Raw genomic sequence first — 81,447 nt, 5'->3', positions numbered from 1 at the left:
CACCTTGAACGAATCGAACGCGACCTTGCCCTGCCCCTGGAACTTGCCCTCCAACGGCTGCGCCGCAGCCACCAGCTGCTTGATCAGCGAACCCAGGTCCGTATTCGACGTCCGCGACCCCGACATCAGATTCGTCAGAACCTGCGACCCCATGTCGAACTTCATCCCACACCCCCGCACACTCGATCGACCGTAAGTATGTCCAGTTCTATCAACTTACATCGCTCCTGCAACCAGCAACCAGCGGGTTGTGACCAGGCTATGACAAGGCGCCAGGCACCTTCACAGCCCCTTCAGATGGCTCATCAGCCGCTCGTAGTCGGCCCATCCCGACAGGTCCGAAGGGTCGCCCGGTAGCGGGTAGTAGTACGCCGGACGGGCCTTCGGGCCCAGCGGCAGCGGCTGTTGGGCCAGCGGCGTCCGTCGGGCGCGGTCGTCCGGCATCGCCCGGACCTCCTCCGCGCCCAGGGCGAAGGCCAGCGGCACGCCCGGTCCCTCGAAGCGCGGCGGTACCAGCAGATCGCGGCGCGCTTTGCGGAGTTGTACGAGCATCGACTGGAGGTGGTGGCGGGTGGCAAGCGCCTCCGCCGTGCGCGGCAGGGCGTCCAGCGGCGGTTCCTCGCCGGCCCCGTAGCCGAGCGCCAGCGTCACGGTCTCCTCGACACCCGCCTTGGTACGGCTGATCCGCACCGTGGCCAGGCCGGGCCGCTGCGGGCTGCCCACGACCACGAACCACGTCGGCTCGGGGGCCCGCGCGAACGCCACGTCGGTCAGCCGGCCCGGCGCCCAGGGCAGGTTGGCCGGTTCGGCCGTGCCCCAGCCCGCCGGCGGCTCGCCGGTCAGCTCGCGCCACACCGTCTCCAGGGCGCCCCCGAGCACCAGCCGGTCGTCGGCGGGGTGGACCGTGCGGAAGGTGATCGCCAGCTGCCGCTCGGCCGTCTCGGCCACCTCCTTGTACGAGGCGGCGACCGGGGTGCGCGGGTCGTCCTCGGTGGCGTCCTCGGCCACCACGGTCGCGAACATGCCCTCCTGCCAGCGCAGCAGCGCGCCCGAGAGCCCGTCGTAGTAGCCCTCACGCTCGTCCTGCACGACCCACCGCGAGGGCCACTGCGGCATGTTCGCCAGCACCGCCGGGGACAGTACGGTCCCCGGCGGGGTGACGACCTGCAGGCCCCGCTCGGCCGCCGCGGCGGCCCGGAAGGCGTCGGAGAGCCAGGCCGTCATGGCGACGACCGGGCGGTCCATGATGACCACGGCGACGTTGGGGGTCAGCACGTCGACGGCGGGCTGCGCCGCGGCGGGCGTGGGCGCGACGCTGACCCCGTCGGTCTGCACCACGGCGAGCGAGCGCGCCGCCTCCGGCGGCCAGGCCGTGCCCCCGGCCAGGGAGGCGAGGCGGGCCGCGAAGGTCCCCGCCAGGCGTTCGGCGTCGGGGACGCCGGTGGTGGCGCGGGCTTCGGTCCACCAGTACGGAACGCGCGGCGCAGTGGCCCCGAGCAGCCGCTCGGCCTCCCCCTCGACCTGGACCAGCAGCGGCGCCTCGACCGAGACCAGCGGCCGACCCTGCTCGTCGCAGAGCTGGACGACCGCCCCCTCGCCCGTCGTGTCCACCAGCTTGTCCGGGCCCCCGGAGAGGAGGCCGGCGAGCACCGCCCACGGATCGGGCATTTTCGGAGTGAGGGCTATGACGTCCTTGGTCATGGGGTCGTACGGTCCTTCGCAGTCCGGGATTCCAGGATGGGACGGGGGCGACGGCAGGGGCCACGGCGGCCGCGGCCGGGCAGGGGGCGGGGCCGCGGGCCTATTCGGGCGTGCACACGGTCTGGATCAGGCGGTTGGACTGGCCCCTGCGGATGAGCACACCGCGCCCGGGCGGCTGCTGGGAGGCGTACACCCCCGGGAACAGCTGGCCCTCGCCGCGGTCACCCGCCATGACGACCGCCGAGGCCCCCGATTCGCGCAGGCCCTGCACCAGCGGCTCGTACATCCCGCGCGAGGCGCCCGCGACGCGGCGCGTCAGGACGAAGTGCAGGCCGATGTCCGCGGCCGACGGGATGTACGGGACGAACGGGGCGAGCGGCGTCTGTCCCGCGGTGGTCAGCACGTCGTAGTCGTCGACGAGCACCACGATCCGCGGGCCGCCGCCCCAGCTGCCCGGCTCCAGGTCCTCCAGGGGGGCGCTGTCGTCGGGCAGCCGCCGCTCCAGCTCGGTGGCGATGCCCGCGGCCAGCCCGGCGCACATCTTGGCGTTGTAGGCGTACCCGCCGTTGAACTCCTCCGGGACCACCCCGCGCAGGCTGCGCCGCGGGTCCATGATGGCGAACACCAGCTCGTCCTGGCCGTAGCGCTCGATGAGGCCGCCGGCGATCGTCTTCAGGAGGTTGGTCTTGCCGCATTCGCTGTCGCCCATGACCAGCAGGTGCTGGTCGTGCCGGAACAGGTCCAGGAGTACGGGCGCCAGCGCGCTCTGGTCGAGGCCGATCGGCACCCGCTTGGGCTCGGCGACCGGGCCCGGCAGCAGGTGCGGCTCCAGCAGGTGCGGCAGCACCCGTACCGGCTGGGCGGCCTCGCCGCTCCAGGTGGCGCGGATCGTACGGGCCGTGCGTTCCAGCACCGCGCCCAGCTCGGCTGTGTCGCGGAGGCCGTCCGTGCGGGGCAGTGCCACCTGGGCGAAGAGCTTGCCGTCGGTGAGGACGCGGCCGGGCTCGTCCGGGGACAGGGTCTCGGCGAGCTTGCGCTCGATGCTGGACTCGCTGGGGTCGTTGAGGCGCAGCTCGACGCGCGTGCCGAAGTTCGACTGGGTGGCGATGCGGACGTCGTTCCAGCGGAGCATGCCCGCGACGACGTGGATGCCGTAGCCGCCACCGCGCTTGAGGACGTCGACGACGGCGTCGTCGAGCTCCTCGAAGTCGTCGCGCAGGGCGCCGAAGCCGTCGATGACGAGGACGATCTCGGCGGAGGCCAGCTCGGGCAGCCGGCCGGCCGCGTGCAGGGTGCGCAGCTGCTCGACGGAGTCGATGTTGTGCTCGCGGAAGACGTCCTCGCGCAGGGCGAGCATGGTGCGTACTTCCTCGACGGTGCGAGCGGCGCGCTCGCGGTCGGCGCGCCCGGCGATCCCGCCCACGTGCGGCAGGCCCGACAGGGCCTGCAGGCCGCCGCCGACCAGGTCGAGGCCGTAGACGCCGACCTCCTGCGGGGTGTGGGTCAGCGCGAGCGAGAGGACCAGGGTGCGCAGCAGGGTGGTCTTGCCGGACTGCGGGCCGCCGATGACGGCGGCGTGGCCGCCCGCGACGGTGAGGTCGAGGTACCACTCGCCCTGCCACTGCCTGGTCGGGTCGTCGAGCAGGCCGAGCGGCACCGAGAGCCGCCCGCGCCGCTTGGACAGCTGCATTCCGCGCGCGCCCACGTCGAGGGGGCCGGCGACCGTGTCCAGGGCGATCGCGTCGGGCAGTGGGGGCAGCCAGATGCGGCGCACCGGAGCGGCGGCGTTCTGCAGCTGGTCGACGATGACGCCCATCTCGGTCGGGCCGGTCTCGCGGCGCCGCGCCGAGGGCTCCTGGGCACCCGTGCTCTCCGGCTTGGACAGGGTGTTGAAGGCCTCGTACTCCAGGGCGAGGGGGCCGCTGTCCTCGTCCTCGGCGCGCTGTACGGGTCCCCGGTAGGCTCCGGAGACGTAGCTGGCCTTGAACCGCTCGTAGTGGCTGGTGTCGACCTTGAGGTAGCCGAAACCGGGCAGCGGCGGCAGGTGGAAGGCGTCGGTGGTGTCCAGGACCGTGCGGGACTCGTCGGCGGAGAAGGTGCGCAGGCCCAGCCGGTAGGAGAGGTAGGTGTCCAGGCCCTTGAGCTTGCCGCCCTCGATGCGCTGGCTGGAGAGCAGCAGGTGCACGCCGATGGAGCGGCCGATGCGGCCGATGGACAGGAACAGGTCGATGAAGTCCGGCTTGGCGGTGAGGAGTTCGCCGAACTCGTCGATGACGACGAACAGGTGGGGCAGCGGGTCCAGGTCGGGCCGGCGCTCGGCGCGCAGCGCGGCGTAGTCGCCGATGTCGGCGACGTTGCCCGCGTCCTTGAGGACCTGCTGGCGGCGCTTGACCTCGCCGGCGAGCGAGGCGTGGACGCGCTCGACGAGACCGGCCTGGTTCTCCAGGTTGGTGATGACGCCGGCCACGTGCGGCAGGTCGGCGAACGGAGCGAAGGTGGCGCCGCCCTTGTAGTCGACGAGGACCAGCGCGAGGTCCTCCGGCGGGTGGGTGGCCACCAGGGCGAGGACGAGGGTGCGCAGCAGTTCGGACTTGCCGGAACCGGTGGCGCCGACGCACAGACCGTGCGGGCCCATGCCCAGCTCGGAGGACTCCTTCAGGTCCAGCAGCACGGGCTCGCGGGAGTCGCTGATGCCGATGGGGACGCGCAGGAAGGCGCGTTCGCCGCGGGGGGCCCACAGGCTCGGCAGGTCGAGGCGGGCCACGTCGTCGATGCCGAGCAGGTCGGCGAAGTCGACGGGCCCGGACAGGGGGGCGTCGATGAGGGATTCCGCGGACAGGCGCAGCGGGGCGAGCATGCGGGCGAGGCCCTCGGCGAAGGGGACGCCGACCTCGTCGACGGTGCCGTGGGCGCTGATGGGCTCATCCTGGCGAAGGTCCTCGATGAGCACCCGGTCGCCGTCGACGGTGATCCGCACGCCGACATGCCCGGGCTCCTGGACCCGCTGTTCGAGCAGGTGGAGGACGGTGACGCCCATCTCGCGCAAGCCGACCGCGTCATCGGGACGCGGCAGTTCCACGGCGTCCTCACCGTGTCCGTCGGTCACGACGAGCAGCCGGGAGGTCATGGCCAGGGCGTCCTTGCCGGACAGTCCGCGGCGCACCTCGGCGGCGTAGGAGGCGCGGCGTCGCAGTTCCGGTCCGACCTGCCGGGCGAGCTGCGCCGCGGAGGGGGCGATGCGGCGGGCGGCGACGGGGCCGTCGAGCTGCTCGGTGTCCAGGAGGTGCGGCATCCACTTGGCCCACTCCCAGTCCTCGAGCCGGTCGCCGGGCACGGCCAGGGCGATCGCCACGTCGTCGGGGGCGTGCAGGGCGGCGGCCTGGACCAGCAGGGCGCGTGCGACGCGCAGGCAGTCCTCGCGGGGGCCGATGACGCTGACGTTGCCGACGCGGTCGAGCGGGACGGTGAGCGGGAGTTCGGTGCCGTTGCGGAAGCGGGCCGTCAGGGCAGATGCCTCGTTGAGCATGAACCGGTCGGGCGGGGTGAGGACGGAGGACCCCTGCTGGCCGATCTGCAGGTCGCGCACGGGCATCTCACCGGTGCCGACGCGCACGCGCAGGAAGTCGCCGTCGACGCGGCGGCGCTCCCACAGCCGGGCCGGGTCGCGGACGATGTCGTACAGGGCGTGCGGCGGCGGGTTGAGGACGTCGGCGTGCTCGCCGCGTTCGCGTTCCTCGGCGGAGAGTTCCTCGCGCAGGTCCTCCAGGTAGGCCAGGTAGGCCTCGCGCTGGGTGCGGCGGGTGCGCTGGGCCTTGCCGCGCTGCGAGAAGACGAGCGCGAGGGAGCCGATGATGGTGACGACCAGGATCAGCGCGCCGAGCGCGGCGAACTGGCTGTTGCGGACGACCGTCATCATCACGACGGACGACATGACCCCGGCCACGGGCAGCAGCGACATCGCGATGTTGCCCGTCTTGCCCTCGGGCAGGTTGGGCGGGGCCTCGATGGTGCGTGCCGCGGGGGCCGCCGGGGGCCTGATGGTCCGCGCCGGGCGGTGGATCAGTCGGGTACTCATCGTCAGTGGCGCTTCTGGGAGAGCTGGAAGACGTCCGCGGCGAGCCGGGCGGCGGTCTGCCTGGTCGAGTGGGCGAGGAGTTCGGTGCGGATGTGGCCGCCGTCCGCCAGGTGACGGTCGTACGGCAGGACGTGGACGCTGGGCCCGGCGGCCTGGAGGGTGCGGGCGGCCTCGGCGACGTCGATCCCGGAGCGCGGCGCCTGCTCCGTGAGCACGACGACGGTGCTCGCCATCACATGCGGGGGCAGGCCCTGCATCCACTGGAGGACCGCGTGCGTGCTGGTGACGCCGTCCAGGGTGGCCGGGGCGGCCAGGACGCGGGCCTGGGAGGCGGAGAGGGCGACGCGGGCGACCTCGGCGGGCAGCGTCTCGCAGTCGACGACGGTCACGCCGAAGTAGCGGCGGAGCGCCACCATGGCCCGCTCGTAGGACCGGGTGTCGAGCATCGCGCCGATCTGGCCCTGGCTGCCGGGCAGCAGCCATGCGTTGTCGCGCAGCTGCACCAGGTAGCCGGTGACGTCGAGCAGCGACATCTGGGGCTCGACGATGCCCGCGACGTCGCCGGTGGTCCAGCGCAGGGTCTCGGCGCCGAGCCGGATCGGCAGCGAGCCCAGGGCGGGGTCGGCCTCGACGAAGAGGACGGGGTCCTGCCGGTAGTGCGCGTACGTGGTGCCGAGCAGGGCGGCGATCGTGGACTTGCCGGCGCCGCCGCGGATGGAGGTGACGGCGATCTGGCGGCCGGTGGTCACGGGCTGCTGGAGCAGTTCGGCGGCGCGGGTGGCCTCGGCCACCTCGCGGGCCGCCGAGGAGGAAACGGTTCTGCGTACGGCGCGCAGGGCGCGGGCGGTGAACGGCTCGCCGTGCCGGGCCCCGCGGCCCACCCCGGCGAGGTTCCGGTCCACCGCGGGCCGGGACTCGGGGGCGCGCGCGCCCTGCCCGTGCCCCGCGGGGGCGTACGCGGCCCGCGGCTGGGGCTGGGCCTGGGGCTGCGGCTGGGGGTGGCCCGGCGGCTGCGGGTGGCCCGGCGGTACGGCGGCGGCCGGCGCTCCGGCCGGGCCCTGCGGCGGGTACCCGTACGCGGCCTCCGCGGCGCCCGGGGCGGGGGGCTGCGGGCCGGGACCCGGCACCGGCTGCTGCGGGCCGGGACCCGGCACCGGCTGCTGCGGGCCGCCCGGACCCTGGGCCGGAGGCTGCGCTCCGCCCCTGAGGTCGCGCAGGACGTCGCCCTGCCAGTTGTCTCCGTGTCGCATGTCTGCCCCTGCCCCTTTTCCTCAGAACTTGTTGAGCAGCTGCCCGTACACGCCGAACACCCCGACGGCGAGCGGGAAGAGCCCCACCATGCCCACCGATTCGACGAGGTCGGCCGTCCGCCGCAGCCGGACCTGCACGTGCTCCGGCGGCTGCACCGCGAGGACGAGCAGCGGAAGCAGTCCCGCGAGGCCCAGCACGGCGAGCGGCCCGGCGCCGCCGCCGTGCTCGGTCCACAGCATCACGAGGCGTACGACGAGCAGCGCCGCGGCGGCGATCAGCGCGACGACCTCGGCGACCAGCGGGAAGGCCCGCGCCCGTGACAGGAGCACCACGGCCGCGAGCGCCGGCAGCGCCACCGTCCACACCGAGGGCTTCTCGGCGAGGGTCAGCAGCCAGCCGGCGGCCGCCGCCGAGACGGCGGTGACGATCGTGGCGAGGGCGAGCCCGCGGTGCGTGGCGGCGAGCGCGTTGCCCACCTCGTGGCGGCTGACGGAGGCGCCGCCCGAGCGGCGGTCGTCGAGCGCGGTGAGCCCGGAGGCCATCAGGGCGAGCCGCGGCAGCAGGCCGAGCACCACGATCGAGACGAGGACCATGACCGCGCCGAGCCGGGCCGGGTCGTCCTGGAGGGCGGCTACGGCCTCCCACAGGGCGGTGATCACGGCAGTGGCGACGGCGCCGATGAGCCCGCCGCGGCCGAGCGGCGAGAAGTAGCCGAGCAGCACCAGCGTCAGGACGAGCGAGCCCGCGACGGCGGCGAGCCGCGCCGGGCCCGGCCAGTGGTAGGCGTCCGCGGCGGTCCACGCGGTGAGCAGGCCCAGCCCGCCGGAGGCGAGCAGGAGGGCCGTGGCCAGACCGCGGTTGCCCTGCCCGATCCGGGAGATGACGGCGCCCGCCGCCATCAGGACGAGCGTGACGGCGACCAGGGCGCCGGTCAGCGAGGCGAGCGCGAACTCGCCGCGGGCGAGCAGCGCGGCGGTCACCGTGAAGGCGACGGTCGCCACGCCCGCGCTGCCCCGCCGGGCGGCGGGACGCCACCGCCAGGCCTGCAGGTCGAGGTCGTCGGCCACCAGGTCGGTGACGTCGTGGACCACGGGGGCGGGGGGCGCGGAATGGCTCCTGACGAGCCGCAGGACGGCCCCGTCGGCTATCCCGGCCGACGCGAGCGTGCTGTCGTGCGGCAGCGCGGAACCGTCCGACGTGATCAGCTGACGGGTCAGCGGACGCGATGCGGCCCGGTCGTCGAGCAGCTGCAGTATGTCCGGGAGCAGCTGCCCGATCGGAGTATCGGAGGGCAGGACCACATCGGCCCGGCGCCGCTCGCCGACCAGGGTCACCCGGCTCAGTTGCGCCCGGGAAGTCGTTGCTGTGCTCACCACTTACGGGAACCTATCATCGCGGGATTGCGACCTTTCGGGCCAAGGGGACATGGCGCTGCTGCGGGACTGTGAACTCTCCCGGATCTGCACGCCTTTGCTGCTTCCTCTACGACTACGGCCACACCCGTGGGCACGGCTACGCCCATGCCTGCGCCTGCGACCGGATGCGACTGCCTGCGACCGCCGGCGCCTAGGACTGCGTCGGCTTGGGCGACTTGGCCGGGGGCGAGGCCGTGGGCTGCGCCGTCTTCGGTGGTTTCGACGGCTTCGGGGACTTCGACGCGGACGGGCTCGCCGCACCGGACGGCTGCTGCTGCGGGTTCGACGGTTGTCCGGGCGGCGGTATCCGGCCCTGTTGCTGTTGCTGTTGCTTCTGCTGCTCGGCCTTCTGCTTCGCGAGCGTGTGCTGGACGAAGGACCACCCGACGCAGCCCGCGCACAGGACGGCCGCGATGGCGATCCCCGCGAACAGCTTCCCGAGCCGCTCGTCCGCCGTGCGCCGCGCCCGCTGCGCGCCGAAGAGCAGGGCGTCCCTCATCCTGCGGCGGCGTACCGCCACCGATTCCAGAAGCTGGCTGTCGTAGTCCCGTGCCATCCGTCGTCCGTTGCCTCAGTCTCGGCTCGTCGAGCGCCAACCACCGCTCCGGGGCGCGGCTCCTGCCCGTGCGCCATACGAAGTCCCCCGTGTTTTGCCCCTGCAACATAGAGCATGCATGCGAATCCGGCACATCCGGACCGGGGACTGAACGGCCCGTGCCGTCAGGGAGCCGGGGGCGCGGACTCCTCGGGGTCGCCGGAGAGACGGACGGTGCTCAGGATGCGCATGACCAGGTCGTCGCCGACGGCGCCGGGGACGCCCGTACGGCCGTGGAAGTCCCAGGCGACGAAGCCCCCCTTGGAGTTGCGGAAGCCGAAGACCACCGCCTGGCCGTCGCCAGCGCAGCGGTGGGGCTGCGGGGCACCGGCGGAACGGGCCTTGACGTACGTGCCCTCCACACCGGACTTCGTGCGGTACTCCACCGGCTCGTCCCAGGTCACGAGGCTCTTGTCGGGCTGGGTGTGCGCGGCGTAGACCCAGGTCGGCGCGCTCTTCTGGGCGACCTCGGTGGTGCTGGCGGCGCCTTCGGCGCCCTTGGTGCCGGCGGCGCCGAGCTTGACGTCCTCGATGCGGCCGTCGCCGTTCGCATCGATGCTGCACCACTGGGACTTGTAGAAGGCGGGGGCCGTGTGGCCGATGAGGACCTTGTCCGGGTCCTTGCGGTCGGTGTAGCCGCTGAAGACGGTGGGCTCGGCGACCTCCCAGTCCGGCGGGACGTCGAACGCGGTGCCGTGCCGGGGGTTGACCACGGTCTTCCACCCGGCGATGAGCGGCTTCGAAGGGTCGGACGGCTCGGCCCGGTCCCCGGCCTGTCCGCGGGCGTACACGACGGCGGTGACGGCGGCGGCGACCGCCAGGGCGGTGACCGCGCAGATCCCGGCGACGGCCCGCCGCCGTCGCTTGCGCGGCTCCGGCGGGCGGGGAAGGGAGGGCTGCGTGTACGGCTGCGGCGGCGGCTGCGTGTACGGCTGCGACGGCTGGGTGTACGGCTGCGGCCGGGGCGGCACCTGGGTGGGCGGGGGCCACTCGGGAGGGCCGAACTGCCCCTGCTGGTACGGGTTGTGCACGTGTCCGTTCCCCTCTGCCCGGTTGCTCGCCTACTTGCCGAAGGAAAGGATCGAGCGGCTCGCGACCTTGGGCTCCGGGCTGACCACCCTGCCGTTGAGCAGGAACAGCCGTCCGCCGGCCCAGGAGATCCGCACCCCGTGGTCGTAGAACACGTCCTCGGCCCCGGCGGCCGCCGCCGGACTGCGCAGCAGCGGCTGCGCGGACCCGTCGGCCGGGGCCAGGGACACGACCGAGCCCGTCTCGCCGCTGCCGGGCGAGACGTAGACGACGACCCTGCCGTCCTCGACGGCGAGCGGCCACATGGTGCGGCCCTCCGGCTGCTCGGCCGTGCGCCACTTCTCCTTGCCCGTGTTCAGGTCGACGGCGACGACCTGGACCGTCTCCTCGATGCCGAGGTTCTCGCCGGGCTTTCCGGCGCCGATGTAGAGCGTGTCGGCGTCGGCCACGGCGGCGTAGCACTCCTGGTAGCCGCTCGAGTTGCCCCACCCGTTGCACCGGCCGCTGACCGCGAACCCGGCGTCGGCCTGCGACCGGACCTTGCCGTCGGCCGTGAAGGCGGTCGTGTTCCACGTCTTCTTGCCCGTGTTGTACGCCGCGACCACCAGCGGCTCCACGGACAGCACCCGGCCGACGTTCCAGCCCGCGTCGTAGGTGTGGCTCCACTTGGAGGCGCCCGTGGCCGGATCCAGCTCCTCGACCATCGACCGCGCGGCCGAGGCGGGTTCTTTCGGGGGGAAGCAGTTGCGCAGCGAGATCAGCCGTGAGCCCCCGGCGAAGGCGTGCGGGGAGCAGCCGTTCGTGTGCGACGTACCGAAGAGCTTCCTGCCGTCGGTGACCGAGACGCCGCTCATGACGGCCGAGCGGGCCACGGCCACGGTGTCACCGGAGATGGCCATCTCCAGCTGCAGCGAGGCGTCGTGGGCCTTCTCCTGCGGTAGCGGCACCTTCCAGCCGGCCGTGCCCGTGGCGAGGTCGATCTGCTGGAGCTGGGTGCACTGCGACGTGGTCGAGTCGCTCTCCTTGAGGCCCACGACCAGCTTGCCGGTGGCGGAGGGGGCCTGGGGCACTCCACACAGAGGCGTCTGCAGCGCGAGCTTCCACTTCTCCTGGCCGTCGGCCACCGCATAGCCGGTGACCTCCTTGTTCATCGCCTTGACCACGACGTCGCCCACCCGCCACGGCCCGAACTGCTCGGCTCCCGACCCCGCGAGCTCGGTCTGGTTGTCGCGCAGCCAGACCCGGGCCTCGCCGGGCTGGATGCCGGCATTGGGGTCGTAGGCGGCGGGGCCGCCGCCGGGGCCCTTGCCGTCGCCCTGGTCGACCGAGGGGGAACGGGAGGGCATGGCCGCATCCTCGGCGCCCTTGCCGCCCGTGCCGTCCTCACCCCGGCCGCCGCCGGCCGCGAGGTACGCGCCGCCCCCGATGACGAGGAGAACACCGACCAGTGCCGCGAGGACGACCGCGGTCCGGCCCCTGGGCCGGCCGCCCCGACGCGGGCCCGCGGCGCCGCTGGTGCCGCCGGACCGCGGCTCGAACGGTTCGGGGGGCGGCCCGAAGCCGGCAGGTGTCTGGTTCATGCCATGAGTGTGGCCGATCCGGAAGTATTTCTAGAATCGGTTTTTAGACTTCTTGCCGCGGACCGCCAGGTCGCCCGTGGAAGGGGGCCGGGCTACGTTGGAACGGCGGGGGCTTCGCTTCACGTGGCAGGAGGCCGGCCATGACGACACGGTGGCGCAGAGCGGCGGTGGGAGCGGCCGCGGTAGGGCTGGTCGTGGCACCGCTCGGCGCGCAGGCCGGATACGCGCAGGCCGGATACCCGGGGGCCGGATACCCGGGGGCCGGGTCCGTCGCACCGTCCCTCGCGGCCTCGGCGGTGGAGGCGCCCCCGGGGGAGGCGCCGCCCGCCCCCGACGACTTCCCCCGGCTGACCCCGGCCGTGGCCGCGCAGCTGGACGAGGCCGTCAAGAAGGCCATGGCCGAGGCGAAGGTGCCCGGGGTGATGGTGGCCCTGTCGGCGCCGGGCAAGGGCGAGTACGTACGGTCCTTCGGCGTCGCGGACAAGGCGACGAACGCGCCCATGGCCACCGATCTGTACATGCGGATCGGGAGCGTGACCAAGACGTTCACCGTGACCGCCGTGCTGCAGCTGGTCGACGAGGGCAAGGTCCGGCTGGACGACCCGATCGGCACCTACGTGGACGGCGTCCCGAACGGGGACCGGATCACCCTGCGCGAGCTGGCCGGGATGCGGAGCGGACTGTTCAACTACTCTGCGGACGAGAGCTTCTACAAGGCCCTGACCAGCGACCCGCAGAAGGTGTTCACCCCGCAGGAGCTGCTCGCGTACTCCTTCAAGCACCCGGTGCTCTTCGAGCCGGACGCGGAGTTCCTCTACTGCAACACCAACCTGATCCTGCTCGGGCTGGTCGTGGAGAAGGCGACCGGGCAGAAGCTCGAGGACTACATCAACCGCGAGGTCGTCGCGGCGGCCGGACTGAAGCACACGCTGTTCCCGACCGGTGCGGAGTTCCCCAGTCCGCACGCCCACGGCTACACGGACCAGACGGCTTCGGGGAAGACCGAGGACGCCACCAACTGGAACCCCTCCTGGGGGTGGGCCGCAGGGGCGATGATCTCGGACCTCCCCGACATGCGGAGCTGGGCGAAGACCCTGGCCACCGGGACCCTCCTGGAGCCCGCCACCCAGGCCGAGCGGCTGAAGGTGGTCCCGGCCCTGCCCGGCACGGGTTACGGCCTGGGCATCTTCAACGTCCAGGGCTGGATCGGGCACAACGGCTCACTGCCCGGCTACGGCTCGCTGGTGGTGTACATGCCGCAGACGCAGGCCACGATGGTGGTGCTGCTCAACACGGACATCGGCTACGAGGGCTCGGAGCCCAGCACGCTGTTCGGTGAGGCCATCACCAAGATCGTCACGCCCGGGCACGTCTACACGCTCCCCGCCCAGCCCGTCACCGGAAAATGACCGGTCGCCCTCCCCGCTCCTGCGCGCACAATGGTCCCGGCGCACGGGAGTGGATCAAGGGAGACGCAGATGAGCGGTCAGGCAACGCAGTCGGGTGTCGCGGTACGCACCGCGGGCGAGGCGGACCTCGACGTGGCGGCGGAACTGTTCCGCGGCTACCTGGAGTTCTACGAGGTCGACGTGAAGGACGCGCAGCGCCCGCGCGCCTTCCTGGCGGAGCGCCTCGCGAACGATGAGTCCCAGGTCCTGCTCGCGGACGTCCCGAACGCCGGGACGGTGGGGTTCGCGCAGGTCTACCGGACCTTCTCGTCCCTCTCCATGCGGCCCATCTGGGTCCTGGGCGACCTGTACGTCGCCCCCGCCGGCCGCCGCACGGGCGCGGGCCGGGCCCTGCTGCAGGAGGTGCTGCGCCGGGCCCGTGAGGCCGGGGTGGCCGGGGTCCAGCTGGAGACCGCGTACGACAACACCCTCGCGCAGGGGCTGTACGAGGCGGAGGGCTTCGTGCGCGAGGGCTTCCACGTCTACTTCCACGAACTGGGCTAGCGGGCGGGGGCGGTGCTCGCACATCGACCAATCGTCCAATCGACGAATCGACAATCGACCGGGTTCGGGCTCGCGTTGGGGTGCGGCTTCGGTTCCGAACCCCCCGACTCCGCCGGCGGTTTCGGCTACTTGGCGTCCGCGTAGCACTCGACGACGGCCGTGGTGAACGGGAACCGGACCGGCGTGTCGCCGAAGGTGATCCGCCCGGCCCGGTCGCCGGCGGCGCGGATCGCCTCGGCGACGGCCCCGGCCTCCGCGGCCGGGCAGTGCACGATCACCTCGTCGTGCTGGAAGAACACCAGCTCGGCCCGCATCCCGGCCAGGGTCTGCCGCAAGGCCGCGAGCAGCAGCAGGGCCCAGTCGGCGGCGCTGCCCTGCACGACGAAGTTGCGGGTGAACCGGCCGCGGGCCCGGGTGTTGGTCGAGGCGTAGCTCGGGGTCCAGGCGTCTTCCCGGTCCTGCGGGATCCCGGCCTCGCCCTCCTCGGGGACCCCGGCCGGCGGCGGGCAGGTGCGGCCGAGCCAGGTCCGTACGAGCCGGCCCTCCTCCCCGGCCCTGGCCGCGTCGTCCACGTACGCCACGGCCCGCGGGAAGCGGCGGCGCAGGGCGGCCAGGTTCTTGAGGCCGTCGCCGGAGGTCTGTCCGTAGACGGCGCCCAGTACGGCGATCTTGGCCTTGTCGCGGTCGCCGGAGAAGCCCTGGCGGGAGACGGCGGTGTAGAGGTCCTCGGGCCGCCCGGCCACCTCCATGAAGGCGGGGTCGCGGGAGATCGCGGCCAGCACCCGGGGCTCCATCTGGTCGGCGTCGGCCACCACCAGCCGCCAGCCCGGGTCGGCGACGACCGCCCGGCGGATGACCTTGGGGATCTGCAGCGCCCCGCCGCCGTTGGTCACCCAGCGGCCGGTGAGGGTGCCGCCGGGGATGAACTCCGGGCGGAAGCGGCCGTCGCGCACCCAGTCCGCGAGCCAGCTCCAGCCGTGGGCGGTGTAGATCCGGTACAGCTTCTTGTACGCGAGCAGCGGCTCGACGGCGGGATGGTCGAGCTCCTGGATCTCCCAGCGGCGGGTGGACTTGAGCTTGATGCCGGCCTCCGCGAAGGCCTTGATGACGTCGGTGGGCAGCTCGGGGCGCACGCGCCGGCCGAAGGCGGCGGAGATCCGGTCGGCCAGCTCGGCGAGGCGGCGGGGCTCCCCACCGCCCGCGTAGCGCTCGCCGAGCAGCTCGGTCAGCAGGGCGCGGTGGACGTCGGCCCGCCAGGGCAGGCCCGCGCGGTTCATCTCGGCGGCGACGAGGAACGCCGCGGACTCGGCGGCGGTGAGCAGCCGCATGCGGTCGGGGTGGGCGGTGGCGTCGAGCCGTCTGGCCTGGTCCGCATGGACGGCGAGCAGGGCGTCGAGGGGGACGGGGGTGGCGGGGCGGGGGTCGAAGAGGGAGTCCTGGGCGGCGGGCACGGCGGCGCGCTGCGGGGGATCGGGTGGTACGGGCGCGTCGGTGAGCCGGGCCCAGGCGGCGGCCGCCGAGCGGGGCTCGCCGAAGCGGCCCTCGTGGCCGAGGAGCAGCAGCTCGACGTCCTCGATGTCGTGGCAGCGCTCGACGCGGGCGCCGGCGGCGAGCAGGCGGGGGTACACGGCGGCGGTGGACCGCCAGACCCAGCGGGTGCCGGGCGGTGCGGCGCGGATCGCCTCGGCGGGGTCGCGCACGGTGATCCGGGGCCCGGCGCCGGGGGTCACGGGCGCGGCGTGCCATCGGCCGTCGGCGTCCTCGGCCAGGGCCCAGCGGCCGGCGTTCTCGCTCACGAGTGCGAGTGTCCCACCGGGGTCGGACAGTGGGGGCTGCGCCGTGCCGGGCCGCCGCCGGGAAGGGGAGCCAAGGCGGACATGCCAAGCTGAGAGGTGTGAGAGACCTTGCCGAGACCGTCGACCGCGCCTTCGCCGCCGCCCTCTACGCCCAGGACGACACGGGGCTGGACACCGGGGCGTCGCTGCTGGTCGCCAAGACCGGGCAGTGGGCCGGGGTGGGCCGGGAGCTGCTGCGGCGCGGGGAGGCGTACGTACGCCAGGGCTGGGAGCGGGGCTGGCAGCCGGCCGACGTGCTCCGGCTGGTCCGCCGGGACCTGGAGGAACGGCACCTGCGGATCGCCGGGGACGTGATCGCCGCCGAGGCGCGCCGCTACGCCCGGCTCCCGGAGCGCTGGACCGACGCCGAGGTGTGGTGGGGCGAGGACGGGGCGTACGCCGACCGGCTCGCGCAGCGCGAGCGGACGGACCGGTTCACGCTGGCTACCGCCTTCCTCGAGGTGTTCCGGCTGCTGGTCCGGCTCCCGTCGATCGAACCGGTCGGGCCGCTGCCCGGCGACCCGGCGGACGCGCTCGCCGAGCACGCGCACATCGAGCCGCGCATGCTGGGGCGGATCCGCGCGCTGCTGGCGAAGGCGGAGGCGACCACCTACCCCGAGGAGGCGGAGGCGCTCAGCGCCAAGGCCCAGGAGCTGATGGCCCGGCACACCGTGGACGAGGCGCTGCTCGCGGCCGGCGGCAAGGGCCCGGCCCAGGTGCCGGGCGCCTGCCGGATCGGCGTCGAGCCGCCGTACGAGGAGGCGAAGGCGGTCCTGCTCGACGCGGTGGCCACCGCCAACCGCTGCCGGGCGGTGTGGAACGGCGCCTTCGAGTTCTCCACGGTGGTCGGCTTCGAGAGCGACCTGGAGGCGGTGGAGTTGCTCTACACCTCGCTGCTGGTGCAGGGCACGGCGGCGATGACCCGCGCGGAGGCGGCGCAGCGTGCGGGCGGACGCAAGCGGACCAAGACCTTCAGGCAGTCCTTCCTGCTCGCGTACGCCAGCAGGATCGGCCGGCGTCTCGCGGAGACGGCGGAGCACGCGGCCGGCGAGATCCCGGACTACCTGCCGGCCCTGGTCGCCCGGGACGTGGCGGTCAGCTCCCGAGCGGAGGAGATGTTCCCGCGCACCACGACGACCCGTCTGCGGGGCGCGACCGACCACGCAGGCTGGGAGGACGGCACGGCGGCCGCGAACGCCGCCCACATGACCCGCAAGAACCCCCCGCTGCCGCGCTAGGGGGTGTCTGACGGAGGTCCGCGGCGTCGCGGTGCCCGGCACGCACTCTCGCCGCACCGGCCGAAAGCCCAAGTACGTCCAGTACGGGGGCATCCGGCCGGCGCGCCGAGAGCACGCACCGGACACCGCTCCTTCACCACGGACCTCCGTCAGACACCCCCTAGCCGGGGCCCGCCCGCGCGCCCGCACCCACCGCCGCCGCGGTGGCCGGGGTGCGGCCCTCGGCCGTTCGGCGAGCAACGCTGCCGCGACCGCTGGCGCTTCACTCAGGTGCCCCGCCGCCGCCGTACCGGGGGCCTGCCCAGAGCCCACGCGCACCGCTGCAGCGGTAGCCGGCGCTCGCCCCGCGCTTTTCGTACACCGCTACCGCCCCAGGCCGGGCTCCGCCCCGGCCCCCCGCGCACCCCAGCCGCGGTAGCCGGAGGCGCGCCCCGCGGCCTCGCCGGCCGTGTCGGCACCGAGGGCCCCATCTGGGGTGATTGCGGGGCAAAGGGTACGCTCGGCGGCATGAGTTGGCTTCGGGCGTTGAAGGACACCGCCCGGGCGGGCATGGCGGTCGAGCGGACCCGGCTGGAGCCGCTCGTCGCGTTGCGCGCCACCGCCGGGCTCGCCGTCGTCGTTGCCCTCGGGCTCGTCCTCCTCGGACCCGGCTCGGCGGCCAGTTCCGCGTTCGGGGCCTTCATGGCGGCCATCGCCACCTTCCAGAAGAGCTGGCGGCCCCGCCCCGCCCTCGCCCTCGCCGCCGGGCTGACCCTGGCCGTCTCCACCTTCGTCGGCTACCTCGTCGGGTCCTCGCACACCGCGCTCTTCCTCGGCCTGCTCGCCGTCTGGACCTTCCTCGCGGGCCTGATGTGGGCGGCCGGCCCCACCGCCGGGATCATCGCCTCCGGCAACGTCGCCATCATGCTGGTCACCGTCACCCTGCCCACCTCCGTGCCCCAGGCCGCCGGGCACGCCGCGATGATCGCCGTCGGCGGGGTCGTCCAGGCGCTGCTCATCGTGCTGTTCCCGGTCCGCCGCTGGGGCGCCCAGCGCGACGCCCTCGCCGACGCGCTGGCCGCCGAGGCCGACTACGCGCGCCGCCTGCGCCAGGACCCGCTCGCGCCCTTCGACCCGCAGCCGCTGATGACGGCCCGCGACGCCGCCGCCGTGACCGTGCGTCAGGCCCGTCGGCGACCCGCCGAACTGCACGGTGCGCGCGGGCTCGCGGAGCGGATCCGGCCCGTGCTGGCCTCGCTCGCCGATCCGGCCGTCGGGGCACCCGCCGAGGGCCCGGGCCGGGAGCGGGTGCGCGAGCTGCTCGCCGCCGCCGCGGCCGTGCTGGACGCCGCCGCGCACGCGATCCGGCACGGGGATCCGGTACGCCTCCCCGCGCCGGCCCTGGCGGTCCTGAAGTCCCCCGACACGCCGGACCTCCTGTCCGGCGCGCCGCTGCGGGCCGCGCACCGGCTCGCCGCGCTGCTCGACGACGTACTGGAGACGGCCGAGCCCGGGACGGAGCGCACCGCCGATCCCGGCGAGGCGATGCTCCGGCCCACCCTGCCGGGGCTGGTGCCGCTGGTCCTGAGGGCCGTGCGCGCCGAACTGCGCCCCGGCTCCCCGGTCCTGCGGCACGCCCTGCGCCTGACCGCCGTGGCCTGCGCGGGCTTCGTGATCGGCCGCGCGCTGCCCTTCGGGCACGCCTACTGGGCCCCGATGGCCTCCGTGATGGTCATGCGGCCGGACTTCGCGCAGACCTACTCGCGCGCCGTGGCCCGCTTCGGCGGCACCCTCGTGGGCGTGGCCGTCGCCACCGGGATCGTGCAGCTCGCGCATCCCGGCATGTACCTGTCCGGCTTGCTCGCCGTGCTCAGCGCGGGCCTGATGTACGCCCTGATGCGCACCGGGTACGCCGTCTCCCAGGTGTGCGTATCCGCCTACGTGGTCTTCCTGCTCGGCATGGGCGGCGTCCGCTGGGACCAGACCGTGCCCGACCGGGTCGCCCTCACCCTGGTCGGCGGGCTGCTCGCGATGATCGGCTACGCCCTCTACCCGGCCTGGGAGACCCCGCGGCTGCGGACCCGCCTCGCGGACTGGATCGCCGCCGACGGCCGGTACGCGGCCGCGGTGCTCAGCCAGTACGCCGACCCGGCCGGGGCCCGGCGCGCCGACGTGCGCGAGGCCCTGCTGGCCGCCCGCGACGCCCGGATCGCCTGGCACGAGGCCCTGGCCCGGGCCGCCGGGGAGCCGGTGCGCCACCGCGGGCTGTCCCGCGCGGCCGCCGACGGCGCGGGCGACGCCCTGGCCGCGGTGGGCCGCGCCGCCATGCTCCTGGAGGCCCACCTCCCCGACCCCGGCCGGGAGCAACCGCCTGCCGGGGTCGGGCCGGCGCCGGGCGCGGCCGCTCTGGCGCGGGCGCTGCGCAGCGCCACCGAGACGGGGGCGAAGGCGGTACGGGAGCGCCGCGTCCCGGAATGGGACGAGGTCAGGGCGGTGCTGGCGGACGGCGACGGCCCCGGGCCGGGGCTGCTGCGGGAGGCCGGCGAGCAGCTCCTGCACTCCCTGGACGAGGTCTCGCAGGCCCTGCGGCCCTGAGCACCGACCCGGGCCGGACCGCTCTGTGATCAGGGAGGCACCGCGCGTGCACGTGCATCTGCCCATGCATGCGCCCATGAACACAGCTATGATCCGGTGCAGTTGACATCTGCACTATCGGGGGCTTCCTGTGGACCACGCGTACAACGGGATGGCAGCTGCAGAACTCGCTTCCTTGTTTGAGCTGACCTGGCAGAAGAGCAGACACAGCAACTCGCAGGGATCCTGCGTGGAGTTCGCGAGACTGCCCGGCGGCGACGTCGCCATGCGCAACTCGCGCTTTCCGGACGGACCGGCGCTCGTCTACACGCCGGCCGAGATCGAGGCCCTGCTCCTGGGTGTCAAGGACGGCGAGTTCGATCACCTGATCAGCTGAACTACCGACCGGACGGCGACGGGTACAGCGACCGGAGCAGGACCGGGACGGCGACCGGAACAGCGCGTCTCATCACGCCATGCACGTGCACTGGCCGGGACCGATCACTGGGATCGGTCCCGGCCAGTCGGCTGTGCGAAGGGGGTGTGCGGTCCTGCTCAATCCTGGAGCAGGAACAGCGCCCAGACCACCTTGCCGGTCAGCCGGCCCGCGAGCGGGTGCCAGCCCCAGCTGTCGCTGTAGGAGTCCACCAGGAAGAGCCCGCGCCCGGACTCCAGGTCGCAGTTCTCCTCCGTGCGCTCGGGGGAGAAGGAACCCCCGGGCCGGTCCTCGCTGGGATCGCGCACCGCGCACACCAGCCGGGTGCTCCACCGCATCAGGTGCAGCCGTACCGACGGCTCCGCCTCGCCGCCCGGGCCGCGGGGGTCCTCGGGCAGGGCGTGGCGCAGGGCGTTGGTGACGAGTTCGGAGACGACCAGTGCGACATCGTCGAACCGCTCGTCGAGACCCCACTGGGACAGCGTCGAACGGCAGAAGGAACGTGCCCCCCGTACCGCTTCCAGCCGGGCGGGCAGAGCGCAGGACGCGGACCCGGAGACAGCCGTGGGGTCGACCGGGGGAAGCCCCTGCCGTAACGGCTCGAGCATGGTCGATCCATTCGTCCCCATGCGAGGCACTCCCGGGATTCGCGGACGGGGCAAGGGGCCTCGTCCAAAGAGAACTGCGGGGTGGGTCCGGCGCCGGCGCGAAGAGCACGCAGGTGCGCGGGGACCATCGTTCCGAATGGGCGAGCCGGATGCAAGGGCAGATGCACGTGCACGCGCCGGACCTGTCCAGTCCCGTGATGGTTCTTGCGCATTTCTTCCTACGCATCCCGGCGGACTTCTTTTCCGGGAGTCGGGATTCCGTTACAGAACGAGTACGGGCCGATGCGTTTTGGTGGCAGACTGCGGGCCCTGGGGTACGGGGGCCCCGCGCGCACGCATGCCAATTGCGATGGGGAGGGCAGTACTAGTGACCGCAGAAGCGAGCGGTTCCGTGGTGCGCCGCATCCTCCTGGGCTCACAGCTCAGGCGACTCCGAGAATCCCGCGGCATCACCCGTGAGGCGGCCGGCTACTCGATCCGCGCATCCGAATCGAAGATCAGCCGCTTGGAGTTGGGAAGGGTGAGCTTCAAGGCCAGGGACGTGGAGGACCTCCTCACGCTCTACGGGGTCACCGACAACGCCGAGCGCGAGTCCCTGCTGGGACTGGTCCGGGAGGCCAACGCGACGGGATGGTGGCACAGTTACGGCGACGTGCTGCCCGGCTGGTTCCAGACCTACATCGGCCTGGAGGGCGCCGCGTCGCTCATCCGGATCTACGAAGTCCAGTTCGTCCACGGCCTGTTGCAGACCGAGGCCTACGCCCACGCCGTCGTCAGCCGCGGCATGCCCGGCGCCACCACCGCCGAGATCGACCGCCGCGTCGCGCTGCGCCTCGAGCGCCAGAAGGTCCTCGTCTCGGAGAACGCGCCGGTCTTCCACGCCGTCCTCGACGAGGCCGCCCTGCGCCGCCCGTACGGCGACCGCGACGTCATGCGCGGCCAGTTGGAGCACCTCATCGAGGTCTCCCAGCGGCCCAATGTGCAGCTCCAGGTGATGCCCTTCTCCTTCGGTGGCCACGCCGGCGAGAGCGGAGCCTTCACCCTGCTGCGCTTCCCCGAGTCGGACCTCCAGGACATCGTCTATCTGGAACAGCTCACCAGCGCCCTCTACCTGGACAAGGACGAGGAAGTGGGGCAGTACGAGCGGGCGATGGAGCGACTTCAGGCCGACTGCCCGGACGCCGACCGGACCCGGGATCTTCTGCGCGGTCTGCTCCAACTGTCTTGATTCGAACGTACTATGACTGCTGATCAGTGCATGACGACCGATCGGTCTCCGGTGCAGCGCACGGGTGCGCGCTCGCAGTAAGGGATGGCATGTCCATATTCAGCGACCTGGCTCACCAGTACATCGACGGCGAATGGCTGGCCGGTACCGGTTCGTGGGACATCATCGACGTCAACCCCTACAACGGGGAGAAGCTCGCGGCCATCACGGTGGCCACCGTCGAGCAGGTGGACCAGGCCTACCGCGGCGCCGAACGCGCCCAGCGGGAATGGGCCGCCACCAGCCCCTACACCAGACGCGCGGTCCTGGAGCGCGCCCTGCGGATCACCGAGGAGCGCGAGAAGGAGATCGTCGAGGCGATGATCGACGAGCTCGGCGGGACCCGTCCCAAGGCCGAGTACGAGGTCTACCTCGCCAAGGAGTTCATCCGCGAGGCGCTCCAGCTCGCGGTCCGCCCCGAGGGCCGCATCCTGTCCTCGCCCGTCGAGGGCAAGGAGAACCGGGTCCAGCGCCTCCCGGTCGGCGTGATCACCGTGATCAGCCCCTTCAACTTCCCCTTCCTGGTCACCCTCAAGTCGGTCGCCCCGGCGCTGGCGCTGGGCAACGCGGTGGTGATCAAGCCGAACCAGAACGCACCCGTGGTCGGCGGCGGGGTCATCGCCAAGATCTTCGAGGATGCGGGCCTGCCCGCCGGGCTGCTGAACGTCCTGGTCACCGACATCGCCGAGATCGGCGACGCGCTCCTGACCCACCCCGTGCCCAAGGTCATCTCCTTCGCGGGCTCGGACCGGGTCGGCCGGCACGTCGGGGCGGTCGCCGCCCGGCACTTCAAGCGGACGGTCCTGGAGCTCAGCGGCAACAGCGCCCTCGTCGTCCTCGACGACGCCGACCTCGACTACGCGGTGGACGCGGCCGTCTTCAGCCGCTTCGTCTACCAGGGCCAGGTCTGCATGGCCGCCAACCGCATCCTGGTCGACGCCTCCGTGGCGGAGGAGTTCACCGAGAAGTTCATCGCCCGCGTGCGCGCCCTGAAGACGGGCGACCCGCACGACGCCGACACCCACATCGGGCCGCTGATCAACTCCTTCCAGGCCGACGCGCTGACCGCGCTGGTGGACCAGGCCCTGGAGTCCGGCGCGCAGGCGCTCGTACGGGGATCCACGCGCGGCAACCTGGTCGAGCCGACCGTGCTGACCGGCCTGCCCGAGGACTCCCCGCTGATGGGCCAGGAGATCTTCGGCCCGGTGGCCCTGCTGGTGGTCTTCGACGGCGAGGACGAGGCCGTCCGGCTGACCAACGCCACGCCCTACGGACTGAGCGGGGCCGTGCACACGCGGAACGTCGAGCGCGGCGTCCGCTTCGCCCAGCGGATCGAGACGGGGATGATCCACGTCAACGACTCCACGATCGGGGACGAACCGCTGGCCGCGTTCGGCGGCGAGAAGGCCTCCGGCCTGGGCCGCCTGGGCGGAGAGGCCACCGTGGAGGCCTTCACCACCCAGAAGTGGATCTCGGTACAGCACGGGCGCAGCCACTTCCCGTTCTGATGCCGGACAGGTCCTAGACTCGGCCGGGCGTACGTGGAGCCGCCCGGGGGAGTGCAAGTTGAGCAACATACCCGAGACCGGCCGGACCCCTCGGGTCCAGAACCGGCTCGTCGTCATCCAGATCGTGGTCTTCTCGCTGCTGCTCACCCTGGGCGGCCGACTCTGGTACCTGCAGATACGCAATGGCCAGGAGTACATCGACGAGGCGAAGAACAACCACGTCCAGCGGGTGGTCCAGCCCGCCGTGCGCGGCTCCATCCTGGACTCGCGCGGGGTGCCGCTCGCCGACAACGCGACCCACCTGGTGGTGTCCGCCAACCGCACCGAGCTGCTGACCATGAAGGACCGCGGCAAGGCCGTCCTGACCCGCCTCGCGGGCGTCCTGGGGATGGACCCCCAGGAGGTCGTCGACAAGGTCCGGCTCTGCGACGCCAAGACCCCGCAGCCCTGCTGGAACGGCTCGCCCTACCAGCCGATCCCGGTCAGCGACGAGGCCACCACCGAGCAGGCGCTGCAGATCCACGAGCACGCCGAGGACTTCCCCGGCATCACCGCCGAGCCCACGGCCATGCGCCGCTACGCCGCACCCGACGAGGCCAACACCTCCCAGGTGCTGGGCTACCTCTCGCCGGTCACCGACGAGGAGATCGCCAAGGCGAAGAACTCCGACTCCCCCTACCTGCGCTCCGACCAGGTCGGCCGCTCCGGCCTGGAGCGCACCTACGACAAGGAGCTGCGCGGCAAGGCGGGCATCACCCGCTACGAGGTCGACAACCTCGGCCGGGTCATCGGCCAGGGCGAGACCGACAAGGCGCTGCCCGGCTCGAACATCGTGACCTCGATCGACTCCCGGGTGCAGGCGGTCGCCGAGCGCGAGCTGAACAACGCGATGATCGACGCCCGCAAGACGTACGACAAGAACACCCGGCGCAATTACGAGGCCGACTCGGGCGCGGTCGTGGTCATGGAGTCCAAGACCGGCCGCATCGTGGCGATGGCCTCGAACCCGACGTACGACCCGAACGCCTGGGTGGGCGGCATCTCCGCCAAGGACTACGCGGCGCTCACCGACAAGGAGTCGAACTACCCGCTGCTGAACCGGGCCATCCAGGCCCAGGCGGCGCCGGGCTCCATCTTCAAGGTGGTCACCTCCACCGCCGCGGTCAACGCCGGGTATCCGTTCAACCACCGCTACCCCTGCCCCAGCTCGTACTCCGTCGGCAAGCAGACCTTCACCAACTTCGAGTCGCAGGGCCACGGCGACATCACCATCGGCCGGGCCCTGGAGGTCTCCTGCGACACGGTCTACTACGCGATCGCGGACCAGGAGTGGAAGAAGGACGGGGGCATCAACCCGAAGAAGAACCCCAACGACTGGTTCTTCAAGACCGCCCACGAGTTCGGGCTGGGCAAGCGCACCGGCATCGACCTGCCGAACGAAGTGCCCGGCCGGGTCCCCGACCGGAAGTGGAAGCAGGACTTCTTCGAGGCGAACAAGGACGCCTGGTGCCGGGACGGCAAGAAGAACGGCAGCTTCTCCGAGAAGATCGCCTACGAGAACTGCCGCCAGGGCAACCAGCTGCGCGAGGGCGACGCCATCAACTACTCGATCGGGCAGGGCGACACGCTCGTCACCCCGGTCCAGATGGCCTCCGTCTACGCGGCCATCGCCAACGGCGGCACGCTCCACCAGCCCTCCGTCGGCAAGGCGATCGTCAGCGCAGACGGCACGTCGGTCCAGGAGATCGCGCCGAAGGAGCGGGGCAGGCTCCCGATGGACGCCAAGACCCGCGACGACATCGACGAGGCGCTGGCCGGGGTGGCCACCACGGGCAGCGCCGCCTGGCGGTTCGGCGGCTGGCCGCAGAAGCAGATCCCGATGCACGCCAAGACCGGTACCGCCGAGGTCCAGGGCAAGCAGACCACCTCGTGGTTCGCCTCCTACACCGAGGACTACACGATCGTCATGACGATCTCCCAGGGCGGTACCGGCTCCGGTGCGTCGGGACCGGCGGTCCGCAAGATCTACGAGGCGATGTACGGGCTCGACCCGACGGGCAAGCAGGATCTGTCCAAGGCCCTGCTGCCGAAGCCGGCCACCTCCCTCCCGGCGATCCGGCCCGAGGGAGAAAACCTCGGCAATTAGGACAGGCCCTGACCTCATTGCTCCGTAGCGTGGTCCCTGTCAGCAGGAAAGGCACCAAACCGAAGGCGGTAGACCATGGCTCAGCTTTCCACCGAGGTCCCCGGCGACGAGCGCGGCACGCTCCTCGCCTTCGTCGAGGCCCAGCGCACGGCCCTGCGGGAAACGGCGCTCGGACTCAGCGAGGAGCAGGCCGCGAGCCGGCCCAGCGCCAGCGAGCTGTCCGTGTCGGGGCTGCTCAAGCACGCGGCCGAGGTCGAGCTCAACTGGCTGCGGCTGGCCCAGCAGCAGCCCAACGAACGGCGGCGCAGCCGGGAGAGCTGGGGTGAGGGCTTCCGGCTGGTCGAGGGCGAGTCCGTGCCGTCCGTCCTGGACTTCTGGGACGGGGTCCGGCGGGAGCTGGAGGACTTCGTCCTGGCCGTGCCCAGCCTCGACGACGTCTTCCCGCTGCCCGAGGCGCCCTGGTTCCCGAAGGACGGCAAGGTCTCGATGCGCTGGATGCTCCTGCACCTGGTGGAGGAGTTCGCCCGGCACGCGGGCCATGCGGACATCATCCGGGAGACCATCGACGGGACGAAGGCCATGGGCTGAGGAGCCGCTCAGCGCTGTGGCTCCATGCCGGCGGTCCGGCTTCTCGTCCGGGCCGGCGGTGGGCCGGCTGCGGGGCCCGAGCAGGCAGTCCTCCGGCGGGCTTGCACCTCACGCGACGTGAGGACCCACAGTGAGGGGCGTACCCCACCGGACGCCGAGGAGGGAAGTTGAGGGAAGCGGACATGGGCTATTCCGTGGGCCAGGTCGCCGGATTCGCCGGAGTGACGGTGCGCACCCTGCACCACTACGACGAGATCGGTCTGCTCTCGCCGGGCGGCCGCAGCCGCGCCGGGCACCGCCGGTACGACGACGCGGACCTGGACCGGCTGCAGCGGATCCTGTTCTACCGGGAGCTCGGCTTCCCCCTCGACGAGGTCGCGGTCCTGCTGGACGACCCGGAGACGGATCCGCGGGAGCATCTGCGCCGGCAGCACGCCCTGCTGACCGACCGGATCGACCGGCTCCAGCAGATGGCCAAGGCCGTTGAGCACGCCATGGAGGCGAAGAAGATGGGCATCAACCTCACGCCCGAGGAGAAGTTCGAGGTCTTCGGGGACCACGATCCCGAGCAGTACGCCGAGGAGGCGCAGCAGCGCTGGGGCGGCACCGACGCCTACGCCGAGTCGCAGCGCCGGACGGCCTCGTACACGAAGGACGACTGGCAGCGGATCCAGGACCAGGCCGCCGACTGGGGCAGGCGCTACGCGGCCCTCATGGAGGCCGGCGAGCCCGCCGAGGGCGAGCGCGCGATGGACCTGGCCGAGGAGCACCGGCTCCACATCAGCACGTGGTTCTACGCCTGCCCGTACGAGATGCACACCTGTCTCGGCGAGATGTACGTCGCGGACGAGCGCTTCACGGCGTTCTACGACGCCCTGAAGCCGGGCCTCGCCCTGCACCTGCGGGACGCGATCCTGGCCAATGCGGTGCGCAAGGCCTAGCCCGAACGTCACGCACCCGACCCCCTCCGGTACCTGGAACCGGGAGGGGGCCGTGTGCGTTGATAATTGAAACCGCTCGTACTGTGCCCTACCTTGCCCGCACCCGCCTGCCTCCGCCGGCACGCCCCCGATCCAGGAGAGTCCGGAACCCGTGTACACGATTGCGCTCGGCCCTGAGTGGCTGTCCCCGGACTATCTGATTTCGCACTTCGGACTGATCGGCATCCTGGTCATCGTCTTCGCGGAGTCGGGACTCTTCGCGTTCCTGCCCGGCGACTCGCTGCTGTTCACGGCGGGCCTGCTGGTCGCCAACGGCGAGTACATCAAGCAGCCGCTGTGGCTGGTGTGCACGCTGATCGTGGCCGCCGCCATCATCGGCGACCAGGTCGGCTACATGATCGGCAAGTACTTCGGGCCGAAGCTCTTCAACCGGCCGAAGTCCAAGGTCTTCAAGCGGGAGAACCTGGACAAGGCGCACGAGTTCATGGAGAAGCACGGTCCCAAGGCCATCGTGCTGGCCCGCTTCGTGCCGATCATCCGCACCTTCGCGCCGATGGTCGCGGGCGCGGGCTCGATGAAGTACCGCACCTTCCTGACGTACAACGTCATCGGTGGCATCGGCTGGGGCGCGGGCATCACGATCGCGGGCTACTGGCTCGGACAGATCGAGTTCATCAAGACCAACATCGAGGCGATCCTGGTCCTGATCGTCCTGCTCTCCCTCATCCCGGTGATCTTCGAGGTGCTGAAGGCCCGCAAGGAGAACAGGGCGGCGGCCGCCGAGGCCCCGCTCGAGGCCGAGGGCCAGACCCCGGGCCAGCGCGGCCGCCACGCCAAGCGCTAGGCCGGCTGAGCCGCCCCGTGCGACGCGAACGCCCCGGGATCCCCGCGAAGGGGTCCCGGGGCGTTCGTGTGCCCGCTCAGAAGCCGCGGGTGCGCTTGGCCGCGCGCCGCTTGGCTGCGCTGGCCGCCCCCGGGATCCGCATGAACAGCCGGGAGGTCTCCGAGCCCAGGTTGACGCCGATCGCGATGGCGAGGGCGATGGCGGCGGCGTTCACCAGCGAGCCGAGGCCCTCGTTCAGCCGGTCCTCGGCGATCAGCAGCAGCCCGTAGTACGTCGCCGAACCCGGCAGCAGCGGCCCGATGGCCGCGGTCGTGTACGGCAGGGCGGAGGCGAAGCGATAACGGGAGAAGAGCTGCCCGAACAGGCCGACCAGCCCGGCGGCGATGGCGGTGGACGGCACGGGCGGGATCTCGCCCGCGTAGTGCAGGGCCCCGAAGGTCACCCAGGCGACCCCGCCGTTGAGGGTCACGATCAACACGGTCGACCGCTCCTGCTGGAGCAGGATCGCGAAGGTGAAGACCAGCACCATCGAGGCGGCGATCTGGATCAGCGGCCGCTGCTGGATCTCGAGGACCTCCTCCGGCCGCGGGGCGGCGCCGAACTGGAGGCCGACGTACAGCACGACCAGGACGCCCATGATGATGCCGATGAACAGGTACATGACCTCCAGCAGCCGGGCGGACGCGGTGATGTAGAAACCGGTCAGCCCGTCCTGCACGGCGGCCACCAAGGCCCGCCCGGGCAGCAGCGCGAACAGCCCGCCGGTGATCACGGCGGAGGCCTTGATGTCCTCGATCTCGGCGAGCTTGAGCGCCACCCCGAAGGCGGCGGGCGGCATCGCGGCGACCACGAACTGGTAGAACTCCGGCAGGCCCCGCCCGGCGCACAGCCATGCCAGCCGGTCGCCGAGGACGGCGCCCAGGGCCGCCGCGAGGAACACGACCACCCCGCCGCCGACGAGGGTGGAGGCGGCCCCGGCGAGCAGTCCGGCGGCGGCCGTGAGCACCCAGGTGGGGTACGGGTGGCGGTTGCGGCGGATCTCCGCCAGGCGCCGGTAGGCCTCCTCCAGCGACACGTCGATCTCGTGGGCGCTGATGTCGTCCACCAGCCGGAAGACGGCGGAGAGCCGGTTGTAGTCGGTGCCGCGGCGGCGCACGGTCCGGTTCGCCGACACCGGGTCGTCCACCAGCGAGGGCTGGTGCGTGATCGACAGCATGGTGAAGGTGACGGTGGGCTCGCAGCGGTCCAGCCCGTAGGAGCGGGCCACCGCGAACATCGCGGCCTCCACGTCCTCGGCGCCCTCGCCGCCCGCGAGCAGCAGCTCGCCGATGCGCAGGGTCAGGTCGAGCACGCGGCCCACGGGGGGCCCGGTCTCGGTCGGCCGCTGCACCAGGTCGGGAACCGGCCGCACGTCGACCGGCATGCGCAGCATCGTGCGCATCCGGTCCTGCCAGGGGGACTCCTTCATCCGGGCGACGGGGAAGCCCTGGCCGGGCGTGTAGGCGGGCGGGGAATGCGCGGCGCTGTAGGTGGCCGGGGCTGCGAAGGCAGAGCCCCCGGGCTCGGGCGGCACCGGCTCGGTGCCCGGCGGAAGCGCGAATTCCGAGGTGGGCTGGTCCTCCTCCGGTACCCCGGGCTCCATCCCGGGCGGCGGCGTGAAGGCGCTGTGCGCCTCGTCGGACTGGGGCTTCCTGTCCTCAGCCCCATCGGCTTCCGCCACGCGCCCTCCAGACCGTGATCACCTGCCGTATCAGTATGCGGAACCGTTTCCTCCCCGTCGACGGCAGGCCTCGGTCCCGCTGCCGGCGACTGCCCCTGCGGAGGCCGACTGCCCCTGCGGAGGCGCGACTGCCCCTGCGGAGCCGGGGCTACGCCATGGACCAGGGGTTCAGCCCGCGAGCCCTTGGCGGACGCCGGGGAAGGGACCGCTCCGGAGGCGGAAAACGACCGTGGGCGGCACCCCCCTCACGGGGGTGCCGCCCACGGTCGAAGCCAGGGCCCGGGGATCCCCCGAGCCTGTTCACCGGCGGAGCCTAGTGGTGGCCGCCCTGCGCCTCGAGGCGCTTGTAGGAGGCCTCGATCTCGGCCTCGGCCTCGGCGCGGCCGACCCAGTTCGCGCCCTCGACCGACTTGCCCGGCTCCAGGTCCTTGTAGACCTCGAAGAAGTGCTGGATCTCCAGGCGGTCGAACTCGGACACGTGGTGGATGTCGCGCAGGTGCTCGACACGCGGGTCGGAGGCCGGCACGCACAGCAGCTTGTCGTCGCCGCCCGCCTCGTCCGTCATGCGGAACATGCCGATGGCGCGGCACTTGATCAGGCAGCCCGGGAAGGTCGGCTCGTCGAGGATGACCAGCGCGTCCAGCGGGTCACCGTCCTCGCCGAGGGTGTTCTCGACGAAGCCGTAGTCGGCCGGGTAGCTGGTCGAGGTGAAGAGGCGACGGTCCAGACGGATCCGGCCGGTCTCGTGGTCCACCTCGTACTTGTTCCGCGAACCCTTGGGGATCTCGATGGTGACGTCGAACTCCACGTCCTGCTCCTCCATGATCAGCTTCAGCCGTCCGCATGGCTGCGGGACGGCATTTGATTCAAATACGCGCGCGTCCGGCCCAGCCCAGCCGGGTGGGGTGCCATGCTCGCGGCAAGACGCAGTGGTTAAGTGTCCCTCACGCATATGTGTGATCGCGAAAGGGGCTGGTCCGAGGTGCCATTGATCAAGACGTGGCAGCTCATCGCGGGCTCGGCCGTCGCCGGCCTCGCCCTGTCGGTGACAGCGGTGACCGCCTCCGGTCCGTGGGACTCCGGCCAGCGTAAGGCCGAGCGGGACAGGGTCGCCTCCTGGAGCCTCACGGGTGGCGCAGATCACGGTGAGGGGCCCGGTGCCGGCACCTTCCCGCAGGCCGCTCCCAGCGCCCCCGGGGTGCTCGGCGCGATCGGTCCCGGAGCCCCGCAGCAGGAGGCGGCGGCCGCCCCCGAGGACCTCGCGGCGGCGCTGCGCCCGCTGCTCGCCGACCCCGCGCTCGGCTCCGTGCGCACCGCATCCGTCGTCGACACCGCCACCGGGCGGGTGCTGTACGAGTCGGGGGCGCGGGAGGCGATGACCCCGGCTTCCACCATCAAGATCGCCACCGCGGCGGCGGCGCTGGCCGCCCTGGGGCCCGAGCACCGGATCCGGACCGCCGTCGTGCCCGGTGCCGTCCCCGGGCAGGTGCTCCTCGTCGGCGGCGGCGACCCCTCCCTGACCGCCAAGAAGAAGAGCCCCGCCGGGTCCGGCGGCAGCCTCGTCGCCCTCGCCGCCGACACCGCGCAGGCCCTCAAGGCCGCCGGCACCGACAGCGTGAGCCTGGGCTACGACGACAGCCTCTACACCGGCCCCGTCCGCCACCCCATCGGCGACAACCCCAACATCGCGCCCGTCACCGCCCTGACGGCCGACGAGGGCCGCCCCGACGACTCCACCTCCGGGCCCGTGGAGCGCTCCGGCGACCCCTCCGGGGACGCCGCCCGCGCCTTCGCCGCCCTGCTGACCGAGCGCGGGGTCAAGGTCACCGGCGAACCCGTCCGGGCCAAGGCGCCCGCCGGCGCCCAGCCGATGGCGGCCACCCTCTCCACCCCGCTGGCCGGCCTCGTCGAGCGGATGCTCACCCACAGCGACAACGACATCGCCGAGGCCCTCGCCCGGCAGACCGCCCTCGCGTCGGGCCTCCCCGCCAGCTTCGAAGGCGGGGAGAAGGCCGTCACCGACCGGCTCGCGGCCCTCGGCGTGGACGTCTCCGGCTCCCGCTTCGCCGACGGCAGCGGGCTGGGCCGCGCCGACAAGGTCACCAGTGGCCTCCTCACGGGACTGCTCGCCAAGGCCGCCGACCCGCAGCGGCCCGAGCTGCGGCCCGTCCTGACGGGCCTGCCGGTCGCCGGATTCACCGGGACCCTGCGCGCCCGCAACGCCGGCTCCTCCCCGGCCGCCGGCCTGCTCCGGGCCAAGACGGGCACCCTGACCGGAGTGAACTCCCTCGCGGGCACCGTCGTCGACCGGTCCGGACGGCTCCTCGCCTTCGCCTTCCTGAGCGCCAACAGCGCGGACGGCCCGGCCGCCGAGAAGGGCCTCGACAAGCTGGCCGCGGCGGTCGCGGCCGCGCCGTAGGGGGTCCGCCCGCGGGCCGGTCCACGTACGGTTGACGCATGACGAGCATCAGTGGTGCGGAGATGGTCGACTGGAACCTCGCGGTGGCGACCGCGACCCGGCTGGTGCGACCCGGCCCGGAGGTCAGCCGGGACGAGGCCCGGGCCGTCGTCGCGGAGCTGCGCGGACACGCCAGGTCCTCGGAACGGCACGTACGCGACTTCACCCGGATGATCCACGCCGTCCCCGACGGGGTCCCGGTCCCCGACACCCCCGTCCTGGTGGTCGACCGGGCCGGATGGATCAAGGCCAACGTGGCCGGCTTCCGCGAGCTGCTCCAGCCGCTCCTGGGCAAGCTCCAGGAACGCCGCGCGGGCACCCCGGGCGCGGCCGTCCTCGGGGCGGTCGGCGGCAAGGTCACCGGCGTCGAGCTGGGCATGCTGCTGAGCTTCCTGGCCTCCCGGGTCCTCGGCCAGTACGAGACCTTCGCGCCGGTCTCCCGCGAGCTGCCGGGCTCGGCCCAGGGCGGCGGCCGGCTGCTGCTCGTCGCGCCGAACATCGTGCACGTCGAGCGCGAGCTGGAGGTGAACCCGCACGACTTCCGGATGTGGGTGTGCCTGCACGAGGAGACGCACCGTACCCAGTTCACGGCCGTGCCGTGGCTGCGCGACCACCTCGAAGGCGAAATCCAGACGTTCCTCGGCGCCACCGAAGTGGACCCCGTGACCGTCCTGGAACGGCTGCGCGAAGCCGCACAGTCCTTCGCCGGCGCACGCCCCGACGCCGAACGGGGCGAGGAGGGCCGCTCCCTCGTGGAGATCGTGCAGACCCCCGAACAGCGGGAGGTGCTGGGCCGGCTCACCGCCGTCATGTCCCTCCTGGAGGGCCACGCCGACTTCGTCATGGACGGGGTGGGCCCCCAGGTGGTGCCCTCGGTCGCCGAGATCCGCGAGAAGTTCCAGCAGCGCCGGGCCAGCGGCGCCGGGCGCCTGGACGCCGCCCTGCGCAAGCTCCTGGGCCTGGACGCCAAGCTGCGCCAGTACCGGGACGGCGAGCGCTTCGTGCGGGCCGTCGTCGGCCAGGTCGGCATGGACGGCTTCAACCGCGTGTGGACCTCCCCGAACACACTGCCGACCAAGGCCGAGATCGCCAGGCCGGCGGACTGGGTCGCCCGCGTCCACCGCAAGGGGAGCGAAGGGAGCGAATAGGCGTGACGCGGGGGGCGTAAACATGTCTCCTTGGGGGAAGCAGCATCACCCGTCCGAGGGACCGTGGGCCGTGGAAGGGCGTGCGATGCTCGGGGAACGGCTCGGCTCTGTCACCATCAACGCACTCTGAGTGACAACCCGTTCCAGCGGGGGCCGCCCGTCGGCACCCCGACGCGCCACCCCCGACGCACCACCCCCGAAGCCTCCGAGGCATCCGAACTCCATCGAAGGGCACCGGACATGGGTCCCCATCCTGCGGTCGCGGCGATACGCCTGGCGGTCCGCCGCGCACTCCACGACGTCCTCACCGACCTCACCGACTCCCCCCGGACCCCGTCGTCCGGCGGGTCCCCCCGCGCCGCCCGCCCGGCGGACGGCACCCTGCCCCTGGTCCTCGTCGCCTGTTCCGGCGGCGCCGACTCGATGGCGCTCGCCTCCGCCCTGGCCTTCGAGGCGCCCAAGCTCGGCATCCGCGCCGGCGGCATCACCGTCGACCACGGGCTGCAGCCCGGCTCCGACCTGCGCGCCGCCGAGGTCGTCGTCCGCATGACCGCCCTCGGCCTCGACCCGGTGGAGTCCGTCGCCGTGCGCGTCGGCCGCGACGGCGGTCCCGAGGCCGCGGCACGCGACGCCCGCTACGGCGCCCTGGACGAGGCCGCCGACCGGCTGGGCGCTTCCGCCGTGCTGCTCGGCCACACCCGGGACGATCAAGCCGAAACCGTCCTGCTGGGCCTCGCCCGCGGCTCCGGCATCCGCTCGCTGTCCGGCATGGCCGAGGTCAGCGGTGGCCCCGGCCGCGGCCACCGCTACCGCCGCCCCTTCCTCCAGGTCGACCGGCAGACCGCCCGCAAGGCCTGCATGGTCCAGTCCCTCCCCGTCTGGGACGACCCGCACAACATCGACCCCGCCTACACCCGCTCGCGCCTGCGCCACGAGGGACTGCCCGCCCTGGAGAAGGCGCTGGGCAAGGGGGTCGTCGAGGCGCTGGCCCGCACCGCCCAGCTCTCCCGCGACGACGCCGACGCCCTGGACGCCTGGGCCGCCGAGGCGGAGACCGGCGTACGGGACGAGGACGGCCGCCTGGAGTGCGCCAAGCTGTACGCCCTGCCCCCGGCCGTCCGCCGCCGGGTGCTGCGCAGGGCCGTCGTCGCCGCCGGTTCTCCCGCGGGCTCCCTCTTCGCCCGCCACATCGAGGAAGTCGACCGCCTCATCACCGGTTGGCGCGGTCAGGGCGCCATCAACCTGCCCGGCCGGGTCGAGGCCCAGCGGCAGGGTGGCAGACTTGTCATTCGGCAGGGCTGATTGGTGCTGAAACACGGCTGAGTCCTCCGGGGGCACCCCCGGAGCCCCGGCCGCCAACGAAAGTGATGCGGGTGGACGAGAAGGACATGGGCGGCGACCTCCAGTCGGTGCTCATCACCAAGGAAGAGATCGACGCGAAGCTGGCCGAGCTGGCCGCGAAGATCGACGCGGAGTACGCGGGCAAGGACCTGCTCATCGTCGGCGTCCTCAAGGGCGCCGTGATGGTGATGGCGGACCTGGCGCGTGCCTTGTCCACCCCGCTCACCATGGACTGGATGGCGGTGTCCTCGTACGGCGCCGGGACCCAGTCCTCCGGTGTGGTGCGGATCCTCAAGGACCTGGACACCGACATCAAGGACAAGCACGTCCTGATCGTCGAGGACATCATCGACTCCGGTCTGACGCTGTCCTGGCTGCTGTCGAACCTGGGCTCGCGCCAGCCGGCCTCCCTCGAGGTCGTCACGCTGCTGCGCAAGCCCGACGCCGCGAAGGTCGCGATCGACGTGAAGTGGGTCGGCTTCGACATCCCGAACGAGTTCGTCGTCGGCTACGGCCTCGACTACGCGGAGAAGTACCGCAACCTGCCGTTCGTCGGCACGCTCGCCCCCCACGTCTACGGCGGCTGACCCCGCTCCCGCCGTCGCCCCCGGGGCGTCCCGGAAGCTCCGGGGAACCTGGGGGCGATTCCCGCCGTTGGAGCAGGGGAAGGCGGGTCTGTCAGCCGTCCCACGAGGCCGCGGGTGACAATTCAGGGGTACATTCCGAAGAACAGTCTTTACTCACAGCAGCATTTACCTACGGGCAGGAGGGACGGGGTGCCTTGCGCCCCGTATGGATGGACGTGAAGCGATACTTCCGTGGGCCGGTCATGTGGATCGTGCTGGCCGTCCTCGCCGTGGTCGTGTTGATGAATGTCGTCGGCTCCGGCGGCGGCTACAAGTCGGTGGACACCAGCGAGGTCATCAAGGCGATCAACAGTGGCCAGGTGGAGACAGCGAAGCTGACCACCGGCGACAGCCAGATGATCAAGATCGAGCTGAGCGACGGCCAGAAGCTCGGCAAGCACGACGGCACCAAGTTCCAGGCCAACTACATCGGGGATCAGGGCGTCCAGCTCGCCCAGAACCTCCAGACCAAGTACGAAGCCGGTCAGATCCCGGACGGGTACTCCGTCACTCCGGACAAGACCAGCCCGTTCCTGAGCGTGCTGCTTTCGCTCCTGCCCTTCGTCCTCATCGTCGTGGTCTTCCTGTTCCTGATGAACCAGATGCAGGGCGGCGGCTCCCGGGTCATGAACTTCGGGAAGTCCAAGGCCAAGCTCATCACCAAGGACACCCCGAAGACCACGTTCGCCGACGTCGCGGGCTCGGACGAGGCCGTCGAGGAACTCCACGAGATCAAGGAGTTCCTCCAGGAGCCGGCGAAGTTCCAGGCCGTCGGCGCCAAGATCCCCAAGGGCGTGCTGCTGTACGGCCCGCCCGGCACCGGCAAGACCCTGCTCGCGCGCGCCGTCGCGGGCGAGGCCGGTGTCCCCTTCTACTCGATCTCCGGTTCCGACTTCGTCGAGATGTTCGTCGGTGTCGGTGCCTCGCGTGTCCGCGACCTGTTCGAGCAGGCCAAGGCCAACGCCCCGGCGATCGTCTTCGTCGACGAGATCGACGCCGTCGGCCGGCACCGCGGTGCGGGTCTCGGCGGCGGTCACGACGAGCGCGAGCAGACCCTCAACCAGCTGCTGGTCGAGATGGACGGCTTCGACGTGAAGGGCGGGGTCATCCTGATCGCCGCCACGAACCGTCCCGACATCCTCGACCCGGCGCTCCTGCGCCCGGGCCGCTTCGACCGGCAGATCGCGGTCGACCGTCCGGACATGCAGGGCCGTCTGGAGATCCTCAAGGTCCACCAGAAGGGCAAGCCGGTCGCTCCGGACGTCGACCTCTCGGCCGTCGCCCGGCGCACCCCCGGCTTCACGGGTGCCGATCTGTCCAACGTGCTGAACGAGGCGGCGCTGCTGACCGCCCGCTCGGACAAGAAGCTGATCGACAACCACATGCTGGACGAGGCCATCGACCGCGTCGTGGCGGGCCCGCAGAAGCGGACCCGGATCATGTCGGACCGGGAAAAGAAGATCACCGCGTACCACGAGGGCGGACACGCCCTGGTCGCGGCGGCCTCCCCGAACTCCGACCCGGTCCACAAGATCACGATCCTGTCCCGCGGCCGGGCGCTGGGCTACACCATGGTCCTGCCCGACGAGGACAAGTACTCGACCACGCGCAACGAGATGCTCGACCAGCTCGCGTACATGCTGGGCGGGCGCGCGGCCGAGGAGCTGGTCTTCCACGACCCGACCACGGGCGCGGCGAACGACATCGAGAAGGCCACGGCGACGGCCCGCGCGATGGTCACCCAGTACGGCATGACCGAGCGCCTGGGTGCGATCAAGTTCGGCGGCGACAACACCGAGCCGTTCCTGGGCCGCGAGATGTCGCACCCGCGGGACTACTCGGAAGAGGTCGCGGCGCTGGTCGACGAAGAGGTCAAGAAGCTCATCGAGACCGCGCACAACGAGGCGTGGGAGATCCTCGTCGAGAACCGTGACGTCCTCGACAACCTGGTCCTCGCGCTGCTGGAGAAGGAAACGCTGAACAAGGAGCAGATCGCCGAGATCTTCTCCACGATCGTGAAGCGTCCGGCCCGCCCCGCGTGGACCGGCTCCTCCCGCCGCACCCCCTCCACCCGTCCGCCGGTGCTCTCTCCCAAGGAGCTCCAGCTGACGAACTCGGCGAACGGCACCTCGGCGGCCACCGCCGCCACGCCGGTCTCCACGGAGAAGGGCATCGAGGTGGCCCCGGAGGACCGCGCCGAGTAGGTCGCGGACCCGATCACCCGGAATGGAAGCCGCGCCCCCCAGGTTCTAGCCTGGGGGGCGCGGCACTTTTACAGGAACGAGGAAGCAATGACGGACCCAGTGACCCTGACCGGCGGCGAGGGCACGATCGGCGAGTTCGACGAGAAGCGCGCCGAGGCGGCGGTCCGTGAGCTCCTCATCGCGGTCGGCGAGGACCCCGACCGCGAGGGCCTGCTGGAGACCCCGGCGCGCGTGGCGCGGGCGTACAAGGAGATATTCGCCGGCCTCTACCAGAAGCCCGAAGAGGTCCTGACCACGACGTTCGACCTCGGGCACGACGAGATGGTCCTGGTGAAGGACATCGAGGTCATGAGTTCATGTGAGCACCACCTGGTCCCGTTCCATGGCGTAGCCCATGTGGGATACATACCCTCCACCGACGGCAAGATCACCGGCCTGTCGAAGCTGGCCCGCCTGGTGGACGTGTACGCCCGCCGCCCCCAGGTGCAGGAGCGGCTGACCACGCAGATCGCGGACTCCCTGATGGAGATCCTGGACCCGCGCGGGTGCATCGTGGTCATCGAGTGCGAGCACATGTGCATGACCATGCGCGGGGTCCGCAAGCCCGGTGCGAAGACGATCACCTCGGCGGTCCGCGGCCAGCTCCGCGATCCCGCGACCCGCAACGAGGCGATGTCCCTGATCATGGCTCGCTGAGCGGAGCCCGGCCCGCAGCGCCCGCAGGGCCGACAGGTCCCGCCGCTCCCGGGCGGCGGGGAGCCGCCTAGGCGGCGGTGGCGGGGGCCTTGCCGGGGTCGTCGTCCTCCGGGAGCTTCAGGACGTGCTCCAGGAAGAGGGCCGCCGCGATGACCGCCGCGCCCGCCAGGACCGAGAAGCCGGCGTACCAGGCCTGGTCACGGCGGGCGGGGACGTCGAGGGCGTTGGTCAGCAGGAAGACGCCGACGCCGCCGTAGGCGCCCGAGACCAGGGCCGCGACGAGGGCGCTGGCCTGGCCGAAGACCACCGCGCGGGCCGCCATCAGCGGCTCCACGCCCTTGGCCTCCGGCCGCCGCTCGCGCTGTGCCTTGAGGCGGGAGCGCATCGACAGAGCGGTCGCGAGGAGGATCGCGGCGATGACGCCCAGCACGATCGGCGCGGCCAGGGGAACGCCCGGCAGGGTGCCGTACGCGTTCCACAGGCGGGCGCCCGCCCAGGACAGGACCCCGGCGACGACGAAGATCCCCGCCAGAACCGCCGGCCTCAGTTGCTTCACGTGCCAGATCCCCGCTTCCCGCGCCGTCCGTCAGCAGTCCACAGACTAACGACTACTCCGGCAGGCGGAGTTCCAGGTCGGGGCGCGGCGTGATGCCCGTGAGGCCGATTCCGGCCAGCAGCGCGCTGACGCCGCCCTGGCCCGGGATCTGGGCCTCGGGGTCGATGTCGTGCCAGGGGGCCAGCACGAAGGCGCGCTGGTGGGCGCGCGGGTGCGGCAGGGTGAGGACGGGGTCGTCGGAGACCACGTCGGCGTACGCGACGATGTCCACGTCGATCGTGCGCGGGCCCCAGCGCTCCTCGCGGACGCGGTCGAAGGCCTCTTCGATGGCCTGGCCGCGCTCCAGGAGCGAGGACGGCGGCAGCGTGGTCCGCACCTTGACGACCGCGTTGAAGTACGCGGGCTGGGAGCCGGGGTCGACGCCCCACGGCTCGGTCTCGTAGACGGGGGAGACGGCCTTGACCCGCAGGCCCGGGGTGTCGCCGAGGGCGTCGATGGCGCCCTGCAGGGTCTCCAGCCGGTTGCCCAGGTTCGCGCCGAGGGCGATCACGGCCCATTTCGGGTTGGACAGGGTGGTGTCCGCCGCGTCGACCGTCTCGACGACCGAGGCGGGGACCGGCTGGACGGTGGGGTCGCTCTGTGCGTTCAGTCCGTTGTTCATGCGCGGCTCCGGGTGATCGTGATGGTCACGTCGTCGAAGGGGACCGTGATGGGCGCGTCCGGCTTGTGGACGACGACCTCCACCTGTGCCACCGCTTCGTGCTTGAGGCACTGCTGGGCGATCCGCTCGGCGAGGGTTTCGATCAGGTCGACGGGCTCTCCCTGGACCACGTCGACGACCTCCTCGGCGACGACCCCGTAGTGCACGGTCTTCGCCAGGTCGTCTCCGGCCGCCGCGGGGCGGGTGTCGAGGTGCAGCACCAGGTCGACGATGAAGGTCTGGCCCTCCTCGCGCTCCCGGGGGAAGACGCCGTGGTGCCCGCGAGCCTTGAGGCCGCGCAGCGCGACACGATCCACGCGAATCACTCCTGCTTTCGTAGGTTCTTCCGGTCCCGGGGCTCCCGGGGCCATGGGCCTACGCCGAGTGCGGTCGGCGTCGTCCGACTTCGAATTTACCTGCGAAATACTCCGGACCCCGCCGGAGGGGTCAGGAGGCGTCCTCCTCCTCGTCCTCGTCCGACTCCGTGAGCACCGGGGATCCGTGGTGGGACCACAGGCGCCAGCCCTCGGATGTGCGTCGGAACACATTCGTGGCGACGACCAGCTGGCCCACGAGCGGCCCGAGCTCCCCGCCGTCCTCCGCGGGCCCGCCGCTGAGGATGTTCTCCGTGCACGTGACCAGGGCGGTGTCACCGATGACGGCCACCTTGGTGTCGGTGAGGAAGAACTGGATGTAATCGGTGTGGGACATGATCAGCGCGTACGAGCGCAGCACCTCGCCGCGGCCGGAGAGCACCGGCCAGCCGGGATGCACGCAGGAGATCTCGTCATCGAGCCAGAGTGCCGACAGCGCGTCGAAGTCCCCCCGCTCCATGGCCTCGTAGAAGGCCGTGTTGACCTCTTCGACCGCCTCGATGTCGGTTCTGCTCACAGGGCTCCTTCTCGGTTGGTCACAGCGCTCCTTCCACGGCCCGGGCCACCCGAACCGCGTCCGCGGTCGCCCGTACCTCGTGGACCCGGACGGCCCAGGCGCCCTGGTGGGCGGCGATGGCGGAGACGGCTGCCGTGGCCGCGTCGCGCTCGCGGGCGGGCGGTGGGGCGGCGTCGGCCGCGCCGGCCAGGACCCGGCCGAGGAAACGCTTCCGCGAGGCGGCGACCAGCAGGGGGAAGCCCAGGGCGCGCAGCTCGGGCAGGCGGGCCACGAGGGCCAGGTCGTGTTCGGCGTTCTTCGCGAAGCCGAGTCCGGGGTCGACGAGGAGCCGCTCGGGGGCGATGCCGCCGCTCACGACCGCGTCGATCCGGGCCTGGAGCTCGGCGGTGACCTCGGCCAGGACGTCCTCGTAGACGGCGAGGCTGTTCATGCCTTCGCTGAAGCCGCGCCAGTGCATCACCACGAAGGGCACCTCGGCGGCGGCGACGGCGGGGATCATTCCGGGGTCGGCGAGGCCGCCGCTGACGTCGTTGACCAGGAGCGCGCCGGCGTCGACGGCCCGGGCGGCGACGGAGGCGCGCATGGTGTCCACGGAGACGGTGACGCCCTCGGAGGCCAGGCCGCGCACGACGGGGACAACGCGGCGCAGCTCCTCCTCCTCGTCGACACGGGTGGCGCCCGGCCGGGTGGATTCGCCGCCGACGTCGATGAGGTCGGCGCCCTGGGCGGCGAGGTCGAGGCCGCGCTTGACGGCCGCCGTGGTGTCGAACCAGCGGCCGCCATCGGAGAAGGAGTCGGGGGTGACGTTGACGACGCCCATGACCCCGCAGCGGTCCCAGTCCGGCAGACCTGCGACCCGGCCCCTGCCGGTGGCTCCGCGCTTGGTGTTCATAGGTCCAAGGGTAGGGCTGACCTGGATACGGCAGGGCCCCGGCGCCTGTCGGGCTGCCGGGGCCGGGGCGTGCGCACTACCCCCGTACGGGCGGGTACCGGGGCCGTGTGCGTCCGTACGGGCGGCTACGCGGCCTGGACCTCGCGTTCCGGCTGCTTGGCGACCGCCGTCATGTGGTGGTGCGCACAGGTGCGGACGGGCTTGGGGCGGCGGCGGCTGGCGAACAGCCGGGGCAGCGCCAGCGTCACGAAGCCCTCGGCCTGCATGGCGGCGAAGCCGATGCGGGGCAGGTCGCGGGTGGTGCGGAAGACCACGAAGCGGGGCTCCCAGCGGGGGCGGAACTTCGCGTTGAACTTGTACAGCGACTCGATCTGGAACCAGCGGGAGAGGAAAACCAGCAGGTTGCGCCACATCCGAAGCACCGGGCCGGCGCCGATCTTCTCGCCGCGGGCCAGGGCCGAGCGGAACATCGCGAAGTTCAGCGAGACCTTCTCGATGCCGAGTGAGGGGGCGGCCTCCAGGGAGGCCACGATCAGCAGTTCGTTCATGCCGGGGTCGGCGGCGCGGTCGCGGCGCATCAGCTCCAGCGACATGCCGTCGGCACCCCACGGGACGAAGTGCAGGACGGCCTTCAGGTCGCCGAAGGGGCTGGTGTCGCCCTCCTCGGTGCGGTGGGCGGTGGCGATGAAGCAGTCGCCGTCGCCCGGGTCGCCGACCCGGCCCAGGGCCATGGAGAAGCCGCGCTCGGTGTCGGTGCCGCGCCAGGCCTCGGCTGCGCCGCGCACCTGTTCGAGCTCGGTCTCGGTGAGCTCGCTGACCCGGCGGACCTTGGTGGTGTAGCCGTTGCGCTCGATGCGCTTCACCATCTGGCGGACATTGCGCATGGCGCGGCCCGAGAGGGAGAAGTCTTTGACATCGACAATCGCCTCGTCACCCAGCTCCAGGGCGTCCAGGCCGGTTTCGCGGGTCCAGACTTCGCCGCCGGTCTCGCTGCAGCCCATGACGGCCGGGGTCCAGGAGTGGGCCTTGGCCTCGTCCATGAACCGCTCGATGGCGCCGGGCCAGGCCTCGACGTCGCCGATGGGGTCGCCGGAGGCGAGCATCACCCCGGAGACGACGCGGTAGGTGACGGCGGCCTTGCCGCTGGGGGAGAAGACGACGGCCTTGTCGCGGCGCAGCGCGAAGTGCCCGAGGGAGTCGCGGCCGCCGTGCTTGGCGAGGAGCTCGCGCAGCTTCGTCTCGTCGTCGGCGGTGAGGCGGGCGGCCGGGTGCTCGGGGCGGAAGGCCAGGTAGATCGTGGTGAGCGCGGTCAGCATGCCGAGGGCGCCGAGGGAGTAGCCGACGGTCCAGGACACCCGGCCGGCGTAGGCGACGGGGCCCTCGAAGCCGAAGAGCCCGAACACGACGTGCTTGATCTGCTCGTACAGGCTCGGGTTGCCGACCACCTTCTCCGGGTGGACGTTGACGATGAGCAGGCCCAGACCGATGGAACCGGCGCTCATCAGGACGAAGTTCGCGAGCGCCTTCCAGCGGCTGCGCGGGTCGGGCAGCGCCTTGAACTCACCCTGGTGGCGCAGCAGCAGCGCGAGGAGCACCGCCGCGATGATCACGCCGATGACCGAGTGCCGGTAGGTGAACTGCGCCGCGGCTCCTGCCGGGAGCAGCACCACGGCGGCCCGCCAGGCCCGCCGCTTGTGCCGCTTGAGGCCGTGGGCGAGCAGCAGCAGCAGGACGCCCGCGCTGATGGACATGGCTGCGGCAAAGGGGCCCAGGGAACCGGGCAGCACCTCGGTGACGGCGTGGATCCGGCTGTGCCGGAACCGCGGGAAGACGCCCGCCGCGATGTCCAGAAGGCCGACGATCATGACGGCCGAACCTACGAGGCCGGGCACGGACTCCGGTCGTGGTCCGCGGAGGATTCGGCGGACCCGCTTCGGAACCTGTCCGGACTTATCGCCATCTATCCTGCTAGACATCGCTTCCCGTTGCTCCGCGAGAGATCATGTGGCCGAAGGCCGCGACAGCCTCCGGGTGTGGTGCGTCCATTAGGACGACATCGACGGGGAGCGGGTTCACTCTTCCGTCGGAAATTTCCAGTCCTGCCATCAGAAAGTCGACTGACTGCTCATGGGTCTCACCAGTAATACGGTTCTGGCGCTGGCCGTCCTGGCCGGTGTGCTGCTGTTCGCCGCCACCATCTGGTTCTGGCCGAAGCTCTCGGGCCGCACCTGGCGCGCGTTCACCGGCCGGATCGGCCTCCTGCTGGCGACCCAGCTGGCGCTGTTCTCGGCGGTGGGGCTCGCGGCCAACAAGTCGTTCCTCTTCTACGGTTCCTGGGCCGACCTGTTCGGCCAGGAGACGTCCATGGGCAAGGTCGTCGACCACTCGATGAGCAGCAAGGACATCAAGGTCGTCGACAAGCAGAAGCTGGACGTGCCCGGCGGCGCCAAGCCTCAGGTCGGCGGGCAGATCCTGAAGGTTGCCATATCCGGGCAGAAGTCGAAGATCACGAGCCCCGGCTACGTGTGGCTCCCGCCGGAGTACTTCCAGCCGCAGCACAAGGACGAGAACTTTCCGGCGTCCATCGTCCTGACGGGGTATCCGGGCACCGCCGAGAACCTGATCAAAGGGCTCGACTACCCGATGAAGGCCTTCAGTCTGTCCAAGGCGGGCAAGATGAAGCCGATGATCCTGGTCATGCTGCGGCCGACCGTCGCGCCCCCGCGGGACACCGAGTGCGTGGACATACCCGGCGGCCCGCAGACCGAGACCTTCTTCGGCGTGGACCTGCCGCAGGCCATTCAGGACAGCTTCCGGGTGGGCAAGGAGCCCCGGAACATGGGCTTCATCGGCAACTCCACCGGCGGCTACTGCGCCTTGAAGATCGCCGCGCACTACCCGCAGACCTTCGGCGCCGCCGCGGGCCTGTCCGCGTACTACGACGCCCCCGACGACCCCACGACCGGCGACCTGTTCCACGGGGACGACAAGCTGAAGCAGCGCGCGAACGTCCTGCACAGCGTGCAGAACAAGAAGCCGAGCGGTACGTCCTTCCTCGTCACCAGCAGCGAGACGGGCGAGCCGAACCTCGTCGACACCAAGAAGTTCATCAAGCTGGTCAAGGGCCCGGACCGGGTCTCCTCGATCATCCTCGACAGCGGCGGCCACAACTTCAACACGTGGCGCCGCGAGATCCCGCCGATGCTGGTGTGGATGAGCGGCCGCATTCAGGCCTGACGGCCGCGCGGCGCAACGGCGCACGCACAGGGAAGGGCCCGACCGCCGCACAGGTCGGGCCCTTCGCCCTTTCTCACGCTTCTTGCAACCGCGCCCGGCGCAGCGCCCGGTGGACGCCCGCCGGGGTCAGTACGCCGATCAGCTCGCCCGAGTCCGGGTCCGTGACCCCGATCCGGCCCGAATCCTCCTGGAGCAGCGCGGAGAGCGCCTCGCGCAGGGACGCCCCCAGCTTCACGGCAGCCGCCGGGGCCGCGGACCCGCCGTCCGCCGATGCCAGGTCGGCCGCCCCGACCGCGGTGACCGCGAGCCGCTTGAGCCCGCGGTCCGAGCCGACGAAGGAGGCCACGTAGTCGGTGGCCGGCGCGGCCAGCACCGCCGCCGGGCTCGCGAACTGCTCGATGGTGCCCGCCCCGTACACCGCCATGCGGTCGCCGAGCCGGATCGCCTCCTCCAGGTCGTGGGTGACCAGCAGGATCGTCTTGCGCACCGACTTCTGCAGCGTCAGGAACTCGTTCTGCAGGCGCTCGCGCACCACCGGGTCCACCGCACCGAACGGCTCGTCCATCAGCAGCACCGGCGGATCGGCGGCGAGCGCGCGGGCCACGCCGACGCGCTGGCGCTGCCCGCCCGACAGCTGCTCCGGGTAGCGGCCGCCGTACACGGCGGGATCCAGCCCGACCAGTTCGAGCAGCTCCGCGGCGCGGGCCCGGGCCTTGGCCCTGGGGGTGCCGATGAGGTGGGGCACGGTCGCCGTGTTCTCCAGCACCGTCTTGTGCGGGAAGAGCCCGACCTGCTGGATGACGTAGCCGATCCGGCGGCGCAGCTCGACCGGGTCGGCGCCGGAGATGTCCTCGCCGCCGAGCAGGATCCGGCCGGAGGTCGGCTCGATGAGGCGGTTGACCATCTTCATCGTGGTCGTCTTGCCGCAGCCGGACGGTCCCACCAGCGTGACCAGTTCCCCCTCCGCCACGTCGAAGGACAGGTCCTCGACGGCCGTCGTCCCGTCCGGGTAGCGCTTGGTCACATGCTCGAATCGGATCACGTCCCCATCCTTCCCTACCCGCCCGCGCCCGACGGCGAAGGATTCATGAGGAGAGTGTTACGCGGCTGCGAAGGCTTCCGGCCGTTGTCCCTGCCGCGGGTTAGGGTCGTTCTCGTACGCGCGTCGGTGACGGGGGGTGAGGCATGGCCGGGCAGAACTGCCTGGTGGCGAACGACTGGATCTGCTGGGAGTACGTCTCCTCGCGCTCCCAGGAGCTCACCGACGCCACCCTCGAACACGTCTGGATCACGGGCGTGTCCGTCCTCATCGGCATCGCCGTGTCCCTTCCGCTCGCCCTGCTGGCCCGTCGGGGCCGCAGCTGGGCGGCTCCCGTGCTCGCCTTCACCACCTTGCTCTACACGATCCCTTCGCTCGCCATGTTCTCGCTGCTGCTGCCCGTGTTCGGGCTCTCGGCGGCGCTGGTGGTGACCGGCCTCGTGCTGTACTCGCTGACGATCCTGGTCCGCAACGTGCTGGCCGGCCTGGAGGCCGTACCCGAGGAGGTGCGGGAGGCCGCGCGCGGCATGGGGTACGGGCCGGGGCGGTTGCTGTGGCAGGTCGAACTGCCGCTGGCGCTGCCCGCGCTGCTCGCCGGAGTGCGCATCGCCACCGTCTCGACGGTCGCGCTGACCACGGTGGGCTCCATCGTCGGCAAGGGCGGCCTCGGCAACCTCATCGCCCCGGCCGTGAACAGCTCCTTCAAGGCCCAGGTGCTCACGGCCTCGGTGCTGTGCGTGCTGCTCGCGCTCGTGGCCGATCTGCTGCTGCTCGGCGTGCAGCGGCTGCTCACGCCGTGGACCCGCACCGGGGGCCGCGACGCCCGTGGCGCCCGGTCGGTCAAGGGGGCTTGAGGCGATGGGCGTCATGGGAGGGGCCTGGGACTGGCTGGCGAACGGCGCCAACTGGTCGGGGGAGAGCGGCGTCTGGCACCGGCTGGGCGAGCACGTCTACGTCAGCGGCATCGCCCTCGCGATCGCCTGCGCGGTGGCGCTGCCCGTCGGCCTGTTCCTCGGCCACCTCGGCAAGGGCGGCGCGCTCGCGGTCAACATCTCCAACATCGGCCGGGCCGTCCCCGTGTTCGCGGTGCTGGCGCTGTTCATGGTCTCCCCGCTGCGCAACGCCGGCTATCTGCCCACCATCGCCGCGCTGGTGCTGTTCGCCATCCCGCCGCTGCTGACGAACGCGTACGTGGGTGTGCGCGAGGTGGACCGCTCGGTGGTGGAGGCCGCCCGCGGCATGGGCATGTCCGGCGGCCAGCTGTTCTTCCGGGTCGAGCTGCCGCTCGCCCGGCGCCTGGTGATGACCGGTCTGCGTTCGGGCGCCGTCCAGGTCGTCGCCACGGCCACGATCGCGGCGATGGTCGGCCAGGGCGGTCTGGGCCGGATCATCACCGCCGGGTTCAACACGTACGACACCGCGCAGGTCGTCGCCGGCGCCCTGCTGGTGGCGGCGCTGGCCCTGCTGGTGGAAGGCGCCCTGCTGGTGGCGGACCGGCTGCTGCCGCGGCCGGCGGACGCCGCGTCCCGCTGATTCCCCCGTCCCGCTGATTTCCCTTCCCCGCTTCGAACGGAGTGTCTCCATGAGCAAGACCACGCGCGTCCTCGGCGCGTCCCTGGGCGCCCTCGCCCTGACGGTGTCGCTGGCCGCGTGCGGCGGCGACAGCCTGGAGAAGAGCAAGGACGGCGGCTCGGCCTCCTCCGCCGCAGGCGCCAAGGGCGCCCTGGTGATCGGTGCGGCCGGGTTCACCGAGTCCAACGTGCTGGCCGAGCTGTACGCGCAGGCCCTCAAGGACGCGGGCTACAGCACGTCCGTCAAGACGGTCAACAACCGCGAGCTGTACGAACCGTCGCTGGAGAAGGGCGAGATCGACGTCGTCCCGGAGTACGCGGCCACGCTCGCGGAGTTCCTGAACGCCAAGGTCAACGGCCCCAAGGCGCCCGAGGAGAAGCCGGTCGCGTCGAGCGACGTCGCGGCGACGGTGGCGGCCCTGGAGAAGCTCTCCGCCCCGCTCGGCCTCAAGGCGCTGCCGGCGGGCGCGGCGGTCGACCAGAACGCTTTCGCGGTGACCAGGGAATTCGCCCAGAAGAACAACCTGAAGTCACTTTCCGATCTTGGAAAGTCGGGCCTGAAGGTGAAGATCGCGGCGGGAGACGAATGCGCCGTCCGCCCCTTCTGCTCTCCGGGGTTGACGAAGACGTACGGAATCCAGGTTTCCGGTATTGACCCCAAGGGTGTCGGCACCCCGCAGGCCAAGCAGGCGGTCAAGGACGGCGCCGTCCAGCTGGTGCTGACCACCACGACGGACGCCACGCTCGACGCCTACGGTCTGGTCCTGCTCGAGGACGACAAGAAGCTGCAGAACGCCGACAACGTGCTGCCCGTGGTCAATGCCAAGGACGCGGGCGCCCCCGAGGTCGCGGCCGCGCTCGACAAGCTGACCCGGGTGCTCACGACGGCCGACCTGGTCGACCTGAACCGCAAGGTGGACGCCGAGCGCGCCAAGCCGGCCGACGTGGCGAAGGCCTACCTGGAGTCCAAGGGCCTTCTCACGAAGTAGGGGTCCGGGGTCGACGGGGAATGGGGGTCGACTGCCCGGCAAGAGATTGCCGGGCAGTACCCCACATGGCCTCTACTGCCTGTAAATTTCAGGCCATGCCCCGTGGACGCCACCGCAATCCCGAACCCCTGCACCGGCTGCTCACGCCGACGGCCGTCGCCGGTGTGTCCCTCGCCAGTGCCGGCGCGGCCTGGCTGCTCGCGGAACCAGTGGCGCTGAGGCTGCTCGTGGCCCTCACGGCGACCGCCGGGGTCGCGGGCGCCGTCGTGATGCGCGCCTGGGACCGCTCGGCGGGCCGCCGCGTCGCGGAGCTGGCGCGCGAGCGGGTCAAGGACGAGTGGAAGACGGACGAGCGGATAGCCGAGCTCGAATCCGATCTCGAGGAGGCCCGGCTGCTGCGGGCCAAGCTGGACGCCAAGCTGCGCGCCAAGCGCGTGGAACTGGCCGGGCTGCGCGGCGAACACGCCTCGCTGCTGCGGCGGTACGCGACCGCCGAGACCGAGCGCGCGAGCGCCCTGGAGGGCCGCCGGCTGCTGGCCATCGAGGCCACCGCCGGCCCGGCTGCGGCTCCCAGGGAACTCACGACGGGTTCGCAGGAGCGCACCTCGGCGGGCGCGCCCACCGCGGTCGGCTACGCCCGGGCCCACGCGGCGATGAGCGCACTCGCCCGCAGGACGCAGGGAACCCGGGAGCTGCCGGCGGCCCCGCCCGCACCCGCACCGGCCCCCGCACCCGCCCCGGCCCCCGCGGCCTCGGTCCCGGCCCGCCGGCCGGTCGCGGCGGTGGCCCCGTACGCGGCCCAGCGGCGCACCGCCTCCCGCGCCGAGGGCGGCTTCGACTTCTTCGGCACCAAGAACGCGGCGCAGGCCCGCGCAGCGATCGAGGCGGTCCAGAACGAGGACCTGGCCGACGTGGTCGGCGCGGAGGCCCTCGCGGTGCACGAGGCGGAGTCGGCGCGCACCCCGGCGGCCGAACCGGCGACCCCGGACGAGGCTCCGGCGGACAAGGCTCCGGCGGACGAGGCTCCGGCGGACGGGACTCCGGCGGACGGGGCTCCGGCGGGGGGCCAGGTCATCGACCTGACGGCGCATGACGAGACCGAGCCGATCGACGTGGCCCGGCTGCGCACCGCGATCTCCTAGGCCGCCCCCATACGGCCTGGCAGTCCCCGGACCGGGACGGCCAGGTCACGGGAACGCCAGGACGAGCGCCACGGCCAGGGTTTCCAGCAGGAGCGGCCCCGTGTGCTCAGAACAGCGGCAACTGCCCCGGGTGCGGCCCGAGGACGAATCCGTCCAGCGTCGGAGCCGAGGCGCCGAGCACCACCCGGGCCCGGGATCCGGGGCAGGAGACCAGGTCGGCGCGCCCGCGTCCGTCGGGGGGATCGTGGCGGGCGATCCGGCCGGCGGTGACGGCGCAGTCGCGGCCGCAGGCAGGGCAGGCCCGGCGGGGGGAGTGGGACATGCCCCCAAGTCTGCCCTGCCGCACCGACATCAGCCCCGCTGGGCGGCCAGCCACGCCTCGTGGGCCTGCGACACCCGGTCCCACAGGGCCGCCCGGTCCGTCGGCGTCAGGTCGTCGAGCTTCCGCCCGAAGACGGTGGCGATGGCCTCGTAGAACTCCTCCGGGGTCGCCAGCTCCCGGTCGCTCGGCCCCTTGGCCAGGTCGATGCGCGTCAGGATCCGGCCGCGCATGATCTCGATGGACTCGGCGTCCCGGCGCAGCAGGGCCAGGGTGCGCACGAAGGAGGAGTCCTCGGCGGTGGACAGCCTCAGGTGCTCCGCCTCGAACTCGTCCATGCCGGCCGCGGCGGACCGGAAGTTCATCTGGGGGAAGGGGCTGCCCGGGTTGTAGTAGGTCCAGCCCTCCAGCGGTCCGGCCAGCCGTTCCAGCCGGTAGGCGAAGGCGCCCTGCTCGTAGCCGCCCTCGCGCAGCGGCAGCGGTTCGTGGGGGCCGTCGCCGAGGCCCACGTCGACGAGGTACGCGGCGCCGTCGACCCGCACGGTCAGGGCCAGGTGGTTGCCGTTGACGTCCTGCGCACCGGTCTCCTCGTAGACGCCGCCCACGTGCCGGGTCACGTCGTAGCCGAGGTGGTCCAGGAGCGCGGCGAAGGCCCCGTTCAGGTGGAAGCAGTAGCCCCCGCGTCCGGCGGCGAACCGGCGCGCCGACAGCTCGGGGCCGATGCCGGGCGGGCGGCCGAGCTGGATGTCGATGTTCTCGTACGGGACGCGCTCCAGGTGGGCCCGCTGCAGGGCGAAGAGCCCTTCGGCGGAGGGCGCGCCGGGGTCGGGCACGCCCAGTCGTCGCAGGTACGCGTCGAATATGCCAGAAGTCATGTGATCACCCTATGGGGCACATGCCTGGATTGTGCGTCAAATGGCCTGTGGAGCGCGCTACTTGTCGATGTCCCCGACCACGAAGAACAGCGAGCCCAGGATCGCCACCATGTCCGCGACCAGGGTCCCCGGCAGGAGCACCGCCAGCGCCTGGATGTTGTTGTAGGAGGCGCTGCGCAGCTTCAGCCGGTACGGGGTCTTCTCGCCCTTGGAGACGAGGTAGTAGCCGTTGATGCCGAGGGGGTTCTCGGTCCAGGCGTAGGTGTGGCCCTCGGGGGCCTTCAGGACCTTGGGCAGGCGCTGGTTGACCGGCCCCGGCGGGAGTTCGGCCATCCGGTCCAGGCAGGCCACGGCGAGGTCGAGCGCATTGTGGGTCTGGTCCAGCAAGACCTCGAAGCGGGCCAGGCAGTCGCCCTCGGGCCGGGTGACCACGGTCAGGACGTCCTGGAGCTCGCCGTACGCGAGGTACGGCTCGTCGCGGCGCAGGTCGAAGTCGACGCCGGAGGCGCGGGCGATCGGGCCGGAGACCCCGTAGGCGTGCACCGCCTCGGCCGACAGGACGCCCACCCCGCGGGTGCGGCCGCGGAAGATCTCGTTGCCGTGGACCAGCTTGTCGTAGACGTCCATGCGGGTGCGGACGTCGGAGATGGCCTCGCGGGCCCGGCCGAGCCAGCCGGCCGGGAGGTCCTCCTTGAGGCCGCCGACGCGGTTGAACATGTAGTGCATGCGGCCGCCGGAAATCTCCTCCATGACGGCCTGGAGCTCCTCGCGCTCGCGGAACGCGTGGAAGATCGGGGTGATCCCGCCCAGTTCGAGCGGGTAGGAGCCGAGGAACATCAGGTGGTTCAGCACCCGGTTCAGCTCGGCCAGCAGCGTCCGCATCCACACGGCCCGCTCGGGGACCTCCATGCCGAGCATCCGCTCGACCGCCATGACCACGCCGAGCTCGTTGGAGAACGCGGACAGCCAGTCGTGGCGGTTGGCGAGCATCACGATCTGGCGGTAGTCGCGGGCCTCGAACAGCTTCTCCGCGCCGCGGTGCATATAGCCGACCACCGGCTCGGCGCTGACGATCCGCTCGCCGTCCAGGACGAGGCGCAGGCGCAGCACGCCGTGCGTGGAAGGGTGCTGGGGGCCGATGTTGAGCACCATGTCGGTGCTCTCCGCCGCCCCGCCGATGCCGACCGTGGTCTCCGTCATGGCGGCATTGTCTCAGCCCTACGCTTGAGGAATGGAAACGGGGACGACGGGTGAGACGGGCGGGCCCGTGTGGGTGGGGCTGCCGGGCGGGCTGCTCAGGCTGCGCCGGGTGCTGCTGGCGGTCTGGACGGCGGTGGCGTTGGTGGCGACCGGCGTCGTGGCGGGCTTGTTCCTCGGCCCGCTCTGGGCCCTGCTGGGGGTGGTCTGGCTGCTCGTCCTGGCCGGGGGCTGGGTGCTGATCGGCCGGAACTGGCGCTCCTGGCGGTACGCCGAGCGCGCGGACGACCTGCTGATCAGCCGGGGCGTGCTGTGGCGGGAGCAGACCGTCGTCCCGTACGGGCGGATGCAGCTGGTCGAGGTGGCCTCGGGCCCGCTGGAGCGGCGCTTCGGGCTGGCCTCCGTACAGCTGCACACGGCCGCCGCGGCGACCGACGCCAGGATCCCGGGCCTGGTGCCCGCCGAGGCGGAGCGGCTGCGGGACCGGCTCACCGAACTCGGCCAGGCAAGGTCGGCGGGCCTGTGACCGGCCCCGTCGCCGAGCCGGGGGAAGGCCCCGGGGACGGCACCGCCTCCGGCCCCGTGGCCTTCCCCGGGGAAGGCGCCGTGGACGGCCCCGGGGACGGCCCCGGGGACGGCCCCGGGGACGGCCCCGTGGACGGCCCCGTGGACGGCACCGCCTCCGACCCCGTCGCCGGCCCCGAGCAGCGGCTGCACCCCTTCACCCCGCTGCGCCGCGCGTGGGTGCCGATCGCGGCGACCCTCGGCGTGGTCCTCCAGCAGGGCGCCAGGGCGCAGGCGTGGATAGCGGACCAGCCCGCCGCGCTGCGGGTCCTGGCGCTGGCCGCCCTGGTCCTCGTCTTCGGCCTCTACGGGTTCTTGAGCTGGTGGGTCACGTACTACTCCGTGACCGACACGGAGCTGCGCATCCGCACCGGCCTGCTCTTCCGGCGCACCGCGCACATCCGGCTCGACCGGATCCAGGCCGTGGACGTCACCCGGCCGCTGCTGGCCCGCCTCGCGGGGGTGGCGAAACTGCGCCTGGACGTCATCGGCACCGAGGACAAGGACGAGCTGGCCTTCCTCTCCGAGAAGCGGGCCGTCGCCCTGCGCGCCGAGCTGCTGGCCCGGGCGGCCGGCTTCGCCCCCGAGGAGGCGGTGCGCCTGGGCGAGGCCCCCGATCGGGAGCTGCTGCGGGTGCGCCCGCGCGACCTCGTCGTCTCCCTGCTGCTGAGCCTCGGCGTCTGGGCGGCGCTGGCCGGCGGGCTCACCGCGCCGGTCGCCGTGTGGTGGGTCAGCTCCAGCCCCTGGGCGGCCCTCGTCACCCTGCTCCCGCTGCTCGGTGCCGTGTGGGCGGGCAGCGCGGGCCGCTTCCTCGCCGAGTACGACTGGCGGGTCGCCGAGTCCCCGGACGGGCTGCGCCTGGACCACGGACTGCTGGACCGGGCCCACGAGACGGTCCCGCCGGGGCGCGTGCAGACCGTACGGATCGTCGAGCCGCTGCTGTGGCGGCGGCGCGACTGGGTCCGGGTGGAGCTGGCCGTGGCGGGTTCGAAGAACGAGGTCCTGGTCCCGGTGGCCTCGCGGGCCGCCGCGCACGCCGTGATCGCCCGGGTGCTGCCCGGGGTGGACCTGGCGGCCCTGTCCTTCACCGGCTCCCCCGCGTCCGGTGCGCGCTGGGTGGTCCCGGTGTGGTGGAAGGGATACGCCCTGGCCGTATCCCCGGAGGTGTTCGCCGCCCGGCACGGCCGGCTGTGCCGCCGTACGGAGATCGTCCCGCACGCCAAGGTGCAGAGCGTCCGGCTCGCGCAGGGGCCCTGGGAGCGCGCCCGCGGCGTGGCCGACGTGCACGTGGACACCGGAGCGAACGGCACGGTCACGGCCCGGCTGCGGGCGGACGGCGAGGCCGCCGAGCTGCTGCGCGCCCAGGCCGCCCGTGCGCACACCTCCCGTGCGTCGGCCCGGCCGGACCGGTGGATGACGCAGAGCGGGCCGTAGCCGGCAGGTCGTGGCGCGTGGGCCGGACGGGCGGCCCGCTGCGGCACACGAGGTAACTGTGTGATGGACCGAGGAGCCCACCGGTCACTCCGGGTAGCGAAGGGAGCAACGGATCCTCGACCTGATCCGCAGTCAGCAACCGCAAGGACAGCCCCGATGCTCCAGAACACCCCCCGCTTCCTTCGCACGGCCCGCGTGGCCGCCCCCGCCCTCGCCGCCTTCGCCATGACGATGGCGTTCGCGGGCCCCGCGGCCGCCGACCCCTCGTACGTGACGCGGCAGTCCGGCGAAGTCCGCTTCGCGGCCCTGCCCGGCGAGCAGAACACCGTCACATTCGGCCCCGGACCCGGCGGCACCCTCAGGGTCACGGACACGACGAGCACGCTCACGGCCGGTCCCGGCTGCACCCAGGTGGACATCCACACCGTCCACTGCGGCTCGCTCGCCACCGTGACCCGGATCCAGGCCTCCCTGGGCAACCAGAACGACAGCCTGGTCAACAACACGGCGGTTCCGTCGGACGTCGACGGCGGAGCGGGCGAGGACACCCTCACCGGCGGCGGCGGCAACGACCGCCTCACCGACCCCGACGGCTGGAACGCCTCCACCGGCAGCAGCACCACCTTCGACGGGCGCGGCGGCAACGACACCATCGTCAGCAGGAACGGCGGCTTCGACCGGATCCTGTGCGGCGGCGGCTTCGACATCGTCGTCGCCGACCAGGCAGCCCTGGACACCGTCCCGACGGGTGCGAGCTGCGAGTTCGTCATCCGCTGACCTGCCGGCGTCCCCCGGGCCGGGCAGCCTGGGGGACGCCGCGTGCACTGCGGCGGGACTGAAGGAGACGACCTAGCCGAGGCCGCCGCCGCCCGCCCGGACCAGGCCCGTCTCGTACGCCAGGACCACGACCTGGACCCGGTCGCGCAGACTCAGCTTCGTCAGGATGCGGCCCACGTGGGTCTTGACCGTCGCCTCCGACAGGACCAGCCGGGCCGCGATCTCACCGTTCGACAGGCCCTGGGCCACCAGCAGCATGACCTCGCGCTCGCGCTCCGTCAGCCGCTCGATCTCCTTGTTCTGCGGCTCCTGCGTGGCCGTCGGCAGCATCGGGGCGAAACGGTCCAGCAGCCGCCGCGTCGTCGACGGGGCGACGACCGCGTCGCCGCTGTGCACCGAGCGGATCGCCGCCAGCAGCTCGGCCGGCGGCACGTCCTTCAGCATGAAGCCGCTCGCCCCCGCCTTCAGCCCGGAGAACGCGTACTCGTCCAGATCGAAGGTGGTCAGGATGATCACCTTCGGGTGCTCCTGCGGCTCACAGATCCGCCGCGTCGCCTCGACCCCGTCGAGCCTCGGCATGCGCACGTCCATCAGCACCACGTCCACCTTCGTGGCCCGCAGCACCTCCAGCGCCTCCAGGCCGTCGCCGGCCTCGGCAACGACCTCCATGTCCGGCTGGGCGGCGAGCACCATGCGGAAGCCGGTGCGCAGCAGCATCTGGTCGTCGACCAGCATCACTCGGATGGACATCCGTCACCTCGTCCTCTTCAACTCTTCTTCAGGGGCAGCAGCGCGCTGATCCGGAAGCCGCCGCCGGGCCGGGGCCCGGTGTCCAGGGTTCCGCCGACCATACCGATCCGCTCGCGCATGCCGATCAGGCCGTGCCCGGCGCCGTCCGCGCCGCCGTCCTCGTACAACTCGTGTGCCGCTCCCCGTCCGTCGTCCTCGACCAGCAGGCCGAGCCCGTCGTCGAAGTAGACCAGCCGGACGCTCGCCTTCGCGTCGGGGCCCCCGTGCTTGCGGGTGTTGGTCAGCGCCTCCTGCACGATCCGGTACGCGGTCAGCTCGACGCCGCTGGGCAGCCGCCGCGGTGCGCCCTCGACCTCGAAGTCCACCGCGAGCCCGGCCGCCCGCACCTGCTCGACCAGGACCTCGATCTGCTCGACGTCCGGCTGGGGCACGTAGTCCTCGGACTCCTGCGGCTCGCCGGTGCGCAGCACGCCGAGCAGACGGCGCATCTCGGCCAGGGCCTGGCGGCCGGTGCCGGAGATGGTCTGGAGGGCCTCCTTCGCCTGCTCGGGCGCCACGTCCATGACGTACGCGGCCCCGTCGGCCTGGACCACCATCACCGACACGTTGTGCGCGACGACGTCGTGCAGCTCGCGGGCGATCCGGGCGCGCTCGGCGGCCACGGCCACCTTGGCCTGGGCCTCGCGCTCCTTCTCCAGCCGCTGGTTCCGCTCGATGAGCTGGGCGTAGTAGGCCCGCCGGGTGCGCAGGGAGTCGCCCAGCACCCAGGCGAGGACGAAGGGGACGATCATGAAGAGGGTGAAGAGGACGTTGTCGGTGTCGCTCGTGCCCTTGTCCACCCCGAACCGCAGGAAGTAGAGCGGTGCGGCGGCCAGCCCCCAGCCCAGCGCCGTGCGGGAGACCCAGCGCGGGACCTCGCTCGCGGCGACGGTGAACAGGATCACGAACATGGCGACGTCGTAGACCCCCGCGATGATCCCCGCGCCCAGCTGGAGCACGCCCGCCCCGAGCGTGAGCCAGAACATCGCCTGCGTCCACCTGCGGCGCAGCGCCACGGCCGTGCTCAGCGCGACCACCACGGGGACGGCGGCGAGCTTCAGGGGCCTGTCGAGGTCGGGCTCGCTCACGACGTTCAGCATCGAGACCCCGAAGAGGAGGACAGCCCAGAAGCTGTCGACGCCCGTCGGGTGTCTGCGGAGGAAGTCGTAGAGGCGCTGCACGTAACCCAGCGTAGGGAACGCGGATAGGTGCTGGAGTCAACCAGAGGTGCCAACCTCGCCCGGGGGGCGTACTCCCGAAGGTGGAGGGTGAGCATAATCTTCGTGCGGTGAGTGCCCAGGGTGAATACGCGACTCCGGTCCGGTGGCGCAGTGCGATGGAAGCCGCGCTGTACGGGCCCGGAGGCTTCTACGTGCGGCCGGGCGGGCCCGGTCCCGCCGGCCACTTCCGCACTTCGGTGCACGCCTCCGGGCTGTACGCGGGTGCTGTGGCCAGGCTGCTGCAGTGGGTCGACGCACAGCTGGGGCACCCCGCGGCGCTGGACCTGGTCGACATGGGCGCCGGGCGGGCGGAGCTGCTGGCCGGGGTGCTCGCGGCGCTGCCGGCCGAGGTGTCCGCGCGGGTGCGCCCGTACGCCGTGGAGCGCGCGGAGCGGCCCGCGGGACTCGACCCGCGGATCCGCTGGGCCGCCGCGCCACCCGAACGGATCACGGGGCTGCTCTTCGCCAACGAATGGCTGGACAACGTGCCCCTGGACATCGCCGAGGACGGCCGGTACGTCCTGGTCGCGCCGGACGGTACGGAGAGCCCCGGCGGCCCGGTCGACGCCGCGGACCTGGCCTGGCTGGAGCGGTGGTGGCCCGGCGGCGGCCGCGCGGAGATCGGCCGGGCGCGCGACGAGGCCTGGGCGGCGGCGGTGGCGGGCCTGGAGCGCGGCCTGGCGGTGGCGGTGGACTACGCCCACACCCGGGAGGCGAGGCCCCCGTACGGGACGCTGACGGGCTTTCGCGGGGGCCGGGAGGTGCCGCCGGTCCCGGACGGCAGCTGCGATGTCACCGCCCATGTGGCGCTGGACGCGTGCGCGGGCCCCGGCTCGGTGCTGCTGACCCAGCGCGAGGCCCTGGGCGCCCTCGGCGTCTCGGGTGCCCGCCCCCCGCTGGCGCTGGCGTCCACGGACCCGGCGGGCTACGTCCGCGCCCTCGCCGCCGCGGGGGAAGCGGCGGAACTGACCTCCGGCACGGGCCTCGGTGCTTTCGGCTGGCTGGTCCAGCCGGTCGGCATCCCGGCCTGGACCGGCGAGCACGCGTAGCGTCGGCGGCACAGCACGAGGGGACGGGACCCCTTCCGGGATTCCGCCCCCTCCACCCTCCTCAGGGCTTGCTGTTACTGCGTGACCTCGTGGTCGTGGCCCTCGTGCAGGCCGCCGCCGCTGCCGCCGCCGGGCGTCGGCACGGACACGACCGGCTTCGAGAGCGGGGCCAGGTCGAACGCGTAGTGGCCCACGGCGTCCGCGATGACGTCGACGTTGATGTCGAGCGCCTTCTGGTCGATGTTCGTGATGTCATCACCCTTGGCGTGGTAGTTCACGTCGTAGGCGACACCGGCCTGACCGCCGAACTTCGCGGCCTCCTCCGCCGTCTTGATGCCCTCGGCGCCGGTGAACGTACCGCCGGACGGGATGCCGACCTCGATGAACGGGCCGTAGTCCGAGCGGCCGGAGAAGTCCGTGCCCGCGTGCGGGAGGTTCTTGGAGTCGAGGAAGTCGGTGATCCCCTTCTCGATCTGGGCGGAGCCCTCCGGGCCGGGGCCGGCGCCCACGCCGTCCGAGTCGTCGCCGTCGTACACGAAGTAGGCGGCGTTCGGCGAGGCGATCATGTCGAAGTTCAGGTAGAGCTTGATCTGCTTCTTCTGCGCCTCCGTCAGCCCCGCGACGTACGCCTCGGAACCGAGCAGGCCGTACTCCTCCGCCGACCACCAGGCGAACTTGACCTTGTTCTTGATCTTCGACTGGCTGCTCGCCAGGCGCTGCGCGACCTGGAGGATGCCGGCCGAGCCCGAGCCGTTGTCGTTGATGCCCGGGCCCGCCGCGACCGAGTCGAGGTGCGCGCCGAGGAAGACGGTGTTGTTCTCGTCCCCGCCGCGGCTCTCCGCGATCACGTTGTACGTCTTGCGGTTCTCGCGGAACTGGCGGATGTCGAGGGTGACCTCGACCGGGCCGGCCGCGGCGTCCGCCGCGAGCTTCTCGCCGTCGGCCTGGGTGATGCCGCCGGTCGGGACCTTGCCCGCGTTCGCGTCGCCGAGGGTGCCGTTCAGGGCCCCCGCGGTGTTGTTGTAGATGACCGCGCCGACCGCGCCGGCCGCCGCCGCGTTGGCCTGCTTGACGGCGAACGTGCAGCCGCCGCGCTTGACCAGGGCGATCTTGCCGGTGAAGGCGCCGGCGGCGAAGTCGCCGGGCTCGCAGCCGTTCGTACCGTCCGCGTCGACCGGCACGACGGCCACCTGGGCCGTCACCCCGTCGGCCGGGGTACTGGCCGTGTAGGTCATCAGGTGGATCGGGACGTCGCGCCCGTTCGCGCCGTTCACCGTCAGCTTCTCGGCGATCGTCTCGACGTACACGAAGTCGAACTCGTTCCTCGTGACCTGGTAGCCCGCGGCCTTCATCACGGCTTCGACGTACTTCGCCGACTTGTCGTGGCCCGGCGAACCGGCCACGCGGGTGCCGTTGTTGTAGTCCGCGATGGACTGGAAAACCTTCAGGTGGTTGTAGGCGCCCTTGCCGGTCGCGTCCTTGACCAGCTTCCTGGCCAGCGCGTCACCCCGCGCGGCGTCGCTCTGCGGGCTGGTGGCGCCGGCCGGCCCGGCGAGCAGCAGCGGTGAGACAAGGGCTGCGGCCGCCAGGGCGGCGGTCGCAGCGGCTATACGGCGTGAGGGCATGCAAGGTCCTTCCACGGCAAAAGTGCGAGCAGGGCCAAACGGTGGACGCACGTTATGCAGCATGGAGCCACTCTGGCCAGACTTTCAGCTGATTCCGGTGTGTGAAATCCGTATATCGGCGAGTCGGCCTAGCGCAGGATGCCTTCGATGAAGTCCGAGCCGATGCGTGCGACCGCGGGCAGATCCAACTGATGCTGGGCATACCGGCCTTGGCGTTGCGTATGGATCAGACCGGCCTTTTTCAGGACAGCCAGATGCCGTGACACCTCCGGCGCGGTGATCCCGTACACGGTCGCGAGCTCGCCCGTCGTGTACGAGGCACGGGCCAGGCTCCGGCACAGCATCATCCGCACGGGATGCGCCAACGCCTCCATCCGCCGCTGGAGCAGCTCCACCGATCCGGGCGCGGAGCCCAGTTCGGGGGTGCCGAGCGGGTAGTGGACCACCGGGCGCCAGCCCGGTGCGTGCAGCACCAGCAGATGGGGCCAGCCGAAGTTGGTCGGTATGAAGACCAGGCCGGCGCCTATTCGGGGGTCGGTGGCGGTCGTCGATCCGTGCACCATCTTGTCGGCCGTGATGGTGGTGCGGCCCTCGTCGACGGCGAGTGCAGCCGAGACCTCTTTCAGCGCGGCCGGCAGGCCCTTGCGGCGCAGCAGCTCGGTCTTGTGCCGGGCGTCGGCGCTCTGCGCGGGCTCGACGCGCTTCCAGGTCTCGGCGAAGAAGGCCTCGTCGCAGTCTTCGAGGAGCCGGCGCACCCACACCCGGACGGCGGCGGTGTCGTCCAGCAGCCGGGTGGAGAAGTCCAGCTGGCGCGGGCCCCGGGCGGCGGCCGTCTCCAGCGCCCTGGCCCGGCTCGAGGGGTCCGTGAGCGGCGAGGGCCCGCCGCCGTCGTCGTAGGAGCCGAGCCAGCAGTGCTCCAGGGCGGCCGTCACGAACCGCTCGTCGTCCATCCGGTCGAGTACGTCGAGCTCCTCGGCCAGCGTCGCGCCGGGCAGCCCGGACCCGCCGGGAACCCCGGCGAAGGGCATGAAGATGTCGGCGAAGGAGCTGCGCCACAGGAAGTCGGCCTCCAGCAGCCGGTCCGCGAGGCACGGGTCGAGCGCGGCGGCCGTGGCGGCGGTCCAGGAGGCGAGCCGGGGGTGGTGGCCGGGCTGTGAGAGCGCGTGCAGGGCCATGCAGAGCTCGGCGAGCGGCGAGGGCGTGAAGCAGATGCGCTCGGCGGGGAGCCCGGCGATGTCGATGGTGACGCTCATCGGGCCATTGTGCCGGGGCGCTGCGCCGCACGGCCGCGGGACGGGCCGCACGGTGCGGCGCCGTTGCCGGGGCTGTGCCCCGGGTCCCGCGCCCCGCACACCGGCGGGGCTGGAGTGGGGGCCCCGGCTTCCCGCCGACGCGGGGGAGCCGGGGCGCCCGTCGCCCTACTCGAAGTTGGGGGCGTTGCGCTCGTACACCAGGCGCAGGCCGATCAGCGTCAGCCACGGCTCGTGGTCGTCGATCACCGAGGACTCGCCCAGCACCATCGGGGCCAGGCCGCCGGTGGCGATCACCCGGACGTCGTCCGGGTCGCCGTTCGGGCCGGCCAGCTCCTTGGCCATCCGGCTCACGACCCCGTCGACCTGTCCCGCGAAGCCGTACACCACGCCCGACTGCATCGCCTCGACCGTGGACTTGCCGATCACGTTGCGCGGGCGGGCCAGTTCGATCTTCCGCAGCTGGGCGCCGCGCACACCGAGGGCCTCCATCGAGATCTCGATGCCGGGGGAGATCACCCCGCCCACGTACTCGCCCTTCACGGACACCGCGTCGAAGGTGGTCGCCGTACCGAAGTCGACCACGATCGCCGGGCCTCCGTAGAGCTCGACCGCCGCGACCGCGTTGATGATGCGGTCCGCCCCGACCTCCTTCGGGTTGTCCATCAGGATCGGCACGCCCGTCTTGATGCCGGGTTCGACGAGGACCGCCGGCACGTCGCCGTAGTAGCGACGGGTCACCTCGCGCAGCTCGTGCAGGACCGACGGCACCGTCGAGCAGATCGCGATGCCGTGGATCCCGTCGCCCAGCTCGCTGCCGAGCATCGGGTGCATGCCCATCAGGCCCTGCATCAGCACGGCCATCTCGTCGGCCGTGCGGCGCGGGTCGGTCGAGATGCGCCAGTGCTCGACGATCTCGTCACCGTCGAACAGGCCCAGGACCGTGTGGGTGTTGCCTACGTCGATGGTGAGGAGCACGGGTTACACCGCCTCGCGCAGATCGAGGCCGATGTCCAGGATCGGCGAGGAGTGGGTCAGTCCGCCGACGGCCAGGTAGTCCACGCCGGTCTCCGCGTAGGCCCGGGCCGTGTCCAGCGTCAGGCGGCCCGAGGACTCCAGCACCGCGCGCCCGGCCACCAGGGCCACGGCCTCGGCGGTCTGCGCGACCGTGAAGTTGTCCAGCAGGATCAGGTCGGCGCCCGCCGCCAGGACCTCGCCGATCTGCTCCAGGGTGTCGACCTCGACCTCGATCGGCACGTCCGGGAAGGCCTCCCGCACGGCCTCGAAGGCCTGGGCGACGCCGCCCGCCGCCACCACGTGGTTGTCCTTCACCAGCGCTGCGTCCGACAGCGACATGCGGTGGTTGACGCCGCCGCCGCAGCGCACCGCGTACTTCTCCAGCGCGCGCAGCCCCGGCGTGGTCTTGCGGGTGTCGCGGACCTTGGCCTTCGTGCCCTCCAGCACGTCCGCCCAGCGGCGGGTGGCGGTCGCGATGCCCGACAGACGGCACATGATGTTGAGTGCGCTGCGCTCCGCCGTCAGCAGGTCGCGGGTGCGCGAGCGTACGGACAGCAGCACCTGCCCGGCCTTGACGGTGTCACCGTCCTCCGCGTGCCGCTCCACCTCGAAGGCCTCCGTGCAGACCACCGAGAACACCGCCTCGGCGATGCGCAGCCCGGCCACGACGCCGTCCTCGCGGGCGACGAAGTCGGCCACGGCCTCGGCCTCCTCGGGGACCGTGGCGACGGTGGTGACGTCCACCCCGCCGTCGAGGTCCTCGGAGAGCGCCATGTGGGCGATGTCCTCGACCTCGACGGGGTCCAGCCCCGCGTCCACCAGCAGCTGGGCCAGCGCCGGGTCCAGGCCGGTCTCCTCGCCGTCACCGCAGGCGCAGCCGTCGCCGCAGCCGCCGTCGTTCTGGTCGATCAGGGGAAGTTCGGGGGTGCTCACGGTCACTGCTCCAGGCTGAGGGGGTGGGTCACGGACGGGAAGTCCGCGGAGTCGGTGGGGGTGACGACCAGGGCGCGCCGCTCGGTCGCCGACAGCCGGACGACGAGATGGCGGCGCCAGGCGGCATCGTCCCGGTCCGGATGGTCCTCGCGCCAGTGGCAGCCGCGGGTCTCCACGCGCCGCTGCGCGGCGGCGACCAGCACCCGGGCCACGCACAGCAGGTTCGTGGCCTCCCAGGTGTCCACCCCCGGTTCGGCGGTCTTGCCGTGCGTCTCGAGCGTGTTGAGGGCCGTGGCGTACAGGCCTTCGAGCGCCTCGGCGGCCGTCCGCAGCGACTCGGCCGAGCGCAGCACGCCCGCGCCGTCCGTCATGATCCGCTGGACCTCGTACCGCGCCTCGGCGGGCTGCAGCGGGCCGGTCGAGGGCACCGGGATGCCCGGGCCGTTGCCGGAGCGCGCCTGCGCGGCGATGTCGTCGGCGATGCGCTCGGCGAAGACCAGGCCCTCCAGCAGGGAGTTGGAGGCCAGCCGGTTCGCGCCGTGCACACCGGTGCAGGCGACCTCGCCGCACGCGTACAGGCCGGGGACGGTGGTGCGGCCGTGCAGGTCGGTGCGTACGCCGCCGGACGCGTAGTGCGCGGCGGGCGCGACCGGGACCGGCTCGGTCACCGGGTCGATGCCGTGCGCGCGGCAGGCGGCGAGGATGGTCGGGAAGCGCTGCTCCCACATCTCGGCGCCGAAGTGCCGGGCGTCCAGGTACATGTGCCGGGCGCCCTGTTCCTGCATGCGGCGCATGATGCCCTTGGCGACGATGTCCCGAGGGGCCAGCTCGGCGAGCTCGTGCTGGCCCGTCATGAAGCGGACCCCGTCCGCGTCGACGAGGTAGGCGCCCTCGCCGCGGACGGCCTCCGACACGAGGGGCTGCTGGCCCTCCGCGTCCGGGCCGAGGAACAGCACCGTCGGGTGGAACTGCACGAACTCCAGGTCGGAGACCTCGGCCCCGGCGCGCAGGGCGAGCGCCACCCCGTCACCGGTGGAGACCGAGGGGTTGGTGGTCGCGGAGAAGACCTGGCCCATGCCGCCGGTCGCGAGGATCACGGCGGGTGCGTGGACGGCGCCGACGCCGTCGTGCTGCCCCTCGCCCATGACGTGCAGCGTGACCCCGGCCGTACGGCCCTGCGCGTCCTGGAGCAGGTCCAGGACGAGCGCGTTCTCGACGGTACGGATCCCCGCGGCCTGCACGGCTTCGACGAGCGCCCGGGAGATCTCGGCGCCGGTGGCGTCACCGCCGGCGTGCGCGATCCGGCGCCGGTGGTGGCCGCCCTCCCGGGTCAGCTCTATCTCCCCGGTTTCAGCGGAGGTGTCGAAGACGGCTCCCGTGGCCATCAACCGCCGTACCGCGTCGGGGCCTTCGGTGACGAGCAGCCGTACGGCCGCCTCGTCGCACAGGCCCGCGCCCGCGACCAGCGTGTCGTCCAGGTGCTGCTCGGGGGTGTCGCCCTCGCCGAGGGCCGCGGCGATGCCGCCCTGGGCCCAGCGGGTGGAGCCGTCGTCGAGGCGGGCCTTGGTGACCACGACCGTACGGCGGCCCGCGGCGGCGCAGCGCAGCGCCGCGGTCAGCCCCGCGACGCCGGAGCCGACGACCACGACGTCGGCGTCGAGGGCCCAGCCGGGGGCCGGCGCGTGCAGGCGTATGCCGGTGGCAGTGCTGGTGCCGGGGCCCGCGTCGCCCGACGGGACTCTGCCTGGGGTGCTCACGAGTGTGCTCCGAATTCCAGTGGGATGTTGTCGATCAGCCGGGTCGTGCCCACCTTCGCGGCGACGGCCAGCACGGCCCGGCCGGTGAACTCCGGTCCGGCCTCGGTGAAGTCCTGCGGGTCCACCAGCGCCAGGTAGTCCAGGACGAGGGGCGGCTCGTGGCGGCCCGCCTCCTCCAGGACGTGGTGGGCGGCGGCCCGTACGGCGTCCGGCAGCCCGGTGCCCGCCGCCGAGACGGCGTGCGCGTCCGCGGAGGCGCGGATCTCGCCGAGCCGGGCCAGGGCCGTGGCCCGCTCGTCGCTGGCGGGGGAGGCCTCGGCGCGGGCCCGCAGCGCCGCCTGCGCGGCGAGCCGGTCCTGCCCGGCGAACAGGGCGCGGGACAGGGCCAGGGCGGTGCGCCGTTCGGCGGGGGAGAGGTAGCGGTTGCGGGACGACAGCGCGAGCCCGTCCTCCTCGCGGACGGTCGGTACGCCGACCACCTCCACGGGGAAGTTCAGGTCGGTCACCATCCGCCGGATCAGGGCCAGTTGCTGCGCATCCTTCTGGCCGAAGAGGGCCAGGTCGGGCTGGGTGAGGTGGAGCAGCTTGGCGACCACGGTCAGCATGCCGTCGAAGTGGCCGGGCCGGGTGGCCCCTTCGAGGCGCTCGCCCATGGGGCCGGCGCTGATCCGCACCTGCGGGTCGCCTCCCGGGTAGACCTCGTCCACGGCGGGGGCGAACACCGCGTCGGCGCCCGCCCCTTCGGCGAGCGCGCGGTCGGCCTCGAGGGTGCGCGGGTAGCGGTCCAGGTCCTCGTTGGCCCCGAACTGCAGGGGGTTGACGAAGACGGTGACGACGACCTGCCCCTGCGCGCCGACCAGCTCGCGGGCCGAGCGGATCAACGTGGCGTGCCCCTCGTGCAGGGCGCCCATGGTCATCACCACGGCCCGGCGGCCGGTGCGCGCAAGCCCCCGGAGCTCCTCGGCGGTGTCGAGCAGCAGTCCGCTCACGAGGCGTCGCCCCCATCCGGGTCCGTGTCGGCGAGCACGCCGAGCAGGTCCTCGGCGAGCTCCGGCTTGAGCAGTCCGTGCGCGAGGGCCCGGTCGGCGGTGGTGCGGGCCATCGCCAGGTATCCGGCGACGGTGCCGGGCGCGTGCTTGCGCAGCTCCGAGACGTGCGCGGCGACGGTACCCGCGTCGCCGCGGGCCACCGGGCCGGTCAGGGCCGCGTCCCCGGAGCGCAGGGCGTTGTCGAGGGCCGCGCCGAGCAGCGGTCCGAGCATCCGGTCGGGGTGCCCGACGCCGGCCTTGCGCAGCAGCTCCATCGACTGGGCGACCAGGGTGACCAGGTGGTTCGCGCCGAGGGCGAGGGCGGCGTGGTAGAGCGGGCGGTTCTCCTCCGCGATCCACTCGGGCTCCCCGCCCATCTCGATGACCAGGGCCTCGGCGGCGAGCCGCAGCTCCTCGGGAGCGGTGACGCCGAAGGAGCAGCCTGCGAGCCGCTGCACGTCGACCTCGGTGCCGGTGAAGGTCATCGCCGGGTGCAGGGCCAGCGGCAGCGCTCCCGCGCGGCGCGCCGGGTCGAGCACGGCGGTCCCGTACCGGCCGGAGGTGTGCACGAGGAGCTGCCCGGGCCGTACCGCGCCGGTCTCGGCGAGGCCCTCGACCAGGGACGGCAGCGCGTCGTCGGGCACGGTGAGGAGGACCAGGTCCGCCTTCTCGAACACCTGCGCGGGCGGGACGAGGGGGGTGTCGGGCAGCATCCGCGCGGCGCGGCGCACCGAGGCGTCGGAGACGCCGGACACGGCGACGGGCCGGTGCCCGGCCTGCTGGAGCGCGCGGGCCAGCGCGGGGCCGACCCGGCCGGCTCCGACGACACCGACGGCCAGCCGGGCAGGGCGTGGCTGCTGTGATGGATTCACGCGGGGAGGGCCTTCCGTTCCAGTCCGCGGGGGGTACCGGACGATACGCCGCCATGCTAGCTCCTGGGCCCTTTGGCCGGTCGGCGATGATCTGGGCCATGAGCGAGGACAACGAGGAAGCCGAGCGGGAGCAGCGGCAGGCGGCGGCGTGGCGCGGCGCCGGGCGGGTGCTCTCCCGGTCCGCGCGGGAGGCCACCGTGGCGGAGCTGCTGGCGCCGCTCGCCGAAGCCCCGTACGACCTGGACCGGCCGGCCGACCTGTACGGCAACGGCGTGGTCGCCGAGCTGGAGGAGCGGGTCGCGCGGCTCCTCGGCATGCAGGACGCGGCCTTCTTCCCGAGCGGGACCATGGCCCAGCAGATCGCGCTGCGCTGCTGGGCCGGCCGGACCGGGAACCCGGTCGTGGCGCTGCACCCGATGAGCCACCCCGAGCGGTGGGAGGGCGACGCGCTGTCGACCGTCTCCGGGCTGCGGGTGGTGCATCCGACCACGGAGGCCAGGCAGCCGTCGGCGGAGGAGGTCTCGGCGCTCGCGGAGCCCTTCGGCACGCTGATGCTGGAGCTGCCCCTGCGGGAGGCGGGCTTCGTGCTGCCCACCTGGGAGGGGCTGGAGTCCCTGGCCGGGGCCGCCCGGGAGCGGGAGGCGGTGGTCCACTTCGACGGGGCCCGGCTGTGGGAGTCCACGGTCCACTTCGGCCGGCCGCTGCCCCAGGTCGCCGCGCTCGCGGACTCGGTGTACGTCTCGTTCTACAAGTCGCTCGGCGGCCTGAGCGGGGCCGCGCTGGCCGGGCCGCGGGACTTCGTGGAGGAGACCAGGGTCTGGCGCCACCGGTACGGCGGCCAGGTCTTCCGGCAGTTCCCGCAGGCCCTGGCCGCGCTGGCCGGGCTGGAACGCGAGCTGCCGAGGCTGCCGTCGTACGTGGCGCAGGCGCGGAAGGTGGCCGCCGCGCTGGGGCCGGCCTTCGCCCAGGCCGGGATCCCGTGGTTCCGGATCCACCCGGAGCCGCCGCACACCCACCAGTTCCAGGTCTGGCTCCCGTACGGGGCGGACCACCTGACGGAGGCCGCCGTGCGCGTCGCGCAGGAGACGGGCCGGGTCCTGTTCCGCCGCTGGTTCCCGGCGCCCGTCCCGGGCCTGTCGGTGACGGAGGTCGAGGTCACGCACCCGGGCCTGTCCTGGACCCCGCAGGAGGTGGCCGAAGCCGCCTCGGACTTCGCCTCCCGCCTCTAGCGCTCTGACCGGCCCGGCGCCCGGTCTGGCGCCCGGCCCGGCGCCGGGCGGGCGCCCGCGCGGCGGCCGGCCGGGAACCGGCAAATCGCCGAATTGCGTTAAACACACCGGCAGGGACCGGCCACGGCGATACCGTCCCTCCACCGGCACACCCGCGAGGAGACACCATGACCGCTCGGCCCGTGTGGCAGAAGTCCTCGTTCTGCGGCGAGGAGGACGACGCCTGCGTCTACGTTTCCGCCGCCCCCGGCACCCTCGTGCGGGTGGCCGACCGGGCCGACCCCGCGCACCTCGTGCTCGCCACGACCCAGGCCGCCTGGGCCGATTTCCTGGCCGCGGTGAAAGCGTCCGGCTGAGGGATCCGCCGCGCCGCACGCGCCCGACCTCAGGGGATTTTGTCCGATTAGCGCGTATCTTCGCCCCATGCCCACGCCCTACGGATCCCGCGGCGGCATGGCGTTCAGTGCTGCCGAGCTGCACGTGCTCAGGCGCTCGCTCGCCCACGCCCTCCAGCCCTCCTCGGCCCCCCTCGGGGCCTCGGAGGTCCATGACTGCCTGCGCCTGGCGCAGTCGGTGGACGACGCGGTCCAGGAGGCGGCCCGGCTCAGAGCCTTCCTGCTGGAGGATCTGGCCCGCTACCGGCGGGCGCTGCCCGGCAGCCTGTCCGGGTACCTGGAGCTGCTGCAGGACGCCCTGGCCGCCGGGTACGAGCCGGCGCCCGACGACCTGGCCGCCCTGCGCGCCCTGCGGGCCAACCCGGTCGCCGCCGCGGTGCTGGAGCGGGCCCAGGGCGTCGCGGAGCGCTCCGTGCGGCGCCGGCTGTCGACCGCCCCCGCTCCCCGCACCCGCCTGCTGGCCCTGGCCGGCGGCCGGGAGGAGCCGGCGCCCGGCCCCAGGCCACGGCCCGAGGAACCGCCGCGGCCCGAGCACCCCCCGCGGCCGGTCCCGACCCCCGGCGAGGTCTTCCCGCCGCGCCGCAAGCCGACCCCGCCCCCGGCGGAGGGAAGGGCCGCCGGCTAGCTACGCTGAGGGCATGGACTACGTTTCCGCGCTTGTGCCCCCCTTCGTGATGGCCGCGTTCTTCATCGCCCTCGTCGTGACGATCGTGAAGACCCAGGGCGGCGCCAACAAGGCCAAGGAGGACGCGGCGGTCGACGCCGTGATCGCCAACGCCGAGGCCACCCGGCAGCCCGGCAAGTAACCGGCTCCTTCCGGGGTCCCTTCGGGGCCCCCGGATTTTTCGCGCGTGGCCGAGCGAATAGTCGGGCAATTACCCACAAGCCGCACTATCGTGCTGTTGTGCCTCGCCCCTTGGGAGAACTCGAAGACGCCGTGATGACGCGGGTGTGGCAGTGGAACCGCCCGGTCACCGTTCGGGAAGTGCTGGAAGACCTCCAGCAGGAACGGTCCATCGCGTACACCACGGTCATGACCGTTATGGACAATCTTCATCAGAAGGGCTGGGTCCGCCGGGAAGCCGAAGGCCGCGCCTATCGATATACGGCGGTCTCCACCCGCGCCGCATACTCGGCCGCACTGATGAACGAAGCGTGGTCGACCAGTGACAACCCCGCGGCCGCCCTCGTCGCCTTCTTCGGCATGATGTCCGCGGAACAGCGCGAAGCCCTCAGGGACGCCGTGCGGATCGTGCAGCACGACGACGAAGCGGCCGAAGCGGCCGAAGCGGCCGAAGCCGCGGGGCCCGCCGGGGCCACCGGGACTGCCTCCCCGCCCGCCCCCGCCGAAGGGGAGTCCGGCGCGCGTACGGAGGGTCCGGGGCGATAGCGTCCGGGGCCATGGGAGAGTTTTCCGCTGCACCTGCAGAAACAGTGACGATCCGCCGTGCCCGCACCGGTGATGTTCCCGCGCTGCGCCGCCTGCTCGACCAGTACGTGCAGCAGCGGATCCTGCTCGACAAAGCCCCGGTCGTCCTTTACGAGGACATCCAGGAGTTCTGGGTCGCGGAACGGGACTCCGACGGCCAGGTGGTCGGCTGCGGCGCTCTCCACGTGATGTGGGAAGACCTCGCGGAAGTGCGCACTCTCGCCGTCGACCGGGACCTCAAGGGCGCCGGCGTCGGTCATCTGGTGCTGGAGCAGTTGTTGCGGACGGCCCGCGCGCTCGGGGTGAGCCGGGTTTTCTGTCTGACCTTCGAAGTGGACTTCTTCGCGAAGCACGGCTTCGTCGAGATCGGCGAGACCCCGGTGGAGACCGATGTGTACATGGAGCTCCTGCGTTCCTATGACGAGGGTGTCGCCGAGTTCCTCGGTCTCGAACGAGTGAAGCCGAACACCTTGGGCAACAGCCGGATGCTTCTGCACCTCTGATCGATGGCCCTGGCTTTTCCGGTGCTCCGCCGCACCGGTGGCCTATGTCCGAATCGCGCACGTTTCCCGCCCTGTTGCGGTCCTGAACCTCTCCCCGGGGGTTTGTGTTTTCCAGGCAAAAGCGGTTTCCTTTCCGCGTACTGCTTTTCGATGAAAGGAAATCCCGGTGGCACAGAAGGTTCAGGTCCTTCTTGTCGACGACCTCGACGGTGGCGAGGCGGACGAGACGGTGACGTTCGCTCTGGATGGCAAGACCTACGAGATCGACCTCACCACCGCCAACGCTGAAAAGCTCCGCGGTCTGCTCGACCCGTACACCAAGGGCGGCCGCCGTACCGGTGGTCGCGCGACCGCGGCCCGCGCCAAGGGCCGCGCGTCGGCCACGGCCGGCAACCCGGACACTGCCGAGATCCGCGCATGGGCGAAGGAGAACGGTTACAACGTGAACGACCGCGGCCGCGTCCCGGCCGAGATCCGCGAGGCCTACGAGAAGGCCAAGGGCTGATCGCACCGCGTCGCCCGGCGCCGTAGGCGCGCGCGGTGGCATTCCGTCGCCGCCGCCGCCACCAGGCGTACGAGATCGGGCCCGCAGGCGGGCCCGGCGCCCTGTCCGGGGAGACCCGGCAGGGCCGGCAGCAGTGCCTCACACCCCTGCTCGGGGGGCCGCAGCCACACGGCGGCCTCCCGAGGGTCAGGGGGCGTCCCCGGGGGAGCGGGGGCGGTGATCCGGCCGCCCGCACCCAGGGCGGTGAGATCCAGGGCGACCCCGCCCCACTCCAGCCAGTCGAGCAGCCCGTCGAGCTCCTCTGCGCTCCCCGCGGCCACCAGGAACCGCATCCTGCGCCCCATGACCGCCACCGGGCCCGTGTCGACCGGCCTGCGCAAGAGCGCCGTCCCCGCATCGGACGGCAGCTCCAGGACGTCGAACCGGGACCCCGTGACGAGCTGGACGGGCGGGCCGCCCGTCACCGGCCAGCCGAGCACACCCTCGTACCAGGAGGCGTACGCGGCGCCCGCGGCGTACGCGGCCTCCTCGGCCGGGACGCGGGGCAGCGGGACGGTGGGGGCGCCGACGGTGCTGGAAGCCATGCCCTGAGCAACTCGGCGGGCGCTCCGGGGTTACGGGTCGGCGTGACACACCGCACGCGAACTGTTGCGGAACGTAAACATCCGCGAGGGCGGCGTCCCACATTCGGGACGGAACTGTGTTCGCCCTTAGCGGAGGGAACCGGTGCCACCGGCATGGAGTGTCAGTCCTTACGGGTAAGACATTCCTAGTGGATCGGGGCGACACGCTGATTTGACGGGCTTCCGTTCGCCATCGGCGTACACGCATGACGGGTATCTGCCTGGCCTGCGGGAACATCGTCTCGCACCATCGAGTTGGAGCAGTAGTCGGCTCTTCAAGCCGGTTTTCCCCGCCGAAGTGGGGGTGAGCCGTGGACGGATGTCGGCAGTTGGAATGAGCTGTCCCGCCCCACGGGACTAGCATGCGGAAGGACAGGGCGGGGACCGACCCCGAACTGCCCGACCGCTCTGAGGAGCGATAAACGATGTTCGAGAGGTTCACCGACCGCGCGCGGCGGGTTGTCGTCCTGGCTCAGGAAGAAGCCCGGATGCTCAACCACAACTACATCGGCACCGAGCACATCCTCCTGGGCTTGATCCACGAGGGTGAGGGTGTCGCCGCTAAGGCCCTGGAGAGCCTCGGGATTTCGCTCGAGGCTGTTCGCCAGCAGGTTGAGGAGATCATCGGTCAGGGGCAGCAGGCCCCGTCCGGCCACATCCCCTTCACTCCGCGGGCGAAGAAGGTCCTGGAGCTTTCGCTCCGAGAGGCCCTCCAGCTCGGCCACAACTACATCGGCACCGAGCACATCCTGCTCGGCCTGATCCGCGAGGGCGAGGGCGTCGCCGCCCAGGTCCTCGTGAAGCTGGGCGCCGATCTCAACCGAGTCCGGCAGCAGGTCATCCAGCTGCTCTCCGGCTACACCGGCGGGGGCAAGGAGTCGGCCACGGCAGGCGGCCCGGCCGAGGGCACGCCCTCGACCTCGCTCGTCCTGGACCAGTTCGGCCGCAACCTCACCCAGGCGGCCCGCGAATCCAAGCTCGACCCGGTCATCGGGCGCGAGAAGGAGATCGAGCGGGTCATGCAGGTGCTGTCCCGCCGTACCAAGAACAACCCGGTCCTCATCGGCGAGCCCGGCGTCGGCAAGACCGCCGTCGTCGAGGGCCTGGCGCAGGCGATCGTCAAGGGCGAGGTCCCCGAGACCCTCAAGGACAAGCACCTCTACACGCTTGACCTCGGCGCCCTGGTCGCCGGCTCCCGCTACCGCGGTGACTTCGAGGAGCGCCTGAAGAAGGTGCTCAAGGAGATCCGCACCCGCGGCGACATCATCCTGTTCATCGACGAGCTCCACACCCTCGTGGGTGCGGGTGCCGCCGAGGGCGCGATCGACGCCGCCAGCATCCTCAAGCCCATGCTGGCCCGTGGTGAGCTCCAGACCATCGGTGCCACGACGCTGGACGAGTACCGCAAGCACCTCGAGAAGGACGCGGCCCTCGAGCGCCGCTTCCAGCCGATCCAGGTGGCGGAGCCTTCCCTCCCCCACACGATCGAGATCCTCAAGGGCCTGCGCGACCGCTACGAGGCCCACCACCGCGTCTCCATCACGGACGAGGCCCTCGTCCAGGCGGCGACGCTGGCGGACCGGTACATCTCGGACCGCTTCCTGCCGGACAAGGCGATCGACCTGATCGACGAGGCCGGCTCCCGGATGCGCATCCGCCGGATGACCGCGCCGCCGGACCTCCGCGAGTTCGACGAGAAGATCGCGGCCGTGCGCCGCGACAAGGAGTCGGCCATCGACTCCCAGGACTTCGAGAAGGCGGCGTCTCTCCGTGACAAGGAGAAGCAGCTGCTGGCGGCGAAGACCAAGCGCGAGAAGGAATGGAAGGCCGGCGACATGGACGTCGTCGCCGAGGTCGACGGCGAGCTCATCGCCGAAGTCCTCGCGACCGCGACCGGCATTCCCGTCTTCAAGCTCACCGAGGAGGAGTCCTCGCGACTGCTCCGCATGGAGGACGAGCTCCACCGTCGGGTCATCGGCCAGAAGGACGCCATCAAGGCGCTCTCCCAGGCGATCCGGCGTACCCGTGCGGGTCTGAAGGACCCGAAGCGCCCGGGCGGCTCGTTCATCTTCGCCGGTCCGTCCGGTGTCGGTAAGACCGAGCTCTCGAAGACGCTCGCCGAATTCCTCTTCGGTGACGAGGACGCGCTGATCTCCCTCGACATGTCGGAGTTCAGCGAGAAGCACACGGTTTCCCGTCTCTTCGGTTCGCCCCCCGGCTACGTGGGCTACGAAGAGGGCGGCCAGCTCACCGAGAAGGTGCGCCGGAAGCCGTTCTCCGTCGTCCTCTTCGACGAGGTCGAGAAGGCCCACCCGGATATCTTCAATTCCCTTCTCCAGATCCTGGAAGACGGTCGTCTGACCGACTCCCAGGGCCGGGTCGTGGACTTCAAGAACACGGTCATCATCATGACGACCAACCTGGGTACCCGGGACATCTCGAAGGGCTTCAACCTGGGCTTCGCGGCCCAGGGCGACACCAAGACCGGCTACGACCGGATGAAGGCGAAGGTCAACGAAGAGCTCAAGCAGCACTTCCGGCCCGAGTTCCTCAACCGTGTCGACGACACGGTCGTCTTCCACCAGCTCACGCAGGAAGACATCATCCAGATCGTCGACCTGATGATCGCCAAGGTGGACGAGCGCCTCAAGGACCGCGACATGGGCATCGAGCTCAGCGGTGACGCGAAGCAGCTCCTGGCCAAGCGCGGCTACGACCCGATCATGGGTGCCCGCCCGCTGCGCCGGACCATCCAGCGCGAGATCGAGGACATGCTGTCGGAGAAGATCCTCTTCGGCGAGCTGCGCCCCGGTCACATCGTGGTCGTCGGTGTGGAGGGTGAGGGCGAGGAAGCCAAGTTCACCTTCCGCGGCGAGGAGAAGTCGGCCCTGCCCGACCTGCCCCCGATCGAGGCCACGGGCTCCGGCCCGGACCTGTCGAAGGGCGCGTAACACCGCGGAGCGGTAGCAGTACGAAGGGGCGGCCCGGAACCCGAAAGGTTCCGGGCCGCCCCTTCGTCATGACCGGAGGATGACCGGAGGATGCGCGGGGGATGAGCGGGGACGACCGGGGGCCGCTCCGACGGGATGCCTGCCGCCGGTCCGGGAGCGGCCGGCCGGAGGTCCTCGGAGCGGTCGGCCGGAGGGCCTCGGCCGGTGACAAGCCGCACAGGGCAAATCGGACGTACTAGGTGGATTCGTAGATCCAGTCACCCGATTTGTCCTACCGACTGCCCAGGAGGGACCGGGTCAACCGGCTGCGTCACACCCCCGGTCCCTACGAGCCCGGGTAGTAATCGGGAGGTTTGGGGAAGTACGGGGGCGCGCGGTACCAAAGATGAGCCAACCCGGCACACGCCGCATCGTGCCGGGTCACTTCATGCCCGTGGCGGGCGTGAACCCCGTCTTTGTCCCCGGCCCCGGAGGTCTCCTTCATGTCCGCGAAGCGCGTCAGCACCCGTCGTACCCGTACCGCCATCGGCGCCACCGCTCTCGGTGCGGCGCTCGCCCTCGGGGCCGGGACGACCGCCGCCTTCGCCGACACGACACAGAGCGCCCTGGCGGGCACCGCCGGGCTGGTGGCCCAGCAGGCCACGGCCCAGGCCGCCGCCGGCGCCGAGAACGCGGCCGCCGCCAAGACCGGCCTGTGGGACAAGCCGGTCGAGAAGTACACGCTGTCCGCGACCTTCGGCAAGGGCGGCAGCATGTGGTCGCACAAGCACTCCGGCCAGGACTTCGCCGTCCCGACCGGCACCCCGGTCGACGCCGTGGCCGCCGGCACCGTCGTCAAGGCCGGCCCCAACGGCGGCGGTGACGGCCCCGCGTACGGCAACGCCATCGTGATCAAGCACGCGAACAACACGTACTCGCAGTACGCGCACCTCTCGAAGATCCAGGTCCGGATCGGCCAGAAGGTCGCCGTGGACCAGCAGATCGCGCTGTCCGGCAACACCGGCAACTCCAGCGGCCCGCACCTGCACTTCGAGATCCGCACCACCCCGAACTACGGTTCGGCCGTCAACCCGGTGGCGTTCCTGCGCACCGTCGGCGTCACCATCTGACCCCTCGGGGCGGGGCCCCGCAGGGGGCCCGGGCGGCCTAGGTGAGCAGCCAGGAGTGCGAGGGCTTCGTCGTCGCGGGCAGCTTGCCCTCCTTGTAGGCGGCCGCCTGCTCGGGCGAGAACGCCGACTCGTAGATCCGGATGTTGTGCATGGCCCCCTGCCAGGCGCCGGTCCAGATGTTGTGGTGCCGGGAGCGGCCCAGCTGCAGCGGGCCGGGAGCCTGCCAGATGCCCGGCACCGCGGCCTCGCCGGCCTTCTTGCCGTCGACGTAGAGGGCGATGGTCTTCTTCTCCGCGTCGTACGAGCCCATCAGCATGGTCGCGGTCTTGACCATGGGAAGGCCCTCGGCGACGACGGTCTGCGTGGTCGCCGCAGCACCCTTGTCGCCGGTCTGGACGCGGAAGATCCAGGCCTGCTTGCCGTTCACCTCGTTGATGCCGAGCTCGAACGAGAACGACTCCCCGTCGCCCTGGCTGACCGCGATCCGCGAGCCCTTGGCGGCCGAGTTGTAGAGGCGGGCGGTGACGGTGAAGCTCTTGGTCACGTCCACGGCCTGCTCGGAGCCCTGGGCGTAGGATTTCGCCGTCCCCTTCGAGACGATCTGGAACCGCTTGCCCACCGGTGCGACCTGCATGTCGGAGCCCAGCCGGATGCCGATCTTGCCGTTGGAGTCGCGCAGCAGCGTCGGGTCGCCCTCGACGGTGGGGGAGTACGGCGCCGGCGAGCCCGAGGGGCCGCCCGGCGAGGCGGACGCGGACGCCGAGGGGTCGTCGGCCACGTTCTTCGGGTCGTCGTCGCCCCTGCCCAGCAGGAAGAACGTTCCGCCGCCGGCCAGCAGCGCGAGGACGGTCACCGCGCCGCCCAGCATCCACAGCCGCTTCCTGCGCCGCTCGGCCGCGGAGCGGTCCGCCATGGCCTCCCAGTCCGGCTGGTCGCCGAGGGGCGCCCCCGGCAGGCCCGGCTGGCCCGGGGACCACGGCGCCTGCTGCGCCCCGGGGTCCTGCCGGTACGGGTCCGGCTGGTGCGCGTCCGGCTGGTACGGGTTCGGCTGCCCCGGCTGGGGGTAGCCGTAGCCGCCGTCCTGGGCGGGCGGGCCGGGCGGGAAGCCGTAGCCGCCGCCCTGGGCGGGCGGGCCGGGCGGGAAGCCGTAGCCGCCGCCCTGCGCGGGGGGTCCCGGCGGGAACCCGTAGCCACCGCTCCCCGGGGCGGGCTCGGGCTGCGGGGTGCTCTGGGGATTCGTGCCGTCGGTCATGCAGGGGATGCTAAGTCACGGACCTACCGGACCGTACGGCCCGGTACCGATCCGGAGCACCGGCTACCGCCCAGGGGCCGCCGCGCACGGCAGGTCCGGGGCGCCGACCGGACGGCGCCAGCAGAGCCGGCCTAGCGCTGCGGCGTGATCACCGGAAAGCTGCCCGTCGCCGTCGGAGCGTGCTCCGGCAGCCACAGCACCGCCACCGCGCCCGCCGCCGCGACCCCGTGGTCCGGGCCCGCCGGGGCGGCCACGTTGCGGAAGGTCAGCCGGGCGCCGAGCACCCGCGCCTGGCCCTCGGCGATGGTCAGCCCCAGCCCGTGCCCCACGCCCGCCCGGTCGGTGGACCCGGTCCGGAACCGGCTCGGCCCCTCGCGCAGCAGCGCCTCGGGGAAGCCAGGCCCGTGGTCCCGGATCCGCACGACGCGGCCCTCCACGTCGACCTGGACCGGCGGCTGACCGTACCGCCCGGCATTGGCCAGCAGGTTCCCCAGGATCCGCTCCAGGCGCCGGGGGTCGGTGCTGACGATCTCGTCCGCGACGACCCGTACCGACGCCTCCGGCATCAGCGCCGTCACCCGCCGGCTCACGAACTCGCCCAGCGCCACGTCCTGCAGCTCCGCCCGCTCGGACGCGCTGTCCAGCCGGGCCACCTCCAGCACGTCCTCGACCAGCACCCGCATGGCCTGCGCGCGGTCCCGTACGAGTTCGGTCGGCCGGCCCGGCGGCAGCAGCTCCGCCGCCGTCAGCAGGCCGGTCACCGGTGTCCGCAGCTCGTGCGCGATGTCCGCGGTGACCCGCCGCTCGGCCTCCAGCCGCTGCTGGAGGGCGTCGGCCATGGCGTCCACGGCCCGCGCGAGGTCGTCCGTCTCGTCGCGTACGACGCCCCCGACCGCGTCCCGCACCCGTACCGCGGGATCCCCGTGCGCCACCCGCTGCGCGGCCGCCGCGGCCTTGCGCAGGCGGCGCGAGATCTGGCCGCCGATGAGCACGCCCAGCGCCGATCCGCCTATCACCACGGCCAGCGAGCCGACGACCAGCGCCCGGTCGAGGTCGCGCACCATGTTGGCGCTCTCCCGGAACTGCGTGTGCAGCGACAGCACCTGCCCGTTCTCGAGCGGTACCGCGGCCCACACCTCCGGGGCCGCCTTCGCGGACTCCTGGACGTACGTGCCGCGCCGCCCGGAGCGCGCCTTCTCCCGCAGCGGGGCGGGCAGGTCGGGGTCGTTGAGCTTGGCGCCCATCGGCGGCTTGCGCCCGGCCTCGGCGTTGCGGGAGATGAACTGCACGCGGTCCAGCTGGACCTCGCGGGCGCTCTCCAGCATCGACACCCGGGCAGCGCTGTGCACCACCAGGCTCAGCGCGACCGCCGTGAGGGCGCCCACGGCGGCGACGGCGATGGTGATCTTCCAGCGGATCCCCGTGCGCAGGGTGAACCGTCTCATGCCTTGAGCTTGTATCCGAAGCCCCGGACCGTCTCGATCCGGTCCTGTCCGATCTTGGTGCGCAGCCGTTGGACGTGGACGTCGACGACGCGGGTGTCGCCGCCCCAGTCGTAGTCCCAGACCCGCTCCAGCAGCCGGTCGCGCGAGAGCACGGTGCCGGGCGCGGAGGAGAACTCCAGCAGCAGCCGCATCTCGGTCGGGGTCAGCGCCACCGCCGCGCCCGACTTGCGCACCTCCATGCCCTCGGTGTCGACCTCCAGGTCGCCGAAGGAGAGCACCCCGCGCTCCGCGTCCTGACCCTCGTCGGAGGAGCCGTGGTTGCCGCCCTGGGGGCCGCCGGCGTGGCCGAAGCGGCGCAGCACCGCGCGGATCCGGGCGACGAGCACCGAGCCGTCGAACGGCTTGGTGACGTAGTCGTCGGCCCCCGCCTCCAGGCCGAGCACCACGTCGATGGAGTCGGCGCGCGCCGACAGCATGATCACCGGGACGGTGGACTCGTCGCGGATGCGGCGGCACAGGCTCACGCCGTCCATGCCGGGGACCATCACGTCGAGCAGCGCGATGTCGGGCCGGTGCGCCCGGAAGGACTCCAGGCCGGACAGGCCGTCGGGCATGGCGGTGACCACGAACCCGTCGCGTTCCAGCGCCAGGGTCGTGGCCTCACGGATGACGTCGTCGTCCTCCACGAACAGGACATGGGTCTCGGCCATGCGCACGCCTCGCCTCGGTTCTTCGGTACTCGGTTCTGCGGCAGTCAGTTCTTCTGCGGTACGGCCGGAGCGGGCTGGCCGCCGCCGTCGACCACGTTGCTGTACTCGGAGTGCACCCGGTCCTGCTCGGTGAACTTCTCCCCGTTCCAGCGGTACGTGATCACGTCCTCACCCGAGGGGTAGGCGAGCGGGTCGCTCTTCGCGTAGACCTGCTTGGTGACCACCAGGTCGCCCCGGTCGATCTCCGCGTAGACGGGCGGCTGCTCGTCCGAGAAGACATTCTCGTACGTGGCGCCGTCCGCGCGGTACACGTACGAACCGCGCCCCAGCGCGTCGGCGCACGACAAGACGTTGACCACGATGTCGACGACCGTGCTGCCGGTGACCTTCCCGTAGCTCACGTCCACCGGGTACTCCTTGCCCGTACAGGGCTTGAGGTCCCGCTTGACCTCGGCGCTGACCTTGGGGTCCGCCTTCAGCAGCGCCACCGGGTCGACCTTCTTCAGCGGCTTGCCGGACGGGGCCGCCGACGCCTCGGAGGTGGATTCGGGGGAAGCGGCGGACGGGGCGGTCTTGGCCACCGGGTCCGTGCGTGCGGGGCCGCCGTCGCGCAGGCCCGTGCCGCCCGTGGCGCAACCGACCGCGAACACGGCTGTGCCGACGAGGACGACCGTCCCCGCCGACACCAGGACCAGCGAACGTCTGCCGGTCAGTCCTTGGCCGTTCAGGCCGCGCACCGCTCACGCCCTTCGTACCGGATGGTGTGCTCACCGCGTTCCAGCGCGCGCATGTCCAGGTCCCGGCTCTCCAGTTCCTGCCGGAGGCGGGCCAGCGCGCGATGCAGCGTGCTCTTCACCGTACCCGCAGACATGCCGAGTGCGGCGGCCGTCTCCTCGGTGCTCATCTGCTCCCAGTGCCGCAGGACGACCACGCTGCGCTGTTTGGGTGCGAGGACCTTGAGGATGTCCATGAGCAGGGCGCGGTCGGCGCGCTGGTCGGAGCCGTCCTCGACGGAGGCGTCGGGGAGCTGTTCGGTGGGGACCTCGTCGAGCTTGCGCGCCCGCCACCATTCGGTCCGCGTGTTGATCATGACACGGCGGAGGTAGGCGTCGGCCAGGGACTTGTCGGCGATGCCGTCCCAGCGGCCGTAGGTGCGCACGAGGGCGGTCTGCAGCAGGTCCTGGGCGTCGGTGGGGTCCGGGACCAGGCGACGGGCACTGCGCAGCAGCGCGTCCTGCCGAGTGCGTACGTACTCCTCGAATTCGAGTACCTCGCCGTGCGCCATCTCAGACCGCCTCCGTTCCGTGCCACCGCTCATCCGCTGCCTTACGGATCCGAAGGTACGGAGGGGTTGTCACGGGCCTGTGCGGGCCAGACTTCGGTGGGCGCACGGACACCCATAGGTTGTGTAACAGTGCCCGTGAGCTGGGGTTTCACCGCAGAAAGCGGAATCATCGGCTCAGCTTCTAGGCCCCGGCGGTGAGGTCTGCGGAAGCCGGTACGCGCCTCCCTCCAGCGGCTCCACCAGCCCGTCGGAGACCAGCCCGTCGAGCGCCCGGGCGCGCTGCACCGGCTCCTCCCAGACCGTGTCGAGCACGGCCTGCGGAACCGGCCCCACCGCCTCCCGGAGCACGGCCAGCAGCCGGCCCCGCACCTGGCGGTCGGTCCCGGCGTACGTCTGCCCGCGCCGCGGCGGCCCGTCGTGCGGCGGCTTCCCGGCCAGGCGCCACGCACACAGCCCGGCCACCGGGCAGCGGGCGCAGTCGGGGTTCTTGGCCGTGCACACCAGCGCGCCGAGCTCCATGGAGGCCGCCGCCCAGCGGGCCGCGGTGTCCTCGTCCGCGGGCAGCAGCTCCCGGGCCAGGCGCCGTTCGGCGGCGGTGGTGGCGTTCGGCGGGTACTCGACGCCGGTGGCGGTGCGGGCGAAGACCCGCCGCACGTTGGTGTCGAGCACGGGGTGGCGCTGCCCGTACGCGAAGGAGGCCACGGCGGCCGCGGTGTACTCGCCGATCCCGGGCAGCGCCAGCAGCTGGGCGTGCTCCCGCGGTACGTCGCCCCCGTGCCGCTCCGTTATCGCGACGGCCGCGCCGTGCAGCCGCAGCGCCCGGCGCGGGTAGCCCAGCCGCCCCCATGCCCGTACGGCCTCGCCCGGGGCCTCGGCGGCCAGGTCGGCGGGGCGGGGCCACCGGGCGAGCCACTGCTCGTACACCGGCAGGACGCGGCTGACGGGGGTCTGCTGGAGCATGAACTCGCTGACCATGACCCCCCAGGGGCCGGCCTCGGGACGGCGCCAGGGCAGGTCGCGGGCGTGCTCGTCGAACCACGCGATGACGGGCGAGTGCAGGGCGTGCGGGACCGCGGGGGACTCGGGGGACTCGGGGGAGCCGGAGGATCCGCGCGATCCGGGCGAGGTGATGGGGGATGCAGTCATGGCAGACGGCATCCTGGCACGTTTCGCCCTACCTTGCGGGGCCCGGGCCGGTGAACCAGACGACTGACGGTAGCCCGCTCGCCCGCATGGCGGCGGCGGCCCGGCCGGCCGGGCCCGCGAGCGCCAGGACGAAGAGGGCGGCCAGGGCCACCGGACCGGTGCCGGACCGCCCGCGCGCACGCCACCGGACGGCCAGGAAGAGCACTCCGAAGAGCAGCAGCCCGTACTCCGTCCAGACCTCGGACGCCGACCGCACCCGGGCGGGTGTGGAACGGGCGAAATCGGTGATGTCGAGGTAGCGGCCTGCGCTGGCCTGCGCTGTCCATGGTCACCGACGGTACCCAGGCGAGCGGGGCGCCCGCGTCGGATCCCTGGCCGATTCCCGGCGCTCCCGGCTGCACCCGCAGGATGATCATCGGCAGAACAAACCTGCCGCGCGGCATGGGGGGCACCGATCGGGCCGCGGACTCTCGTAAAGTTCCGTCCGTGGGATCTCTGCGCAATCCGGTCGGGCCGCTCCCCTCCTCCATCTACTGGCGACGGAGGGCTGTGCTGGCGTCCGTCGTCGCGCTCCTCGCGCTCCTCGCCGTATGGACCGTCAGTTCCGGCGGGGGGAAGTCGAGTACGAACGGGAAGGGCCAGGGCCACCCCGATCCCCTCGCCTCGATCACCCCCGGCCCGGCGGGCACGGGGCCGGCGATCAGTCAGGCCCCGGGCGGACGACCGGAGTCGGGCGGCGGCGGCACCGGATCCGAGGGCGGCGGCTCGGCCGCCGGCGCGGGCAAGAACGGCGAACCGGGCGGCGGTACGGGCGCCGGCGGTGCGACCGGTACGGGCTCCGGCGGCCCGGGCGGCGGCGCGGCCCCGGCCCCGGTCCCGGCGGACCCGAGCCTGCCCACGTGCGCGCCGGCGGCGCTGCAGTGGGAGGTCAAGAGCGTGAAGAACGAGTACGAGGCGAACGAGAAGCCCCGCCTCGAACTCGTCGCCCGCAACATCGCCGGCACCACCTGCAAGGTCGATCTCGGCCCCGGGCAGGCCGTCCTGACCATCCTTCAGGCGACCAGCAACAAGGCCGTGTGGTCCTCGGCCGACTGCCCGACGGGACCGGGCAGCGCGTTCTTCCGGCTCCCGGCGCAGGGGGAGACCAGGCAGTCCGTGGAGTGGGACCGCAGGTTCAGCGCGGCCGACCAGTGCCAGTCGCCTCCGGCGGGGACCGCCGGCCCGGACACCTACGTGGTCGAGGTCAAGGCCCCCGGCATGCCGGTGGCCCGCACCTCGTTCGTCCTGAAACAGGACTAGGGGGTGTCTGACGGAGGTCCGCGGCGTCGCGGTGCCCGGCACGCACTCTCGCCGCACCGGCCGAAAGCCCAAGTACGTCCAGTACGGG

The 81,447-nt window shown here is 72.3% G+C and carries 73 protein-coding genes and 1 pseudogene; 36 read left to right on the top strand and 38 right to left on the bottom strand.

All coding sequences use genetic code 11. From position 1 onward, the window contains the following. Positions 1-282 precede the first annotated feature (282 nt). The 7 genes and pseudogenes from AB0D44_RS19855 to AB0D44_RS19825 form a co-directional block, all read right to left on the bottom strand. Positions 283-1,701 carry a DUF6177 family protein gene (locus tag AB0D44_RS19855; RefSeq protein ID WP_362592408.1) on the bottom strand — a complete coding sequence of 473 codons (1,419 nt, stop codon included), beginning with the start codon at positions 1,699-1,701 and terminating at the stop codon, positions 283-285. A gap of 100 nt (positions 1,702-1,801) precedes the next feature. Further along, positions 1,802-5,776 (bottom strand): type VII secretion protein EccCa, encoded by a 3,975-nt coding sequence (eccCa, locus tag AB0D44_RS19850; protein WP_362592405.1) that lies wholly within the window; start codon positions 5,774-5,776, stop codon positions 1,802-1,804. Between the two features lie 2 nt (positions 5,777-5,778). Further along, a complete protein-coding gene (locus AB0D44_RS19845; protein ID WP_362592403.1) occupies positions 5,779-7,026 on the bottom strand; it encodes a MinD/ParA family protein in 1,248 nt (415 codons plus the stop codon). Positions 7,027-7,047: 21 nt separating this feature from the next. Beyond that, on the bottom strand, positions 7,048-8,403 hold the full coding sequence (gene eccD, locus AB0D44_RS19840) for a type VII secretion integral membrane protein EccD (protein ID WP_362592401.1): 1,356 nt from the start codon (positions 8,401-8,403) through the stop codon (positions 7,048-7,050). Positions 8,404-8,761: 358 nt separating this feature from the next. After that, a pseudogene (locus tag AB0D44_RS19835) lies at positions 8,762-8,998 on the bottom strand (hypothetical protein); the annotation flags it as partial. 164 nt (positions 8,999-9,162) lie between these two features. After that, on the bottom strand, positions 9,163-10,068 hold the full coding sequence (locus tag AB0D44_RS19830) for a hypothetical protein (protein WP_362592399.1): 906 nt from the start codon (positions 10,066-10,068) through the stop codon (positions 9,163-9,165). A gap of 30 nt (positions 10,069-10,098) precedes the next feature. Then, positions 10,099-11,646 carry a PQQ-binding-like beta-propeller repeat protein gene (locus tag AB0D44_RS19825; RefSeq protein WP_362592396.1) on the bottom strand — a complete coding sequence of 516 codons (1,548 nt, stop codon included), beginning with the start codon at positions 11,644-11,646 and terminating at the stop codon, positions 10,099-10,101. 140 nt (positions 11,647-11,786) lie between these two features. Here AB0D44_RS19825 and AB0D44_RS19820 point away from each other — a divergent pair, with 140 nt between their 5' ends. Further along, a complete protein-coding gene (locus tag AB0D44_RS19820; protein WP_362592394.1) occupies positions 11,787-13,055 on the top strand; it encodes a serine hydrolase domain-containing protein in 1,269 nt (422 codons plus the stop codon). A gap of 69 nt (positions 13,056-13,124) precedes the next feature. Further along, positions 13,125-13,598: a GNAT family N-acetyltransferase gene (locus AB0D44_RS19815; protein WP_362592391.1), complete on the top strand. Its 474-nt coding sequence runs from the start codon at positions 13,125-13,127 to the stop codon at positions 13,596-13,598. 125 nt (positions 13,599-13,723) lie between these two features. On the opposite strand, the gene AB0D44_RS19810 is transcribed toward AB0D44_RS19815, so the two are convergent. Beyond that, positions 13,724-15,328, bottom strand: coding sequence for a bifunctional 3'-5' exonuclease/DNA polymerase (locus AB0D44_RS19810; protein ID WP_362592423.1), 1,605 nt, complete (start codon positions 15,326-15,328; stop codon positions 13,724-13,726). Between the two features lie 164 nt (positions 15,329-15,492). Between AB0D44_RS19810 and AB0D44_RS19805 the strand changes: the two genes are divergently transcribed. The 3 genes from AB0D44_RS19805 to AB0D44_RS19795 all read left to right on the top strand — a co-directional run bounded on the left by AB0D44_RS19805 (position 15,493) and on the right by AB0D44_RS19795 (position 19,621). Next, positions 15,493-16,671, top strand: coding sequence for a DUF2786 domain-containing protein (locus AB0D44_RS19805; protein WP_362592388.1), 1,179 nt, complete (start codon positions 15,493-15,495; stop codon positions 16,669-16,671). 507 nt (positions 16,672-17,178) lie between these two features. Then, on the top strand, positions 17,179-19,245 hold the full coding sequence (locus tag AB0D44_RS19800) for an FUSC family protein (protein ID WP_362592385.1): 2,067 nt from the start codon (positions 17,179-17,181) through the stop codon (positions 19,243-19,245). 130 nt (positions 19,246-19,375) lie between these two features. Beyond that, positions 19,376-19,621, top strand: a complete 246-nt coding sequence (locus AB0D44_RS19795; protein ID WP_362592382.1) for a DUF397 domain-containing protein — start codon at positions 19,376-19,378, stop codon at positions 19,619-19,621. 158 nt (positions 19,622-19,779) lie between these two features. On the opposite strand, the gene AB0D44_RS19790 is transcribed toward AB0D44_RS19795, so the two are convergent. Further along, complete coding sequence (locus AB0D44_RS19790; RefSeq protein WP_362592379.1) at positions 19,780-20,289, bottom strand: ATP-binding protein; 510 nt, start codon at positions 20,287-20,289, stop codon at positions 19,780-19,782. 328 nt (positions 20,290-20,617) lie between these two features. Here AB0D44_RS19790 and AB0D44_RS19785 point away from each other — a divergent pair, with 328 nt between their 5' ends. From AB0D44_RS19785 to AB0D44_RS19760, 6 genes are all read left to right on the top strand, one after another. Continuing rightward, the gene (locus tag AB0D44_RS19785; RefSeq protein ID WP_362592376.1) at positions 20,618-21,496 is read left to right on the top strand and encodes a helix-turn-helix transcriptional regulator; all 879 of its coding nucleotides are present in this window, start codon (positions 20,618-20,620) and stop codon (positions 21,494-21,496) included. A gap of 89 nt (positions 21,497-21,585) precedes the next feature. Then, a complete protein-coding gene (locus tag AB0D44_RS19780) occupies positions 21,586-23,043 on the top strand; it encodes an aldehyde dehydrogenase family protein (RefSeq protein ID WP_362592373.1) in 1,458 nt (485 codons plus the stop codon). A gap of 58 nt (positions 23,044-23,101) precedes the next feature. After that, positions 23,102-25,189 (top strand): penicillin-binding protein 2, encoded by a 2,088-nt coding sequence (gene mrdA, locus AB0D44_RS19775; RefSeq protein WP_362592370.1) that lies wholly within the window; start codon positions 23,102-23,104, stop codon positions 25,187-25,189. 75 nt (positions 25,190-25,264) lie between these two features. Continuing rightward, positions 25,265-25,777, top strand: coding sequence for a DinB family protein (locus AB0D44_RS19770; RefSeq protein WP_362592367.1), 513 nt, complete (start codon positions 25,265-25,267; stop codon positions 25,775-25,777). Positions 25,778-25,959: 182 nt separating this feature from the next. Continuing rightward, the gene (locus AB0D44_RS19765) at positions 25,960-26,718 is read left to right on the top strand and encodes a MerR family transcriptional regulator (RefSeq protein ID WP_362592364.1); all 759 of its coding nucleotides are present in this window, start codon (positions 25,960-25,962) and stop codon (positions 26,716-26,718) included. 151 nt (positions 26,719-26,869) lie between these two features. Further along, positions 26,870-27,562, top strand: a complete 693-nt coding sequence (locus tag AB0D44_RS19760) for a VTT domain-containing protein (RefSeq protein WP_362592361.1) — start codon at positions 26,870-26,872, stop codon at positions 27,560-27,562. A gap of 76 nt (positions 27,563-27,638) precedes the next feature. Here AB0D44_RS19760 and AB0D44_RS19755 read toward each other — a convergent pair whose 3' ends face one another. Further along, complete coding sequence (locus tag AB0D44_RS19755; protein WP_362592359.1) at positions 27,639-29,282, bottom strand: threonine/serine exporter family protein; 1,644 nt, start codon at positions 29,280-29,282, stop codon at positions 27,639-27,641. A 313-nt stretch (positions 29,283-29,595) separates the two neighbouring features. Beyond that, entirely contained in the window at positions 29,596-30,090 is a 495-nt protein-coding gene (locus tag AB0D44_RS19750) for an inorganic diphosphatase (RefSeq protein ID WP_030031597.1), read from the bottom strand. Between the two features lie 144 nt (positions 30,091-30,234). On the opposite strand from AB0D44_RS19750, the gene dacB reads away from it, so the two are divergent. From dacB to folE, 6 genes are all read left to right on the top strand, one after another. Further along, positions 30,235-31,701 (top strand): D-alanyl-D-alanine carboxypeptidase/D-alanyl-D-alanine-endopeptidase, encoded by a 1,467-nt coding sequence (dacB, locus tag AB0D44_RS19745; protein ID WP_362592356.1) that lies wholly within the window; start codon positions 30,235-30,237, stop codon positions 31,699-31,701. A gap of 38 nt (positions 31,702-31,739) precedes the next feature. Beyond that, positions 31,740-32,888, top strand: a complete 1,149-nt coding sequence (locus AB0D44_RS19740) for a zinc-dependent metalloprotease (RefSeq protein WP_362592353.1) — start codon at positions 31,740-31,742, stop codon at positions 32,886-32,888. A gap of 240 nt (positions 32,889-33,128) precedes the next feature. Next, positions 33,129-34,190: a tRNA lysidine(34) synthetase TilS gene (tilS, locus tag AB0D44_RS19735; RefSeq protein WP_362592350.1), complete on the top strand. Its 1,062-nt coding sequence runs from the start codon at positions 33,129-33,131 to the stop codon at positions 34,188-34,190. 65 nt (positions 34,191-34,255) lie between these two features. After that, complete coding sequence (gene hpt / locus AB0D44_RS19730; protein WP_362394741.1) at positions 34,256-34,816, top strand: hypoxanthine phosphoribosyltransferase; 561 nt, start codon at positions 34,256-34,258, stop codon at positions 34,814-34,816. 209 nt (positions 34,817-35,025) lie between these two features. Continuing rightward, positions 35,026-37,059: an ATP-dependent zinc metalloprotease FtsH gene (ftsH, locus tag AB0D44_RS19725; RefSeq protein ID WP_362592347.1), complete on the top strand. Its 2,034-nt coding sequence runs from the start codon at positions 35,026-35,028 to the stop codon at positions 37,057-37,059. An 87-nt stretch (positions 37,060-37,146) separates the two neighbouring features. Beyond that, entirely contained in the window at positions 37,147-37,755 is a 609-nt protein-coding gene (gene folE / locus AB0D44_RS19720) for a GTP cyclohydrolase I FolE (RefSeq protein ID WP_362461943.1), read from the top strand. Between the two features lie 67 nt (positions 37,756-37,822). On the opposite strand, the gene AB0D44_RS19715 is transcribed toward folE, so the two are convergent. From AB0D44_RS19715 to AB0D44_RS19690, 6 genes are all read right to left on the bottom strand, one after another. Next, positions 37,823-38,311: a DUF3180 domain-containing protein gene (locus AB0D44_RS19715; protein ID WP_362592344.1), complete on the bottom strand. Its 489-nt coding sequence runs from the start codon at positions 38,309-38,311 to the stop codon at positions 37,823-37,825. Between the two features lie 52 nt (positions 38,312-38,363). After that, positions 38,364-38,972, bottom strand: coding sequence for a 2-amino-4-hydroxy-6-hydroxymethyldihydropteridine diphosphokinase (gene folK / locus AB0D44_RS19710; RefSeq protein WP_362592341.1), 609 nt, complete (start codon positions 38,970-38,972; stop codon positions 38,364-38,366). Then, positions 38,969-39,328, bottom strand: coding sequence for a dihydroneopterin aldolase (gene folB, locus AB0D44_RS19705; RefSeq protein ID WP_030010912.1), 360 nt, complete (start codon positions 39,326-39,328; stop codon positions 38,969-38,971). Before folB ends, folK begins: the two co-directional genes overlap by 4 nt. 130 nt (positions 39,329-39,458) lie before the next feature. Next, entirely contained in the window at positions 39,459-39,902 is a 444-nt protein-coding gene (locus AB0D44_RS19700) for a nuclear transport factor 2 family protein (RefSeq protein WP_328926923.1), read from the bottom strand. Positions 39,903-39,921: 19 nt separating this feature from the next. Next, on the bottom strand, positions 39,922-40,794 hold the full coding sequence (gene folP / locus AB0D44_RS19695; RefSeq protein WP_362592338.1) for a dihydropteroate synthase: 873 nt from the start codon (positions 40,792-40,794) through the stop codon (positions 39,922-39,924). Between the two features lie 125 nt (positions 40,795-40,919). Then, entirely contained in the window at positions 40,920-42,770 is a 1,851-nt protein-coding gene (locus AB0D44_RS19690; RefSeq protein ID WP_362592335.1) for a phosphatidylglycerol lysyltransferase domain-containing protein, read from the bottom strand. A 151-nt stretch (positions 42,771-42,921) separates the two neighbouring features. On the opposite strand from AB0D44_RS19690, the gene AB0D44_RS19685 reads away from it, so the two are divergent. Then, positions 42,922-44,031, top strand: a complete 1,110-nt coding sequence (locus tag AB0D44_RS19685) for an alpha/beta hydrolase-fold protein (RefSeq protein ID WP_362592332.1) — start codon at positions 42,922-42,924, stop codon at positions 44,029-44,031. Positions 44,032-44,104: 73 nt separating this feature from the next. On the opposite strand, the gene AB0D44_RS19680 is transcribed toward AB0D44_RS19685, so the two are convergent. Continuing rightward, positions 44,105-45,073 carry an ATP-binding cassette domain-containing protein gene (locus AB0D44_RS19680; RefSeq protein ID WP_362592329.1) on the bottom strand — a complete coding sequence of 323 codons (969 nt, stop codon included), beginning with the start codon at positions 45,071-45,073 and terminating at the stop codon, positions 44,105-44,107. A gap of 143 nt (positions 45,074-45,216) precedes the next feature. On the opposite strand from AB0D44_RS19680, the gene AB0D44_RS19675 reads away from it, so the two are divergent. From AB0D44_RS19675 to AB0D44_RS19660, 4 genes are all read left to right on the top strand, one after another. Then, positions 45,217-45,924 (top strand): ABC transporter permease, encoded by a 708-nt coding sequence (locus AB0D44_RS19675; protein ID WP_362592327.1) that lies wholly within the window; start codon positions 45,217-45,219, stop codon positions 45,922-45,924. 4 nt (positions 45,925-45,928) lie between these two features. After that, complete coding sequence (locus AB0D44_RS19670) at positions 45,929-46,603, top strand: ABC transporter permease (RefSeq protein WP_362592324.1); 675 nt, start codon at positions 45,929-45,931, stop codon at positions 46,601-46,603. 49 nt (positions 46,604-46,652) lie between these two features. Next, complete coding sequence (locus AB0D44_RS19665) at positions 46,653-47,630, top strand: ABC transporter substrate-binding protein (protein WP_362592322.1); 978 nt, start codon at positions 46,653-46,655, stop codon at positions 47,628-47,630. 95 nt (positions 47,631-47,725) lie between these two features. Then, a complete protein-coding gene (locus tag AB0D44_RS19660) occupies positions 47,726-48,772 on the top strand; it encodes a hypothetical protein (protein WP_362592319.1) in 1,047 nt (348 codons plus the stop codon). 106 nt (positions 48,773-48,878) lie between these two features. Here AB0D44_RS19660 and AB0D44_RS19655 read toward each other — a convergent pair whose 3' ends face one another. Genes AB0D44_RS19655 through AB0D44_RS19645 form a run of 3 tightly spaced genes read right to left on the bottom strand, consistent with a single transcriptional unit; the run spans position 48,879 to position 51,166 of the window. Further along, a complete protein-coding gene (locus AB0D44_RS19655; protein WP_362592316.1) occupies positions 48,879-49,094 on the bottom strand; it encodes a hypothetical protein in 216 nt (71 codons plus the stop codon). Between the two features lie 29 nt (positions 49,095-49,123). Continuing rightward, positions 49,124-49,966: an arylamine N-acetyltransferase gene (locus AB0D44_RS19650; protein ID WP_362592313.1), complete on the bottom strand. Its 843-nt coding sequence runs from the start codon at positions 49,964-49,966 to the stop codon at positions 49,124-49,126. Between the two features lie 57 nt (positions 49,967-50,023). Further along, positions 50,024-51,166, bottom strand: a complete 1,143-nt coding sequence (locus AB0D44_RS19645) for an NADH-quinone oxidoreductase subunit D (protein ID WP_362592310.1) — start codon at positions 51,164-51,166, stop codon at positions 50,024-50,026. A gap of 31 nt (positions 51,167-51,197) precedes the next feature. Between AB0D44_RS19645 and AB0D44_RS19640 the strand changes: the two genes are divergently transcribed. From AB0D44_RS19640 to AB0D44_RS19630, 3 genes are all read left to right on the top strand, one after another. Continuing rightward, entirely contained in the window at positions 51,198-51,689 is a 492-nt protein-coding gene (locus AB0D44_RS19640) for a PH domain-containing protein (protein WP_362592307.1), read from the top strand. 128 nt (positions 51,690-51,817) lie between these two features. After that, on the top strand, positions 51,818-53,161 hold the full coding sequence (locus tag AB0D44_RS19635; protein ID WP_362592420.1) for a PH domain-containing protein: 1,344 nt from the start codon (positions 51,818-51,820) through the stop codon (positions 53,159-53,161). A gap of 156 nt (positions 53,162-53,317) precedes the next feature. Then, complete coding sequence (locus AB0D44_RS19630) at positions 53,318-53,938, top strand: hypothetical protein (RefSeq protein WP_362592304.1); 621 nt, start codon at positions 53,318-53,320, stop codon at positions 53,936-53,938. 72 nt (positions 53,939-54,010) lie between these two features. On the opposite strand, the gene AB0D44_RS19625 is transcribed toward AB0D44_RS19630, so the two are convergent. Both AB0D44_RS19625 and AB0D44_RS19620 read right to left on the bottom strand, forming a co-directional pair. Next, the gene (locus AB0D44_RS19625; RefSeq protein WP_362592302.1) at positions 54,011-54,688 is read right to left on the bottom strand and encodes a response regulator transcription factor; all 678 of its coding nucleotides are present in this window, start codon (positions 54,686-54,688) and stop codon (positions 54,011-54,013) included. Between the two features lie 17 nt (positions 54,689-54,705). Then, positions 54,706-55,908, bottom strand: a complete 1,203-nt coding sequence (locus AB0D44_RS19620; protein ID WP_362592300.1) for a sensor histidine kinase — start codon at positions 55,906-55,908, stop codon at positions 54,706-54,708. 155 nt (positions 55,909-56,063) lie between these two features. Here AB0D44_RS19620 and AB0D44_RS19615 point away from each other — a divergent pair, with 155 nt between their 5' ends. Beyond that, positions 56,064-56,996, top strand: coding sequence for an SAM-dependent methyltransferase (locus tag AB0D44_RS19615; protein ID WP_362592417.1), 933 nt, complete (start codon positions 56,064-56,066; stop codon positions 56,994-56,996). A 74-nt stretch (positions 56,997-57,070) separates the two neighbouring features. Here AB0D44_RS19615 and AB0D44_RS19610 read toward each other — a convergent pair whose 3' ends face one another. The 7 genes from AB0D44_RS19610 to AB0D44_RS19580 form a co-directional block, all read right to left on the bottom strand. After that, entirely contained in the window at positions 57,071-58,621 is a 1,551-nt protein-coding gene (locus AB0D44_RS19610; protein WP_362592297.1) for a M28 family metallopeptidase, read from the bottom strand. Between the two features lie 128 nt (positions 58,622-58,749). After that, positions 58,750-59,874: a DUF5937 family protein gene (locus AB0D44_RS19605; protein WP_362592294.1), complete on the bottom strand. Its 1,125-nt coding sequence runs from the start codon at positions 59,872-59,874 to the stop codon at positions 58,750-58,752. Positions 59,875-60,039: 165 nt separating this feature from the next. Further along, on the bottom strand, positions 60,040-60,849 hold the full coding sequence (locus AB0D44_RS19600; RefSeq protein WP_362592291.1) for a type III pantothenate kinase: 810 nt from the start codon (positions 60,847-60,849) through the stop codon (positions 60,040-60,042). A 3-nt stretch (positions 60,850-60,852) separates the two neighbouring features. Further along, complete coding sequence (gene nadC / locus AB0D44_RS19595) at positions 60,853-61,821, bottom strand: carboxylating nicotinate-nucleotide diphosphorylase (RefSeq protein WP_362592414.1); 969 nt, start codon at positions 61,819-61,821, stop codon at positions 60,853-60,855. Between the two features lie 2 nt (positions 61,822-61,823). Next, positions 61,824-63,578: an L-aspartate oxidase gene (locus tag AB0D44_RS19590; protein ID WP_362592289.1), complete on the bottom strand. Its 1,755-nt coding sequence runs from the start codon at positions 63,576-63,578 to the stop codon at positions 61,824-61,826. Next, positions 63,575-64,567, bottom strand: coding sequence for a pantoate--beta-alanine ligase (gene panC / locus AB0D44_RS19585; protein WP_362592286.1), 993 nt, complete (start codon positions 64,565-64,567; stop codon positions 63,575-63,577). Before panC ends, AB0D44_RS19590 begins: the two co-directional genes overlap by 4 nt. After that, a complete protein-coding gene (locus tag AB0D44_RS19580; RefSeq protein WP_362592283.1) occupies positions 64,564-65,478 on the bottom strand; it encodes a DUF2520 domain-containing protein in 915 nt (304 codons plus the stop codon). Before AB0D44_RS19580 ends, panC begins: the two co-directional genes overlap by 4 nt. A gap of 98 nt (positions 65,479-65,576) precedes the next feature. Here AB0D44_RS19580 and AB0D44_RS19575 point away from each other — a divergent pair, with 98 nt between their 5' ends. The 7 genes from AB0D44_RS19575 (at position 65,577) to AB0D44_RS19545 (ending at position 69,539) form a co-directional block, all read left to right on the top strand. After that, positions 65,577-66,707, top strand: coding sequence for a beta-eliminating lyase-related protein (locus AB0D44_RS19575; protein ID WP_362592280.1), 1,131 nt, complete (start codon positions 65,577-65,579; stop codon positions 66,705-66,707). Positions 66,708-66,874: 167 nt separating this feature from the next. Further along, entirely contained in the window at positions 66,875-67,063 is a 189-nt protein-coding gene (locus AB0D44_RS19570; RefSeq protein ID WP_362592277.1) for a DUF397 domain-containing protein, read from the top strand. Positions 67,064-67,130: 67 nt separating this feature from the next. Then, entirely contained in the window at positions 67,131-67,727 is a 597-nt protein-coding gene (locus AB0D44_RS19565) for a hypothetical protein (RefSeq protein ID WP_362592274.1), read from the top strand. A 13-nt stretch (positions 67,728-67,740) separates the two neighbouring features. After that, positions 67,741-67,908, top strand: coding sequence for a hypothetical protein (locus AB0D44_RS19560; RefSeq protein WP_362592272.1), 168 nt, complete (start codon positions 67,741-67,743; stop codon positions 67,906-67,908). A 98-nt stretch (positions 67,909-68,006) separates the two neighbouring features. Further along, on the top strand, positions 68,007-68,492 hold the full coding sequence (locus AB0D44_RS19555; RefSeq protein ID WP_362592269.1) for a BlaI/MecI/CopY family transcriptional regulator: 486 nt from the start codon (positions 68,007-68,009) through the stop codon (positions 68,490-68,492). 11 nt (positions 68,493-68,503) lie between these two features. Continuing rightward, positions 68,504-69,034, top strand: coding sequence for an amino-acid N-acetyltransferase (locus AB0D44_RS19550; protein ID WP_362592266.1), 531 nt, complete (start codon positions 68,504-68,506; stop codon positions 69,032-69,034). A 166-nt stretch (positions 69,035-69,200) separates the two neighbouring features. Further along, positions 69,201-69,539, top strand: a complete 339-nt coding sequence (locus AB0D44_RS19545) for an Lsr2 family protein (protein ID WP_362394864.1) — start codon at positions 69,201-69,203, stop codon at positions 69,537-69,539. On the opposite strand, the gene AB0D44_RS19540 is transcribed toward AB0D44_RS19545, so the two are convergent. Next, positions 69,518-70,123, bottom strand: a complete 606-nt coding sequence (locus tag AB0D44_RS19540; RefSeq protein WP_362592263.1) for an SCO3374 family protein — start codon at positions 70,121-70,123, stop codon at positions 69,518-69,520. The genes AB0D44_RS19545 and AB0D44_RS19540 overlap by 22 nt on opposite strands. A gap of 464 nt (positions 70,124-70,587) precedes the next feature. Here AB0D44_RS19540 and AB0D44_RS19535 point away from each other — a divergent pair, with 464 nt between their 5' ends. Then, on the top strand, positions 70,588-73,113 hold the full coding sequence (locus AB0D44_RS19535) for an ATP-dependent Clp protease ATP-binding subunit (RefSeq protein WP_362592261.1): 2,526 nt from the start codon (positions 70,588-70,590) through the stop codon (positions 73,111-73,113). Between the two features lie 482 nt (positions 73,114-73,595). Next, positions 73,596-74,222, top strand: coding sequence for a M23 family metallopeptidase (locus AB0D44_RS19530; protein ID WP_362592258.1), 627 nt, complete (start codon positions 73,596-73,598; stop codon positions 74,220-74,222). Positions 74,223-74,259: 37 nt separating this feature from the next. Here the strand turns inward: AB0D44_RS19530 and AB0D44_RS19525 are convergent, their stop codons facing one another. The 7 genes from AB0D44_RS19525 to AB0D44_RS19495 form a co-directional block, all read right to left on the bottom strand. Then, positions 74,260-75,474, bottom strand: a complete 1,215-nt coding sequence (locus AB0D44_RS19525) for a LamG-like jellyroll fold domain-containing protein (protein WP_362592255.1) — start codon at positions 75,472-75,474, stop codon at positions 74,260-74,262. A 131-nt stretch (positions 75,475-75,605) separates the two neighbouring features. After that, complete coding sequence (cseC, locus tag AB0D44_RS19520) at positions 75,606-76,919, bottom strand: two-component system sensor histidine kinase CseC (RefSeq protein WP_362592252.1); 1,314 nt, start codon at positions 76,917-76,919, stop codon at positions 75,606-75,608. After that, positions 76,916-77,629: a two-component system response regulator CseB gene (gene cseB, locus AB0D44_RS19515; RefSeq protein WP_362592249.1), complete on the bottom strand. Its 714-nt coding sequence runs from the start codon at positions 77,627-77,629 to the stop codon at positions 76,916-76,918. Before cseB ends, cseC begins: the two co-directional genes overlap by 4 nt. Before the next feature lie 44 nt (positions 77,630-77,673). Further along, a complete protein-coding gene (locus AB0D44_RS19510) occupies positions 77,674-78,315 on the bottom strand; it encodes a hypothetical protein (RefSeq protein ID WP_362592411.1) in 642 nt (213 codons plus the stop codon). Positions 78,316-78,353: 38 nt separating this feature from the next. Further along, on the bottom strand, positions 78,354-78,914 hold the full coding sequence (locus tag AB0D44_RS19505) for a SigE family RNA polymerase sigma factor (protein WP_362592246.1): 561 nt from the start codon (positions 78,912-78,914) through the stop codon (positions 78,354-78,356). Positions 78,915-79,088: 174 nt separating this feature from the next. Continuing rightward, positions 79,089-80,072 (bottom strand): A/G-specific adenine glycosylase, encoded by a 984-nt coding sequence (locus tag AB0D44_RS19500; protein ID WP_362592244.1) that lies wholly within the window; start codon positions 80,070-80,072, stop codon positions 79,089-79,091. 16 nt (positions 80,073-80,088) lie between these two features. Then, positions 80,089-80,316, bottom strand: a complete 228-nt coding sequence (locus tag AB0D44_RS19495; RefSeq protein WP_362592241.1) for a hypothetical protein — start codon at positions 80,314-80,316, stop codon at positions 80,089-80,091. Between the two features lie 230 nt (positions 80,317-80,546). Between AB0D44_RS19495 and AB0D44_RS19490 the strand changes: the two genes are divergently transcribed. After that, the gene (locus AB0D44_RS19490) at positions 80,547-81,359 is read left to right on the top strand and encodes a hypothetical protein (RefSeq protein ID WP_362592238.1); all 813 of its coding nucleotides are present in this window, start codon (positions 80,547-80,549) and stop codon (positions 81,357-81,359) included. Positions 81,360-81,447 lie beyond the last annotated feature (88 nt).

The sequence above is a fragment of the Streptomyces sp. NPDC048349 genome, assembly GCF_040651925.1.
Lineage (GTDB): Bacteria > Actinomycetota > Actinomycetes > Streptomycetales > Streptomycetaceae > Streptomyces.
The sequence above is the reverse complement of the archived record's forward strand: the minus strand, read 5'-3'. Positions and strand labels throughout refer to the sequence as shown.

Coding starts and splice junctions, on each gene's coding strand:
- ftsH (WP_362592347.1), top strand. CDS start 35,026: ATGGACGTGAAGCGATACTTCCGTGGGCCGGTCATGTGGATCGTGCTG.
- AB0D44_RS19770 (WP_362592367.1), top strand. CDS start 25,265: ATGGCTCAGCTTTCCACCGAGGTCCCCGGCGACGAGCGCGGCACGCTC.
- AB0D44_RS19505 (WP_362592246.1), bottom strand. CDS start 78,914: ATGGCGCACGGCGAGGTACTCGAATTCGAGGAGTACGTACGCACTCGG.
- AB0D44_RS19845 (WP_362592403.1), bottom strand. CDS start 7,026: ATGCGACACGGAGACAACTGGCAGGGCGACGTCCTGCGCGACCTCAGG.
- cseB (WP_362592249.1), bottom strand. CDS start 77,629: ATGGCCGAGACCCATGTCCTGTTCGTGGAGGACGACGACGTCATCCGT.
- AB0D44_RS19535 (WP_362592261.1), top strand. CDS start 70,588: ATGTTCGAGAGGTTCACCGACCGCGCGCGGCGGGTTGTCGTCCTGGCT.
- AB0D44_RS19800 (WP_362592385.1), top strand. CDS start 17,179: ATGAGTTGGCTTCGGGCGTTGAAGGACACCGCCCGGGCGGGCATGGCG.
- AB0D44_RS19650 (WP_362592313.1), bottom strand. CDS start 49,966: ATGACTTCTGGCATATTCGACGCGTACCTGCGACGACTGGGCGTGCCC.
- AB0D44_RS19615 (WP_362592417.1), top strand. CDS start 56,064: ATGGAAGCCGCGCTGTACGGGCCCGGAGGCTTCTACGTGCGGCCGGGC.
- AB0D44_RS19610 (WP_362592297.1), bottom strand. CDS start 58,621: ATGCCCTCACGCCGTATAGCCGCTGCGACCGCCGCCCTGGCGGCCGCA.
- AB0D44_RS19630 (WP_362592304.1), top strand. CDS start 53,318: ATGCTCCAGAACACCCCCCGCTTCCTTCGCACGGCCCGCGTGGCCGCC.
- hpt (WP_362394741.1), top strand. CDS start 34,256: ATGCGGGTGGACGAGAAGGACATGGGCGGCGACCTCCAGTCGGTGCTC.
- folK (WP_362592341.1), bottom strand. CDS start 38,972: ATGAACAACGGACTGAACGCACAGAGCGACCCCACCGTCCAGCCGGTC.
- folP (WP_362592338.1), bottom strand. CDS start 40,794: ATGAACACCAAGCGCGGAGCCACCGGCAGGGGCCGGGTCGCAGGTCTG.
- AB0D44_RS19790 (WP_362592379.1), bottom strand. CDS start 20,289: ATGGGGACGAATGGATCGACCATGCTCGAGCCGTTACGGCAGGGGCTT.
- AB0D44_RS19645 (WP_362592310.1), bottom strand. CDS start 51,166: ATGACGGAGACCACGGTCGGCATCGGCGGGGCGGCGGAGAGCACCGAC.
- AB0D44_RS19565 (WP_362592274.1), top strand. CDS start 67,131: ATGCCCACGCCCTACGGATCCCGCGGCGGCATGGCGTTCAGTGCTGCC.
- AB0D44_RS19855 (WP_362592408.1), bottom strand. CDS start 1,701: ATGACCAAGGACGTCATAGCCCTCACTCCGAAAATGCCCGATCCGTGG.
- AB0D44_RS19765 (WP_362592364.1), top strand. CDS start 25,960: ATGGGCTATTCCGTGGGCCAGGTCGCCGGATTCGCCGGAGTGACGGTG.
- AB0D44_RS19825 (WP_362592396.1), bottom strand. CDS start 11,646: ATGAACCAGACACCTGCCGGCTTCGGGCCGCCCCCCGAACCGTTCGAG.
- AB0D44_RS19670 (WP_362592324.1), top strand. CDS start 45,929: ATGGGCGTCATGGGAGGGGCCTGGGACTGGCTGGCGAACGGCGCCAAC.
- AB0D44_RS19500 (WP_362592244.1), bottom strand. CDS start 80,072: ATGCCGTCTGCCATGACTGCATCCCCCATCACCTCGCCCGGATCGCGC.
- AB0D44_RS19665 (WP_362592322.1), top strand. CDS start 46,653: ATGAGCAAGACCACGCGCGTCCTCGGCGCGTCCCTGGGCGCCCTCGCC.
- AB0D44_RS19815 (WP_362592391.1), top strand. CDS start 13,125: ATGAGCGGTCAGGCAACGCAGTCGGGTGTCGCGGTACGCACCGCGGGC.
- AB0D44_RS19540 (WP_362592263.1), bottom strand. CDS start 70,123: ATGGCTTCCAGCACCGTCGGCGCCCCCACCGTCCCGCTGCCCCGCGTC.
- AB0D44_RS19640 (WP_362592307.1), top strand. CDS start 51,198: ATGGAAACGGGGACGACGGGTGAGACGGGCGGGCCCGTGTGGGTGGGG.
- AB0D44_RS19560 (WP_362592272.1), top strand. CDS start 67,741: ATGGACTACGTTTCCGCGCTTGTGCCCCCCTTCGTGATGGCCGCGTTC.
- AB0D44_RS19655 (WP_362592316.1), bottom strand. CDS start 49,094: ATGTCCCACTCCCCCCGCCGGGCCTGCCCTGCCTGCGGCCGCGACTGC.
- AB0D44_RS19525 (WP_362592255.1), bottom strand. CDS start 75,474: ATGACCGACGGCACGAATCCCCAGAGCACCCCGCAGCCCGAGCCCGCC.
- AB0D44_RS19690 (WP_362592335.1), bottom strand. CDS start 42,770: ATGTCTAGCAGGATAGATGGCGATAAGTCCGGACAGGTTCCGAAGCGG.
- AB0D44_RS19685 (WP_362592332.1), top strand. CDS start 42,922: ATGGGTCTCACCAGTAATACGGTTCTGGCGCTGGCCGTCCTGGCCGGT.
- AB0D44_RS19625 (WP_362592302.1), bottom strand. CDS start 54,688: ATGTCCATCCGAGTGATGCTGGTCGACGACCAGATGCTGCTGCGCACC.
- AB0D44_RS19550 (WP_362592266.1), top strand. CDS start 68,504: ATGGGAGAGTTTTCCGCTGCACCTGCAGAAACAGTGACGATCCGCCGT.
- AB0D44_RS19660 (WP_362592319.1), top strand. CDS start 47,726: ATGCCCCGTGGACGCCACCGCAATCCCGAACCCCTGCACCGGCTGCTC.
- folE (WP_362461943.1), top strand. CDS start 37,147: ATGACGGACCCAGTGACCCTGACCGGCGGCGAGGGCACGATCGGCGAG.
- AB0D44_RS19575 (WP_362592280.1), top strand. CDS start 65,577: ATGAGCGAGGACAACGAGGAAGCCGAGCGGGAGCAGCGGCAGGCGGCG.
- tilS (WP_362592350.1), top strand. CDS start 33,129: ATGGGTCCCCATCCTGCGGTCGCGGCGATACGCCTGGCGGTCCGCCGC.
- AB0D44_RS19570 (WP_362592277.1), top strand. CDS start 66,875: ATGACCGCTCGGCCCGTGTGGCAGAAGTCCTCGTTCTGCGGCGAGGAG.
- dacB (WP_362592356.1), top strand. CDS start 30,235: ATGTGTGATCGCGAAAGGGGCTGGTCCGAGGTGCCATTGATCAAGACG.
- AB0D44_RS19530 (WP_362592258.1), top strand. CDS start 73,596: ATGTCCGCGAAGCGCGTCAGCACCCGTCGTACCCGTACCGCCATCGGC.
- AB0D44_RS19675 (WP_362592327.1), top strand. CDS start 45,217: ATGGCCGGGCAGAACTGCCTGGTGGCGAACGACTGGATCTGCTGGGAG.
- AB0D44_RS19605 (WP_362592294.1), bottom strand. CDS start 59,874: ATGAGCGTCACCATCGACATCGCCGGGCTCCCCGCCGAGCGCATCTGC.
- AB0D44_RS19780 (WP_362592373.1), top strand. CDS start 21,586: ATGTCCATATTCAGCGACCTGGCTCACCAGTACATCGACGGCGAATGG.
- AB0D44_RS19820 (WP_362592394.1), top strand. CDS start 11,787: ATGACGACACGGTGGCGCAGAGCGGCGGTGGGAGCGGCCGCGGTAGGG.
- AB0D44_RS19785 (WP_362592376.1), top strand. CDS start 20,618: ATGGGGAGGGCAGTACTAGTGACCGCAGAAGCGAGCGGTTCCGTGGTG.
- eccCa (WP_362592405.1), bottom strand. CDS start 5,776: ATGAGTACCCGACTGATCCACCGCCCGGCGCGGACCATCAGGCCCCCG.
- AB0D44_RS19740 (WP_362592353.1), top strand. CDS start 31,740: ATGACGAGCATCAGTGGTGCGGAGATGGTCGACTGGAACCTCGCGGTG.
- cseC (WP_362592252.1), bottom strand. CDS start 76,919: ATGAGACGGTTCACCCTGCGCACGGGGATCCGCTGGAAGATCACCATC.